Below are 111,590 nucleotides of genomic sequence, written 5' to 3' on the forward strand. Positions count from 1 at the left end.
CGGGGGCAAGCCGGGGGGGGCCAGGCCTAGGGGCCCGCCGGGGTGCGGGGGGGGGTGGGGGCCGCCCGGGCCGGCCGGGGCCCCCCCGGGGGGGGGGGCCCCCGGCCGGACCGGCGCTCTGTCGCTGTGCGGGGTGCGCTACGTGGAACGCGCGGCGCAGCGAGCGCCGCACCGCCTTCCGCATGGCCCACATCGTCAGGGGCGCTCCCCACCCGGCCCCTCGCATGACTATCCGGCGCATGACGGACCGGGGCGTCCAAGGGGCAAGGGCCCGGCGCAGACGCGTGCGCCTGCTCCTCCTGAACCTGAAGGCGGCCATCGCGGATGCCTCCTAGTAGGCGGGCCCTTGCCGGCGGCCGTCGTCGGGCGTCCAGCGCCTCAGGCGGCCTGGCGAGCGCGTCGGCGGGGCGAGGGTTCTTCTTCGTACGCATCCTCGTCCGCATCCTCGTCCTCGTCGTACTCCTGGTCCTCTTCGTCCTCTGCCTCCGGGGCCGACTCGTCGTCGTAGTCAGCCTCGTCCTCGCCCTCGTACTCCTCGGCGTCGCCGGCTTCGTCGTCCTCCGCGTACTCGTCCTCGTACGCGTCCTCTTCGCCGCCTTCGTCCTCTCCCTCTTCCTCTTCTCCCTCGCCCTCTTCCTCCTGCTCCTCCTGAAGCGCCTCTTCGTGGGTCCGGACGACTTCGCCGTCCTGGATCTCGCCCCGCCAGCCCTCCGGTTCCTCGGTGCTGAGGGTGGCGTAGCGCAGGAAGTGCTTGAGGTCCAGGCGCAGTCGGCGGCCCTGGGCCCGCCAGAGGTTGCCGGTCTTCTCGAACAGGCCGGACGGGTTGTACTCGACCACGATGACGATGCGTGTCAACGAGGGCGCGAGCTCGTGGAAGCTCACGCAGCCCCGGGTCGTGCCCTTGGCTCCCGAAGAGGTCCATACGATGCGGTCGTCGGGTATCTGCTCCTGCACGGTCGCCTTGAAGCTGCGGGTGGACGGCCCGACTTTGACCTTCCAGTCGCTGGTGGTGTCCTCGTCGCGTGACACGTCGCGCACGCCTTTGGCGAAGCTGCTGAAGTTCTCGTACTGCGTCCAGTGGTCGTACACCGTGCGCAGCGGCAGCCCCACGTCGATCGCCTCGACGATGTTGACGACTTTCGCGCCGCCCTTGCGGCCCTTGCCCTTTCCCTTGCCCCCGAACACCTGGGACGCGGTGTCGGCCACCTTGTCCTTCAGATTGCCGAAGGTCTGGCCGGCGAAGGCCTTGAGGGGCGAATCGCCTTGCAGGAGGCGGGCGCCGATTCCGCCGACGTCGGAGAGCTTGCCGCCGTTCTCGGCCACGTCGTAGAGCTGGTCGGTGATGTCACCGAGTTTGTCGGTCGCCTTCTCGGCCAGCTGGTCCGCCTGGGCGGAGAGGTAGCCGGACAGTTCACTGAGCAACTGGTCCAGCCCGGACGTCGATTCCTTGTCGCTGGCGCGGTGTGACGTTGCCATGGCACTACCTCCGCGCGGACGGCCTGCGGGCCGTCGTCTTCTTGGCGGCCGTCTTACGTGCAGGGGTGCGGCCCGTGGTCTTCTTCGCGGCTGTCTTGCGTGCGGGACTCTGGCCCGTGGTCCGCTTTGCGGGTGCCGCCTTTCCGGTGCTCTTGGAGGCGGGCCTGGAGGGTGCGGCCTTGGAGGAGGCACCGGAGGCGCTCTTCCTGGCGGTTGTGGTCTTCGCCGCCGGCCGTTCGCTCGCGGTCTTCTTCGCCGCGGCCTTCTTGGCGGGAGCGGCCTTCTTGGCCGGAGCCGCCTTCTTCGCCGACGCGGCCTTCTTGGCCGGAGCGGACTTCTTCGCGGGCGCCGCCTTCTTGGCGGGCGCGCTCTTGTCGGCCGTCGCGCTCTCTCGGGCGGTGGCGCTCTTGCGGGCCGGAGCCGTCTTCCGCGACGGAGCAGTCTTGCGGGAGGCGCTCGCCGGTCGCTCGGCCTTATGCGCAGAACCGGCCCGGGACGTGTCGGCGCGGCTGCGGGCCGTCCGACGCCGGGGTGGCGGCTCTTCCTCCTCCTCTTCCTCCTCCGGCTCCTCTTCCTCCTCTTCCGGCTCCTCCTCTTCCGGCTCCTCCTCTTCGGGCTCCTCCCCTTCGGGCTCCTCTTCCTCCGGTTCCTCTTCCTCCGGCTCCTCCTCCGCCGCGTCCTCGGGTTCGCCGTAGTCCTCCTCGGCCTCCTCGTAGTCCTCGGACTCGGCCTCGTCCTCGTAGGGTTCTTCTTCGCCCTCCTCGCCCTCCTCGTCCTCCTCGTCCCGCCGGCCGCCGACGCGAGTGAGCTCGCTCGTGCGGTCGTGCAAGGAGTCGGCGAGGCTGGCCAGCTTGCGGTCGGCCGCAGCGCTCAGGGCCCGCTTGCCGGCATCGAGGGCTTCCCCGCGCAGCTGATCGCCGAGGTCTGCGAACTGCGGCATCTCTTTGACTTTGGAGAGGCCTTCCGTCAGCAGCTGCCCCGGTTCGAGGCCGAAGCGACGGCCGGCGAGGTAGGTCGCGGCGGCGAACGCCATACGGCCCTTCTTGGCCCGGCCGAGCACATAACCCCCGGCCAGAGCGGCTGCAAGAGCGATCTTGGTGGTGTCCTGCATGATCATCCCCTTTGACAAGGGCTGCGGACCCTGCGCGGGCGGTCTCTGAGGCTCCTGCCCTCCCAGCAAGACTTATGCGCGCATTTGATGACATTCTGGTTTGTGAGAGGCCGTCTCCCCGAGGGAGGGGTTTATGGCCGCAGCAGAACCTGCACGCCCACGGCGGGTGCCTCCGCACGCTGCCGACACGGGCGAGGAGCAGGGCAGGCAGCCGTCCCGGCGCGCTGCCCCCCGGCGAAGGGCAAATGTCCCCAAGGCCGCGGCGGCGATGCGCTCAGCCGCCGAACAGCTCGCCGAGCTCCTCGGCCGGTTCCCGGATTCCGTCTCCTCGCTCAAGCCGACCGAGGACGGCTGGGAAGCGCAGGTGGAGGTGGTGGAGCTGGAGCGCATCCCCGACACCACCAGCGTGATGGCCAGCTACCGCGTCACTCTGGACGAGGAGGGCGAGCTGGTCTCCTACGAACGCACCCGCCGCTACAGCCGGGGAATGATCGACCGGCCGACCTGAGAGCAGGCCGCCGGGGAAAGGAGGCGCCATGACCATGGTGCCGCAGGGTGGCAGCGCCGTTGCCCGAGGGGGAGGCAATACGAGCAGCCTCTACGACGTCCTGGAACTCATTCTCGACCGCGGTCTGGTCATCGACGTCTTCGTCCGGGTCTCCGTGGTGGGCATCGAACTCCTGAAGATCGACGCACGCATCGTCGTGGCCAGCGTCGACACCTACCTCCGCTTCGCCGAGGCGTGCAACCGCCTCGACCTCGAAGCGGGCCGCAAGGCACCGGCCCAGCTGCCCGACGTCGTGGGGAACATGGTGGAAGGGGGCGCCCGCGGGAAGTCGAAGGGTGCTCTGACCGGCGCCGTCGAAGCGGTGACCGACTCCCTGTCCCGCAGGTCGTCCCGCTCGCAGGAGCCGGAGGAGGACGAGGAAGAAGAGGAGATGGAGGCTGCCCCCAAGCGGCGGCGCCCCGCCCGGCGCCCCGTACGCCGGGAGAAGGAGTAACCGATGGCGCTCTACGTGTACGCGATCACCGCCAAGGCCCATCCGCACCGCTTCGACGGCATGCACGGCGTCGGTTCCCAGGAGACGCCCGTGCGCACGGTGACGGCAGGGCCCCTGTGCGCGGTCGTCAGCGAGGTCTCCGAGGAGATCCTGCCCAAGCGCCGGGACCTGCTCGTCCATCAGGAGGTGCAGGAGCGCCTGATGGCGGACGGGGTGGTCCTGCCGATGCAGTTCGGCTACATCGCCCCGGACGAACTCGCGGTGCGTCAGGCCCTGGAGGAGAACACCGACGCCTACCTCAACGCGCTGCAACGCCTTGAGGGTTGCGCCGAGTACCACGTACGCGTCGCGCAGGAGGACGAGGCGCCGTTGCTGCACCAGATCCTCGGGGACGTGCCCGAGGCGCGGGACCTCAACGACCGTATCCGTGCCGGGGACCCGGATCCGCAGCTGCCGCTCGCCCTGGGCGAACTGGTCGCGCACGAGGTGGAGGCACGGCACCAGACGCTGGCGGCCGGTCTGGTCGAGGCGTTGGTGCCCTTCGCCCGCGAACACGTCACGCATCCGCCCACCGGGGACGACTTCCTCAACCTGTCGCTCCTGGTACCGGACGAGAAGAAGGACGACTTCATGTCGGCGCAGGCGAACCTGGCCCGCGAGATCGGCGGCGGCGTGAGCATGCGGTTCAGCGGCCCGCTGCCCCCGTACAGCTTCGTGTAGGGACCGGCGGCCGCTCTCGGCGGAAGGAAGGAGGACCATGGGCCTGCTGACGCACCTGCTGACGCTGCCCCTCGCGCCGGTGCGGGCGGTCACCTGGGTAGCCGAACGCGTCGTGGAGAAGGCCGAGGAGCAGTACTACGACCCCGCCCCGATCTGGCGCGAACTGTCCGACCTGGAGCAGCAACTGCTCGCGGGGCAGATCGACCAGGAGGAGTTCGAACTCCGGGAGGACGAACTGATCGACCGCCTGCAGGAGATCGCAGCGTTCCGGAACCGGACGACCTGACCAGCGAAGCGAGGCCGCCACCGTGACCGAACCCCTCCCCGGCCGACTCGGATCCTTCCCGTCCCGCGCGCCCGCGCCGTACGGGTCCAGTTCCTCGTCCAGCCTCGCCGACATCCTCGAACGGGTCCTGGACAAGGGCATCGTCATCGCCGGGGACATCCGCATCAACCTGCTCGACATCGAACTGTTGACGATCAAACTCCGGATCCTGATCGCTTCCGTGGACAAGGCCAAGGAGATGGGCATCGACTGGTGGGAGCACGACCCCTCCCTCTCCTCGCGTCACACCGGGAGCCCACTGGAGCAGGAGAACCGCCGCCTGCGCGCGGAGCTGGAGGCTCTGCGCCGCGATCGGATCGGCGAACGGGCCGGCGCGGAAGGCACAGAGAGCGTGGAGGGTGCAGAACGCGCCGAAGAACCCGGCGGGCCGGCCGGCGGGACCCGGCGGGGGCGTGCGCAGTGAACACCGACGAGCCCCTCACCTACGTCTATGCCGTCGCGCGCCAGACCGAGCCGCTCGGGAAGCTCCTCGCCACCCTGCGCGGCGTCGGCGGGGCTCCGGTGGGACTCCTGGCCGATCCGTCCGACGCGGGACCGGCCCCCCTCACGTTCGTCGTCAGCCCGGTACCGCACGGCGAGTTCGACGAGACGGCTCTGAAGGATCACTTCGAGGACCTGCGGTGGCTGGAGGAGGTCGCCCGCGCCCACCACGACGTCGTGCAGGCCGTCGCGGCCCGCGCCACGGTCCTGCCCCTGCGCCTGGCCACGGTGTACCAGAACGACAGCCGGGCCGGCCGCGCCCTCGCCGGGCAGCACGAGACCTTCGCCCGGCGCCTGGCCGAGCTCGACGCCCACACGGAGTACGGCGTCAAGATCTACCTGCCGCCGCCCGCCGGCCCCGCCACCCCCCAGCACCCGGCCGACGCCGGTGCGGCCGCCCCCACCACCCCCGGCAAGGCGTACCTCCAGCGCCGCAGGGCGCAGCACCACGTCCGAGAAGCGGTCTACGGGCAGGCGGAGCAGGCTGCGGCGGCCATCGAGGCGATCGCCGCCCGCTACACCACGCAGCGCGTACGCCACGCCCCGCAGAGCGGCGCTCTGTCCGGACCCCAGGAGAACGTACTCAACGACGCCTACCTCGTCCCCGACGAGCACGCCGAGCAGTTCCGGGCGGCCCTCGCGGACGCTGCCCGCGACTTCCCCGACCTCCGCGTCGAAGTCACCGGCCCCTGGGCCCCGTACTCCTTCGCCGGCCCACCGGCCGAGGCCCCGGACCCGGCCGGCACCGAGGAGCGGGCGCCATGACCCTCGCGGAGCACGGTGAGCCGCTGCCCGGCCGCCAGGTGGCCCTGGTCGACCTGCTCGACCGGCTGCTGAGCGGCGGAGTGGTGGTGGCCGGGGACATCGTGCTGTCGATCGCGGACATCGACCTCGTCCGCATCTCCCTGCGGGCGCTGATCGTGTCCGTCAGCTCGGAGGACGCCCCCGCCCCGACGGAGTCCGGGGGCCCGCAGTGAGCAGTCAAGAACGCCCGCCCGAGCACGGGCATCCGCGTCCGGGAAGGCTCCAGGACGTCGGCGACGGCATGTCGCGCGCCTTCCGGCTCGTCCAGGCACCCCCGGCCCGCCAGGACGCGCCGACTCGCCCTGCCCAGCGCATCCGCGCCGACCGCGAGAGCGTCGAGGAGGACCTCCTCAAACTCGTCCTCACCCTCGTCGAACTGCTGCGCCAGCTCATCGAACGCCAGGCCCTGCGCCGCGTGGACGCGGGCGGCCTCACCGACGAACAGGAAGAGGAGCTGGGCGCGACCCTACTCGCCCTCCACGACAGCCTCGCCGACCTGTGCGCCGAACACGGCTACGCACTGGAAGACCTCAACCTCGACCTGGGCCCGCTCGGCCCCCTGCTCCCCCGTGGGGACTGAAGGCGGGGAATGGGAGGCCGACCACGGCCCCGGCTCAGTCCCTGGCCCGGACGAAGAGCCGGTAGAGGAGGAGCAGGATGAGGGAACCGACGATGGCGGCGATCCAGGTGGAGAGCTCGAAGAAGCCGTCGACGGAGTCGACGCCGAAGATGACCTTGCCGAGCCAGCCGCCCAGGAGGCCTCCGGCGATGCCGATGAGCGGGGTGACGATGCAGCCGCCCGGGTCCTTGCCGGGCATCAGGAACTTCGCGATGATGCCGGCGAGCAGTCCCAGCACGATCCAGCTGATGATGCCCATGGCACGCCCCTTCTCTCCACATACATCACATAAAGCCTGTGTAAGTCCGTTTGCCCGCCTTTCGCATTTCAAACCGCGGTCGGATGCCGGACGGGGCGGCTATTTCACCGAGCCCGCCATCACGCCTTGGACGAAGTGCCGCTGGAAGGCGAAGAAGACGACCAGCGGGACCACCAGGGACAGGAACGCACCCGGCGCGAGGACGCCGATGTTGCTTCCGAACTGCCGCATCTGGGATTGCAGCGCCACCGTGAGGGGCTGGGACGAGCTGTCCGCGAAGAGCAGCGCCACGAGCATGTCGTTCCAGACCCAGAGGAACTGGAAGATCGCCAGGCTGGCGATGGCCGGACGGCCCAGGGGCAGGACGAGCCGGGAGAAGATGCGCCATTCGCTGCCGCCGTCCATCCGGGCGGCCTCCAGCATTTCGCGCGGTATCTCGGCGAAGTAGTTGCGCAGCAGGAAGATCGCGAACGGCAGCCCGTAGGCGACGTGGAACAGAACGACGCCTGCGATCGTCCCGAACAGTCCCACCGCCCCGAAGAGCTTCGCCACGGGCAGCAGCCCGATCTGCACGGGTACGACCAGCAGACCGACGACCACCAGGAAGATGCCGTCCCGGCCGGGGAAGTCCAGCCAGGCGAAGGCGTATCCGGCCAGTGCGGCGATGGCGACCACCAGGACGGTGGTGGGCACGGAGATCAGGACGGTGTTCCCGAAGGCCTCCGCGATGCCGGAGTCCTTCAGCAGCGCGCCGTAGTTGTCCAGGGACAGCTGCGAGGGGTCGGTCAGCGCGGTCCACCAGCCGTCGGAGGCGTTGTCGCGCTCGGAGCGCATCGAGGACAGGAACAGGCCCGCCAGGGGGGTGATCCATACGAGGGCGACGAGGATCAGTACGCCCTGGACGACGGAGTTGCGCAGCAGTCCCGACAGCCGGCCCCTGCGGCGCGGCCCGGCCGCGGACGGGGCGGGGACGGGCCGCAGCGCTGCCGTCCGCCGGGACGGCGGGCGCTCGATGGTGCTGTGGCCGCTCATGCGCCGCTCCTTCGGAAACGCCGGATGTTGAAGAGCATCGCCGGGACGACCAGCAGCAGGAGCACCACGCTGAGCGCGCTGCCGAGCCCCTGGTCGTTGCCGCCGCCGAAGGAGACCAGCCACATGCGGGTGGCCAGTACGTTCGCCTCCTCCTGGACCGGGCCGGGGGCGATGATGTAGACGAGGTCGAAGACCTTCATCACGTTGATCACCAGGGTCACGAAGACGACGGTGAGCACCGGTGCGAGCAGCGGCACGGTGATCTTGCGGAAGATCTGGCCCTCGGTGGCGCCGTCCATCCGCGCGGCCTCCAGCGCGTCGCGCGGGATGGCCGCGAGGCCGGCGCCGATCAGCACCATCGCGAAGCCGGTCCACACCCACAGGTAGGCGGCGATGATGGCCGGTGTCACCAGGGCCGGGCTGAGCCAGTTCACGCCCTGGTAGGGGGCGGCGAAGTTGGCCGCGGGCAGCCTGACGGTGTACTCGCCGTCGGCCAGGCCGGTGAGGCGGAACGATCCGTCGTCGGCCGTGGTGGCACGGGCGGCCACGCGGCCGTCCCGTACGGCCTCGACCGTCATGCCGGGCAGTCCCTTCTCGCCCGGGTCGACCGTGCCCGGCGTGCCGGCGCCGCCGGGGGCGAAGTCGAGGTAGGCGACGCCCGCGATCACGTCCGGGCCGGGCGCTGCGTCGGCCGCGGGGCGCGCGGCCTTCGCCGCGGCGGGCATCGCGTCGGGTGCCACTCCGACGAAGCCGAGGCTGAGCGGGCGGCCGGGGCGTACGGTCGCCTCGGTGCGGTACGGCCCGCCCGCCCCGCCGGTCAGGCCGTGACCCTCCCGGGCCCGGGCCGTCGGGTAGGCGGCGCGGTCGGTGAAGGCGTCGTGGACGCCGACGACGGCGGCGTTGAGCACACCCCGGTCCGGGTCCTGTTCGTAGGCGAGCCGGAAGATGATGCCCGCGGCGAGGAACGACACGGCCATCGGCAGGAAGAGCACCAGCTTGAACGCGGTGGCCCAGCGCACCTTCTCGGTGAGCACGGCGAGCATCAGCCCGAGGCCGGTCAGCAGGAGGGGGGCCACGACGACCCAGATGGTGCTGTTGCGCAACGCCTTGAGGGTGGCCGGGTCGTCGATGATCGCCGCGTAGTTTCCGGCTCCGACGAAGCGCTCGCCGCCGGCGTCGAAGAAGCTGCGGCCGATGGAGAAGACCACCGGGTAGACGACCAGCGCGCCGAGCAGCAGCAGGGCCGGGAGGACGAAGACGACCGCGAGACGGCGTTTCCTTCGCTGGGCCCGGCGCCGCGGGTTCGCCGCGGCGCGGGCGGTCAGGGTTTCAGCCATGGTGTGCGCCTCAGTTCCCGTAGGCCTTGGCGGCCTCGGCTTCGAGCTTCGCGGCCGTGCCCTGCGGGTCCGACGGGTCGCGCAGGAAGTCCTGGAGGACCTTCCACTCGCCCGCGCCCTTGGTGCCGCCGAACGCGGCCGGGGCCTGGTCCGACATGTCGAAGCGGATCGAATTGCCCGCCGCGATCAGCGAGTTGGCGGTGCTGCGCGTGGTGTCGTCGCCGTACTTGGCGAAGTCGACCTCGTTGTTCGGGGAGAGGAAGCCGCCCGCGCCGGCCCAGACCTCGGCCGCCTCGGCGCTCGCCAGGAACTCGACCAGCTTCATGCCGGCCTGGCCGTTCTTCCCGCCCTTGAGGACGACGGCCGCGTCACCGCCGCTGACGACCGGCATCTTGCCGCCGTCGACCGAGGGGAACGGGAAGAACGTGGCGTCCTGCCCGAGCTTCTTGCCGAACTGGCCCTTGGCGACGCCGCCGACGAAGTCGCCCTCGTAGACCATGCCCGCCTTGGGCTCGGGGCCGAAGACCTGCGCGACCGACGTGGGGAAGTCGGTGCCGAGCGCCGCCTGGGCGCCGCCGGCGACGAGCTGCTTGTCCTTGAACAGCTCCCCGAGGGTGGTCAGGGCCCTGACGACGCTGTCGTCGGTCCACTTGAGCTTGTGCTGGGCGAGCTGGTCGTACTTCTCCGGCCCGGCCTGGGAGAGGTAGACGTTCTCGAACCAGTCGGTGAGGGTCCAGCCGTCCTCGCCGGCTATGGCGAAGGCCGGACGGCCGGAGTCGGCGAGGGTGCGGCCGGTCTTCAGCATGTCGGCGTAGCTCTTGGGCACGCTGACGCCGGCCTGCGTGAAGGCCTCGGGGGCGTACCAGACGGTGGACTTGTGGGCGGCCTTGAAGTAGAGGCCGTAGTAGGTGCCGCCGACGGTGCCGTACTCCTTCCAGACGGGGGCGAGGGTGGAGTCGGCGGTCTCGGCGGCCTCGCCGGACAGGGGCTGGAGCCAGCCCTCCTTGGCGAACTGCTGGAGCACGCCGACCTGGGGGACCATCACCACGTCGGGCGCGTTGCCGCCCTCGATCTTGCTTCCCACGAAGGTGGAGACGTTGTCGCCGGAGGGGACGAAAACGGTCTTGGCGCCGGTCTTCGCGGTGAAGGCGTCCAGGACCTTCTTGAAGTTCTCCTGTTCGCTGCCGGTCCAGACGCCTGCCACGGTCACGGTCTGACCGTTGAGTTCGCCGCCGCTGGCGGGGCCGGTGGCGCCGCCACAGGCGGTGGCGCCGAGGGCGAGGGCGAGGGCCGCCGCCCCGGTGGCCGTGGTCCGTCGGGTCGTCTTGCCGGGTCGTCGCATGATGAGGTCCTTTTCTTCGCGGGGTCGGGCGGAGGTCGGGCGGGGAGGTGGGGACGGGAGGTCGGGAGGTCGGGGGCGCCGGGTCGCCGTCGCACCCCGGGGATCAGGGGGCCGGGTACTCCCCCGTCCACCAGGCGGCGGTCGCCGCGGGGAGCACGCCGTCGGGGCAGGGTCCGCTGGCGAGCAGCGGAGTTCCCCGTACGGGGGCGGGCACAGGCTGCGTGCCGAAGTTGACGGCGCAGACCAGGCCGTCGCCCCGGGCGATCGCCAGCACCTGCGCCGGCGCGTCCAGCCAGCGCAGGGTGCCGTCGCCGAGCTGCGGCAGGGTGCGCCGCAGGTGGAGTCCGTCGCGGTAGAGGTGCCAGAAGGAGCGGGTGTCGGCCAGGGCGCGGTCGGTGGCGTGTTCGGCGAACCACTCGGGCTGCGGCAGCCACGGCTTGGCGCCGAGCGCTTCCTGGCTGAAGCCGAACGGGGAGGCGTGCCCGGACCAGGGCAAGGGCACGCGGCAGCCGTCCCGGACGTGTTTGCGGCTGCCGGTGCGGCGGAAGATCGGGTCGGTGAGGACCTCGTCGGGCAGGTCGAGGACTTCCGGGAGGCCGAGTTCCTCGCCCTGGTAGACGTAGGCGGCGCCGGGCAGGGCGAGCATCAGCAGGGCCGCGGCGCGGGCGCGGGCGGCCCCCAGTCCGCTGCCCTCGACCCCGGGTTCGCCCGCGTAGCGGGTGACCGTACGGACCTGGTCGTGGTTGTTGAGCACCCAGGTGACGGTGGAGCCGGTGCCGGCGATGTCGCGCATCGCCTCGGTGATCGTCGTGCGGAAGGCGTCGGCGTCCCAGGGTGCGCTGAGCAGGTCGAAGAAGAAGGCCTGGTGCAGCTCGTCGGGCCGGACGTACTCGGCGTGCTCGCGCGCGGTCGGCACGGACACCTCCCCGACCAGCAGTCGCTCGTGGCCGTCCCGGGCGGTGTACTCCTCGCAGACCGAGCGCCAGCGCCGCCACACGTCGTGGACCTCGGGCTGGTTCCAGGCCAGCTGGTTGACGGCGTCCCGGGCCCGCTCGTCGGCTCCGGGATCGTCCGAGTCGGGCAGGTCGGGGTGCTTGAACAGCCCGGCGGCGACGTCGATGCGGAAGCCGTCGACACCGCGGTCCAGCCAGAAGCGCAGCACCCGCTCGAACTCGTCGCCCACCGCGGGGTCGCGCCAGTTCAGGTCGGGCTGCTCGGGCGTGAAGAGGTGCAGGTACCACTCGCCGGGGGCGCCGTCGGGCTCGGTGATCCGGCTCCAGGCGGGACCGCCGAACATGGCGCGCCAGTTGTTGGGGGGCTGCGCCCCGTCCGGACCGCGGCCGGGGGCGAAGTGGAAGCGGGAGCGCGCCGCGCTGCCCGGCTCCGCGGCGAGCGCGGCGCGGAACCACGGGTGCTCGCTGGAGCAGTGGTTGGGGACGATGTCGAGCAGCAGCTTGAGCCCGAGGCGGCGGGCGTCGGACACCAACCGGTCGAACTCGGCGAGGTCGCCGTAGACGGGGTCGACGCCGCAGTAGTCGGCGACGTCGTAGCCGTGGTCGTGCTGGGGCGAGGGGTAGAAGGGGCTGAGCCAGATGCCGTCGACACCGAGCTTCCTGAGGTAGGGAAGCCCGGCCCGTACGCCGGCCAGGTCCCCGACGCCGTCGCCGGTGCTGTCGAGGAAGCTGCGGACGTAGACCTGGTAGATCACCGCGTCGCGCCACCAGGGGCCGGACGCGGTGGAGCTACGGGTGGGGTGGCCGGTGCCGGCCGGAAGGGTGCTGAGCATCTCGCGTCGACCTGTCTCTGCTGCATGCGAGAGCGCCCCAGATCGGGGCGCTGTTATGCATGCATGTTAAGTAGCAGCGACTGGAAGGTGTCAACGATGTGTCCAGAAACAGCGAAAAGCTGGGGTGGTTTGTACGGAAACACCCCAGTGCATAGAGAAGGGCCTCTACTTAACATGTAAGTAGAGGCCCTGAAGGGGAGGGAGTGACGGAGCGACGCAGTGACGGAGCGGGTCAGCCCCTGCGGGAGATGGCCCCGAGCTCGCGCGCCAGACGCTCCGCCGCCTGCTCCGGCGTCTGACGCAGCGCCATCAGGTCCTGCCCGACGGCCTGCACGGCGAGGCTCACCTGGTCGTAGCGCGGACTCTTGGGACGTGGCACCGCCGACAGCACGCTCTGGCGCAGCGTCGGCAGGTACGGGTACGCGCGGATCAGCTCGGGGTCCTCGTACAGCGCCGCGCGCACCGGGGGCAGCGAGCCCTCGGTGAGCACCCGTCGCTGGACCCGCTCACTGGTGAGGTAGGAGATCAGGTCGGCCGCCGAGGCCGGATGCCGCGCATGGCTGCTGACGGCGAGGTTGGACCCGCCGAGCACACTGGTGCCGGGCCCGTCGGGCCCGGGCAGCGGCACGGCGCCGAACCGGCCCGCGACCTTCGAGCCCTCCGCGCTCGCGTCGGCGTACACGTAGGGCCAGTTCCGCAGGAAGAGCAGCCGGCCGTCCTGGAACGCCTTGCGGGACTCCTCCTCCTTGTAGCCGAGGGCCTCGCGCGCGATCCAGCCGTCCCGCACGCCGTCGGCGAGGAACCGCAGTCCGGCGCGCGCCGCGTCGGAGTCCACGCTCACCCGGGCGCCGTCGCCCTCCAGGATCGAGCCGCCCGCCGAGTGCACCGCCTCGGTGACGTTGACGGTGAGCCCTTCATACGGCAAAAACTGCCCGGCGTAGCCGTCCAGTCCGTGTTTCGGGGCGATCGTGGATGCCTGGCGGACCAGATCGGACCAGGTGCGCGGTGGCTGCTCGCCCTCCTGGTCGAGGACGTCCTTGCGGTAGTAGAGCAGGCCCGCGTTCGTGACGTACGGGACCGCGTACAGCCGGCCGTCGAAGGTCGCGGTGTCGACGACCGGCCGCAGGAAGGCGTCCAGGGGGAAGCGGTCGCGGTCGAGGGGGGAGATCCATCCGGCCGCCGCGAACTCGGAGGTCCAGGCGACGTCGATGTTCAGCACGTCGAACCGGTCGCGGCCCGATCGCAGTTCGCTGATCATCTGGGCGCGGGTCTCGTCGGCCGAATCGGGCAGTTCGACGAGGGTGACGCGTTCGCCGGGATGGTCGTGGTTCCAGTCGTCGAGCAGCGGCGAGAGGTAGTCGGTCAGGTCGCCCGCCGTCACGAGCGTCAGGGGCCCGCGGCCCTGCGAGGCCGCGCCCCCGTCCGTACGGACGCCGAAACCCGCGTACCCGGCCAGTACCACCGCCGCGACCAGGAGAGCTCTACCCGCGGCATGCATCCACCGCATAGATTCCTCCCAGTGCGCGATCCGGCTGCGCCGCCGACCTCGCGGCCTATATATACCCGTTAGGCATGGGCGATACTAGACGCCCAGGCGGAGAAGGCGGGCCGCCGAGCCACGTGGTCCGTGGCCGGGTGAACCGTTGACTACCGAGGGCGAAGGAGGGAGAGCGAGTGCGGCTGGCGCTCCTTGCACTCCTCACCCGTAGCCCTGCGCACGGTTACGAGCTCAAGCAGGACCTTGAGAAGCTCCTGGGCGCCGCGTACCCTCAGCCGAACGTCGGCCAGATCTACGTCACCCTCGGCCGGCTGGAGAAGAGCGGCCTGATCGAAGGCGAGGACGTCGAGCAGGCGGGCCGCCCCAACAAGCGCACGTACCGGCTCACGGACGCCGGGCGCGAGGCCGTGCTGGCCTGGTTCGAGGAGACCGCGGAGGAGCCCCGGGTACGGGACGAGTTCTTCATGAAGCTCGCGCTCGCACCGAGATCGGGTCTGGCCGACCCGGTCGCACTGATCAACAAGCAGCGGCGCCAGTACCTCAACACCATGCGGGACCTGTCGAAGCTGGCCGCGGCCGAGGACCGCGACAACAAGATCTCCCACCTGCTGATCGAGGGCGCCATGCTGCATCTGCAGGCCGATCTCGACTGGCTCGAACGCTGTCAGGAGGAGCTGGAATGAGCGAGGACGCCACCGCTCCTGCCGTGCCCATCGTGCGGGCGGAGGGCCTGACCAAGACCCATCACGGCGAGGGCGCGCCCGTGCACGCCGTGCGCGGGGTGGACCTGTCCGTCCAGCCCGGCGAATTCGTCGCCGTCACCGGACCGTCGGGAGCCGGCAAGTCCACGCTGCTGCATCTGATCGGCGGCCTCCAACGGCCCGACAGCGGGAAGCTGTGGCTCGACGGAGAGCGGGTCGACACCTACCGCGAGGCCCGCTGGGCGGTCCTCAGGCGCCGCAGCATCGGCGTCGTCTTCCAGTTCTTCAACCTGGTCTCCAACCTCACCGTCGCCGACAACGTCGAACTGCCCGCCCTGCTGGCCGGCGCCTCGCCCAAGGCCGCCCGCGCGTCCCGCGCCGAGCTCCTCGCCGAACTGGGCCTCGAAGGCCGCGAACGGTCGATGCCCGGTGAGCTGTCGGGCGGCGAACAGCAGCGCGTCGCGCTGGCCCGCGCCCTGGTCAACCATCCCGCGCTGCTCCTCGCCGACGAACCGGCCGGGAGCCTGGACAGCAAGGGCACCCGCGAGGTGCTGCGGCTGCTCTCCCGGTTCCACCAGCGCGGCCAGACGATCATGATGGTGACCCATGACGCCCGGATGGCCAGTGCCGCCGACCGCGTCATCAGCTTCTTCGACGGGCGCATAGCCGACGACGCGCAGCTCGGCGGCGCGGGCCGCACACCCCCCGGCGGCGTTTCCGGCGTACTCGAACTGAAGGAGTGAGCGTGCGGGCCACTCTGCGCTGGGCGCAGGCCGACGTGCGCGCACACCGGGGCGAAGCCCTCTTCGTCGTGCTGGCCAGCGCCGGGGTCATCGCCTCACTCCTGCTGGCCGGCGCCCTGTTCAGTTACGCCGCGAACCCCTGGCAGCGCGTCTTCAACCAGTCCCACGGCGCGCACATCTGGCTGCACACCCGCGCCGGCGCGAACATGGACGCGCTGTCCGGCGTGGACGGGGTCGCGGCCCTCTCGGGGCCTTTCCGTACGACGGCGACCACGGTCGACTCGCACGGCGCGCGAGCCGGGGTGACGCTCCGGGCGGCCGCCGAGCCGCCCGCGGAGACCGGGCGGCCCCTCCTGACGGCGGGCAGTTGGCCGGGCCGGTCGGACGACGACGCCGGAGCCGGAGCCGGGACCGACCAGGGCGCGGGCGCCGTCGTGCTGGAGGCCTCGGTCGCGCGGGCACTGTGGGCGGAGCCGGGCGACACCGTGCGGGTCACCGGACCGGACGGCGCCCCGCACGCCGTGCGCGTGAGCGGGATCGCCGAAGTGGCGGAGCCGGGCTACCGGCCGGGCGGCGGACCCGGCATCGGCTGGGTGCTGCCCGGCACGCTCGACGCGATCGCGCACGGCGACACCGGACAGAGCGTGGGGCTGCGCCTGGAGGATCCGGAGGACACCGACTTCATCGTCCAGCGCGCGGTGACCGTACTCGGCGCGGACCGGGTCGCCCAGGTCACCAAGTGGCAGCAGGCACGGGCCGAGGCGGGCGGGGACGACCGGCTCCTGGGAAAGATGTTCGCCGTTTTCGGGCTCGGCGCGCTGCTCGCGGCGGCGCTGGCCGCGTCGGGAGCGATCGGCGCGCGGGTGCGCGGCCAGCTGAGGGACATCGCCGTCCTCAAGGCCATCGGCTTCACCCCCGGCCAGGTGACCCGCGGTTTCCTGGTGCAGCACCTGGCCTTCGCGCTGCTCGGGGTGGCCCTCGGCACGGCCGCGATCGCCGCTCTGGGCGCCCGGATACCGGGGCGGATCGGCGAGGCGGCCGCGGTGTGGCAGGGCCTGCCCGGCCACACCGCGCTGATGATCGGCATCCCCTGGGGCGCGGTGCTGCTGATCGCGGCGGCGACCGGGCTCTCCGCCTGGCGGGCCGGACGGGTGCCCCCGGTGCCGGTGGCACGGGCCGCGCTGCCCTCCGCCGCGCCGATGACCGCACTCGGCAGGCGGGCCCTGGGGATGCGGGTGCCTCCGGCCCTGGTCCTGGGCTGGCGGGCGGCGTTCGCGCGGCGCGGCCGCACGCTCGTGCCGGTGGCCCGGCTCGCGCTGCCGCTGACGCTCATCACGGTCGCCCTCGTCGCCTGGTCGACGCTGGACCAGTTCCGCAGCCGGCCCGCGCAGGTCGGACTGCCCGCGGCGCTGACCGTACGGGCCCACCAGGCCGCCGTGCCGTCGGACCCGGAACCGCGGCCGGAGCTGGAGCTGGAGAAGACCCTCTCGGCCGTTCCCGGCGTCGCCGCGGTCCATCCGGGCGCGGAGATGGCGGCGCTCGTACCGGGTCAGACCGGCACCATCACGCTCCGCGGGCTGGGCACCGCCCGCCGCCCCTACCCCTCCGCTGTGGTGGAAGGGCGCGCGGTCGGCGGTCCCGACGAGGCGGTGGCCGGGCAGGGCCTGCTGGACCTCCTCGGCGTACGGGTCGGTGACTGGGTGCGGATGACCGTCGAGGGGCGGCCGCAGATCCTGCACCTCGTCGGCCGGACCATCGAGCCCGAATCCGGCGGCCGGGTGATCACCACGACCCTCGACGCCCTGCGGGAGCGCGATCCGCGGCTACGGCCCGCCTTCCACGCACTGGAGCTGCGCGAGGGGGCGGATCCGCGGGCGGTGAGCGGCACGCTCGCCGCGACGGCGGGCGGAACGCTGGAGGTGCGGGAGACCCCCAATCCGGCCGAGCGGCTGGGTCCGGCACGCGGAGTGATCGCCGCCCTGATCGCGGTCCTGGCCCTGATCGGACTGACCGAGCTGCTGACGCTGATCAGTACGGGCGTACGCGAGCGCGGCCGGGACCTGCTCGCGCTGAAGGCGATCGGGCTGACGCCCCGGCAGATCGGGTCGGTGATCGTGACGGCCGCCGGTCTGACCGCGTGCGTGTCCGCGGTGGTGGGGACGACGGTGGGTGCGCTGGCGGGCCGCTGGCTGGTGGACACGCAGGGCGCGTCGAGCGGGATCGGCGCGGGGATCGCCCGGCTGCCCGCGTGGCCGGTGCTGTCGACGGTGCTGGTCGGGGCGGTGCTGGGTGCGGTGGCGGCGGCGGCGCTGCCAGCGACTCGGGCGGCCCGGCGGCGCCTGGCGGACTCGCTGAGCGAGACGCTCTGATCCACGGGGCCGTCCCGGGAATCAGAGCGTCCTCACGCCGGCGCGGGGCCGCTCGGCCCGGGGCCGCTCAGCCCCGGTCGCCCAGGTCCAGGCGGTCGGCCAGTCCGGCGGCGGTGAAGGCGGCCACCAGGTCGTCACCGCCCTCGGTGAAGTGGGCCCAGCTGTCGTAGTGGACGGGCACCACCCGGCGGGCGCCGAGGATCCTGGCGGCTTCGGCGGCCTGGACGCTGTCGAGGACGAGGAGCCCACCGCCGAAGATGACGGGGAAGCGAGGGGCTCCGGCGAACAGGAGGGCGGTGTCCACCGGGCCGAAGCGCTCGGCGATCTCCCGGACCAGGTCGAGCGAGGCGTTGTCGCCGCTGACGTAGACCGTGGGCAGGCCCTCCCCGGTCAGGACGAAGCCGACGACCTGGCCGGTGACCGGTTCGACCTCCTCGCGCTTCCCGGGGCCGTGCACGGCGGGCACGGCCGTCACGGTGACCGTGCCGCCGCCGGGACGGTCGAGCTCGACCGCCTCCCAGTCGGCCAGCCCCCTGGCCCCGCCTCCCAGGCGCTGCCCGCCTCCCGGGGTGGTGAGCGTGAGGGGCACGTCGGCGAGGAGGGCCCGACCGGAGCGGTCGAGGTTGTCGGGGTGCTCGTCGTGCGAGAGCAGGACCACGTCGACGCGGCCGAGGTCGGCCGGGCTGCCGGAGGCGGGCGCGGTCTTGGCGAGGACCGGGCCGCCCGGCCTCGCGTAGTCGCCGGGTGCGTCGAAGGTGGGATCGGTCAGGAACCGCAGCCCGCCGTACTCGAAGAGGGCGGTGGGGCCGCCGAAGACGCGGACGGGGATCTGCTCGCTGGGCGTGCTGAAGTCAGCCATGGGAAGGGCACCTCACGGATAGGAAGCGGTTCATCCGTGAAGGACCGTACGGGTTCTCACGGATGGACGCAAGACGTAACATGAGAGCCATGAAGGAGAACGTGACCGCCGAGACCGCCCTGCCCCCCGCACCGGGCGCGGAGCAGCACCCCGCGCTCGACTTCGCCAACAGCGCCGTAGCCCTGCCCGGGGGTCAGTTCATCGATCTCCTCGGCACCCCCGCCACGGCCAACCGGTGGCTGATCGAGCGCGACCTGGCGCCGGCCGAGGTGGACCTGCAGGAGACGTGCGCCGCGCAGCTGCGGTCCCTGCGCGAGCAGGTCAGATCACTGCTGGCCGCGCGGGTCGCCGGCCACCCCGGCCTGCCGGGGGCCGTCGCCGCCGTCAACGACGCGCTCACCCGCGCCCCCGCGGCCTCCCTGTTGCACTGGGACCGCACCCACGGCCCGTACCGGGCCGCCTCGCACCCGACCGCCCTGATCGTCGAACACGCCCTCGCGGTCCTCGCCGACGACGCCGCCGACCTGATCACGGGCCCCGACGCCGAACGCCTCACGGCCTGCGCCTCCACCCCCTGCAACCGCTACCTGCTGCGCCACGGCCGTCGCCACTGGTGTTCGGTCCGCTGCGGCGACCGCGCCCGGGCCGCCCGCGCCTACGCCCGACGTACCCAGACCGTCGAACCGCCCGGCGGAGCGTGACGACTGGCGCGAAATCCCCCCTGCACAGGGTCTGATGACACGGAGTCAAAGAACAGGATCCGCGGCCGCCGAGGTCCCGCACTCACGTGCGCGCATTCCGCCGGGGAAAACAGCGGGTGCTCGCGCGGGCTGCGGGTACACGCGCAGTGACGCACGGCACTTCGGAAGGAGCGGGTGAGGGCAATGGCGGTCAAGGCAGTGGGCTGGGCGCGTTCGTTTCCGATCGCGGAGGGCGTCCGCGCGGCGCGGGAGTGGACCGCCCGGCACCTGGCATCACTGCAGTGGAACCGTTCGGCGGCCGACACCGTGCACTCCGTGCTGCTGTGCGTCTCCGAACTCGTCACCAACGCCCACCTGCACGCGGCCGGCACCGCACACCTCGTGCTGACCTGGGACGGCTCCTGCCTGCACGTGAGCGTCGCCGACGCCGATCCGCGGCTGCCCCGCCGCCGGGCGCCCGACCCCGACGTGGGCGCCCGGGAGCCCACGTTCGCCACGTCCGGTCGCGGGCTGGGGATCGTCGACGCCCTGGCCGATTCCATGGACGTGCACGCGTGCCATGGCGGCAAGGCGGTCACCGCGTGCTTCCGGCCGACCGGTGGACCGGCTCCGCACGCGGCCGCCCCGCCCACCGGCTGACCGGCCCATCCCTTCACAATCCCCACACAAGGCCACGTGAATCGAGGCGGATTCGCGCCGACTCACGACAGCTCACGCCCGTTACGCCGCGAGGGCGTCCTCGACACTTTCGTGCAGGGAGAGGACGGTATCGGCACCTGTCACGGCGAAGAGCCGGCGCAGCTGCTCACCGGGGGCGGCGATGCGCAGGGCGGTCAGACGGTGCAGCCGCAGCAGCAGGTTCAGGAAGGAGGAGTCTCCGAACGTGATGGCTCCGGCGTCCAGCACCACCAGCGGATGCCTGCCGACGGCAGACGTGAGAGCCTCCTCCAGGGGTGTCAGCGTGTCCTGGTCGAGCTCGCCGTGGGCCGCCACCACCCAACCCGCCCCCGCCGCGTAGCCGTCTTTGACCACACCGTGCTGGCGCGCGTCCCCTGCTCCGGTCATGTCCGCCTCCCCGGCTTCGCCACCTGTACGTCCTCCTCAAGGGAGTATGCCCGCTCCTTCGCGCAACGCCGCCCTCCCCCGGCCACGGCGGCGCCTTCGGGACGCCCGAAACGACCCCGCGAACAAATCAATGGTAGGAAGGTTGTGTAGAACCGCGAAGCCGGGGCACAAGGGCCCGGGCAGCCGTTAGTCAATCGGGAGGGAGCGGCCACCATGTCTCGCTCGGCCACCGCTACAGGCCCCATTCGTGCAACAGAGGCGCAAGTCCCTGCTTGTGACCGAGGCACGGCGGGAGCGCCAACGCAGGACCACAAGCTTTTCCGGGTGGACAACGCCCGCGAGATGGCACCCGCCGACGCACGCGAATTGTCGCGGGTCTTCTTCGGGAAGCTGCGCACCCTGGAAGAGGGCACCCGCGAGTACCAGTACACGCGCAACACCCTGATCGAGATGAATCTCTCCCTGGTGCAGTTCGCCGCACGACGTTTCCGGTCCCGGACCGCCGGGGGCGGCCTGGACATGGACGACATCATCCAGGTGGGAACCATCGGCCTCATCAAGGCCATCGACCGCTACGACCTGGAACGCGAGGTCGAGTTCTCCACGCTCGCCCTCCCGTACATCGTCGGTGAGATCAAGCGGTACTTCCGCGACACCACGTGGGCCGTGCACGTTCCCCGGCGACTCCAGGAACTGCGCATGGAGCTCGCCAAGGCGCAGGAGGCCCTGACCGACGTCCTGGGCAGGACGCCGACGGTCAAGGAGATCGCCCAGCACCTGGAACTGTCCGAGGACGAGGTCATCGACGGCCTGGTGGCCGCGAACGGCTACACCAGCGGTTCCCTCGACGCCGCGGGCCCGGACGACGACGCGCCGTCCACGGCGGCCCAGACGACCCGGCCGCTGGCGGAACGCCTCGGTGAGGTCGACCCCGCCATGGAACTCTTCGAGGACTTCCACACCCTGGCTCCCCTGCTGGAACAGCTGGACGAACGCGACCGGCTGATCCTGCAGATGCGCTTCGGCGAGGAGAAGACCCAGGCCGAGGTCGGCGCCGAACTGGGCATCTCCCAGATGCAGGTCTCCCGCATCCTGTCCCGGACCCTCGCCCGGTTGCGCGAGGGCATGCTCAGGGTGTAGGCCAAGTCCATGCCGTCCCACCACCGACCCGACCGCCCCGTCTCCCCCACCGACGCGCAAGCGCAGCGGGGGGAGGCGGCGGCGGCGGTCGCGCGGTGCGGGCAGACCCGGACGGGAGGGGCGGCGGGCGCCGTGACCACGCTGGACGCCCTGCCCCTGCGGGACCGCCCGGGCACGCGCCTGAGCGGCAGCTGCGACCTCGACACCCGGCAGGACCTCAAGGCCGCGCTCGGCGCCGTGGTGCGCATTCCGGGCTCCGTCGTCCATCTCGATCTTTCCGCCGTGACCTTCCTGGACCCGGCGGCGGTCGCCGCTCTGGTGGGGGCCTCGGCCGCTCTCAGGGGGGAGGGGCGACGCCTGCTGCTCCACGACCCGCCATACTCGCTTCGCAAGGTAGTGGAGATGTTCCCGGACGAATGCGCCGCGCTGGAGGTCGCAGCATGATCACAGTTCCTGCGCCCGCCGGACCCGGGGCCTTCGTCCACCCCGCCCTTTTCTACCGGGACCTCGCCGAATACGTGACCGGCGTGGGCGGTTTCGTACGTGCCGCCCTGTCGGCCGACGAGCCGGTGCTCGTCGCCGTTCCGGGCCCGCACCTGACGGCCCTGCGCGAGAGCCTCGGGGACGATGTGGCGGAAGTCACCTGGACGGACATGACGGAGCTGGGCCGCAACCCCGGCCGCATCCTGGCCGCCTTGCAGGACTTCGCCGACCGGCACGCGGGCCGGGCGGCCCGGATCGTCGGCGAGCCGATCTGGCCCGGCCGCTCCCCCGCCGAGGTGCGGGAGGCCACCCGCCACGAGGCCCTCATCAACACGGCCTTCGCCGGCCGGGCGGCCACCATCCTGTGCCCGTACGACGTACCGGGCCTGGCGCCCTCGGTGGTGAGCGAGGCCCGGCGCACGCACCCCACGCTGGTCGTGGAGGGCCGGGACCTGGTGAGCCCGGCGTACACCGACGCCTCCACGGTCTGCGCGGACTGCGATCTGCCCCTGCCCGAGCACGACGGCGCGGTGTACCGGCTGGAGTACTCCCACGGAGGGCTGGCCGAGGTGCGCGAGCACGCCGAGGGCTGGGCCCGCACCACGGCCCTGACCGCGGCCCGGCGCGGTGACCTCGTCCTGGCCATCAGCGAGGCGGCGGCCAACTCCCTTTCGCACGGAGGCGGTAAGGGCACGCTGCGGCTGTGGGCCACCGCCGGCCCCGGCTCGGGAGTCGTCGCGGAGATCCACGACGCCGGCCGGCTGGCCGATCCCCTGGCGGGACGCCGGCGTCCCTCCCTGGCGTCGGCCCAGGGCGGCCGCGGTCTGTGGATGATCCACCAGCTGTGCGATCTGGTCGAGGTCCGGGCCACGGAGACCGCCTTCACGCTGCGACTGCACATGGCAACGCCTTGAGACCGGCGGTCCCCTAGACTGTCACGGGCAGGTGCCGAACGCAGATACCAGCGTCAACGTGGGGGTGAGAGACCACAGTGGAGACCATAGGCCCGGAAACGGGTGATCCCGTGAGTGCGGGCTTCCCGGTGGGGGGCCAGCGTCGTCGGCTCGCCCTGGCGGGCGTCCGCGGTCGCGTGGCCAAGGGCCGCGACTTCACGCGTCAGGCCTTGCAGGACTGGGGGTGGGACGGGACGGAGACCGCCGAGGACGCCCTGCTCCTGGTGTCCGAGCTGCTGACCAACGCGTCGTTGCACGCCGACGGCTGTCACGAACTCGTCCTCACGGCCGGAGATCGCCTGCGCATCGAGGTGTACGACGGCGCGACGACGCTGCCGCGCCGCCACCCGTCCCCGCAGCGCGGTGTGCCGGGCGGCCACGGCCTCTACATCGTGGAGCGCCTCTCGGACCGCTGGGGCGCGCAGGCGTACGAGGGCGGGAAGGCCGTCTGGGCCGAGATCGACGCCTCTCGGCTGACCACCGGCAGGCCCGCGGGGTACTGACCCGCCGGTCTTCCCAACAGGGGGCGTCAACGGGGCCGTTGCGGGCAAGCGCGCAGTATGGACTCACATCAGCTCACCGCTCTGTCCCTGGCCCCGGTCCCCGGCCCCGCGTGGGTGCACCTGCTCGTCATCGCCTTCGCGCTGATCGTCCTCGTACGCACCCTCGCCGGCCACCGCTAGAGGGCGTGTAGCGGACGCTGCGTGCTGGACCGGCGCCCACGGGGTATCCGCGGTGTATGGAAACCTCTTCGGCTCGGCCGGGCGGCTTACGGCGCCCGTGGTGGGGACGCATCGGCGTCGGCCTGGCGGTCCTCGTGGTGCTGCTCGTGCTCGTGGAGCGCTTCAGTCTGCTCCCGGGCTTCGGGGGCCTCTTCGGCGAGGAGACGCGCGACCGCTCGGGTCCGGCGCTGCTCAAGTCGATCCAGGACATGGAACGTTACGAGGCGGCCGTCGGCACCTTCCAGGTGGTCGTCGACCTGGAGAAGGACGCGGCGTTCCTGCCGGACGCGATCCGCGGCACCCGCACCCTCTACGTGGGCTCCGGCACGGTCAGCGGCTACGTCGACCTGGGCGGACTGAGCGAGGGCAACGTCACGGTGAACGGCGACCGCACCAAGGCCTCGGTCCGGCTGCCGCACGCCGTGCTCGGCACGGCCGCCCTCGACCCGGAGCGTTCGTACGCGGTGTCGAAGCAGCGGGGCCTGCTGGACCGGATCGGCGATCTGTTCTCCGACAATCCGGCCGGTGAGCAGGCCGTACAGAAGCTCGCCGTCCGGCACATCGACGAAGCCGCGCGGGACAGCGGCCTCGCCGAGCGCGCCGAGAAGAACACCGTGTCGATGCTGGAGGGGCTGCTGCGTTCGCTGGGCTTCCGTGAGGTGACCGTCGCCTACGGCTGATCGCGGACGGCGGCGAGGACGAACGAGTGCCCTGCCGGATCGGCGTACCGCCGCAGTGTGGTGCGGTTGTCCAGCCGGGTGCCGTCCTCCTCCGCCGTCATCGGGCGCGCTCCGAGGGCCACGGCTTCCCGCTCGGCCTCGTCGAGGAGCTCCTGCGCCACCAGGATCCGCAGATGGGCCTGCTGGGAGTCCTCCGGGAGCGGCCAGCTCGGCGGCGCGTGATGGGGATCACGGCGGACCCCGAGCACCACGCCGGCGTCGCCGGTGACGAGGAACAGCTCCCCGTCACCGGGGGCGGGGCCCGCGGTGGCGCCGAGCAGTTCGGCGTAGAAGCGGGCCAGGGGCTCGGGCTCGGCGCAGTCCAGGACGAAGACACTGGTCTTGGGTACGGTCATGCAGCGCGTGTGCCCTGCGTCGTCGTCCGTACACGCGCCGTACGGCCACTGCCGGGCCGGCGCGGCCGCAGGGGCCGCCCCGTCACAGGGTGCGGCCGGCGTCCGTGTCCTGGGCTCCCGATGCGGGTCCCACGAGGACGCGGGGCAGGGCGTCCGGGTGCTTCTCCGCGAGCCAGCCGATCAGCTGCTCCCGTACGGCGCAGCGCACCGTCCACAGGTCGTCGGCGTCCTTCGCCGTGACGATGGCGCGCACCACCATGGTGGAGGGCGTCGTCTCCGTGACGGCGAGGTCCCAGGCGCGGCCGTCCCACTCCGGGCAGGCGAGCAGGATCTCGTGGACCTTCTCGCGCATGCGGTCGACGGGCGCGCTGTGGTCGCAGTGGACGAAGACCGTGCCGGTCATCTGGACGCCGCCGCGGGACCAGTTCTCGAACGGCCGCGTGGTGAAGTAGGAGACGGGCATGGTGAGCCGGCGCTCGTCCCAGGTGCGTACGGCGAGGAAGGTCAGGGTGATGTCCTCGACCACTCCCCACTCCCCCGCGACGACGACGGTGTCACCTATGCGCACCATGTCGCCGAAGGCGATCTGGAAGCCCGCGAAGAGGTTTCCGAGGGTGGACTGGGCCGCGACGCCGGCCACGATGCCGATGATCCCCGCCGAGGCGAGCAGAGAGGTGCCGAGCGCCCGGAAGCTGGGGAAGGTGAGCAGCATCGCGGCGGCGGCGACGACGCCCACCACGACCGTGACGACGCGCATGATCAATGTCACCTGGGTGCGGACCCGGCGCACCCGGGCCGGGTCGCGGGTGCCGGTGGCGTAGCGGGCGTACCCCGACTCGACGACGGCGGAGGCCACCGCCACGATCAGCCAGGCTCCCGCACCGATCAGGGCCAGCGACAGGATCCGGCTCACCGTGGCCGCGTTGTCCCGCAGCGGCGGCCATGCGATCTGCCGGAAGGAGCCCTGGAGCAGGGCGGCGAGCAGCACGATCTGCAGGGCGCGGCGGCAGCGCCGCAGCAGGTGCCACAGGGGTGTTTCCGGGTGTTTCGCGTCGACGCGGCGCAGCAGCAGGTCGACGGCCCATCCGGCCACGGCGGTGACCAGGATCGAGCCCCCCAGGACGGTCGGCAGGAGAAGAGCGCTGTTCATATCGCCTCGGCGCAGGTAGGTGGCATGGACCCGCACGCGCCTGCCCCACGCGAGGGAGCTGACACAGGCGCGCACCTCGGGGCGGGCCGGGGCCGGTGCATGGCGCAGCCAGGGGCGGGTACCCGCGCCTCAAGACGTCCTGACGGACGACCCGCACTTCAGGGTGCGGGGTGCCGATGACACGGAAAGGGTGCACATGTCGCACGTCGAGGAGTACGTCGAGGTCAATGTTCCCGTACGGACGGCGTACAACCAGTGGACGCAGTTCGAGGACTTCCCCGCCTTCATGGAGGGGGTCGAACGCGTCGAGCAGCGCTCCGACACGCTCACCCACTGGGTGACGAACGTGAACGGCGTGCAGCGCGAGTTCGACGCGCAGATCACCGAGCAGCTCCCGGACCGGCGCGTGGCGTGGATGACGGTCGACGGCGAGGCCCGTCAGGCCGGGCTGGTGACCTTCCAGCCGATCGACGCCACCACCACGAAGGTCGTCCTGCACATGAACTGGGTGCCCGACGGTCTGGCCGAGGCGGCCGCCGACAAGCTGGGCTTCGTGAAGCGTCAGGTGGGGGGTGACCTCAAGCGCTTCAAGATGTTCATCGAGTCGCGCGGGGTCGAGACGGGCGCCTGGCGCGGCGAGGTCTGATCGCGATGAGAAGCGAGACCGCGGGCGAGGGCGCCGCGCGCAAGGGCGCCAGAGCCGCGTCGCAGGGCGGCGAATTCCGAGAGGTCGCGGCGCGGGCCGGGCTGGTGGCGCGCGGGGTGCTGTACGTGCTCATCGGCATGCTGGCCGTGCGCATCGCGGTCGGCGGCGGCGACAAGGAGGCCGACCGTCACGGCGCCCTCCAGGAGCTCGCGGGCAAGCCCTTCGGCGGATTCCTCATCTGGGCCGTGGGCATCGGGCTCGTCGGCATGATGCTGTGGCGTCTGTCGGAGGCGGTGTTCGGGGCGGCCGGGCCGGAGGGCGACAAGCCCCTGAAACGGTTCGGCGCGGCTGCCCGGGCCGTCTTCTACGCCGTGGTGGCGTTCTCCGTGTTCAGCTTCGCGTCCTCGGCGGGAGGCGGCCGCTCCGGCGACGAACAGTCCCGCGATGTGACGGCGAAGGCGTTGGACCTGCCCGCCGGCCAGTGGCTGGTGGGCGCCGTCGGGCTCGGGATCGGCATCGGCGGGGTGGTCATCGCGGTGCAGGCGGTACGGCGCACCTTCCACAAGCACCTCGCCATGGGTACGGCCTCGGCGCGGTGGCGCAAGGCCGTCGACTTCCTCGGCGTGACCGGTGGTGTGGCCCGGGGAACGCTGTTCGCGGCGGTGGGCGGTTTCGTCGTGTACGCGGCGCTGCGGTACGAGCCCGAGCAGGCGAAGGGGCTCGACGACACGCTGAGGTCGTTCGCCCACACCGGGGCGGGGCCGTGGCTGCTGGTCGTGATCGCCGTGGGGCTCATGCTCTTCGGGGCGTTCTCCTGGGCCTTGGCCCGCTGGATCCGCGTCTGATCAGGGCGATACGGCCGCGGCGCTCCCGCCGCCCGGCCCATGGACCGCTGATGGCCCGCCACCCCTTTCCGGGGGTGGCGGGCCATCAGCGGTCCATGGTCCGGGGCCCTGCCGCAGGGGCCTGAGGCGGGCTCAGTGGGGTCCGGGCGGCCGGGGCGAGGCCAGGCGGGAGGCCTCGATCTCTGCCCAGACGACCTTTCCGGTCGCATGGGCGTAGGAGCCCCACCGGTCGGAGAGCCGCTGGACTATGTGCAGGCCGTGGCCGCCGGGGACGCCGGGCCGCGGCACGGCCCGGGGAGACGGCAGCACCTTCTCCCCGTCGAGCACGTCGATGCGCAGTGTCTCCCCTGCCGTCAGGACGAGCTCGTGGCAGCCGTGCGCGTGCAGGGCCGCGTTGGTCACCAGCTCGGACACGACGAGGACGGCGTCCTCGGTGCTCTCCCGACAGTCCCAGCCCCAGTCCCTCAGGGCCTGGCGGGTGAAGTCCCGCCCCTTGGCCACCGCGCCCCTCACACTGCGCAGAGCCAGTCGGCGGCACTGCCCCGTGACCGGCGCTCCCGTACATCGGGGACCGCCGGTGGCTGCTCCCGTCTTGTCCACTGTCGCCTCACCCCGGCGTTGACTGATGTGCTTGCTGGATGGAAGGGGGGCCGGCTCCGTCCTGTGAAGGGCCCGGGCCGGTCGTCCTGTGTACAGGCGTCCCCGGTGTCGCGTATGCCCGCCTCGTTCGCCCGGACACGTGAACATCGCCCTCGGCGTAGTGGGGCCGGTGAACTCACCCGTACGGACGCAACCAGGGGCGGGACCGCTACTCAGCGGTCCCGCCCCTGTCTGCCGGCTTCTGTGTGGCTCACGCGTGCGGCCGGCCGTTGTCCTCGTATGTCACCGCCGTAGGCCTGGCGCCTGCGGCGTGAGCCCACGGCTACCAGTAGTGGCGCCGGCCGCCGACCGCGTGCCCGACCGAGCCCAGGATCCACAGGACCGCCCCTATGACCAGCAGGATGATCCCGATGGTCCAGAGGATGGAGATTCCGGTCACGAATCCGATGATCAGAAGAATAAGCCCGACGAGAATCATGATGCTCCTCGTGTGTGCGTTGGGAATCGGCGGAACGGGTGGATCCGCCGGGGCGCCTCAGTGGGCGTCTACCCCTTAATGCCGTCCTTATCTGTGCTGTGGCACTCCCTCCTCGGCGGCGGGGTGGTACCGCCCGCGCGGAGGCCGGCGCCCCGGGGGCCGCTCACGCGCGGTGACTGCCGACCGGGCCGTCCCCGGGTCCCCCGACGTCGTAGTACGTGCTCAGTTCCTGCCGGTAGCCGGCGTCGCGCAGGTGCTGGTCCCGGTGGAATTCGGGGGCGTGCCGGATCTGTTCCTTCGTGCGGTTCACGTAGACCTTCTCCTCCTGCAAGTCGATCCGGGAGACCGTGCTCGCGGGGAGGAGGACTTCCTTGCCGAAGATCCACATGCCGGTGTCGACGACGAGGTAGGCGTCGCCGGCCTCGTCGGAGTGTTTGTCGACCTTGCCGATGCTGCCGTCGGTGGCCTCGACCTTGTATCCGGTGAGGTCGGCCCCGGCCAGGTGGCCGGAGGACGGCGGATAGTTCCACACGTGCTCAGTCACGGCGCCTGCCTTCAGGTCTTGAGGAGGCGGTTGAAGAACGAGCGGTAGTGCTGGAGGGCCAGCCTGAGGTCCTCCGTCGCCACCTGCTCGCCCCGGTCCCACTGGCCCTCCAGGCCCTGCTTGTGGGAGGCGAACGTGCCGGCCAGGGTCTGCATGACCTCGGCCACCAGGGTGTCCGCCGACCTGACCGCTGCCTGCGGGTCGTCGACGAACCGGCCCTGAATGTCGCTCCACGCCTGGCGGTACTCCTCCGCCTCCTGGGCGCCGAGGAGCGGCTGGCTGTCGTCGGCGGCCTCGCCGGTCGTCTGATCGGCCCCCGTGTCCGTCGCCGTCGCCGTCGTCTCCGTGGACGTGGCATCGGTTCCGAGGTCCTCGTCGCGGGTCTGTGCGGCCGTGGTGTCCGTGGTTTCCGCGGTCCCGAGCCCCTCGTCCCGGGTTTCCCCGGTCCCGAGTCCTTCGTCCCGGGTCTCCCCGGTCCCGAGCCGGTCGTCCCGGGTCTCACCGCCCCCGAACCGCTCGTCGTCGTCGCGGGTCGCCTCACCGGGATAGGCCGGCGCCGCGTCCGCGCCCGCGCCGCCCGGATGGGCGAGGTCCTCCGTGGTCAGACCGGGCTCGGTGTCCCGCTCGTCCTTGTCACCGTGGATCTGCATGACCCCCGCTCCTCTCGTCGGTGAGCAGCTCCTCGAACAGGGCCCGGTAGTGGACCATCGCCCCGCGGAGCTCTTCCGTCGTGGCCTGGCCGTTCCCGCTGCGTTCCTTGACGTCGTGCGCGGCGCGGTAGTGCTCCAGGGTGCGCCCGTGCTCGACCGACAGGTCGCGGACGGCGCCGCCGTACCCCTCGGTGGGGTAGCCGCGCTCCTTCATCAGCCGCGACACCAGCGCGTCGGCCTCGGACACCGCGCCTTGGGGCCGGTCGACGAAGTGCTCCTGCACCCCGCTCCACTCCTCGGCGTAGTGGCGGCGCCGCTCCGGGGGCAGCTCCTTGATGTCGAGCTTGTCGTGCCGTTCCTCGCGGGCGCGCAGGTCGCGCTCGGCGGCCCGCCTGCTGCCCTTCTCCTCCACCGCGCGTTCGTACTCCGGTCCGAAGCGGCTGCGCAGGTGCCGTCGTCGCGCCAGCATCGCCAGGATCACGGTGAGCGCGATCACGACGAGTGCGGCGACGACGATGACGGCTATCAACGTGCTGGTTGACATGTGCGGCCTCCGATCTGGGGCCTGTCGGTATGCATTGGCGCGGCTGCCCACCCCGGCGTCGGTCAAACCCACCGCCGCCGGGGCGCCCTTCCTACGCGCTCACGCCTCGGGCAGCGGCGAGCGCAAGGCACTGCGCCCCTGGTCCCACGCCTCGCGGATGTGGAGCGCGAGACGGTCCTCCAGCAGGACGGTCGCCGCGCACCCGAAGGCGATGTCCGCCTCCAGGGCGGGCTCGTCGGCCAGCAGGCCGCCGATGACCTCGTGGCGGACGACCTGCTCGTGGACCGCGTCCGCCTCCACGTGCTCGGCGTAGAAGTGCTCGGCCGCCGGCCCCGCGTCGCAGCGCCGCATCGCCTTGGCCAGGCGCCTGGAACCGGGCGAGGAGGTGACCTCGACGCACGCGAAGTGGCCGACGAGGGCGCCGCGCAGGGACCGGTGGAGCCCGAAGAGGGACATCAGGTTCACGGTGGCCAGCAACGGCGCCGGCGCGTGGTCCAGGTAGCGGCCGTACGCGGGATCCAGGCCGAGGTCGGCCATGAGGTCCGCGAAGAGCCGTGCGTGGATCCGCTCGGGGCGGCCCGCGCCGAACTCGTCGTACTCGATGGCGACCATGGCGGCCTTGGCGCGGCCGGTGAGCCGGGGGATGACCCAGGCGTGCGGGTCCGCCTCCTTGAGGTGGTAGAGGGAGCGCAGGGCCGCGTACTCGCGCAACTGCCAGCGCCGGCCCTCGGTCTCCAGGTAGTGGCTGAGGCTGCCGGAGAGGTCCACGGGCTCGACGAGCAGCGGGCCGAAGGCCTCCTCGACCGAGCGGGGGACGCCGGGCAGCTCGCTGCGCAGGGCGTGCAGGAAGCGGGTTTCCAGGGACTGGCGCAGCCGCAGCAGGTCGGGGTCCCATTCCCGCTCGTCGTCCACGCCGTCGAAGCCGCGGTAGTGCAGCTCGTACAGCAGGTAGAGGGCGAGCTGGAGGTCCTCGCTCCACGGGTCCGCCTTCAGCACGGACTGCGCGGCGTACTGCGGCGGGCCCCCGGAGCGCAGGGCCTGGCTCACGGCGCGGGACAGCTCACCGCGGCCGTCGACGAGGCGGGGGCCGGCGGCGGGCATCGTCGCGTCCGGGCTCGGGGTCGCGGTCGGGCGCGGGCTCACGCTCACGCGCGGGCTCGGAGGGGTCATCGCGGCTTCCTGTCCTCGGGCGGTGAGTCGGCTCGCGGGGAGTCGGCTCGCGGTGAGTCGGCTCGCTCACGGCGGCGGTGGCTGGTGTCGCACCAGGGCTGGATGCGGCTGCGGCGGCAGGTGCACACCGCGACCACGAAGCGGTCGGACCGGGCGACGGTCCCGTCCTCCATGACGATCTCGACAGGGCCTTCGACCAGGGCCGGCCCCTGCGGTTCCACGGACATCCGGCGGGCTTCGTCCCTCAGGGACGCTGCGGCCCGCCCACGCTCAGAGGGACTGGGCACGGACGATCACCAGCTCTTCCCGTTCCTCGGCCGCCTCCACCAGGCCCTGCCGCTCCAGCCAGCCCCGTCGCGACCGCAGGACCGGCCCCCACGGCACGGACGTCCTCGCCGTGACCGCCGCGGCCAGCCCCGCCCCGGTCAGCCGCTCCACGGTCTCCTGGGGCCCGCACATGCCCGAATGCACCATGAGCAGGACTCCGCCGGGCCGCAGCAGGCTCGGGGCCCGCGCACAGATCCGGTCGATGACCCCGCGCCCGTCGGGCCCGGCGTCCCAGGCCTGCTCCGGCCCGCGCGAGGGCAGCCGGGCCGCCGGAGCCGGGACGTAGGGCGGATTGGCGACGACGAGGTCGAAGCGGCGCCCGGCGGTGCGTGCGGCGAAGTCGCCGTGCAGGACCCGCACGGGCAGGCCGCGGCGCAGCGCGTTCAGGCGCGCCGTGGCCACGGCGGGCCAGGAGACGTCGACCGCCGTGACGCGGGCTCCACGGCTCGCGGCCTGCAGCGCCAGTGCACCGGTGCCCGTGCCGATCTCCAGTGCCTCCGTCCGCAGGCCCACGTCCTCCCGGGCGAGCGCCGCGGCGAGGAAACGGGTATCGGCCTGCGGCCGGTAGACACCTGGCAGCGCGATCAGGTCGGCTGGCAGGGTGCCCGAGGTCAGAACCGTACTGGACACCGCTTACCTCCGGGATCGGGTGCGGCCCCCTTGCGGCGGGCCGCGACGACAGTTCACGACACCGTGCGGCTGCCCCGCCCGGAGCGCCTCAGCCGTATTTCCGTCGATCTTCAGAGGAACAGACGGAAATGCCTCCCGCCTCCCGGCTGTCCGCCGGTCTACGGTGGAGGCGTCCCGTCCCATGCGAACGGCAGATGAGGCTGGCAGCTGTGTCGACGTCGAGCCACGAGATCTTCGGTGCCCCGTGCTGGGTCAGCCTGCTGGCCCGGGATCTCGATGCCGCACAGGGGTTCTACGGTGCGGTCCTCGGCTGGGACTTCCGCCCCGCCGGTCCGGGCGACGGCAATCTGGTCGCCTTTCGCGACGGGGCGCCCGTGGCCGGCGTCGGCGCGCTCGCGGGAAGCGCGGGCGTGCCGGTGGTGTGGACGCCGTACTTCGCCGTCGAGGACGCGGACGTGACCGCCTCCCGCATCCGTGAACGCGGCGCCACCATGGCGGTGGGACCCCTGGCGTTCGGCACCGGGCGAGCCGCCCTGGCGGCGGACCCCGCCGGGGCCGTCTTCGGGTTCTGGCAGGGCGAGGTGGTCCCCGACTGGTCGGTGGGCCACGGCAGCGCCCCGGCCTGGCTGCAACTGCGCACGCGCGACGCGTTCGCCGCCGCCATCTTCTACGGGGAGGTCCTCGACTGGGGCGTCGAGCGGCCCGGCTGCTGCACCGTCTCCTACGAGCACGACCGCGTCGTCCTGCGCCACGGCCACGAGACCGTGGCCCGCATCACCGGCGGCGCGCTCGAAGCGGCGCCCGACCCCGTGGTCCGCCCCCGCTGGCACGTCCACTTCCGGGTGCCCGACCTGGAGAGCGCGGTGGAGGCCGCCACCCGGCTCGGCGGCAGGACCGCCTCTCCCGTGGAGACGTCCACTACGAGCCGGTGGGTCGTCCTCGCCGATCCCGAGGGAGCGCTCTTCACCGTGGTCGCACCGCAGGACCCGCCGGCCTGACCGGGCCCGACGGGACTGCGGGCGCGGGGCTGCGGGCGCGGGGCTGCGGGCGCGGGGCTGCGGGCGCGGGGCTGCGGGCGCCGCCGGCCCCGGTGGAACCCCCCGCCCTGGGGTCCTACGGTGGGAGCAGCAGCGGGAGCGGCCATGCTCGTCACCTCACCCTTCGGGCGGATACGCAGCGCGATCCGGCGTGCGCGGGCCGGACGCCGCTGGGCCCACGTGAGGGAGCTGGACCTGTGGCCACGCGCGCTGGGGTTCGCCGCCCTCGGGTTCCTGACGCTGGTACCCCTCCTGATCGTCGTGTCCGCGGCGGACACCCGCGGCGGGCAGGGGTTCGCGCAATGGCTGGGCGACGGTCTCGGTGTGTCGCCGGCCGCCAAAGGGGAGATCGGGCGGCTCTTCGCGCTGCCCGGCCAGGCCTGGCGCACCACGACGGCGTTCGGGCTCGCCCTGCTCGCCGTGTTCGGGCTGTCCTTCGGCACCGTGATGCAGAGCGGCTACGAGAGGGTCTGGGACCTGCCGCCGGCCCGCTGGTGGGCCCGATGGCGTCACGCGCTGTGGCTGGCCGGGCTGGTGGGTGTCCTCTACCTGTCGGCGATCACGTCGCCGTGGCACCAGTCCCCGGCCCGCGGACTCATCGCGGTGGCGATCGGAACCCTCTTCTTCTGGTGGTCCCAGCGGCTGCTGCTCGGCGGCCGGGTCGCATGGACCGCCCTGCTTCCGGGGGCGGTGGCCACCATGCTCGGGCTGCTCGGGCTGCGGGTCTTCTCTCGGCTCGTCTTCTCCCCGCTGATCGCGTCCAACGCCGTCACCTACGGCCCCTTCGGAACGGTCCTGGTCCTGCAGACCTGGCTCGTCGCCATCGGCGTCGTGGTGTTCGGCGGCCCGCTCGCCGGCCGGCTGCTCCACGACGAACTGCTGCGCCGCAGGCGCCGCCGGTCCCGGGCGTGACAGCGGCCCGGCGGGTGAGCCGGGCCGGTGACGGACAGGGGAATGGGCCCGGACTCCAGGAGTCCGGGCCCATCGCGACCGGGGTCAGGCAGGGCGGCGGCCGAAGGGCTCGCCGGTGGTGTAGTACGTGCCGAGCTCCTCGCGGTAGGCGACGTCGCCGAGGTGCTTGTCACGGTGGAACTCCGGGGCGTTCTTGATCTGTTCCTTGGTGCCGTCGACGTAGATCTTCTGCTCGTCCGCATCGATCCGGATCACGGTGCTCGCCGGGAGCAGCACCTCCTTGCCGAAGATCCACACGCCGGTGTCGACGACGATGTAGGCGTCACCGGCCTCGTAGGAGTGCTTGTCGACCTTGCCGATGCTGCCGTCGGTCGCCTCGACCTTGTACCCGGTCAGATCGGCTCCGGCCAGGTGGCCGGCGGTCGACTTGTAACTCCACACATGCTCAGTCACGCGAAACAACTCCTCCTGTAGACGGAGACGGTGAGGGAGTCCCTCCCGTCGCTCCTCTGGTGACGTACGCGGTGGCCTCGGTGCCCCGCCCGAACTCGCCTGCCCCGCCCTCCGGGCTTCATTCGCCCGGGTGTCGGCCTCCCCGTACGAGGGCGCGCACGTTCTCGACGCTGCCGCAGTCGGCCGCGAGCAGACGCTCGCGCTCCCGCAGGAACACCGCCCCGAGCTCGTCCCTGCGCTCCTGGGGCACGCTCTCCCGGGCGCCGTTGAGGATGGTCCGCTCCTCCTCGTCGAGGTGGTGGGAGACCGCCTTGACCAGGTCCTCCAGGCGCGCGTCCCACTCGTCGGAACCGACCTCGGACACCTCCAGCAGGGCCAGGAGGGCCTCGTTGCCCTCGGCGTGCTCCTCGCTGCCGTGGTCGACCTCGTGGTTGTCGACGCCCTTGAACCTCTTCAGAGCGCCGTAGACCTCGGCCTCCTCCGCCTCGCCGTGCGCGACGAGAAGGGCGGAGAACTCCGCGAGGGCGCCCGCCCGGTCCGCCTCCACACTGCGCATCCGGCGGAAGAGCTCCTCCATCCTGCGGTGGTCCTTGAGGATCACCGCGACGACGTCCTGGTTCTCCTGCTTGTCGGCCATGCCGGGTCCCTCCTGCTCTCGGGTTTCGCTTCGGCTGCCGCGCCTGCCCGCGGCGAGCAATCCGAACCCCACAGGGACCGCACGGGCCGGAAAGGGCCCCTGGCCGGGTCGCACCCGCCCGGCGGCCGCGGGGCGCGGTAGCGTGGCGGGGACGCCGTAGGGGTGCACCGGAGCGGTGCGGAGGCAGGGGGCCGATCGTGGAAGAGCTGGATGCGTTCACCCGCGTACTCGACTACCCGATGTACGTGGTGACGACGGCGGACGGGGACGAGCGGGCCGGCTGCCTGGTGGGCTTCGCCTCCCAGTGCTCGATCGACCCGCCGCGCTTCATGGTGTGGCTCTCCATCGCCAACCGCACCTACCGCATCGCCCGCAACGCCTCGCACCTGGCGGTGCACGCCCTGCGGAACGATCAGAAGCGGACGGCGGAGCTCTTCGGCAGCCGGACCGGCGACGACGGCTTCGACAAATTCGAGCACGTCGACTGGCGACGGCCGGCCCACGGGACCGCGCCGGTCCTCCAGGACGCGTGTGCCTGGTTCGTCGGCCGCATCGAAGGCCACGTCGACGGCGGGGACCACGTCGGTTTCCTGCTCGCGCCCGTCGAGCACGGCCCGCCCGGTCCGGTGCGGCCGCCCCTGCTGCGCTTCGGCGACGTCCAGGACCTCTCACCGGGCCATCCGGCCTGAGCCGCCCCGGTCGCCCTGCGGCGGTCCGCCCCCATGCGAGTGCCCCGCCCGGGCTTCCGCCCGGCGGGGCACTGGCTTCGGTCAGGCCGCGGCGCGGGTCACGACGTGCCGGTGGTCTTCTTGACCTTGCCCGTGGTCTTCGAGGTCATCTCCTCGGCCTTGCCGGTCACCTGCTCACCGCGGCCCTCCGCCTGCATGCGCTGGTCGTCCATCGCGCCGCCGGCGCCCTCCTTGATCTTGCCCTTGACCTGCTTGGCCTTGCCCTTCGCCTTGCTCATGACGGGTTCCTTCCTGGAGTCGGTGCTGTCCACCCTGTTTCCGCGGCAGCCACCCCGCAACTCGTGCCGGGCCGCCTGGCGCACCAAGTTCGCCCGTTCAGTCGGGCGGTTCCGGCACCGGGGGCGGCTCGCCCGGTCCGGGGCCGCCGGGGGCCGGACGGGGGTCGTGGGGCTTGGGTCCGGGACGGGGAGAGACCGGATCGCGGGGCACCGGGTCCGGCCCTTCCGGGGTGGGCCCGGGGCCTTCGGGCTCCGGTGCGGTGGTGGCGCCCTTCGGGGTCGCGGTCATGGGGGTCACCGCCATGCGAGTCATGTGCAGGGGCGTCACGTTCAGGGGAGTCACGGTCACGGAGTTCCCTCGCTTCGGCTCTCTGGGTTCCGGCGTGTTCCGGCGCCTGCCCGGCCCCCGCCACGGCAAACGGGCCGCCGTCAGGCGGCGGCCACCGCTTCCGCCAGGCTGTCCACCACCTCGCTGAGCCGTCCGTGCCGCCGGTGTGCGGCCCGCTGCTGGGCAGCGCCGTTGCCTTCGGCCCGCACGCGGTCCAGCAGGGCGTCCACGAGGGCCAGGTCGCCGGCGGCGGCGAGGCCCGGGGCCGCCCGGTCGCGCAGCCGGGCGAGCAGGTCCCAGGCCGGTAGCAGGCAACCGCTGACCGGGTCGAGGCCGTAGCCGTCCAGGCCGTGCGCGGCCGCGCACCGGTGGGCCGCGCGCAGCCGGAGGCGCTCGGGCGCGGGGGCCGGGACGCCTTCGGCCGCCTCCGTGCGCACGGTGGCGGCGAGGCCCCGTACGAGGACCGCCAGGAGGACGACGGTGTCGATGCGGGCGTTCACGTCGGCGACCCGGATCTCCAGGGTCGGGACGTGCTCGGAGGGGCGGGCGTACCAGTAGATCATCCGCCGGTCCATGATCGTGCCGCTGCGTACGAGCGCGTCGGCGACCCTCTCGTAGGCCACCTCGTCGAGGACCGGGGCGGGGCCCACGGTGGGCCACTGGGCGTGCGCCACGGCGCGCCAGCTGGCGTAGCCGGTGTCCCTGCCGCGGTCGAAGGGTGAATTGGCGGCGAGCGCCTGGAGCGCGGGCAGCCAGGGGCGCATCCGGTTGGCGAGGTCGAGGGCCTGCGCCCGTCCGTCCACCCCGATGTGGACGTGGCAGCCGCACACCGTCCAGTCGCGGTTGCCGAGGACCGGCGCGAAGCGCGAGGCCATCCGGTGGTAGCGCTCGTCGCGGGTGACGGTCAGGGGACGCTCGGGCGCCGTGACGGCCGTACCGGTCGCCAGGACCAGGCAGTCCTCGGCGGCCGCGGCCCGGACCACCTCGGCCCGCAGCCAGGCGAGCTCGGCCCGGAGCGCGGCGGGGCTCGTGGTGGGGCTGGTGCACACCTCCACCTGGGCGGTGAAGAACTCGGGCTGCACCAGGGGGCCGAGCGTGCGGGAGGCGGCTTCGATGACGCGTGGTCCGCGGCCCACCGGGGCGCGGCTGCCGCGGTCGACCAGCAGGAACTCCTCTTCGACGCCCATGGTCAGCGTCGGGGTGTCGCCGGGGTGCCGCTCTCGCGGCGCGGTGGACGTGCCGGTCGCTCCTGCACGATCGGCGGCGGCCGGGGTGGGGGCGGTCAGTGTCATCGCGAGGTGCCTCCGTCGATCGGGGCCGGTGGCCCGGACGGGCGCGTCGTCGGCCGGGTGATCGATCACGCGTTCGGCTCACCCAAGCGGCACATACCCCCCAAAAGGGGACTCACGCGGGGTGGGGAAGGCCTGGCACGGGCCTGCGATCAGGGAAGTTCCGGAATGAAGGGGAGGTAGTCCGTGTCCGGGCCGGAGGGGATCACGGCGTAGCTCGCCTCGGGCAGCTCGTTCCACACGCCGGGCAGGTCCCCCAGGGGCTCCGAGACCACGATGCGGGAGTCGTCGGAGATCTGGCGGAGGTAGTCCACCTCCGGGTGGAGGTGGCGGACGGTCTCGGCGCGGCTGCTGTAGAAGAGCGAGCGTGCCTTGCCCTGGCTGGAGTACCGGAAGGCCCAGACCCGCTCGCCGTCGCTGACCGCCACGGTCATCTGGAGGGGGTCCGGCACGCCGTGTTCCTTGCCCAGGTGCTCCACCAGGCCCGCCATGCGGGCGACCGCGCCCGGGACGTCCTGGTCGAGGCCGAGGGTGACGGCCAGGTAGAACATCACCTCGGAGTCGGTCGACCCTTCGATGGCCGGGAAGAGCGCCGGGTCCACGGCCATGCAGAGGTCACGCTGCAACCGGGGGAAGTCGGCGATGGCCCCGTTGTGCATCCACAGCCAGCGGCCGTGGCGGAAGGGGTGGCAGTTGGTCTGCTGGACGGCCGAGCCCGTCGAGGCGCGCACGTGGGCGAAGAACAGGGGGGAGCGGACGTGCGCGGCGAGCTCACGCAGGTTGCGGTTGTTCCAGGCCGGTCCGATGTCGCGGAAGACCGCCGGCGTGCCGTCGCCGTCCGCGCTGTACCAGCCGATGCCGAAGCCGTCCCCGTTGGTCGTCTCGACCCCCATACGGGCGTGGAGGCTCTGATTGATCAGCGAGTGCTCCGGGCGGTAGAGCACGGCGTCGAGGAGCATGGGCGAGCCCGAGTAAGCGAGCCAGCGGCACATGCACACCATCCCCTTCCGCACCGCTCCCTTCACGGCATGCTCCGATCCTAACCCCGCGCCCGCGCCGCTTCAGGGCTCCCGCGCCGCAGCGCGGCCACGCTGCGGCGGGCGGGCACGGGGGACGCCCCGGGCCCGGGGGATCAGTCCGGTGCGGTGAGCCGTGAGAACGGGCTGTCGCCGAGGCGGGCCAGCAGATCGGCCGGATCGGCGTAGACGGCCGCGGTCCCCGCCTCCTCCAGGTCCGCGCGCGGGATGCCGCCGCACAGCAGGCCGACGCCGGTCACACCGGCCCGGGCCGCGGCCTTCATGTCCCACACGCTGTCGCCCACGAACACCGCGCGTTCGGGCGGCACTTGAGCCAGCTCCAGGGCGTGGAGCACCGGGTCCGGCGCCGGCTTGCCCTGCTCGACGTCCTCGGAGCTCGCCGTGTGGGTGAGGGCGTCCTCGGCGTCCAGGGCCCGGCGCAGGGCGCTCAGTTCCCGGTCCTTGGCGGAGGTGACGAGCAGGACTTTCCACTCCGCCCGCGCCAGGGTGCGCAGAAGGTCGGCGGCCGCGGGCAGCGCCGGGATCCGCTCGAAGTAGGTGGCGTAGAGGGTGTCGTGTCCGGTGCTGAGCCGTTCGTCGCCGGTGCGGTCCCGGTCCTCGCCCAGGACGTGGTCGAGGAGGTCTTCGCCGGGCAGGCCGATCGCCCGGTGGACGGCGTGCATGGGGACCTCGTGCCCGGCCTGGCGCAGCGCCTCCCACCAGGAGACGACGTGGAGGTGGTTGGTGTCCGTGAGGGTGCCGTCGACGTCGAACAGAGCGGCGCGGTCCATGGCGGCGGCCTCACAGGTCCCGTAGGGCGGGCAGCAGTTTGGCCTCGGCCCACTCCAGGAAGGGCTGCTGGTGCTCTCCGCCGACCTGGACGAGGGCGACCTCGGTGAATCCGGCCTCGGCGTACGGGCGCACGGCGTCGACGAAGGCGTCCACGTCGTCGCCGCACGGGATGGCTGCGGCGACGTCCTCGGGCCGTACGTGCTGGGCGGCCTGCTCGAATCCGCCGGTGCCGGGGATTTCGGCGTTCACCTTCCATCCGCCGAGCGACCAGCGGAACTGGTCGTGGGCGCGGGCGACGGCGGCGTCGCGGTCGGGGTCGTAGCAGACGGGGAGCTGGCCGATGCGGGGCTTGCCCGAGCCGCCGTGCTCGTCGAACGCGCGCAGGAGCTCGCGCTTCGGCTCGGTGGCGATCACGAGGTCGCCGTACTGGCCGGCGATCGCGCAGGAGCGGGGCCCGGAGACGGCGATGCCGATGGGCGGCGGCTGGTCGGGGAGGTCCCAGAGCAGGGCGTTCTCCACGTCGAAGTGGACGCCGTGGTGGCTGACGCTCTCCCCGTCGAACATGCGCCGGATGATGCCGACGGCCTCCTCCAGCATCTCCAGGCGTACGGGGGCGGCCGGCCAGCCGGCTCCGACGACGTGTTCGTTGAGGTTCTCCCCCGAGCCCAGGCCCAGACGGAACCGGCCCCCGGAGAGGATCTGCATCGTCGCCGCTTTCTGCGCGACCACCGTCGGGTGGTAGCGGAAGGTCGGACAGGTCACGTACGTCATGAGGGGGATGCGGGAGGTGGCCTGCGCGGCGGCGCCCAGGACGCTCCACGCGTAGGGGGCGTGGCCCTGTGAGTCCAGCCAGGGGAAGAAGTGGTCGGAGATGACGGAGAAGTCGAATCCCGCCCTCTCCGCGCCCACGACGTGGGACACCAGTTCACGCGGTCCGGCCTGCTCGGTCATCATCGTGTATCCGATTCGCACCATAGGTGGCGCCTTGCCGCGATCACGCCCGGCGAAACCTCCGGTGGAGCAGGAGCCCGCGTACGGCCCAGCGCCAGGCGCCTGGGAGGGCCCCTCCCGTCAGCGGGCCAGGAACTCGTCGAGCAGCCTGTCGAGGTCGAGGAACTCCTCCCCCGCGGGGGTGACGGCGTACGTCTGCTCCAGGAAGCGGGTGAGTGCGCGGGTCTCCACGAACAGGACGGCGCCCTCCTGCCCTGCGGCTCCGAGTCCCCGCAGGGCGATGCGGACCTCGTCGGCGCCGTCCGCCCGGTGGGGGGCGAAGGTGACGTCTCCCTCGCCCACCGGGCGGTGGAGTCCCTCGGTGAGCATCTGCCGGTCGAAGTGCCAGCGGGCCAGGACGGTGGGGCCGTCGTAGAACGTCGCCCGCACCACGTACGGGTCCCCGTCGTCATACGAGAAACGGGCGAGGAGCGGCACGCGGCCCCGCGCCGAATCGAGGCGGACAACGATCGGAGCGGTTGCGCAGGACATCGACAGGCCTCCCGGGTGAGCGTCACGGCTGCTGTCGTGTTCCCCGCTTCGCCCGGGCCACACAGGGCCGTTCGAGGGAAGCGTCCCGCCGTGTCAGCCTGCGAGGGCCACGAGCCGTCGGTAGGCCAGCTGGTCCGCCTGTCGGGCCGTGAGGTGGACGCGCACCTCCACGAGGTGCTCCTTCAGGGCGGTGTAGCCGGCCGTGTAGGCCTCTTCCTGCTCCCCGGCGGCCGCCGGCATCCAGAGGATCAGCAGCTGCTCGTGCCTGCGGGCCCCGTCGGGCGCCGCGAAGGACAGCTCGTGGACGACCAGGCGCGCCTGGTCCCCGGGCAGGGCCTGGATCAGTTCCTCGTGCGTCAGGTTGCCCTCCACCTCCTTCTCCACCACGTCCGGGGCGTCCCCCAGCCGAAGGATCACGGTATTGACCTCCCGTGTCTCCTTCAGGTGCTGAAGGGCGTCGAGGCAACCTTCTGACAGGCCGATCTGGCGACTCACGGAAATTCCAGCCCTCTCCCGGCAGGCACCTCGGCGGCGCCGGTGCCGTTCACGTCCAGCCTTCCACTCCGGGCGACGTGTGCGGGGCACCGACAGGCTCGGATTCGGGGGACGCGCACCGGCACGCGCCTCAGCGGACCGCGCTCCACGACCGCCACAGGGCGGCGTAGGCTCCGTCGTTCGCCAGGAGTTCGCGGTGGCTGCCGAGCTCCACGATCCGGCCGCGGTCCATCACCGCGATCCGGTCGGCCTCCTGCACGGAGTCCAGGCGGTGCACGATGGACACCACCGTGCGCCCCTCGATCAGGGCGGCCAGCGAGCGTTCGACCTGCCGGGAGGCGGAGGAGTCGAGCAGCGCGGTGGCCTCGTCCAGTACGAGGGCGTGCGGGTCGGACAGCAGCAGGCGGGCGAGGGCCAGTTGCTGGGCGGCGGACGGGGACACCGGGGCCGCACCGGCCCCGATCTCGCTGTCCAGGCCGTCGGGCAGCGACCGCGCCCAGTCCCCGAGCAGTACGGTCCGCAGCGCGGCCCACAGCTCCTCGTCCGGGCGGTCCTCCTCGTCGGCGAGCATGAGGTTGTCCCGCAGCGTGCCGCTGAAGACGTGCTGCTCCTGAGTCACCAGGACCACCTCGCGGCGCAGTTGGCCGACGGGCAGGTCGGTGAGGTCGGCGCCGCCGATGCGCACGGTGCCGCGGGTGGGGTGGTGCACGCCGGCGAGCAGCTTGCCCAGGGTGGACTTGCCGGCCCCGGAGGCGCCCACCACGGCGAGGCGTTCGCCCGGGGCGAGTTCGAGGTCGACGCCGCTGAGCACCTCGCGCCCCGGCCCGTAGCCGAATCCGACGCCGTCGAGGCGGATGGCGTGGCCGTGGGTGGGGGCGACGGGCTTGGGCTCCTCGCGCGGGAGCCGTTCGACGCCGAGGATGCGGCGCAGGGCCGCGTTGCCGATCTGGAGTTCGTCGGTCCAGGTGAGCAGGTCGTTGAGGGGCTCGCCGAGGGCCTGGACGTAGAGCACCACGGCCGTGAGCGCCCCGAGGCCGACGGCGCCGCGCTGGTAGGCGAGTCCGCCGATCAGCAGGGTGAGCGCCATCGGGACCATGGTGGCGAGGTCGAGGCTGGGGAACCAGACGGTCTGCAGCCAGGTGGTGCGCTGCCGGGTGCGGACCACGGCGTCGACGGCGGCGCCGTGCCGGCGGATCTGCCGGGGCCCGAGACCGAGGGACTCCACGGTGGCGGCGCCCCGGCTGGTCTCGTGGGTGACGGCGAGGACGTCGGCCTCCTGGGCGAGCAGCCGCTCGTACGCGGCGGTCGCCCGGGGCCTGTACCACCAGGTCGACAGGACCGCGAAGGGCACCCCCGCCAGCAGCCCGAGGGCCAGCAGCGGGGAGGTGAGCAGGATGGCGGCGAAGGTGAAGACCAGGGTGACGGCGGCCAGCGCGATGCGCGGGACGGCCTGACGGATGGACTCGCTCAGGCGGTCGGCGTCGGTGGTGGCGCGGCTGAGCAGGTCGCCGGCGGAGACGGACTCCACCTCGGCGAGCGGCAGCCCGAGGACCCTGCGGACGAACCCCTCACGGGTACGGGCGAGGACGCGTTCGCCGAGCAGGGTGGCCTGGACCTTGGCGGCGCGGGCCAGCAGCGCGTGGACGACGAGGATGGCCACGAAGGCCAGGGCGAGGACGTCGACGCGGGCGGTGGTGGTGCCCGCCTTGACGGACTCCACGAGGTGGCCGAGGAGGCGGGGCCCGGTCAGGCTCGCCACCAGGGCGGCGGCGAAGAGCACCAGGGTGAGGGTGATCCGGCCCGCGTTGCCGCGCAGGAAGTCGCGCACCCAGGCCCGTACGTCGCCCCGGCCGGCCAGCGGCAGCCGGCCGGGCGCGGCGCCCGGGGCCCCGGCGGGGGCCGGGGTGGAGGCCGGTGCGGTCGCGGTGCTCGTCATGAGCGCGCTCCTTCCTTGGAGACGGGACGGCCGTCCGGGACGAGCCGGTGGACGCGGTCGGCGGCGCCCAGCCACAGCGGGCTGTCGCTGAACACCACGGTGGTGCGCCCGGAGCGCAGCGCGGCCACCCGCCGGACCACGCGGGCCTCGGTCTGCGCGTCGACCGAGGCCGTCGGGTCCTCCAGGACCAGGACGTCGGGGGCGGCGAGCAGCGCGCGGGCGAGCACCAGGCGCTGGCGCTGGCCCCCGGACAGGGCCCGGCCGCCCTCGCCGAGTACCTCGTCCAGGCCGCCGGGCAGCGCCTCGACGACGTCGGCCGCGTCGGCGGCGAACAGTGCGTCGTCCAGGGCGCCCCGCGAGCGTGCCAGGCCCGTGGTCAGCTCCTCGCGCACGGACCCGCTGAAGAGGGTGTCGGCGGGTCCGGAGCGCAGGACGCGGGCGCGCAGTTCGGCGAGGTCGACGCGGTCGAGGGGGACCCCGCCGAGGAGGACGGAGGCGGGCCGCGGCTCCTCGCCGTGGCGGGTCAGGCGGTCGGCGAGCTCCCCGGCCAGGCCGGCGGGGGCTGCGATGACGGTGAGCAGGCCCGCCTCGGCGGTGACGCCGCTGTCCTGGTCGGTGAGGGAGAGCGGGCCGTCGGGGAGCGGCCGGGGGGAGGCGGGCTGCTCGGGCTGCGGGGTGATGCGCAGCAGGATGCAGACACGGCCGGCCGCGACCTTGGCGAGGCTGAGGGTCTCGGCGGCCTCGGTGGCGGTGCTGACGGGCAGCGTCAGGAAGGCGGAGGCCCCGTAGAAGGCGACGAACTCGCCGGGGGTGATGGTGCCGTTCAGGGCCAGGCGGGCGCCGAGCCAGGCGATGCCTACGGTGACCAGGCCGGGCAGGAACACCCCGGCGGCCTGGAGCCACGCCTCCATCCGGCCCGCCGACTCCCCCGCCCGGCGCACCTGCTGGCTGGTGGCGCGGAAGCGTTCGGCGAAGCGGGCCTCGCCGCCGATGCCGCGCAGGATGCGCAGGCCGGCCACGATGTCACCGGCCTGGGAGGTGGCGATGCCCATCTGCTCGCGCTGCTCCTCGTCGCGTTCCTGGAGCGGGCGCAGCAGGGGGCCGATGCCGAGGACGGCGGCGGGTACGCCGATGAGGACGGCGAGGCCGAGGACCGGTGAGGTGACGGTGAGCGCGACGGCGACGAGGACGGCGGCGACCACGGCGCCCACGGACCGGCCCACCACCTCGAAGGCGTGCCCGATGCTCTCCACGTCGGCGGCGGCGGAGGCGGCCACGTCCCCGGAGCGGGCCTTGTCGCGCAGGGTGGCTCCGAGCCGGGTGACCTGGCGCATCAGGACCCGGTGGGTGTGCGAGACGGCGTGCATCTCGGCGCCGACGGCGGCCTGGATCAGGCCGGCGCCGGCCACCGCCTGGAGGATGCCGAGGCCGAGCGCGACCAGGGCCCACACGTAGAGGCCGGCCGGTTCGTCGGCCCGGCCGGCGACGTCGATGGCCCGGCCGATGACCAGGGGCAGCAGGGCCAGCGGGACCATCCAGGCCACGCCGAGGAGGGCGCTGAGGAGCAGCGGCCCGGGCCGGATGCGCACGAGCCACCACAGGTAGGCCCAGGGCCCCCGGCTGTCGGCTTCCGGTACGGCCTCGGGGGACACCGAGGCGTCGAACAGTCTGTTGGCCACGGGGGCTCCTGGTCCTGTCCGGCCGGTCGGGCCGGATCAGCGAACGGGGTCTGGTGCGGGCGGGGGGCGGGGTGAGGGGCCGGGCGGCGCTCCCGCGCCGAGGGCACGGGCGGGGAGCGGCCGGCGCCGGATCAGAGGAAGAGGTCGCGGGTCGCGGCGCGGTCGACCTTGCCGGTGCGGGTGTGGGCGAGCGCGGGCACCGCGACGATGCGGTCGGGCACCAGGAACGCGGGGACGGACGCCTTCAGTTCCTCGCGCAGCGCCCGTACGTCGGGGGCCGCGTCCGGGGTGAACACCACGAAGGCGACGAGTGCGTTGTGGTCGCCCTTGACGTGCTCGGCCGCGGCGACGGCCGAGACGCCGGGCAGGCGGCCGATCTGGTGTTCGACGTCCGGCAGGTCCACCCGGTGGCCGCGGATCTTGACCTGGTGGTCGGCGCGGCCCTGGAAGACGAGCATGCCGTCGGCGCCCTCGCGCACCAGGTCGCCCGTGCGGTACCAGCGGGCCGGGCCGTCGCCGAAGTCGGCTTCGACGAACCGGGCGGCGGTGCGTTCCGGGTCGTCGACGTAGCCGGTGGCCAGCTGCGGACCGGCGAGGAACAGCTCGCCCGGTCCCTCGGGTTCCTCGTCGCGGGGGACGACCGCCTGCCGCACGGTGGGCAGGGGGTGCCCGATGGGTACGCCGTCCGCGAAGGGTCCCGCGGCCCCGGGGCCGGCGAGCAGCACGCTGTGGGTGACGAGCGCGGTCTCGGTGGAGCCGTACGTGTTGAGCAGCCGGACCCGGTCGGCGCCGAGCCGGTGCCAGCGTTCGAGCATGTCGGGGCGGACCGCCTCGCCGCCGATGACGACGGTGTCGAGGGAGTCGGGCAGGCGCAGCCCGTGTTCCAGCAGGTGGCCGGTGAAGGTGTGCCAGTAGTCGACGGGCAGGTTGACCAGGGTGATCTCGGCGTCCGTGAGCAGCGGTCCGAGCAGGGTCTCGCTGTCCTCGTCGATGACCAGGAGGCCGCCCGCGCAGAGCGTGGGCAGGATCTCCTCCAGGCTGGTGTCGCCGTCGGCGCGGTGGAAGTTCAGCGCGACGGTGTCCGGGCCGGCCCCGTAGCGGGTGCGCAGTTCCGGGATCACCGCGTGCAGCGCACCGTGCGGGACGGCGGCGGCCTTGGGTGCGCCGGTGGAGCCGGAGGTGAACAGGACGTACGCCGGATCGTCGGCCCGTACGGGCTCGCCGGCCTCGCGGACCGGGGCGCGGGAGGCGCCCCAGTTGGGCCGCAGCAGCCGGTCGACGGCGGGGAGCCGGCCGGTCTCGGTGGTGGTGACGGCCTCGCGGCAGCCCAGGGCCCGCAGGGCGTCGTCCATGTGCGTGCCGGGCGCGTCGGTGACGGGCACGTACGCGCGGCCGGCGGCGAGCACGCCGAGGATGGCGGCGACGTCCCGGGCGCTGTGGTGGGTGACTATGGCGACGGGGGGCTGGGGGCCGGGGGCGCGGGTGGCGACCAGGTCGGCCACCGCCCCGGCCCAGCGGGCGAGTTGCCCGTAGCCGACGGTGGATCCGTTGTCGGTGACCGCGGGCCGGTCGGGGTCCGCTCGGGCGATGGCGAAGAAGGGGTCGACCACGCTGGGCAGGAGCGACATGAGGGGGCCTTCTCGAATCGGATTCTTGTACGGGGGTCGGCCGGCGGGGGTCAGCCCGCGGGCTGGACGAGCGCCGTGAGCGCGGCGTGGTGCTCGGCGGCGAGCCGGCCGATGGTGGCCGGATCGTGGAGGGCGGTGGAGTACCACCATTCGACCCGCAGCGCCCCGGCGTCGGTGGTGGCGATCACCTCGATGAGGTGGGGGCGCACCCAGTCGGGCCCGGTGATCTCGCCGACCGGTTCGTCGGCGACGTCGAGCAGGAGGGTGCCGAGCGGGAGTCCGTCGGCGTCGTCGCCTTCGAAGTCGAACGAGACGTCGCTGGGCGGGGCGCCGCGCAGGGCGGCGGAGATCCGGGGCCGGCCGTGCCGGCTCAGCGCCCCGTGGCCCACTCCCCCGCCGGGCAGGGCGGCGAGGTGGCCGACGGTGCGGGCGAGGCGTTCGGCGGGGGTGCCCGGGGTGAGGTCGAGGCGGACGGGGACGCTGGTGGTGAACCAGCCGGTGGTGCGGGCCAGGTCGCTGTCGCCGACGATCTCCTCGCGGCCGTGCCGCAGGACGTCCACCCGGACCGCGTCCTGGCCCTGCCAGGCGCCGAGCACCTCGCCGAGGGCGTGCAGCAGGAGGTCGCCGGGGTGGCAGCGGTGCGCGCGGGCCGCGTCGAAGAGCCGCGTGGTGAACTCGGTGCCGAATTCCGCGACATGGGTCTCGGCCGTCGCGGCGGTGTTCACCGCCCGGGGGTCGGCGCCGTGGCCCTCGTCCGGGCCGTCGCCGTGGCGGTGCCCGGGGAGCCGGTCAAGCGGGATCTGGCCGGGGGTGCGGGCCACCTCCGTCCACCACTCGCTCTCCGCCTCGGCCTCGGGAGTACGGGCGTACGCGGCCAGGGCCTGCGCCCACTCCGGGTAGCCGGTGCCCTCGCCGCAGCGGAGGGCGTCACCCTCGTCGCCCCCGTCCGCACCGGCGGCGAGGGCAGCGTAGACCCGCTCCAGGTCGTCGATCAGGATGGACCAGGACACCATGTCGAAGGCCAGCTGGTGGACGGCGATCAGGAGCCGGCCCGGGCGGGCCGGGCCGGCGTCGAACCACACGAAGCGGGTGACGCGGCCGGCCTCCGGGTCGAGGGAGCGCTGTTCGAGCGCGCAGCGCAGGGTGACGGCCTCGGAGAGGTGCGCGTCGTCGAGTTCCCGGACGTCGACGGTGTCGAGGACGGCGTCGATCGGGGTGTCCGGGGTGAGGGCGGCGACCGTCTGCCGGGGGCGCTTGGCGGGCCGGGCCTCGACGGCCAGGCGCAGCGAGGCGTGGCCGGCGACCAGGCGTCGTACGGCTTCGGCGAGCAGCGCCGGGTCGAGGTCGGGGCGGGTGGTGAAGAGCAGCGACTGGTTCCAGTGGGCGCGGCTGCCCGTCTGCTCCTCCCAGCCCTGCTCCTGGGTGGGCGTCAGGAGCACCGGGCCGTGTGCCGCGCCGGGTTCGGCGAGGGGGGCGCCGCCCGTGTGGCGCCGGCCGGCCCGTTCGGTGACCAGGAGGGCGAGGTGCTCCACGGTCATGTCCTCGACGAACAGTTCGCGGAGCTGGACGCGCACGCCGTACGAGGCTTCGATGCGGCGGGCGACGCGGATGAGGTCGAGCGAGTCGACGCCGAGGTCGCGCAGCGGTGCGGTGAGGTCGGGGGCCGGTTCGAGGACGGCTTCGGCGATCCAGGCCGTGAGGTGGGCGCGTACGCCGTCCGGAGCGACGGGGGCGTCAGCGTCGGCGGAGTGCGGCTTCGGCCGGGCCGGGGCGCTCACGCGCGGCCGTCCTCACGCAGTGCGCCCGCGGGGCGGCTGACCAGGAAGGGGCCGAGGGCGAGGGCGTCCATGGGCAGCCGGTGGAAGGTGGCGAGGGCGTCGCCGGGGCTGCACACGACGGGTTCGTCGCGGCCGTTGAAGGAGGTGTTGAGCACGACGGCGGTCCCGGTGTGCCCGCCGACCGCGCCGATCAGGCGGTGGTAGAGCGGATCGGTATCACGGGAGACGGTCTGGGGACGGGTGGTGCGGTCGCTGTGCACGACGGCGGGCATGGCCTCGGCCCCGGCTTCGGTGACCGGAGTCGTGACGATCATGTACGGGAGCGGGGTGCCGGTGCCGATGAGGGCGGGGGCGGCCTCCTCCTGCATGCTGGGGGCGAACGGCCGCCAGGCCTCGCGGTCCTTGATGCGGACGTTGACCCGGTCGCGGGTGCTCTCGGGCGAGGGCACGGCGAGCATGCTGCGGTGGCCGAGGGCGCGCGGTCCCCCTTCGGCGCGGCCCTGGAACCAGCCGACGACGCCGCCGCGGGCCAGGGTGGCGGCGGTGGCGGTGGCGATGTCCTCGTGCTCGGTGTAGGCGGTGCCGGAGGCGTCCAGGACCCGGCGGATGCTGTCCGGGGACCACTGGGGACCCCAGGCCACCGAGCCGGACATCGGGCGGATCCGGTCGCCCTCCTGGGCGGCGACCAGGACGGCCGCGCCGAGGCTGACGCCCTGGTCGCCGGCGAGCGGCTGGACGAACAGGTCGCCGACCTCGGGCAGGCGCATCAGCTTGCCGTTGAGCGTGGCGTTGAAGCCGACGCCGCCCGCGATCATCAGGGTGCTCTCGCCGGTTTCCCGGAGCAGGCCCCGGACCAGTGCGATGACGGCCTGTTCGAGGGCGGCCTGGGCGGTGGCGGCGGTGTCCCGGTACTCGAAGGGGTCGCGCTCGGTGACCTTGGTGAAGCGGCCGGTGCGCGGGTCGAAGCGGCGCACGGAGCGGTTCGGGGGCTCGGGGAGGGTCCGCTCCAGGTGTTCCAGCCAGTGCCGGATGGTGGCGGTCTCCTCGTCGGTCGTGCCCGTGGAGCGCAGGTCCGGGGGGACCACGCCGATGCTGAAGTCCTCGTCGGCGAAGGTGAAGGCGCCGCCGAAGGTGAGGTCCTGGGGGCGCCCGTAGGAGGCCAGGCCCATCATCTTCCCGGCGGCGTCGGCGCCGAGGCCGGCGTACTCGCAGACGGCGGCGTAGAAGTAGCCGAGCGACCAGCCGGGCGTATGGGCCCGCAATGTCTTGATTTCGCCGTTGATGCCGACGGCGAGGGTCGTGCTCGCATCCTCTCCCTGGCCGTCCAGGACGAGGATCGCCCCCCGTTCGCGGCCGGAGAGGTGGTAGGCGCTGGCCGCGTGGGCCAGGTGGTGGTTGACGAAGGTCAGCCGGGGGTCGCGGGTACGCGGGAACAGCTGCTTGGGCAGCAGGTGTTCCAGGGCGTCGGCTTCGCCGGCGAACCAGTCCAGGCCGCGGTCGGCGAAGAGCTTGGGGAGGTCCCACCCGTGGGCGACGACGTCTATGTCGCCCAGGGTGAGACCTCCTTCGGCGAGGCAGTACGCGACCGCGTTGAGGGGCGCCTCGCCGTAGGCGTGCTTGTTGCGGGTGAAACGCTCCTCCTCGGCCAGGGCGATCACTTCGCCGTCCACGACGAGGCAGGCAGCGCCGTCGTGGCTGGCGCCGGGCCAGCCGTTGACTCCGAGCACACGCATGGTCAGTCCCCAAAGGTCGATCGAATCGTCCGGTTACGCCAACCGATCTTGTCGATCAGGGGAGTTGTACACGACCTACCGAGTTGTGCGGAGATCCGACCGGGGCTCCGCGCCGGCGTCCTGACGGAGATCGGGCCGACGGCCCGGCCGCGGCTCGGCGCGCAGATCGGGGTGGAGGTGGGCGGGGAGCGGGGGGCGCAGATCGGGGCGCAGATCCGCCGCGAAGATCGCCGAGGCCGCCTTGAGCACCTCGTTGGCGTGTCTCAGTTGCTCCACCTCCCGGCGCAACCGGTGCAGTTCCGCCCTTTCGCGTCTGGACAGGGCGCCCTCGTCGGCGCCGGCGCGCTCGGCCCGCGGGGCCTCGGCCTGGCCAGGGACGCGGCCCCTGTCCGCCGCGGACGGCTCCGGCACCGCGCGAGGGCGTCCGACCGGCTCGTACGGGGCTCCGCGGGCTTCCAGTTCCTTGCTGACGCGGTGCCAGTGACGGGTCCACGCGGCGGCGTCGCCGTCGCAGGCGGCCACGTAGGCGAGGGTGACTTTCAGCGATGGCATGTGCAAACCACGGGCCGCCTCGGAGAGGGTGGCGACGGAATAGTGGGCGCGTTTCGCCATGATCCGGTAGGAGGGATTGCCGACCTGGCGCCTGAGGGCGCGCAGGGCATGGGCGAATTCCTCCAGCGGTCCGGCCGTGGGATCGAGTAACCGCTCTGGCCTGGCCATGTTCCCCCCTGGGAAGTCGATCATCTCGGTTGAGCGCGCGATCACAAGCCCACGCAACGGCTGTTGGCTGATCGCGGGCGCGGCGGTACAACCCTCCGTCGGTTGACGTGGTCGGCGTACAACCGCCGCAAGGGGCCACATGGGAAATTGGTACATGCCACTGACATTTCGATCAAGTGAGCATCCGGGAAATCGAGCCATACAACGGTCGTGTCGACCGGTTTCGTGCGAACCCGGCCATCGCCCCGGAAGGCGGCCCTTCACGTTCCGGTTCGCCGTCGCCCGGGGCCGCCACCCCCCTCTGTTGTACAGGAGTGCACCCCGTCTGCGCCCCGTACAACGGTGACCCCTCGTGTACAACTCCGCAGCTCTGCAAGATCGGTCCACGTCAGGCGATACGGCCGAAACGGACGGGAATGGGTGGCGACGCGGTGAACACAGCACGCAGCCAAGCGGAATCAAAACCGCCGGAAGGCGTGTACGAGTACCGGCGCGGCGAACTCGTCGAACCGGACTGGCGTCGGTTCCCGGGCTGGCGGGAAATCACCGCGGCCGAGTGGGCCGACCCCCAGTGGCAGCGCGCCCACTGCGTGAAGGACGCCAAGGGCCTGCGGGCCGTCGTCGGGGACCTGCTCGACGAGGAGTTCTACGCGGACTGGGAACAGGACCGGCTCTACCGGGCGACCATGTCGGTCCTGCTGCCGCCCCACATGATCAACACGATGGCCCCGCAGGTGGCCGGCTCCCGGCCGGGCGAGCTGACGAAGGCCTTCTACGACGACCCGGTGCGCCGCTACATGCTCCCGGTCTTCTCCGACCGGCACCCCACGTGGCCCTCGCACCCGATGGCCAGCCGGGACTCCCTGCACGAGCAGGACATGTGGGTGGTCGAGGGACTGACCCACCGCTACCCGACGAAGGTGCTGGCGGAACTGCTCTCCACCTGCCCGCAGTACTGCGGGCACTGCACCCGGATGGACCTGGTCGGCAACTCCACCCCCCAGGTGACCAAGAACAGGCTGACCCTCAAGCCGCTCGACCGGGCCGAGCGGATCCTCGACCACCTGCGCCGCACCCCCGGCATCCGCGACGTCGTGGTGTCCGGCGGCGACCTGGCCAACCTGCCCTGGCCCCGGCTGGAGAGCTTCCTGTCGGGGCTGCTGGAGATCGACTCCATCCGGGACATCCGGCTGGCCAGCAAGGCGCTCATCGGACTGCCGCAGTACTGGTCTTCGGGCCCCGTGCTGGAGGGCGTCGCCCGGATCGCCGCGACCGCCCGGGCCCGGGGCGTGCAGGTCGCCCTGCACACCCACGCCAACGCGGCCCAGCAGGTGACCCCGCTGGTGGCCGGTGCCGCCCACGCCCTGCTGGCGGCCGGGCTGCGCGACGTACGCAACCAGGGGGTGCTGATGCGCGGGGTCAACGACAGCGCGCACGAGCTGCTCGACCTGTGCTTCGCGCTCACCGACCACGCGGCCGTGACGCCCTACTACTTCTACATGTGCGACATGATCCCCAACGCCGAGCACTGGCGCGTCCCGCTGCACCGGGCGCAGCTGCTCCAGCGTCAGATCATGGGCTACCTCCCCGGGTTCTCCACCCCTCGCATCGTGTGCGACGTGCCGTTCGCCGGCAAGCGGTGGGTGGACCAGACCGATGCCTACGACCGGGACCTCGGCATCTCCCACTGGAGCAAGAGCTACCTGACCCCGCTGGAGGCCGCGGCCCCGGACGCGCACAGCGGCTCGTACCACTACTACGACCCCATCGACACCCTCCCGGCATCCGGGCAGCGGTGGTGGCGGGACACCCGTCAAGGGTAGAGAAGGGACAGTTGCACAGCCATGAGCAGTCTGCGTCCGCAGCGGGAGACGATCCCGGAAGAACCTCCGGTCCTGGAGGAGTGGTACCGCCGGCACCTGGGACCGGGCCTGTACGACATCAGCTCCAGCGGCGTCCATCCGTACACCTTCGCCGAGATACGCGAGATGTGCGGCATCGGCCAGGAGGACCTCGACGCGATCGTCATGGACGACAGCGTCTCCCAGGGCGGGGCCGGCGTCCGCCGGGCGATCGCCGACCGGTACGCCGCCGGGGACGCCGACCGGATCCTGGTCACCCACGGATCCAGCGAGGCCATCTCCCTCACCCTGAACACCCTGCTGCGGCCCGGCGACCGGGTGGTGGTCCAGGAGGGCATCTACCACTCGCTGGGCCACTACCCGCGTGAGGCCGGCTGCGAGGTGGCGGTGCTGCCGGCCGCGGCCGTGCGCGACGGGGAGATCGACCCGCAGGTGCTGGGCTCGCTGGTCACGCCCGGGACGGCCGCGGTGATCGTCAACTTCCCGCACAACCCGAGCGGGGCGACGCTCTCGCCGCTGGGCCTCAAGGCCCTGGCGGCGACGGTCGCGGAGGCCGGAGCGGTGCTGGTGTGGGACGCGGCGACCGCCGAGATCGCGCACCGGTGGGAGGCTCTGCCCGACCCCGGCACGCTCTACGGGCCCACCCTGCGGACGGTCTCCTACGGGACCTTCTCCAAGACCTTCGGCCTGCCCGGACTGCGGGTCGGCTGGGCCGTCGCCGAACCGGAGCTGCTGCGGGCCACCTTCCCGCTGCGCGACCGGACCACGCTGTTCCTGTCGCCGCTGGTGGAGCTCGTCGCCGAGCGGGCGATGCGGGCCGCGGACCGTCTGATCGGGCTGCGCGCGGCCGAGGCCGGGCGCAATCTGGCGCACCTGCGCGGATGGATGGCCGAGCACGAGGACCTGGTGCGCTGGCGCGAGCCCGAGGGCGGAGTGAGCGCGCTCCTGGTCTTCCGCGCGCTGGAGCGGCCCGGCACGGCGCCGGGGGCGGTGGAGGAGCTGTGCCTGGAGCTGCTGGAACGCCACCGGACGCTGCTGGTGCCGGGTACCGCCTTCGGCGCCCCGCAGGGCGTCCGGCTGGGCTTCGGCGGCGGTGAGGCGGACTTCCGGGCCGGGCTGGCGCAGTTGTCGGCGTTCCTGCGCGGGCGCGGGGCCGGCCGATGAGCGCGCAGGCCGCGGCGGCGGCGTCCGGCGAGGTGTCCGGGCCGATGTCCGGGCCGACGGATTTCCTGGACGGCTGGGAGCGTGCGGTACGGGCGTACGGCGAGGCGCCCGCGCTGGTGACCCCGGCGCGCGGCGTGCTGACGTACCGGGCGATGGACCGGCTCACCGACACGTGGGCGGGCTCCTTCGCCGGGCGCGGCGCCGGGCCGGGGACGATCGTGGGCCTGGCCTTCGGCGACCCGGCCGGGACCGTGCTGGGCATGGTCGCGGCGCTCAAGAGCGGCGCCGGTTTCACCGTGCTCGACGACCGGCTGCCGCAGCCGGCCCGGGACGACCTGGTACGGCGGGTCGCGGCGGTGGCGTGGGCCGGCGACGGCGAGCACGCCCCGGACGGGGCGTACGTACCGGACGGCGGGCGGGACGGGCGGGACACGGGATGGACCCGGCACGTGCACGAGGAGCGGGAACCCGACCGGGTCCCGGACCGCGGCGCGCAGCCGGACCGGGACACGGGCCGCGCCAGGGCCGTGGACACGGACCGCGACCCGGAACACGACGTCGCCTACGTCCTGTTCACCTCCGGCTCCACCGGCCGGCCCAAGGGCACGGTGGTCGAGCGCGGCTCGCTGGGCCGGTTCGCGGCGGCGCTCGCCGAGCGGCTCGCCCTGACTTCGCGGGACCGCTGGCTCCAGGTCGCCTCGCTCGGCTTCGACGTGGTGATCGAAGAGGTCTTCCCGGCGCTGGTCGCCGGCGCGGCGGTGGTGTGCCGCGACGACAGCGAGCCGCTGGAGCCCGCGGAGCTGCACGCGCTGATGACGGCGACGGGTTCGACCGTGGTGGAGCTGTCGACGCAGTACTGGCTGGAGTACGCCCGCTGGCTGGAGGAGCACGGGCTGACCACCCCGGCGGGACTGCGGACGGTGGTGGTGGGCGGCGAGCGGATGGACCCGGAGCCGTACCGGGCGTGGCAGCGCCGCCAGCCGGCCGCGCTGGCCCACGTCTACGGGCTCACCGAGTGCACCGTCAGCTCCACCCTGTACACCGGGCTGCTGCCCGCGGACGCGGTGGAGGTGCCGCTGGGCACGCCGTTGCGGGACGTGCAGGTGACCGTGCGCCGTGACGGGCACCCCGTACCGCCCGGCGAGAGCGGCGAGATCCACATCGGCGGGCCGCTGGTGGCGCGGGGCTTCCTGGACGACGAGGCGGCCACGCGGCGGCGGTTCGCTCCCGATCCGTACGACGGCCGGCCCGGCGCCCGGACGTACGCGACCGGCGACCTGGGGCGGTTCGACGAAGCGGGCCACCTCGTCTTCCTCGGCCGGGTGGACGACCAGCTCAAGATCCGCGGCCACCGGCTGGAGCCGGCACTCGTGGAGCGCGCGCTGTGCGACAGCCCGGACGTGGACCGCGCCGTGGTCATCCCCGACCCGGCCACGGGCACGACCCTGTGGGCCTTCACCGTCCCGGCCGACCCGGCGCTCGCCCCACCCCCGGGCACGGCTCCCCGGCTCCCCGCCGCCGACCGCGACGCCCTGGTCGCCCGGCTCGCGGCGCACCTGCCCGACTGGGCCGTCCCGCACGTCCTGCACCGGGTGTCGGCCCTGCCCAAGACCCCGCACGGCAAGGTGGACAAGCGCACCCTGGCCCGGTGGGCCGGCGAAGCCGGGGCCGCGCCGCCGGCGCCGGCCGGGCAGGACCCGGCATCCGACCATGCGCTGGACGAGGTGCTGGGGATCTTCCGGGACGTGCTCGCGCAACCGCGGCTCGGGCCCGACGACAACTTCTTCGACCACGGCGGGCAGTCCCTGCTCGCCATGCGGCTGCTCGCGCGCCTGCGCGAGCGCTTCCCGGCCGCCGCCGGCCTGCGGGCGAGCGCCCTGTTCTCGCTCCCGACGCCCCGGCTCCTGAGCGAGACGCTCCACGGCCGCCGCGCCGCCGAGATCTAGCAGCCAAGCGCCGAGCGCGACGGCAGTAGTACCCCGAGGGCCCCGGGTGATCACCCCGGGGCAGCACACCCCCGTCCCAGAACGAGAGTTGGCATGTCGAACCTCACCGACCAGACCACGGCCACCCCTGGCACCCTCGCCTACACCCTCACGCCCGACGAGGCGACCGCCACGGCCGACCTCACGCGGGAACTCGCCCGCACCTACCCCTCCTTCGGCGACCCGGCCCTGCTGCACGACCTCCCGCAGCTCGCGTCCCGGCTGCCCTTGGGCACCCAGCGCTTCCTGCGCGGCTTCCAGCTAGCCGACCGCCACGGCCACGCCGTCGTCCGCGGGCACCTCTTCGACCAGGACCGGATCGGCCCCACGCCCGCCCACTGGCGCGGCCGCAGCCGCCCCGGGCCCGAGTTCGCCGAGGAACTGCTGCTCATGCTCTACGGGGCGCTGCTCGGCGAGCCGTTCGGCTGGGCCACCCAGCAGGACGGCCACCTCGTCCACGACATCTTCCCCATCCGGCAGCACGAGAACGACCAGCTCGGCATGGGCAGCAAGGAACTGCTGACCTGGCACACCGAGGACGCGTTCCACCCGTACCGCAGCGACTACCTGATCCTCGGCGCGCTGCGCAATCCGGACCACGTGCCCACCACGGTCGGCGAGCTGGACCTGTCCTCCCTTTCATCCGAGGACATCGACCTCCTCTTCGAACCGCGCTACTACATCGCGCCCGACGAGTCGCACCTGCCCAAGAACAACACCATCGCCTCCGCGGAGGAGGCGGCCCGCTTCGCGACCATCCAGAAGATGATCGACGAACGCCCGCTGGTCCCGCTGCTCTACGGCTCGCGCCTGGACCCGTACATGCGCCTCGACCCGTACTTCACCTCCGTCCCCGAGGACGACCCGGACGCGCTGCGCGCCTACGAGGCCCTCTTCAAGGTGATCGACGCAGCGATGCTGGAGGTGGTCGCCGACGAGGGCGACGTGCTGTTCATCGACAACCACCGCGCCGTGCACGGCCGGCTGCCCTTCACCGCCCGCTACGACGGCACCGACCGCTGGCTCAAGCGGGTCTGCGTCACCACCGACCTGCGCCGCTCCCGCGAGATGCGGGCCAGCGCCGACACCCGTCTCCTGGGCTGACCCGCCGGTGTCCCTCACCCTCACCGACCTGTCCCGGGACCCCTGGCTGCGGCCCGAGACGGAGCGTCTGACCGGCGCGAACATGCCCGATTTCATGAGCTGGGAGTCCCCGGGCAACTGGCGCTGGCACGGCATGTACGAGCAGTACCCCGTCCTCCAGCTGTGCCTGGTGGACGGGGACGGCCGGCTCGCCGCGGCGGCCAACGCGGTACCGGTCCGCTGGGACGGCACGGCCGGGGGCCTGCCGGCCGGCACCGACGACGTGCTCGTCGAGGCCGTCGACCACGGCCCGCCGGACCGGCCGGACGCCCTGTGCATGCTGTCCGTCTCCATCGCGCCCGAACACCGCGCCGCGGGCCACGCCGAACGGCTGCTCACCGCCGTACGGCAGACCGCCGCCCGCGGGGACATGCGCGGGGTGATCGTCCCGGTACGGCCGACCCGCAAGCCCCGCTACCCGCTGATCCCGATCGAGCGGTACGCGGCCTGGCGCCGCCCCGACGGCACCTGCTTCGACCCGTGGCTGCGCACCCACCTGGAGCTCGGCGCCCGTCAGCTCGGGATCGCCGAACGCTCGCTGGTGATCCGGCAGCCGGTGGCCCGCTGGGAGGAGGCCCTCGGGCATCCGCTGCCCGGTCCGGGCGACTATCCGCTCCCGGGCGGGCTGGTGCCGCTGCGGGTGGCGGACGACGGGCACGGGACGTACGCCGAGCCGAACGTCTGGGTGCACCACGCGCCGTGAGCCGGGCGCGCCGTGAGCCGGGCGCCGTCCCGAACTCCCGTCTCCGCTCCCCCCTTTCGCCCCTCCCCCTCCCCCTCCTCCCGACCCCTTCCCGCCCCCGCAACGACCCCTGGAGACTCCATGACTCCCGTGACCGCCGTGACTCCCGTGCGCCTCGCGATCATCGGCTGCGGCGCGGCCGCCCGCGGCTGCCACATCCCCGCGCTGCCCCCTCTCAAGGGCGATGTGCGGCTGACCGTCCTCGTCGACCGCGACATCCGCCAGGCCGAGGCGGCCCTCGCCCTCTACCGCGAGCTGGGCGGCGCCGACGCCGACCAGGTCGTCCTGGCCTCCGATCCGGACGAGGTCGCGCACCTCTTCGACGCCGCCGTGGTCGTCGTCCCGCACACCAAGCACGCCGAGACGGTCGAACCGCTGCTCGCCGCCGGCAAGCACGTCCTGCTCGAAAAGCCCATGACCACCTCGGTGGCCGACGCCACGCGGCTCGCCGCGGCCGCCGACGCCGCCGCCCGCGACCGCGGAACCGTGCTGGCCATGGCCCACCCCCGCCGGCTCTTCCCCGCGTACGCCTGGGTGCACCGGCTGATCCGGGACGGCGAGCTCGGCGAGGTGCGCCGGGTCGAATGGGCCGAGGGGCACCCGTACGCCTGGGAGCCGGTCTCCTGGTCGATGTTCGACCGCCGGCTCGCGGGCGGCGGGGTGCTCACCGACACCGCCTCGCACGTCTTCGACACCCTGCTGTGGTGGCTCGGCCCGGACGTCGAGGTCGTGTCGTACGAGGACAACTCGCTGGGCGGGGTGGAGACCGACGCCTCGGCGCACCTGCGGTTCTCCGGGGTCGACGTCTTCACCGAGTTCAGCCGGCTGCGCGACCTCGGCATCTCCTGCAAGGTGGTGGGCACGGAGGCGACCGTCACCATAGGCACCGACTTCCCCGCCGGGGAGTGCACGCTGATCACCGCCGACGGCAAGGAGCTGCACCGCGGCGACGTCGATGCGGTGGCCCCGGCCCAGGACGAATGGGAGCTGCTGTTCACCGAGCAGCTCGGCAACTTCGCGGCCGCCTGCCGCGGCGCCGCCGCGCCGCACTCGGACGCCGCCGACGGAGTACGCGTGGTGGAACTGATCCAGGAGTGCTACGGGGAGGCGGTGCGACGGCCCATGGCCCAGCCCTGGACGGGCAGGGCGCACACGGCCTCGCCCGCGCTCGACGGCCGTACGGTCGCCGTCACCGGCGCGAGCGGCTTCATCGGCGGCCGGCTCGTCGAGCGGCTCGCCCTCACCACGGGGGCGGACATCCGGCCGGTGGTCCGCGGGTTCGGGCGGGCGGCCCGGCTGTCCGTACTGCCGCAGGACCGGATCGAGTTCCGGTGCGGCGACCTGCTGGACGTGGAGAGCCTGACCGAGGCGTTCGCCGGCTGCGACACCGTGGTGCACTGCGCCTTCGGCAGCGACGGCGACGAGTCCGCCCGCTGGGCGGTTACCGTCGAGGGGACCGCGAACGTCCTGGCCGCCGCCCGGCGGGCCGGGGTACGGCGGGTGGTGCACCTCAGCACCATCGACGTGTACGACGCGACCGGCGCGAGCGAACTGACCGAGGAGTCCCCGGCGCGTCCGGCCGACCCGGCGGACCGCGAGTACGAGCAGCAGAAGCTGGCCGCCGAGCGGACGGTGCTGGCCGCCGGTGACGGCGCTCTGGAGACGGTCGTCCTCCAGCCGGGCGTGGTCTACGGGCCGTGGGCCGGCCAGTGGACCACCGCCCAACTCCTTCGGGAGGCCGCTGACTTCGCGGAGCTCCCGACCGGCGAGGGCGGCGGCGCCTGCAACGCCGTGTACGTCGACGACGTGGTGGAGGCGGCGCTGCGGGCGATCGTGGCGGAGGGGATGGCGGGCCGGCGCTTCCTGGTCGGCCACGGCGAGCCGGTGACCTGGGGCGCCTTCTTCGACGCCGTACGGGCCGTGCGGCGCCTCGGCGACCCGCTGCCGGACGCGGAGGGCGGCTCGGTCCCCGACTGGGAGCTGGAGCTGTACCGCTCCGAGGCGCGGGCCCGGTTCGACGCCGCGCGAGAGGCGCTCGGGTTCGAGGCGTCGGTGGGCTTCGCCGAGGGCATGGCGCTGACGGCCCGCTGGGCGGACTGGGCCGGTCTCCTCCCGGAGGCCCGGGGATGACCGAGGTGACCGGTGGGAAGGGCATCCAGGGTACGGACGGCGTACGGGACGTGCTCGTGGTCGCGCCGCACCCCGACGACGACGTCATCGGGTGTGGCGGGTCCATCGCCAAGCACGTGCGGGACGGGGCCCGGGTGACCGTGGTCATCGTCATCGGGCGCGAGCGCAGCGCGCTGGACGACGAGGTGAGCGACGCCGAGTTCGCGGCCGAGACCGACGCCTCCGCCAAGGCGCTGGGCGTGCACCGCGTGGTCCGCTTCGAGGAGCCCTCGCGGGACTTCCGGCTGACGCGCGAGGTCCACCTGGATCTCGTACGGGTCCTGCGGGAGGTCCGGCCGCAGGTCGTGTACCTGCCGCACGACAACGACGACGACGTGGAGCACCGGATGGTGCACCAGCTGGCCACCGAGGCGCTGTGGATGGCGCAGTCGTCCTTCTTCCAGGAGGCCGGCGCGGAGCCGATGCCGGCGCCGCGGCTGGTGCTGGGATACGAGGTGTGGGCGCCGATGGCCCGGTTCCAGTACGCCGAGGAGATCGGCGGGCAGATCGACGCCAAGGTGGAGGCGATGCGGTGCTACCGCTCGCAACTGCGGCACGCCGCCTGGGACGAGGGGATCCGGGGTCTGGCCCGGTACCGGGGCGCCGTCTCCGCCGGGTCCGGGTACGCGGAGGTGTTCCAGGTGCTCGGCCTCACGGGACCGACGCCGGTAGCGGAGCCGGTTCCCGGGGCGTCGCCGGGGGCGGCGGAGGGGGTCGGCCGTGATTGACCGGGTGCTGGTCTGCGGCCTCGGCTCCGGCATGGACCACTCGCTCGCCGAACTGCGCGCCATGCGGCTGGAGGTGGTGGTGGCCACGGACCGCCCCACCGCCCGGGTCCGCGCGCACGCGGACACCCTCCTCGTGTGCGACCCGGACGACGCGGTGGCGGTGCTGGCCGAGCTCGCGGCGGCCGGTATCGACCGGCTCGACGGGGTGTTCTCGCTCGGCGCCGACAACCCGCCGGTGATCAGCGCGCTGGCCCGGCGCTTCGGCTGCCCCGGGCTGCCGCTGGAGACGGCCCTGGACTGCACGCTCAAGGACCGCCGGCTGGCGATCCTGCGCAAGGCCGGGCTGCCGATGCCCCGGCACGCGGTCGCGGAGAGCGTGGGTGAGGCCGTCCGGGCGGTCGCCGACGTCGGCCTGCCGGCCGTGATCAAGCCCAGTGACCAGACCGGTTCGCTGGGCGTCATGAAGGTGGAGTCGGCCGAGGTCGTACGGGAGCGTGCGGCGGAGGCACTGCGGCTGAGCCCAGGCGGCCGGATCGTCATCGAGGAGTTCCTGGAGGGCACCGAGCACACCCTGGCCGCCTTCATGGTCGACGGCGAGTTCCACACCATCGGCTTCGCGGACCGGGAGTACGGACAGAAGGAGGAGTTCGCCCCGTACTTCTTCGAGGGGGGCGACACCCTGCCCAGCCGGCTCACCCCGGAGCAGATCGAGGAGGTCACCGAGACCGTGCGGCGCGGCGCAGAGGCGCTGCGCCTGGACCCCGCGGTGATCAACACCGACATCCTGCGGACCCGCGACGGCCGCGTGGTGCTGCTGGAGATCACCTGCCGGCTGACCGGCGCACGGATCGCCACCGAGGTGATGCGGCTGGCCACCGGGGTGGATCCGCTGCCGAACGTGGTCCGTCTCGCGCTGGGACGGCCGCTGGAGCCGGCCGAGCTGGTGCCCACCCGTCAGGGGGCGGCCGTCCAGCGGTTCGTGCCCGCCGACGGCGGGGTCGTGGAGTGGGTCGGAAACCCCCGGGACGTGGCGCGCCGGGCCGGGGTGCACGACGTGTTCTGGGGCACGGAACTGCAGCCCGGGACCGTGCTGCCGCCGTACAGCGGCGGGGCCGACGTGCTGGCCGGGGTCATCGCGTACGCCCCCGGCCGGGCGCAGGCCGAGTCCATCGCGCGGCGCGCCCTGGCCGCGCTGCCGATCCGGCTGAAGGACCCGACGCAGTGAGCACACAGTGAACGAGGACGGCTTGGAGCGCAGCTCCACGCACAGCGAGGAGAGTTCGATGGCCACCGTGCCGGTGGACGAGGAAGCGGTCGACAAGGGCATCGCGCGGACCAGTGTGATCATCGCCCTGCGCGATGATCTGCGGATCGCCGAGTGCATCGAGTCGATCGACGAGGACGTCGAGATCGTGCTGGCGCTCAACGGGCCCAGCGACGCGGTCAAGAAACTGATCGCGGACCACCCCAGGCCGCTGACGGTCACCGAGATCGAGGACGTCGGCAATCTGGGCGCGGCCTACAACGCCGGGGCCGCGGCCACCACCAACCAGTACCTGCTGCTCATGGACTCCGACTGCACCTTCGCTCCGGGCGTGGTCCGCATGATGGTGCGCGCCGTGCTGACCGAGCCGGTGGTCAAGGGCCAGGTGGTGTACGGCGAGTCGGACGGGCTGCTGAGCAAACTGACCGCCCGGGTGCGGGAGTTCGACGAGGGCGACTACGTCAGCGCGCTGTCGCCCCCGCTCATCTACAACCGGGCGATCGTCGACCACATCGGGGGCTACCACTTCGACGAGCTGATCCACTGGTGTGAGGACCGGGAGTTCGACTTCCGGCTCCAGCTGGCCGGCATCCCGGTGGTCTACCTGCCGCAGGCGCGGATCTTCCACGACGCCCAGCACGGCTTCGCGAACATGCGCAGCTACTTCCGCTACGGGGTGGGCGAGGGCATCGCCCAGGAGACGGGGGTGTTCACCACGCCGGCCGTGCCGGTGGTGTGGCGGCTGTTCGAGGCCTCGCGCACGCTGGTGCACTGCGCGCAGGCCAAGGGGGTGGGCGCGGCGGCGTACTACGCGCTGCTTAAGGCCGCGTTCCACACGGGCACGGCCCACCACCTGCTGAACGATCCGTACGGGGTGCGCGACCGCTACCCGGTCTCGGCCAAGCGGGCGCGCATGGTGCGGTCGATCCCGCAGCACAGCACCCGCCTGACCAAGGCCCAGCTGCGCCGGCTGCGGCGCGCGCACTGGGAGGCCGGGCGGCGGATCGAACGGGTCGCCGACCTGTCCGTCTTCCACCCGGACGCGGTGCGCTCGGCGGCCGGCTCAGGCGTCGGTGAGCCGCGACAGCAGCAGGCGTGAGGGCCGGTCGCCGCCATGGTGAACGGTGTGGTGTGCGACCACCTTCGGGTGTACGTCGAAGCGGGGCGTGTTGCTGGCGGCGATCTCCAGCCGGATGCGGTGCCCCTCTTTGAAGACGTGGCCGAGCGCGCCCAGCCGCACCCGGACCTCGACGGCGCCGTCGGCGTCGGCCGGGGCCCGGGTCGCGGGTGCGGGTGCGGTTGCGGTTCCCGGCGCGAGGCGGCGGATGCCGTCGGTGAGGATCTCAGCCCGGCCGTCCGGGTGGACGTCGACGAGCTTGCCGGTCACGTCGGCGCCGGCGGCGTCCGGGGTGACGTACACGGCGAGTTCGGCCTCACCGATCACGGTGACCGGGGCGTCGAGCGGCGAGGTGGTCCAGCAGAGCACGTCGGGCCGCCGCTCCACCTCCCGCTGGTCGAGCGGTCCGCAGTCGGCGCCGGTGAACTGGCCCGGCAGTGCGGTGGCCCCGCCGGTGGTGGGGACCGGGTCGGCCGGGTCGTGGCGCAGGACGTCGCTCCCGGGGGCCACCGGAGCCGCCGCTGCCGCCCCGGCGGCCCCGGGCGCCCCGGCCGCCGCGGCCCCAGGCAGCTCGGTGAGGGTGCGGCCGGCGAGGTGGAGGACGTACGGGCGGGTGCCGGGGACGGGCCAGGCGGGGAAGGTGCGCCACTGGTCGGCGCCGGTCAGGAACAGCCGCACCGGGGCGCTCTCCTGAGCGGGCGGCCGGTTCCGGAGGTGGCGGTCGAAGTGGGCGAGGTGCAGGCCGGTCACGTCCAGCTGCTGTTCGTCGGCGGCGAGCCCGTAGCGGCGCTGCGGGAAGACGCCGCCGGTGACGCAGTGGGACCACGGGCCGACCACCAGCTCGGTGCCGGGGATCGCGGTGGAATTCTCCAGCGCTCCCGCGAGGAAGATGTCGTACCAGCCGGTGATGTTCAACACCGGCACCTTTATCGCGGCGTACGATGCGCGCGGCGCGGACCGGCTCCAGTACGGATGGCCGGACGGATGCGCGAGCCATTCCCGGTAATAGGGGGCCAGTCGGTCCAGGAGTTCCGCGGCCCGTCCGGGGTCGCGGTAGAGGTCGTCGATTGCGTCGACGGCTTCGGCGACTTCCCTTTCGGCCGCGGAATCCAGCCCGGCTCCGGTGAGCAGCAGATCGTAGAGCACCCAGTAGAGGACGAATCCGAGCTGGAACGCACCGCCCTGGTACGTCCAGCCCTCGTCGAATCCGGAGCCGGCCACCTGCGGGGCCACCGCGCCCAGCGCGGGCGGCCCGTTCGTGGCCGCGAGCAGGGCGGACATGCCTTCGTACGAGCGCCCGAACAGGCCCGCCGAGCCGTCGCACCAGGGCTGCGCGGCGGCCCAGTTCACGGTGTCGGCGCCGTCGTCGGCCTCGTTCCAGTACGGCTCGAACGTACCGCCGGAGCCGAATCGGCCGCGGACGTCCTGCACCAGCAGGGCGTATCCGGCGCGCACCATGCGCAGGCCGTCGACGGAAGCGCCACCGGGATTTCCGGATTTCCCGTAGGGAGTTCTCCGGATGAGCACCGGAAAGGGGCCGGAAGACCCCTCGGGGAGATAGAGATCGGCGCTCAGCAGGACACCGTCACGCATGGGTATTTTCACGTCGTGTTCAATGACGATACGCATGCCCCAATCGTCCGACAGAACAAGGGAATTGACAATGCATTCCGCGCCTTCCTTACTTGAGCCGTTTTTCGCGGTCGCCCGCCGGGACCCGGACCGGCCGGCCGTCGTCGACAACGGCCTGGTGGTCGGCTACGGCACGCTGGCCCACTGGGTGCGTGCGGTGGCCGCGGCCGTCGAGCCGCGCACGGACGGTCCGCAGCCGCCGGTCGGGGTGGTCGTGCACCACGCGGCCCGCGACGTCGCGGCCTTGCTGGGGGTGCTGGCCGCCGGGCGGTCCTACGTACCGCTCGAAGCCGCCCATCCGGCGGCGCGGCTGACCGCCCTCGTGGAGCGGGCCGGCTGCCGGGAGGCGGTGGCCACCGCCGACTCCGGGTACCTGCCCCCGGTGGAGAAGGTGATCCGGCCGCGCTGGACGCCTGCGCCCCCGCAGGTCCCCGGCCGGGAGCCCGCCGCCCTGCCCGCGCTGCCCGCCCCGCGCGCCGAGGACCCCGCGTACATCCTGTTCACCTCGGGCTCCACCGGCGAGCCCAAGGGGGTGGTCGTACCGCACCGGGCGCTCACGGCGGTGGTCCCGGAGCTGCGCCGCCTGTACGGCATCGACGCGGACGCGGTCGTGCTCCACTTCCACGGAGCCGGCGGTGACACCAGCCTGGAGGAAATCCTGCCGACCCTGACGGCCGGGGCCACCCTGGTGATCGACGACGCGGCACGCGAGCGGTTCGCCCAGGTGGTCGCGGACCAGGAGGTCACGGTCGCGGTCCTGCCGACGGGCTTCTGGAACAGCCTGACCGGCGACCTCCTGCACCAGGGCCCGGGCGGCGGAGCGCTGCCGTCCTGCCTGCGGACGCTGGTGATCGGGGGCGAGGCGGTCCGGGCGGACATGCTGGAGCGGTGGAACCGCCTGGGCGACACGGCCGGAATCCGCCTGCTGAACACCTACGGCTCCACGGAGACGGCGCTGGTCACGCACGCCATCCCCCTCGCGGGTCCGGGCGCCGCGCCCCTGCCGGACACCGGGGAGGACCTGCCGATCGGGTACCCGCTGGCGCACGTCGGCCAGCGCGTCGACGCGACCGGCGAACTGTACGTCAGCGGCGACGGCCTGGCCCTGGGCTACCACGACGACCCCGCGGCGACGGCCGCCCGCTTCACGGCGTCCGGCGGAACCCGCTGGTACCGCACCGGCGACCTGGTGACCGGCGCCCCCGACGGCGCGCTGGTCTTCCGGGGGCGCTCCGACCACCAGGTCAAGATCCGCGGCCACCGGGTGGACCTGCTGGACGTGGAGGCGCTGATCGGGCGCTGCGAGGGGGTGTCGGCCGTGGCGGCCGCCCGGGTCGAGGGGCCCACGCACACCACGCTCGCGGCCTTCTTCGTCCCCGCGCCGCACCATCTGCCCGACGAGGTGGCGGCGAGGATCCGGGGTCAGCTGACGCGGACCGCCCCGCCCCACCTGGTGCCCAGCCGGATCGTCGCGGTGACCGCCCTGGAGCAGACGCACACCGGCAAGGTCGACCGGAACGCGACCCGCGACCGTCATCTGGGCACCGTACGGAGCGAGGTGACGTCACGGTGAAGGCGGTGGAGTTGGCCCAGTACGCCTCCGAGTTGCTCGGTGTCGACCTGGACCCGGCCACGGCCCGCCCGGACGAGTCGGGTTGGGACTTCCACGTCACGCACATCGCGGACACGGGCGGCTCCCCCTGGATCCTGCGCCGCCCACGACATCCTCAGGCCGCGCGGCAACTGGCCACCGAGGGCGCGGTCCTGGCAGCCGTACGGGACCGGCTGCCCGTGGCGGTGCCGCACTGGCGGCTGCAGACCCCGCGGCTGGTCGCGTACCCACGCCTGCCCGGGGTGCAGGCCGGAGCCGAGGACCCGCGCACGCTGGTGTACGGATGGGACATCGACCCGCTCGCCGCCCCGGACGCCTATCTGGAGCCGCTGGCCCGGGCGTTGGCCGAGGTCCACCGGACCCCGCACGAGGCGCTGCCCGCGCTGGAGGCTCCCACGCCCGAGGCGCTGCGCTCCGCCGTGGCGGACCGGCTGGCCCGGGCCCACCGCGAGCTGCGGCTCCCGGCGGCGCGGACCCGGCGCTGGCGCGCCTGGCTCGACGACGACGGCCTGTGGCCGGACCGGATGGTCGTCGTCCACGGCGACGTCCATCCCGGGCACACCCTGGTGGAGCGCACCCCGGCGGGGCCGCCGCGGCTGTCGGGGCTGCTGGACTGGGGGAACGCGGGGATCAACGATCCCGCCGTCGACTTCGTCGACATGCTCTACGCGGGAGGCCCGCCGGTCCTGGACCTGCTTCTGGACGCCTACCGGCGTGCGGGCGGCGAGGTCCGGCCCGGGATGCGCGCGCACGTCCTCGCGCGCGCCTCCTTCCTGTGGGTCCATGTGGCGCTGCGCGGGCTGGACGCCGCCCGGCCGGCGTGGGTGGAGACGGCCCTGTCGCGGATCGGCGCATGAGCGGCTCCGCACGCGCAGGCGCGCGGCTCACCGTGCACGGGACGGGCGAGCCGGTCGTCCTGGTTCCCGGCAGCGGCGGCTCCGGCACCATCTGGGAGCACCACCAGGTGGCGGCGCTGACGGCGGCCGGATATCAGGCCATCACCCTGGACCATCCGGACGGGCCGGACGCGGACCCGCTCTCGGCCACCGGACTCGCCGCCTGCGTACGGGAGTCGGTGGAGTCGCTCGGCCTGCCGCCGTGCCGGCTGGTCGGCCACTCGTTCGGCGCGCTGGCCGTACAGGAGTTACTGCTGACCGCCCCGGAACTCGCCCTCCAGGCGGTCCTGGTGGCGACCCGGGGACGACCCGACCCGGTGGGGACGGCGATGGCCCGGGCGGAGGAGGAGCGCGGCGCGACGCCCCTGCGGCTGCCGCCCGCCTACGAGGCGTTCGTGAGCCTCACCCAGAACCTCTCCCCCAGGACCCTGGCGGACGAGGCCGCCACCGAGGAATGGCTGGACCTGTTCGCCTGGTCGGCGCTCTCCGCGCCCTCCGGCCGCTCGTCGCGGCACCGGACCCGCCCGCTGACGCACGACCGGCTGCCCGCCTACCGGGCGATCGAGACCCCGGTCCTCGTGATCGGGTTCGCCGACGACCTCCTCGCGCCGGTGCGGCTCGGCCTGGAGGTCGCCCGGGCGGTTCCCGGCGCCCGCCACCTGGAGCTGCCCGACTGCGGTCATCTCGGCTTCCTGGAGCGGCCCGCCGCCTTCAACGAGGCCGTCCTCGACTTCTTCGCCACCCGTCCCCCGCTGCCCGGAGGTCCCCGTGCCCTGTGACGTCGTGATCGTCCATGTCGACGAGCAGCCGCCCACCGCCTGGTGCGCCGCCGTCTACCTGTGCGGCCCCACCCCCACCGATCCGCGCGAACCGTCCTGGCGTCCCGCCGCCGTCACCGCCCTGCGGGAGGGCTGGGCGGGCCCCGGCACCCTCGTGGTGTTCGTCCCCGAGCCGTCGGCGGGCGGCCGCTATCCCGCGTACGCGGAGCAGATCGCCTGGGAGGAGGAGGCGATGCGGCTCTCGGACGTCATCGCCTTCTACATCCCCCGGGACATGACCCGGCTGCCGGGACTGGTGTCGAACATCAAGTGGGGCGCCTGGTGCGGTTCGGGCCGGGCCGTGCTCGGCGCGCCGCCGGAGGCCGACCGCATGGAGTACCTGATGCACTTCGCCGAGGCGCTGGGGGTGCCGGTGGCGCGCAGCGTGGAGGAGACCGTACGAGCGGCTCTCGACCGGATCGGTCCGGGCGTGCACCGCACCGACGGGGAACGGGCCGTGCCGCTCCAGGTGTGGCGGACGGGCCCGTTCCAGCGGTGGTACGCGCAGCGGCTGGCCGCCGGGGACCGGCTGCTCGACGCCCGCGTCGAGTGGTACGGCCCGCCGGCGACGGCATCCGATACGGAAGGGAGCCCGGCCCCGGTCGATCCCGCGCACCCCGCGGACTGGCTGCTGAGCGTCACGCTCGCGCCGGCCGGCGGGAGCGCCGGGCCCGGCGAGGTACGGGCCCGGCTGCTCGCGACTCAGGGGCAGGGCATGCTCATGTAGAGGGCCTGCTCGCCGGCCGAGGCGGTGCCCTCGTACAGGGAGGCGTCGAGCCCGCAGAAGGCGAAGCCCATGCGCCGGTAGGCGTGGATGGCCGGGGCGTTGATGTTGGTGACCTCCAGCCAGAGGTGTCCGGCGCCGCGCTCGCGCGCGTAGTCGACGGCGTGGCCCATCAGGGCGCGGCCGACGCCCCGGCCCCGGTGGGCCGGGGCGACCTCGATGTCCTCGATGGTCAGCCGCCGGTTCCACGGGGCGTAGGAGAGGGCCACGAAGCCGGCCAGTCCGTCGTCGCCGACCGCGACGTAGGTGCGGGCGTCCTCGTCCTCCGCGTCGCTCTCCTCCTCGTCGGGTCCGTCGTCCGGGAACACCTTGTGCAGGGGCGGGTCCACGGGGACCTCGCGCAGGGTGAACCCTTCCTCGGCCACGGTCACCCGGAACACGGTCGCGGTGGTGAAGGAACCGTCGAGGGTCTCGATGGCCTTGGTGTCCTCGGGGCGGGCCACGCGATAGGTGAGGGCCCGGGCATCAGCTGTCGTCATGGCACGACCGTACGACCGGTCTGATCACCCTTGGGAGAGTTTCAGCCGACGTGCGTCGGGGCTCAGGCGATGCCCACGGTGTACGCGGCCCGGTACCCGTCGCCGTCCGGTACGGGAGCCAGGGTCATGGCGGCGCCGGAGGCCCGGTAGCGGTCGTCGCGGGTGTTGGGGTGGTCCGGGGCGGGGCGGCGGGCGTAGGGCTGGAGCGCATACACCTTCGCCAGGAGCTCCTCGGGGAAGAAGAACTGCGCGGTCGTCTCGGTGTGGCGCTCCGGGCGCACCTTGAAGTGGATGTGCGGAGCCAGCCCCTGGTACCAGCCGGGGACGATCGTGCGGAACGTGCACCGCCCGGCGTCGTCCGTGATCTGGGTGCCCCGCAGGAAGGTGTCCCCGCCGGTGGAGTAGGCGCCCGACGCGTCGGCGTGCCACACGTCGACGGCGGCTCCCGCGACCGGGCGGCAGCCGGCCGACACCCTCACCACGGTCAGGTCCAGCCGGAACGGCACGCCCTCCCGGCCTTCCCTGATGTCCGAGCGGACCCGGTCCAGGTCCAGGTAGTACGGGCCCGCGCCGGACTCCGCCGTGAGCACGCACGCGGGAGTGCCCGCGCTCTTCCCGGCCGAGGGCGTCGTGGCGGGGAGTGCGGGGGCCGAGGGCTGTCCTGCTGCCCCCGGGGTACGGGGCGGGCCGGCGCAGGCCGCCACCAGTGCCGTGACCGCGGCCGATCCGGCGGCCAGGAGGACCGCGCGGCGGCTGGTCCGGGAGGTGCCGTTCTCGGTCATGCGAACCCCTCGCGTGCTGTGGCGCCGTCGCGGCGGACGGCCACCGACCGCGCCCACCGTGCCGGACCACGGGGGCGGCGACCAGCACCGACACGCCCCGGCCGCCCGTACCGGGGCCGGTACGGGGCCCGTACGGCCCTCCCGCGAGGCGGCCGGGTCCGGGGCATTGCGGCCGTAAACCCGGGTAGGCGCGAGGCGACGGGGTCCGGGCGGCCGGCCCCGGGGGGCGTCTCTGAGCGAAGGAGGCTCGCCATGTCCGCTCGCAGCCGCCGCGCAGCCGGTCCGGGATCGCTGGTGCAATGGGCCGCCCTGCTGGTCGGGGTGGCGTTCCTGCTGGCCGGGGTGCTGGGCATGATCCCGGGCCCGACCACCGGCTACGACTCCATGACCTTCGCCGGGCACGATTCGGGTGCGGAGCTGTTCGGCCTGTTCCAGGTCTCGGTCCTGCACAACATCGTGCACCTGATCTTCGGCCTCGCCGGCATCGCGATGTCGCGCGCCCCGCGCCCGGCGCGCACATACCTGATCGGCGGCGGAGTGATCTACCTGGTGCTGTGGCTGTACGGGCTCTTCGTCGATCACGGCACGGACGCCAACTTCATCCCCGTCAACACTCCGGACAACTGGCTGCACTTCGGCCTGGGCCTGGCCATGGTCGTCCTCGGTGTGCTCCTCGGACGGAACGCGCCGATCGCGCGCCGGAGGTGAGGAGCGCTCGCGTCAGGTCTCCAGGACCGGCGCGTACGCCTGCGCGCCGAGGCCGAAGGTCCATGCCACGCCCTCCCTCGCGGTCCTCGTCTGCGGCGGCACCCGCAGCCAGTACGTGCGGCTCGTACCGTCGGGCTCCGGCGTGGAGTTGACCACCTCCACCATGACGACGTCCTCGTCGTCGGGCAGCGGTATCCGCCACAGGACACCGGTCCCGTCCCGGTGCACCGGCTCGGCGCCCGACGCAGTGAGGTAGCGCTCGTAGCCGTAGTGCTCCAGCATCACCCGGCGCAGCTCCGCGTTCTCCTCGTCCCGGATGCGCTCGGGCGTCAGGCCCTCCAGCCCGGCCAGGAAGTCCGCCGGCACCGGCATCCCGCGCCACGCGTGCAGCGCGAAGCCGTCCGGGAACGCGAGGGCCGGACCGTCACCGCGGTCCAGACGGCCCGCCTCGTCCCGGTGCAGCTCCACCGGGCGCTCGCACACGACGGCCATCCTCTCGTACGGCCACCACCAGCCCGCCGAGCGGGCCACGGCGGCGAGCCCCGCCAGCGGCGCCCGGTCCCCGGTGTCGAAGGCGCACAGCCAGGGCGCGTCGTGCTGGCCCAGTACGGCGTCCAGGAGCAGCAGCCGGACCTCGGCCTCCTGCGCGGTGTCCTGGGCCAACTGCTCCACGAGCCCGGTACGGATACGGCCGGCCAGCCGCTCGGTGTTCTCCCAGAGCCGGGCACCCGTCAGGGCCCATCTGCGGCCCCAGCCCCGGGGACCGAGCCGCTCGTGCAGGCGGGCACGCTCGGCCGCCCACGGCGCACTGCGGACCTCCGCCCGCACGCTACGGCCCCGCGCGTGCGACCCCCACGGGCCGTCCGGATCCCCCAGCAGGCCCACCGCTGCGCGCGGCGAGTCCGCCCATATGATCCGGTCGGGGGCGGCCAGCCCCGCCGCGCGGTAGGCCAGCCGCACGCCCGCCTCCGCCGCCTCCCGGTCCGCGGGTCCGGTCGCCGCCGCCACCGCCCGCCACCCGTCGACCCCGTGCACCGTGTCCGCCGTGTCCCCGGTGTCCGCCACGTCCAGCGCTTCCATCGCCTGCGTCACTTTCGTCACTTCCAGCACTTCCCTCACGTCCGGCCTCCGCATCTCGCTCCCCCGCCTTCGGACCTGCCACCAGGACCCTGCGGCGCTCAGTCCGCCACGATCCGCACCGAGCCCGGCACGTACTCCCGCTGCCGCACCACCCGGTACCAGCCCTTGGGCAGGGGTATCGCGGCATGCTCCTCGTGCACCACCCGTCCCCCGTCGGGCAGATGCAGCAGCAGGGGCGCCAACGGCCCGGCCTCACGGATCAGGCGCCCCGGTCCGAGCACGGCGTGCGCGTGCCCGGTCACCTCGCCCAGCGCCAGTACCAACCGCCCGCGCCCGTTCCGCGGTTCCGACGGCGCGTCCACCGCATGGCACGGCACCGCCGATTCCTCGAGCGGCACGATGAGCACGTCCCCCTGCCGGTACATGTGTGTCCCCTTCCCCCGCGCCGCCCGGTGCGCCGCTGTCCCTTCCGACGGTACGGCCGGGCTCTGACAACGGCCCTCCACCCGCCCCTGCCTCGTGCGTTGTCAGTGCCGCTTGCTACAACTTGCAGGCACATCGGATGCGGCACATCGACGCGGCACACCGGGCAGCGCACCGGACGAGACAGGCGAGAGACGGCGGGGACCATGAGTTACGCGAGCCATCTGCGGGAGTCGTACGGACTGCCCGTCTTCGACTTTCCGGCGGCCGACGACGCCAAGGGCCTGGGCGACCTGCCCGAGGCGGACGCCGTCGCGTGGCGGATCTCCAGCGACACCTATGACGCGGAGGAGGCCTGGCCCGCGGCGTTCGCCCGTTTCACCGCGGCCGTCGACACCACCCGCGTCCGCGCCATCGTCGTCGGTGCCTGGGAGGACGCGTACGACAGGGGCCCCGAGGAGATCATCGCCGCGCTCCTCGACACCCGCGACCGGTTGCCGGCCCTGCGGGCCCTGTTCCTCGGGGACATGGAGTCCGAGGAGTGCGAAATTTCGTGGATCACCCAGGGCGACGTCGGCCCGCTCCTCGACGCCTTCCCCGACCTGGAGGAGTTCGGCGTCCGCGGCGGCAGCGGTCTCGTCATACCGCCGTTCAGCCACCGGCGGCTGCGCTCCCTCGTCGTCCAGACCGGCGGCATGCCCGCCCGGGCCGTGCGCAACGTCGCCGCCAGCGACCTGCCCGCCCTGCACCACCTCGACCTCTGGCTCGGCACCGCCGAATACGGCGGGGACTGCGCGCTGACCGACGTGGAGCCGATCCTGGCCGGCGACCGCCTGCCGAGCCTGCGTCACCTCGGCCTGCGCAACAGCGACATCCAGGACGAGATCGCCGCCGCCGTGGCCGCCGCACCCGTCGTGGCCCGGCTGGAGACCCTCGACCTGTCCATGGGCGTCCTCACGGACGAGGGCGGCTCCGCCCTCCTCGGCGGCCAGCCCCTCACCCACCTCGCCGCCCTGGACCTGCACCACAACTACCTCAGCGATCCGCTCAGGCAGCGCTTCCAGGACACCCTGGAGAGCGCCGGCGTACGGCTGGACCTCGACCCGGGCCACGCCGACGAGGACGAGTGGGACGGCCGCGTCTGGCGTTTCGTCGCCGTCGGCGAATAGCGCGGCGGTCATGACCGAGCACCCGCCCCCGCGCTGGGCCGTCGTCGGCAACCCGGAGAACCGCCGCGTCGCCCTGTTCACCCGGGCCGTCCTGGGCGCCGGCCTGCCCGCGCCCCGCGTCGTGCCCTGGACCTCGGTCCTGCGCGAGGGCGGTGCGGCCTTCGCCCCCGACGAGCTCGTACGCCTCGACTCGCCCGGCGAGAACACCGAGGTGGACCGGGCCCTGCGCGGCCTGGAGGACGCCACCCGCGTGGAGGGCGGCGCCCGCTGGTACGCCCGGTTCACCGCGACGGTACGGAGCCTGACCGGCGGCACACGGCTCGACGACGCCGACGAGCTGGCGGTCCTCTTCGACAAACGGCACTGCCACCGGGCGCTGGACACCGCCGGGGTCCCGGTACCCCGCTCCCCGACCTCCGGCGACGCCACACCGGTGCGCGGCTGGGAGGACGTGCGCGCCCTGATGGACACGCACGGCATGCCCCGCGCGTTCGTGAAGCTGGCGCACGGCTCCTCCGCGTCCGGCGTCGTCGCCGTCGAGACGGCGGGGCGGGGCCGCGTCCGGGCCGTCACCTCGGTCGAGACGTCCGAGGACGGACGTCTGTACAACTCCCTGCGGGTGCGCCGCCTCACGAGCGAGCGGGAGACCGCCGCGGTGGTCGACGCACTCGCCCCGGACGGACTGCACGTCGAACGCTGGTGGCCCAAGGCCTCCTTGGCGGGCCGCGCGGCGGACCTGCGCGTGGTCGTCGTGGCCGGGAGGGCCACCCACGCCGTGGTCCGCACCAGCCGCTCGCCGATGACCAATCTCCACCTCGGCGGGCAGCGCGGCGACCTGTCGGCCGTGGTCGAGGCCGCGGGGCCCCGCTGGGCCGAGGCCCTGGACGTCTGCGAGCGGGCCGCGGCCTGCTTCCCCGGAACCCTCTGCGTCGGCGTCGACCTGCTGCCCGCCGTCGGCTGGCGGCGGTTCGCCGTCGCCGAGGTCAACGCCTTCGGGGACCTGCTCCCGGGCCTGACCGGCCTGCCGGGCGGCGGAGCCGAGGGCCTCGATACCTACGCGGCCCAAGTCGCCGCCGCGCTCCCCTACGTGCGCCGCCGCCGCACACCCCAGCACCACCACCCGAGGAACCACCACCGTGCACCAGCCTGAGACCGGGCCCGACATGAACGAGGTCGTCGGCCGCGACGACCTGCTCCTGCTCACCCTGGACACCCTGCGCCACGACGTCGCCGCCGAGCTGGCCGCCGCCGGACGCATCCCGCACCTCGCCCGGCACCTGCCCGGTGGCGTCTGGGAGGAGCGGCACGCCCCCGGCAGTTTCACCTACGCCTCGCACCAGGCGATGTTCGCCGGGTTCCTGCCCACGCCGGCGGGGCCCGGGCCGCACCCGCGGCTGTTCGCCGCGCGCTTCGCGGGCAGCGAGAGCACGGCCGGCCGCACGTACGTGTTCGACACCCCGGACCTGGTCTCGGGTCTGGCCGCGGCCGGGTACCGCACGGTGTGCGTCGGCGGCGTCGGATTCTTCAACAAGCAGGGCGCGCTGGGAGACGTACTGCCCTCGATGTTCCAGGAGAGCCACTGGGAGCCCGAGTTCGGCGTGGCGTCCCCCACCTCCTTCGAGGCGCAGGTCGACCGGGCCGAGCGGATCATCGGCTCCCTCCCCGCGGAGCAGCGGCTGTTCCTCTTCCTCAACGTGTCCGCGCTGCACCAGCCCAACTGGTTCCACCTGCCCGGCGCGACCCGGGAGGCCGGGGACAGCCTCGCCACCCACGCCGCCGCTCTGGAATACGTCGACCGCCACATCGGCCGCCTCTTCGCCGCGATGAGCTCGCGCCGCCGCTGCTTCGCCGTCGTCTGCTCCGACCACGGCACGACCTACGGCGACGACGGCTACACCGGCCACCGCCTCGCCCACGAGGCCGTGTGGACCGTGCCGTACGCCCACTTCTTCCTGGAGCCGTCCGCATGAGCGCCATAGCCCTAGCCACTGCCGACGCGGCCGCGGCCGCCCGTGGCGACGTCCGCCCGTACCAGAGCTACGTCTACGCCTATCCCCACAAGACCGCGTACCGCCCGCTGCCCGACCGGCCCGCCCTGCGCGACCTGTGGCGCGGCGAGGACAAGAGCGCGCTCTCCCTCTACCTCCACATACCCTTCTGCGAGGTCCGCTGCGGCTTCTGCAACCTCTTCACCCGCATCGGCGCCCCCGACGGCCTCACCGGCCGCTACCTCGACGCCCTGGAGCGCCAGGCCGACGCCGTCCGCGAGGCCCTCGGCGACGACGGTCCGGTGCGCTTCGCCAATGCCGCCTTCGGCGGCGGCACACCGACCTTCCTCACCGCCGACGAGCTGACCCGGCTCTGCGACATCGCCGAGCGGCGCATGGGCGCCGACCTGCGCTCCGTACCCCTCTCCGTGGAGACCTCGCCGGCCACCGCGACCGCCGACCGGCTCGCCGTCCTCGCCGAGCGCGGCGCCACCCGTCTCAGCATCGGCGTCCAGAGCTTCGTCGACGCCGAGGCACGGGCGGCGGTGCGCCCGCAGCGACGCTCCGACGTCGAGGCCGCGCTCGGCCGGATCCGCGCGGCCCGCATCCCGGTCCTCAACATCGACCTCATCTACGGCATCGACGGCCAGACCCCCGCCACCTGGCGCACCTCCCTGGACGCCGCCCTGGCCTGGGAGCCCGAGGAGCTGTACCTATACCCGCTGTACAAGCGCCCGCTCACCGGCCTTGCCCGGCGCCGCACGGCGCACACCGACGCCGAGTGGGACGAGCAGCGCCTGGACCTCTACCGCCGGGGCCGCGACCACCTCCTCGCCCACGGCTACGAGCAGGTGTCCATGCGCATGTTCCGCCGGGCCGGCGCCGCCCCGCAGGGACCGGAGGACCACGCCTGCCAGACGGACGGCATGATCGGCCTCGGCTGCGGCGCCCGCTCCTACACCTCCGCCCTGCACTACTCCTTCGACTACGCCGTCGACATGGGCGAGATCCGGACGATCATCGACGACTACACGGCCACCGAGGACTTCAGCCGCGCCGACCGAGGCTGGTCGATGGACGGCGGCGAGGCGCGCCGCCGCCACCTCCTCCAGTCCCTCCTCCAGGCCCGGGGCATGCCGCTCGCCGAGTACCGCGAGCGCTTCGGGGCCGGCCCGTACGAGGACTTCCCCGTCGAGCTCGCCGACTTCGCCGCCCGCGGCTGGCTCGAGGGAGCCGGGACGCGGGGCGAGTGGCTGCGTCTGAGCCCGGAGGGACTCGCCCACTCCGACGCCCTCGGCCCGGCGCTCTTCTCCCCCGCCGTCCGGGCCGCCATGGCCGCCTACGACCCGAAGTAGCCGCTGTGGACCTGACGATCCTGTACCGCGGACCGCTCGCCTCCTGCGACTACGACTGCCCCTACTGCCCGTTCGCCAAGCGCCGGGACACGCCCGTCCAGCTGCGCGCCGACCGCGCGGCCCTCGACCGGTTCACGGCCTGGGCTGCGGCGCAGACCGGGGACCGGCTGTCCCTGCTCTTCACCCCGTGGGGCGAGGGTCTGGTCCGCTCCTGGTACCGCCGCGCGCTGGTGGACCTCTCGCACCAGCCGCACATCGCCCGCGTCGCCATCCAGACCAACCTCAGCTGCCGGACCGACTGGCTCGCGGCGGCCGACCCGGACACCCTGGCCCTGTGGTGCACCTACCACCCCGGCCAGACGCCCTACGCACGCTTCCTCTCGAAGCTCGGGGAGCTGGCCGACCGGGGCATCCGCCACAGCGTGGGCATCGTGGGACTGCCCGAGAACCTGCCGCACGCGCGCCGGCTGCGCGCGGACCTGCCCGACCACGTCTACCTCTGGGCCAACGCCGCCGAGGGCCACACCTACAGCGATGCCGAGGCGGAGGCGTGGTCGGCCGTGGACCCGCTCTTCGCGTACAGCCGCCGGGCGCACCGCTCGGCCGGGCTGCCGTGCCGCACGGGCGAGTCGGTCATCTCGGTGGACGGCGAGGGCACGGTCCGCCGCTGCCACTTCGTCCGCACGGAGCTCGGCAACCTCTACGACGGCTCCTACCGCGCGGCCCTGGCCCCCCGCCCCTGTCCCCTGTCCGTCTGCGACTGCCATATCGGCTACGTCCATCTGGAGACGCTCCCCCTCTACGACGTCTTCGCGGGCGGAGTCCTCGAACGCGTTCCGGCGGCCCCGGTGGTCCGCCCCTAGAAGGCCGAGTGGGCGAACCAGTGGTCGAGCAGGTCCGTGTCGCCGCGCCGGTCGAAGGCGTCGCTGTGGTGCTCGCGCCGGCCGTAGAGGAGCAGCAGGAGGTCCGCGGCCGTGCCCCGGACCGTGGCGTCCGCCGTACGGGCCCCGGCGCGGTCGGCCTCCAGCGCGAAGCCGTCGGGCCGCAGGCGGACCACCCAGTCACCGCGGCCGTCCTCGTCCCCATCCGCGTCCGTGCAGCTGAAGCGGATCGTCCGGTCGGGTGCACGCAGATGGGCCGTCAGCGGGGCGAAGGGCGTCGCGAACGGCAGGTTGGTGAGGAACTCGTCGATGCCGTCGAGGGCCAGCGCGCGGTCGACCTGCGGCGAGAGCCCGAGCGCGAGCTGGGCGTCCACCCGGTGGATCAGGGTCTCGAAGAGCATGCGCCGGACCCAGAACCGGGCGTGCTGGTCGACCCCCCAGGCCCACATCGGTGCGTCCAGGTCGGTGGCGGCGAACACCTCGGCCGCCTCCGCCGCGCCCTCGACCAGCCAGTCCGGGAGGCCGCCGGGGTGCTCGGGCAGGCGCAGGTCGACCTCACGGCTGGCCGGGGGCTGCTGGACGCGCCGGCGCAGCAGCTCGCCGAACCAGCGATGCACGCTGCCAACGTGCTGCGTGAGGTCGGCCAGGGCCCAGCCGGGGCAGGTCGGCACCGGGGTGGCGAGGTCCGCCGCCGAGACCGTGGCGTGGAAGCGGGCGGCCTCGGCCGCGACGGCCGCTTGGTGCTGGGCGGGGGTCATGCGGTGGCCCTTCCTGAGGCGGGTGCCGCCCCGGGCGGCGCAGATGCTTGAGGGGATGGATGTTTCATACCCTCAAGCAAATGGGAAGGTAATGCGCGGGCGCCGACGGTGTCAATTCGCTCCTCGCGGGTCAGCTCGTGCGGTACACCGCCGCCCGGGCGGCGAGCTGGGCGATGCCCGCCTCCACGTCGGCGTCGACCGCGCTGCCCGAGAGGTGTTCGCGCAGCAGGCCGCGGGCGGCGAAGGCGATCGTGATCTCGGCGGTCACACGTCAGGCGCGGTCGCGAAAGCCCCGGTTGACCGCCGAGACGACCGCCTTCAGGGAGGCCGTCACGATGCTGGAGTCGAGGCCCACGCCCCAGAAGGTCCGGCCCTCGACCGAGGCCTCCACATACGCGGCGGCGCGGGCGTCACCGCCCGTGGACATCGCGTGCTCCTGGAAGTCCCCGACCCGTACCTCGATGCCCAGGGCGCCGAGCGCGGAGACGAAGGCGTCGATGGGGCCGTTGCCCACCCCGTCCAGGGTCTTCTTCTCCCCGTCGAGCAGCACCTCCACCGAGAAGGAGTTCTTCTCGTCGATGACGGCGGCCGACTGGTGGGACAGCAGCGACATCCGGCCCCACGGCGCCACCGCGCCGCCCTGGCCCACCGCGCCCGCCTCCGGAGAGTCGACCGGCAGGTACTCCTCGACGAAGGCCTCCCACATCTGCGCGGGCGAGACCTCCCCGCCCTGGTCGTCCGTACGGTTCTGGACGGCCTGGGAGAACTCGATCTGCAGACCGCGCGGCAGGTTCAGCTTGTGCTCGGTCTTCATGATGTGGGCGATGCCGCCCTTGCCGGACTGGGAGTTGACCCGGATGACGGCCTCGTAGCTGCGGCCGACGTCCTTGGGGTCGATGGGCAGGTACGGAACCGCCCAGCCGAAGCCCTCCACGGGGGCGCCCGCGGCGGCGGCCGAGCGTTCCAGCGCCTCCAGGCCCTTCTTGATCGCGTCCTGATGGGATCCGGAGAAGGCCGTGTAGACCATGTCGCCGCCGTACGGGTGGCGCGGGTGCACGGGGAGCTGGTTGCAGAATTCGACCGTGCGGCGGATCTCGTCGATGTCGGAGAAGTCGATCATCGGGTCGATGCCCTGGCTGAAGAGGTTCAGGCCCAGGGTGACCAGACAGACGTTTCCGGTGCGCTCGCCGTTGCCGAACAGGCAGCCCTCGATGCGGTCGGCGCCGGCCAGGTAGCCCAGTTCGGCGGCGGCCACGGCCGTGCCGCGGTCGTTGTGCGGGTGCACGGACAGGACGACCGCGTCGCGCCGGTCCAGGTGGCGGTGCATCCACTCGATGGAGTCGGCGTAGACGTTGGGCGTGGCCATCTCGACGGTGGCCGGGAGGTTGACGATGACCTTGCGGTCCGCCGTCGGCTGCCACACGCCGATGACCGCGTTGCAGATCTCGGCGGCGTACTCCAGCTCGGTGCCGGTGTACGACTCCGGCGAGTACTGGAAGCCGATCCCGGTGTCCGTCATCCGCCCGGCGAGATCGGCGCACAGCTGCGCCCCGCGCACGGCCAAGGCGGAGACCTGGTCTCGGTCCATGCCGAACACGACGCGGCGCTGGAGGGTCGACGTCGAGTTGTAGAGGTGGATGATGGCGTGCCGGGCGCCGCGCACCGCCTCGAAGGTGCGCTCGATGAGGTGGGCGCGGGTGGGCACCAGGACCTGGATGGCGACGTCGTCGGGGATCCGGTCCTCTTCGATGAGCTGCCGGATGAAGTCGAAGTCGGTCTGGCTCGCCGAGGGGAAGCCGACCTCGATCTCCTTGTAGCCCATCGAGACGAGCAGGTCGAACAAGCGCAGCTTGCGGTCCGCGCCCATGGGGTCGATCAGGGCCTGGTTGCCGTCGCGCAGGTCGACGGCGCACCACTGGGGCGCCTTGGTGAGGGTCTTGCCGGGCCAGGTGCGGTCGGGCAGGTCGATGGCCCGGAAGGGCTGGTACCGCTCGAACGGCATGCCGGAGGGCGCCTGGACCGGGAAGCCGGGGGCGCGCCGGACGGAGGGGGTGGAGTTCATGGGGAGATGTCCTCTGTGGATCGTCGCGGCTGCGGGCCAACTGTGGGGCGCATGGCCGGACCCCGCGCCGAGGAGGTCAAGCCCTAGAGGCCCTCGGCGCGGCGGATAAGAAGGAGGGAATGCCGTGTATGTCGCGCATGTCAGATCTGCCCGCCGCAGCCCGTCCTTCGTCACTGTGGGTAGCGCACGATCAGGAGGGCCTCGACGTCTCCGGAGGGTGCCTCGTACAGGTGCGGGACGTCGGCCGGCCAACTTCCGTGCGCCCCGGGGCCGATCAGGGCGGGCGCGGACAGCGCGCCGGCGCGTGCGGTGCCGGCGAGGACGACGAGGTGCTCCGTCGCGCCGGCGGTGTGCGCGGCGGACTCCTGCCTCGCCCCTGCGCGGATGCGGATGCGGTAGGTCTCCGAAACCGCGTCGTCATCCTCGAACCGCTCGATGAGGACGGCGTCCACGGCGTCGCCGGAGATCGTGGCGGGGGACGCGAGGTCGAGCAGCGCGGCGCTCAGGGGCACTGCGAGCGCCGTCGTCAGGGCGTAGAGCGTCTCCAGAGTGGGGTTGCGCCGACCGCTTTCCAGCTCGGAGAGCGTGCCCTTGCCGATGCTGGACCTGCGAGCCAGTTCGGACAGGGACATCCCCTGCACTTCGCGCAACTCCCGCAGGCGCGAGCCGACGCGGGCGGCCAGATCCATGGTGTTCCTTCTCCTCATCGGGGGCGGTTGCTCCACGCCCCGAGGGGATCTATCGTTCCACAAACAGAACGTTCCGTCTATGGAACGCATGCTGGTGCCACTTTGCACGAAGGAGTCACATGGCGCCCCAGGAAGGCGCGGCCCTGCCCGCCCGCAGCATGGAGGTGGCGCGCGCCCTCGCCGCGGCCGGCATCACGGGCGAGGTACGCGAGCTCACGGAGTCGACGCGCACGGCCGCCGAGGCCGCCGCGGCCCTGGGATGCGAGGTGGGCGCGATCGCCAACAGCCTCGTGTTCCTCTCGGACGACGAGCCCGTCCTGGTCCTGACCAGCGGGCGGCACAAGGTCGACGCGACGGCGCTCGCCGCCCGGTGGGGCCGCGGCACGCTCCGGCGCGCCACCCCGGAACAGGTGCGCGAGGCCACCGGGCAGGCGATCGGCGGCGTGTCTCCCGTCGGCCACCCCCGGCCGCTTCCCACGGTGGTCGACGCGGCCCTGACGGAGTACCCCCGCCTCTGGGCCGCCGCCGGAACTCCCCGCACCGTCTTCCCCACCACCGCCGATGAACTGCTGCGCCTCACGGGAGGGACCCTGCTCCCCGTCGGCCCCTGACGGTCGGGCCGGAGGCTCCGGTGCGGTCGTCAGCGCGGCGCCTCGTCCTGCGTCCGGTCGGCGACGACGACCGCCACGTCGTGCGCCAGAGCGCCCTGTGCATCACCCGGGCGTGGGGCCGCCACCCATCGGCGCATCGGCCGACCAGGAGCGTCCTGCCTCGGGCCGGACCGGGTAGGCATGCGGCAGGCGGCGGGACACCCCCGCTGCGCACCACCATCCCACCGCCCCCGAGTCGTCCGGAGCGCCGCCCCCATGAGTACACCGCAGGCTCCCCAGGTCTCCCGCGAGGAGTTCGACGCCCTCTTCGCCTCGGTCCGTACGTGGGGCCGCTGGCCCGCCGCCGACCGGGGCGCCTGGAACCGGGTCACCCCGGACCACGTGCGCCGGGCCGCGGCCCTGGTCGGGGACGGCACGGTGGTGCCCCTGGGATTGCCGTGGAACACCCAGGCCGGCCCCGACAACATCAAGCCGGCCCTCCACTACATGTCCGACCTCGGCGATGTGGAGCCGTCGGAACCGGCCACGCACAAGGACTTCCTCGCCGTCGACTACCACGGCAAGGCCGTCAGCCACCTCGACGCGCTGTCCCACGTCGCCTACCGGGGGCAGCTCTACGAGGGGCACCCGGCCCGCGAGGTCATCGGCGCCGGCGGAGCCCGCTTCGGCTCGGTGGCGGCCCTCGGACCGCTCGTCACCAAGGGCGTGCTCCTCGACCTGCCCGCCGTCCTCGGGACCGACTGGCTGGAACCGGGCCACGCGGTCCGCGCCCGCGACGTCGTCGACGCGGAGCGGGCGCTCGGCGTCGGGATCGACGACGGGTGCGCGGTGCTCGTGCGCTCCGGCCGGTTCCGGCGCCGCCGCGAGCGGGGGCCGTGGGACGTCGACGCCGCCAGCGCGGGCCTCCACGTCGACGCGCTGCCGCTGCTGGCCGCGCGGGGGATCAGCCTGCTCGGCGCGGACGGGGACAGCGATGTGCGGCCCTCCCCGGTGGAGGGCCTGCACTCCCCCGTGCACGCTCTCGCCGTCGCGGCGATGGGGGTGCCCCTGCTGGACAACCTGGACCTGGAGGCCCTGTCGGCCGCGTGCGCACAGGCGGGACGCTATGAGTTCATGATCGTGGTGACGCCCCTCAACGTCCCCGGCGGCACGGGATCACCGGTCAATCCGGTCGCCCTCCTGTGAGTGGCAAATCGCCAGGAATATACTCAAAAGGCGCCGTTTCAACTTCTGCCGCACGGCCCCGGAACCACGCGGCCCGGAGCGATCATCCGGTACGGCCGACGGCGCACCGGCAAGGGAAGTGATGCAGATGGGGGTCACGGGAGAGCAGATCGGCCCCGCACGCTCCCGTGAGCGGTTCCTGGGTGGCGAGGCGGCCGGGAACGGGGTGCGAGGCCCCATCCTGGACTCCTGGCAGCGCTGCCGGCTGCTGGGCCTGTCCCCGGAGCAGACCGAGCTGCCCTACCGCGACGACTTCGACCCGGACAGCCGGCTCGTACGCGCCGCCGGGCCCGTCCTCGACCAGTTGCAGTCCCGGTTCTCCGGCAGCCAGATGAACATCTCGGTCGCCGACGCGAGCGGCATGGTGCTCCAACGCCGCTTCGGCGAGCCCTCCCTGGCCCGCACCCTGGCCCCCATCCAGAGCGTGCCCGGCTTCGTCTTCGCCGAGCGCTTCGCCGGGACCAACGGCATCGGTCTCGCGCTGGCCGAACGGGGGCCCATCCGGGTCTTCGGCGCGGAACACTTCGCCGAACGCGCCCAGCGCAACGCCTGCTGCGCCGTCCCCATCCGCGACCAGCTCAGCGGGCACATCGTGGGCGTGCTCTGCTTCGGGTACCCGCACGCCTACGAGCGACCGGCCCTGTCCGTCCTGCTGCGCCGGGCGGCCCGGACCATCGAGCGGCGGTTCGTGGAGGAGAGCTCGGCCCGCGAGCGCGGGCTGCTGCGCACGTACCTCGACGCCGAACGGCGTGCCCGCGCGGGCGACGGCCCGCTGAACGGACACCACCACGGGGCGGCCGGGCTGAACGCGCTGGACGAGCTGACCGACCTGGAGCTGGACCCGTACGAGCAGACGCTCCTCAAGGAGAAGGCGACCGAGTTGATCTCCGCGTCCCGGCGGGCCGCCGTCGGCGTGGCCCTCCCGCACGGCCGCGAGGCCGTCCTGCTGAGCCGCCCGGTCACCAGCCGGTCCGGCGTGCGGGGCATGGTCGTCGAAGCCGTGCTCAGCGGGGACACCCCGCCGGTCCACCACCTCTCCGTAGCGCCCCGCCCCGGCCCCTCCCCCGCAGGCCCGCCGCCCGCCGGGCCCGCGCCCGCCGCCCCGCCCGCGCCCGGCACGCACCGGGGCCTGGTGCTGCTGGGCGAGCCGGAGGTCGGGAAGTACGCCATCGCCGCGCGGCGCCGCCTGGAACTGCTGGCCGAGGCCAGCAGCCGCATCGGCACCACCCTGGACGTGACCCGTACCGCCCGGGAGCTCGCCGAGACGGCCGTGCCGGCCCTGGCCGACTACGTCACCGTCGACCTGCCCGAAGCCGTCCTGCGCGGCGACGAGCCCACCGCTCCCGGAGCCGGCCTGCACCGCACGGTGGTCCACGGCGTCCGGGACGACGGCCCCCTCCACCCGGCCGGACACCCCGTGGAGCTCCGTCCCGGCACCCCGCAGGAGCGCTGCCTGACCGGCGGACACGCCGTCCTGGAACCCGAACTGGCCTCCGCGGCGGGCTGGATCGCGCAAGACCCCGAGCAGGCCCGGCGGCTCCTCGCGCACGGCCTGCACTCCCTCATCGCCGTCCCGCTGCTCGCGCGCGGCGTCCTGCTGGGCATCGCGAGCTTCTACCGCTCGCAGGATCCCGCCCCCTACGGGGACGACGACCGCCGCCTGGCCCAGGAGCTCGCGACCCGCGCCGCCCTGTGCATCGACAACGCCCGCCGCTACACCCGCGAGCACACCCTGGCCCTGACCCTCCAGCGCAGCCTGCTGCCCCGCGGCCTGCCCGAGCAGGGCGCCGTGGAGGTCGCCCACCGCTACCTGCCCGCCGAGACCGGGGTGGGCGGCGACTGGTTCGACGTCATCCCGCTGTCCGGCGCCCGCGTCGCCCTCCTCGTCGGCGACGTGGTCGGCCACGGCCTGCACGCCGCCGCCACCATGGGACGGCTGCGGACCGCCGCGCGCACCTTCGCCGAACTGGACCTCGCCCCGGACGAGCTCCTCACCCATCTGGACAACCTCCTGGTGCGCCTGGACCGGGAGGAGGGCGACGACCCCGCCACGGGCAGCACCGGCATCGCCGGCGCCTCCTGCCTCTACGTCGTCTACGACCCCACCTCGCGGCGGTGCACCATGGCCCGGGCCGGCCACGTGCCCCCCGCGGTGGTCCGGCCCGACGGCACCGTGAGCTTCGCGGAGCTGCCCGCCGGGCCCCCGCTGGGTCTGGGTGGCCTGCCCTTCGGGACGGCCGAGATCGAGCTCCCCGAGGACAGCACGCTCGTCCTCTTCACCGACGGGCTCGTCGAGGACCGCCACCGCGACGTCGACGTCGCCCTCGACCGGCTGCGCGGCGCCCTGGCCCACGCCGGCCGCAGCGCCGAGGACACGTGCCGGGCCGTCATGGACGCCATGGCACCCGAGCACCCCCGCGACGACGTCGCCCTGCTCGTCGCCCGCACCCGCAGCCTGCCCGCCGACCGGATCGCCGCATGGGACCTGCCCGCCGATCCCGCCCGGGTCTGCGACATCCGCGCCGCCGTCACCCGCCAACTGACCCGATGGGGGCTGGAGGAGCTCTCGTTCGCCGCCGAGCTGCTGCTCAGCGAGCTGGTCACCAACGCCGTCCGCTACGGCGCCGAGCCGATCCAGGTGCGCCTGATCCACGACCGCGCCCTGATCTGCGAGGTCTCCGACGGCAGCAGCACCGCCCCGCACCTGCGGCGGGCCGCCACCACGGACGAGGGCGGCCGGGGCCTGTTCCTCGTCGCCCAGCTGGCCCAGGCCTGGGGCACCCGCTACACCCCCCGCGGAAAGGTGATCTGGGCCGAATGCGCCCTGGACGCGGCGTAAGGCCCGCTCTAACCGGGTTTGCCCGCTGGCTGCCAGTAGCATCCTCCCTGTCCCGCCCTCCCGAGAGGGGGAACCGAGGTCGGCCCCGGAGACGTCCGTGCATGACGCCCATGACCCTTCCGACACCTCGACGAGCCGCCCGCCCCGGCGCGGCGGCGGGGAACCGCTCGTACGGATCCGCGGTCTCGGCAAGCGGTTCGGAGGCACCGTGGCCCTGGACGCGGTCAGCCTCGACGTCCACCGCGGCAGCGTCCTCGCCCTCCTCGGCCCCAACGGCGCCGGGAAGTCCACGCTCGTCAAGGTGCTCGCCGGGGTCCTCCCGGCCGACGAGGGCGAGGTGACGGTCGCCGGCCACCCACTCGGATCCGAAGCCGCCCGCGCGAAGATGTCCTTCATCCACCAGGACCTCGGCCTGGTCGAGTGGATGACGGTCGCCGAGAACGTCGCCCTGGGGACGGGCTACCCGCGCCGCCACGGCCTCATCTCCTGGCGGCGGACCCGCGAGCGCTGCGCCGAGGCCCTGCGGACCGTCGCCGGGCACCTGGACCCCGGCGCCCGGATCGCGGACCTCGCGCCCGCCGAGCGTTCCCTGGTGGCCATCGCCCGGGCCCTCGCCCGCCGCGCGGAGCTGTTCGTGCTCGACGAGCCCACCGCCACGCTCCCCGGCGCGGACTGCGCCCGGCTCTTCGGCGTACTGCACGCCCTGCGGGACCGCGGGCACGGCATCGTCTACGTCAGCCACCGGCTCGACGAGGTGGACCGGGTCGCCGACGCGTTCGCGGTCCTGCGCGACGGCCGCCTGGTCAGCGGCGGCCCGCTCGCCGGGTACGGACCCGATCGCCTGGTCCGTGACATCGCGGGCGGCGTCCCGGCCCGTCGCGGGCCCGCCGCCGCCGTACCCGCGGGCCGTCCGCCCCTCCTAAGGCTCGACGCCGTGACGACGCGGCGCACCGGGCCCGTCAGCCTGGACCTGGCGCCCGGGGAGATCCTCGGCATGGTCGGGCTGACCGGCGCCGGCCACATGCACCTGGGCCGCGCCCTCGCCGGCGCGCTGCCGCCGCTCGGCGGGCGGGCCCTGCTCGGCGGGCTGCCGTACCATCCGCGCAGCGTGGCCGCCGCCCTCGGCCGGGGAGTCGGCTTCGTGCCCGCCAACCGTCAGGAGGAGGGCTGCGCCCCCGATCTGACGGTCCGGGAGAACCTGCTGGCCAACCCCCGGGCGGCGGGCGTGCCCTCCTGGCGCTGGCTGGGTCCGCGGCGCGAACGGCGGGAGGCCGCGGCCCTGATCGAGCGGTTCTCGGTACGCCCGCGCGACAGCGAGGTGCCCCTGGCCACCCTGTCCGGGGGCCATCAGCAGAAGGTCCTCCTCGGCCGCGCGCTCCGCGGGCGGCTGCGCCTGCTGATCCTGGAGGAGCCGACGGCGAGCGTGGACGTCGGCGCCAAGGCGGCGATCCACCGGCTGATCGACGACGCGGCCGCGCGGGGCCTCGCGGTGCTGCTCGTGTCCACCGACTTCGAGGAGGTCGCGGACCTCTGCCACCGCGCGCTGGTCTTCGTACGGGGAGCGGTGACGGCCGAGCCGGCGGGCGCTGCCCTGACGCCCGCCGCGCTCACCCGCGCCGCCTCGGCCATGCCCGCGATCACGGGTAGCACGGCTGCGAACACGGCCGACGGAGGCACGGCGACCGGAAGCACGGGAGACCGGTGAGCGCCCGCATCCCGGGTGGGCACGTCCTCGGGGTCTACGGGCTGCCGGTCCTGACCGGGCTGCTCTTCCTCGTCTTCTCCCTCGCCCTCCCCGACACCTTCCCCACCCGGGACAACGTGTCGTCGATCCTGTCCAACCAGTCGATCCCCGCCCTGCTCGCCCTCGGTGCGACGATCCCCGTCGTCACCGGCAAGTTCGACCTGTCCATCGGCTACGGGCTGGGCCTGGCGCACGTCCTGGTGATGCACTTCGTCGCGGACGAGGGGGCTCCCTGGCCGCTCGTCTGCCTCGCCGTCGTCGTCGGCGGGGCGCTGGTCGGCGCCCTGAACGGCGTCGTCGTCGAGTTCGCCCGGATCGACTCCTTCATCGCGACGCTCGGCACCGGCAGCATCATGTACGCCTGCACGGGATGGCTGACCGACGGCAGCCGGATCGTGCCGGGCCCCGGTGGCCTTCCGGCCTCCTTCACCGCCCTCTACGACGCCCGGTTCCTCGGCCTGCCGGTGCCCGCGTTCTACGTCCTCGCCGTCGTCGTCGTCCTGTGGGTGATGCTGGAACGGCTGCCGTTCGGCCGCTACCTGTACGTCGTCGGCTCCAACCCCCGCGCCGCCGGCATCATCGGCATCCCCACCCGCCGGTACACCGTGTACGCCTTCGCCGGATCGGGCCTGGTCGTGGGCGTCGCGGGGGTGCTGCTCGCCGCGCAGCAGCAGGTCGGCAACCCCAGTGTCGGCCTGGACTACCTGCTGCCCGCCTTCGTCGGTGCGCTGCTCGGCTCGACCACGATCAGGCCCGGTCGCGCCAACGCGCTCGGAACCCTCGTGGCCGTCAGCGTGCTCGCCGTCGGTCTCGCCGGGATCGGCCAGCTCGGCGCCCGGTTCTGGGCCACTCCGCTGTTCAACGGGGGCACGCTGCTGCTGGCGGTCGGCCTGGCCGGGTACGCGGCCCGGCGGCGCCTGCGGACGCGGGCGACGGACGACCGCCGCCCGCCCGAGGAACCGCCCGGGCCGTCGGCGGCGTCCGCGGCCGAAGCCCGATAGCCCGCCAGCGCACCCCGGTCAGGAGCACCGTGTACCCGAACCGAACCGGCGTCCTCGCCGCCGCGGCCCTGTGGGCGGCCGCCTGCACCCTCCTCGCGGGCTGCGGAGGCGGCTCGTCGCGGACCTCCCCGGCGGCCTCGCCCTCGGCCGCCGGCTGCCCGGCCGTCCTCGCGCGGGCCAAGGCGGCCGTGCGGGCGGCCGAGCGCACGGACCTCTCCTGGAACGGCCCCACGACCGGCCCCGAGGCCGTCGCCGGCAAGACGCTCGTGTACGTCGCCCAGACGATGACCAACCCCGGGGTCGCCGGGGTCGCCGCGGGCGTACGGGACGCCGCGGCGGCCATCGGCTGGCAGGTCCGGGTGATCGACGGCGAGGGCACCCCGGCGGGCCTCCAGGCCGCCCTCAGCCAGGCGGTCACCCTCAGGCCCTCCGGCATCGTCATCAGCGGCTTCGATCCCCTGCTCACGGCGCGGCAGACGGCGCGGGCGCAGGCCGCGGGCATCCCCCTGATCGGCTGGCACGCGGTCGGTTCCCCCGGACCGAGCACGAGTCCCCGGCTCTTCACCAACATCACCACGCGGGTGGAGGAGGTCGCGGGGGTCAGCGCGGACTGGGTCATCGCCGGGTCCGACGGCCACGCCGGGGTCGTCGTCTTCACCGACGACTCCATCCCCTTCGCCCGCGACAAGGCCGCGCTGATCAAACGGCGGCTCGCGGCCTGCCCCGCGGTGACGGTGCTGGCGACCGAGAACATCCCCATCCCGGACGCCAGTCAGCGCACCCCGCAGCGGGTCTCCGCCCTGGTGTCCCGCTTCCGGGACCGGTGGACCCACTCCGTCGCGATCAACGACCTCTACTTCGCGGACGCCGCCCCGGCGTTGCGCGCCGCGGGGCGCCCCGGCGGGGGACCGCCCTTCAACATCGGCGCGGGCGACGGTGACCCCTCCGCCTTCCAGCGCGTCAACAGCCGTGGTTTCCAGGCCGCCACCGTCCCCGAACCGTTGGCCCAGCAGGGCTGGCAGATCGTCGACGAGTTCAACCGGGCCTTCGCCGGCCGCCCCGCCAGCGGTTACGTCGCGCCCGTCCACGTGGTGACGGCCGCGAACAGCGGCGGTGCCACCTCCTGGGATCCGCAGGGCTACCGGGAGGCCTACCGCAGGATCTGGCGCGGTGAGTGACCCTGCGCCCGGGGCGTCCGCCTGGTGTGCCGCAGGTCGCTCACCAGGACTCCTCCTCGTCGCCTTCGGCCAGGGTCGCGGCCAGCTGCCCGAGCAGGTGCGCGAGGTGCGTCCGCTCGTCGTCGCCGAGCCCGGCGAGGAGCCTGCGCTGGTTGTCCAGGTGGACGGCAATCAGCCGGTCGGTCAGTGCGACTCCCTCGGGAGTGAGGGTGATGAGGCGTCCGCGTGAGTCGGCGTCGGCGACGGCCCGCTCGACCAGACCGCGGGCCCGGAGCCGGTCGACCCGCTTGGTGACCGCGCCGGTGGTGACGAGCACGGTGCGGCTGAGTTCGCCCGCGGAGAGCGTGTAGGGCGCTCCGGCGCGGCGCAGTGCGGCGAGCACGTCGAAGTCGCCGTTTCCCAGTCCGGCGGCGGCGAACGGCGGGCGCAGGCGCCGGTCGAGCGTGTCCGTGAGCCTGAAGAGGCGGCCGATGACGAGCATCGGCGTCGCGTCGAGGTCGGGGCGCTCGCGTTCCCACTGTGCGGCGATGGCGACGATCTCATCGTGTTCGGGTTCCATGACTTCCATTCTATCTTCCATGGAAGATAGAATGCCTTCCATGGAAGATAACCCTGTCGCCCAGCAGCCGTCCCAGCAGCCGACGCGAGTCGACTGCTTCTTCGACCCCGCCTGCCCCTACGCCTGGACCACCTCCCGGTGGCTGCTGGAGGTCGAACGCCTCCAGCCGATCGATCTGCGCTTCCGGATCATGAGCCTGTCCGTACTCAACGAGTACCGCGAAGTCGAGCCCTGGTACCGCGAGTTCAACGACCGCGCCTGGGGCCCCGCACGGGTGTGCGCGGCCGCCGAGGCGCTCCACGGCAACGCGGTCCTGCGCGACCTCTACACCGCACTCGGCACCCGCATCCACGGCGAGCGGAACAAGGACTACGACGCGGTCGTCACCCAGGCCCTCGACGAGGTGGGCCTGCCGGCGTCCCTGGCCAAAGCCGCGTGCGGCGACGAGTTCGACGCCGCCCTGCGTGCGAGCCACCTGGCCGGGCAGGAAGCGGTCGGGGAGGAGGCGGGCACGCCCGTGGTCACCGTGGACGGCGCCGCCTTCTTCGGCCCGGTCCTCACCGCCATCCCCCGCGGCCGGGAAACGGTACGGCTGTTCCAGGCCCTGCGGACCCTGGCGGGGATGGACGCGTTCGCGGAGCTGAAGCGGGGACGCGGTGCGCTCGACCTCGGCTGAGACCCTCGTACGCACCCGGCGGCGCTTCGTCACCGCCAGCCTGGTCGACTCGGTGGGCGACGGCATCTACGTGCCCTTGACCCTGCTGTTCCTGCACTCGCTCACGGGGCTGTCGCTGACCTCGGTCGGCGCGGGGCTGACGGCCGCCGGGCTGTGCGCGCTGGCGTTCATGCCGGTGACGGGCGTCCTCATCGACCGGCTCGGCGGCCGGCGCGTGTTCATCGGCGCGCTGGCGCTGCGGGCCGCCGGGTTCGCCGCGTACCCCTTCGCCGACTCCTATCCCGCGTTCCTCGCGGTCGCGCTGGTGGTGGCGGTGGGGATGTGGGCCTCCTCGCCGAGCCAGCAGGCCCTGATCGGCGACATCGCGGAAGGCACCGAGCGCGACCGGCTGCTGGCCTGGAACCGCAGTCTGCGCAATGCCGGCATGGGACTGGGCAGTCTGGCGGCGGGCGGCATGCTCGCCTTCAGCGGTAGTACCGGCTTCATCGCCGTCTCGGCGGCCCTCGCCTCGGTCTTCGCCGTCGCCGCGGCCCTGGTCGGCCGGGTCCCGGCGCGGCGCAGGAGCGCGATCGGACCGGAGGGGGGCGGGGACGGCTTCCGGACGGTGCTCGCCGACCGCCCGTACCTGCTCCTCACGGCGGCCAATTTCCTCATCGCCTTCGGCTACACCGCCCAGGCCATGGCCCTGCCCGTCTTCCTCACCCGCGACGTCGGCATCCCCGAGGTCCTCGCCGGAGCCGTGTTCGCGGTCAACACCGCGCTCGTCGCCGCGCTCGGCGTACCGGTCGCCCGCCTGACCCTGCGCGGGAGGCGTACGCGCGGGGCCGCACTCGGCGCGGTCGTCTTCGCCTTCTCCTTCGCCGCCTTCGCCGTCCTTCCCGGGCTCACCGGCGGTTCCACCGCCTTCCTCGCGGTCCTGGCCGTCGCGGTGCTCTACACCGCCGGGGAGCTCGTCCACTCCGGCCCCGCGCAGAGCCTGTCGGTCCAGGCCGCACCCGACCACCTGCGGGGCCGGTACCTGTCGGTCTACCAGCTGTCCTGGTCGCTGTGCCGTACCGTCGCGCCGCTCCTGCTGGGCTTCCTGCTGGAGGCCGGCCCCTGGCAGCTGTGGACGGTCCTGGCCGTGCTGGTCCTGGCGGGCGCGTGCGTCCTGCTGCTCGCCGAGCGCTCGCTGCCGGTGCACGTACGCGGCGGCCGCGAGGCCGCCACCGCCGCTCCCGCGCAGGTCACGGCCTGACGGCCCAGGCGGTGCCGCGCCGTGCGGCGGGGTCTGCGGATGCACGGCGGCTGTAGGAGTGTCAGGTTCTCGGAGCCGCCGGATTCGGCTCGTTCGCCGCGTGGATCGAGCAGCCCTTCAACAATCCTCCGCCCCAGCCGCGCATCGTCCTGCAGAGGTTCTCCGGCGGCAACCCGGCCGGGGCGCCCGTCCAGGTCGACTCGGCGGACATCGACACGGCGCACCGCCCGTCCGTGACCCGCATGGTCGACGGGGGCTGCGTCGTCGCCTGGACGGTGGACCCCTCCGCCATCGGCGGCGGCGCGTCATCGCGGGCAGCCCCCGGGACTTCAACCGCACGGCGCCGGCCCTCACGCCCCTGCCCGGCGGGCGCTTCCTGCTCGCCTGGGTGGAGAAGAGCGCCGTGACCGTCTCCACCGTCCCCCACGTCATGGCGATGCTGTGCTCGGACTCGGAGCTCTCCCTCGGTCCCCCGGTCCAGGTCAGTTCGGGGACGGCGAAGAACCGCTTCCACACGTGCGCCGCGGCGGCCTTCGGCAGCGGCCTCGAGGGCGTCCTCCTGGCCTGGTCGGACCAGGACGCCGACGGCGGCGTCACCGTGCGGGGCCGCACGTTCGACGTCGTCTCGAACCAACTCACCTAGCAGGGTCGTCCGCAGGAGGCGTGAGTGCTGCGCGGCGGAGGGAGAAGGGCAAGCGGGGATACGTCACCCCTTGCCACTCTCAACTTATAGCGCACCGGGGGGCTTGCGGCAAGACCCCGGCCGTACCGCAGAATCGCTCGTCCAGGCCGGAAACTGCGAAGCGGGGGATGCACAACATGCGTGTGCGGGTGAGGACTTACGGACCGTGCGAGGACGTCGGGCCGGTGTGCGCGCCGACCGACTGCGAGAAGCTGACCCAGGAGCTGAACTGACCGACATGAACTCCCTCACCACCAGCACGTTCGACCTTCCCGACCACCTCTCCCCCAAAGCCGACCCCGCACTGGTCGACGCCGACGAGCGGCACTTCGCGGCCATCGCGGAGAGCCTCGGGCAAGCCGTCGCCGAGGTCTCCGAGCGCCTCGACGCCACCCGCAGGGCGCCCGGCGGCATCGGCCGCGAGGCGATGGACCGGGACACGGAGATCCACCGGCTGACCGGTCGGCTGCGCGCCCTGCGCCGCTTCGGTCTGGACCTGTGCCTCGGGCGCATCGTCAGCGACCAGGACCCCGAGCCCGTCTACATCGGACGGCTCGGCCTCACCGACAGCTCGGGACGGCGCCTGCTGCTGGACTGGCGCTCCCCCGCGGCCGAGCCGTTCTTCGCGGCGACCCACGCCCGGCCGATGGGCCTGGCGAGCCGCCGCAGGTACCGCTGGACCCGCGGCCGGATCACCGACTACTGGGACGAGGTGTTCACCGCCGACGGGCTGGAAGGGCACGCCGCGCTCGACGACCAGTCGGCCTTCATCGCCAGCCTGGGCGGCGACCGGTCGTCCCGCATGCGCGACGTGCTCGGCACCATCCAGGCCGACCAGGACGCGATCATCCGGGCGGGCTCGCGCGGCGCCCTCGTGGTCGACGGCGGCCCCGGTACGGGCAAGACCGTCGTCGCCCTGCACCGCACCGCGCACCTCCTCTACTCCGATCCCCGCCTCGGCCACCGTCGGGGCGGCGTGCTCTTCGTCGGCCCGCACCGGCCCTACCTCGACTACGTCGCCGACGTCCTGCCGAGCCTCGGGGAGGAGGGGGTGCGGACGTGCACCGTGCGCGACCTCGTCGCCGAAGGAGCCGAGGCGGCGGTCGAGAGCGACCCGGAGGTGGCCCGCCTGAAGTCGTCCGCGGACATGGTGAAGGCCATCGAGCCGGCCGTCGGCATCTACGAGGAGCCGCCCACCCGGGGGATGACCGTCGAGACCCCCTGGTCCGACATCTGGCTGAGCGCCGACGACTGGGCCGCGGCGTTCAGGGCGCCGGAGCCGGGCACGGCCCACAACGAGGCGCGTGAGCAGATCTGGGAGGAGCTGGTCGCGATCCTGCTGGACAAGCACGACGGTGACGAGGAGGTCCCGCCGGAACTGCTGCGCAGGTCGCTGCGGCGGAACAGGGAGCTGGTCACGACGCTCGACCGCGCGTGGCCGATGCTCGAACCGACCGACCTCGTAGGAGACCTCTGGTCGGTACCCGCCTACCTGCGCAAGTGCGCCCCCTGGCTCAGCCGCGACGAGGTGCACCGGCTCCAGCGCGCGGACGCCCAGGCCTGGACGGTGTCCGACCTGCCGCTCCTGGACGCGGCCCGCCAGCGCCTCGGTGACCCGCAGGCGTCCGCGCGCAAGCGCCGGCGCGAGGCCTCGCTCGCCGCCGAACGCGAACGCATGGCGGGCGTCATCGACAGCGTGCTCGCGGCCGACGCCGACGGCGAGGGCGCCGTGACGATGCTGCGGGGCAAGGACCTGCAGGACAGCCTGATCGACGAGAGCGCGCTGCCCGGCACCGAACGGGACCCGCTCGCCGGCCCGTTCGCGCACATCGTCGTGGACGAGGCCCAGGAACTCACCGACGCCGAGTGGCAGATGCTCCTGCTCCGCTGCCCGTCCAAGAGCTTCACCCTGGTCGGTGACCGCGCCCAGGCCCGGCACGGTTTCACCGAGTCGTGGCGGGAACGGCTCCAGCGGGTCGGGTTCGACCGGATCAGCCAGGCCTCGCTGAGCATCAACTACCGCACGCCGCAAGAGGTCATGGAGCAGGCGGAGCCGGTCATCCGGGCCGTGCTCCCGGACGCCAACGTGCCGGCCTCCATCCGCAACAGCGGCATCCCCGTCGTCCACGGATCCGTCGCGGACCTGGACTCGGTCCTCGACACCTGGCTCGCCGGGCAGGCCGAGGGGATCGCCTGCGTCATCGCCGCGGGCGGCCTCGACGACGCTCCGTTCGCCGCGCGACCCCGCGTACGGTCACTGACCCCGGGGCTGTCGAAGGGGCTGGAGTTCGACCTGGTCGTCCTGGTCGACCCCGAGTCGTTCGGGGAGGGCGTCGAAGGGGCCGTCGACCGCTACGTCGCGATGACGCGGGCGACCCAGCGGCTCGTCGTCCTGACGAGCGGGTAGCGGACACCCGCGTGTCCTGCCCGGCCGGAGACGGCCGGGCAGGACACGGTGGCCGTCTCAGCGGCCGGTGGACGCGCCGAACCACTGCGGCAGGTGGGCGAGCAGGTCCTGCTGGTCCTCACCGGCCCACGCCACGTGGCCGTCCGGCCGCAGCAGCACGGCGGGCACGTCCAGGTCCTCGCTGACGTCGAAGACGTGGTCGACGCGGTCCGCCCAGCCCTCCACCGACAGCCGGCCGGTCTGGTCGAGCAGCAGCCCGCGTCCGCCGTGCATGTGCTCGTAGAGACGTCCCTGCTTCAGCTGCACGTCCCGCATCCGCCGGCCGAGGAGTGGGTGGCCCTCGCCGAAGTCGTAGCGGACCTCGACCGCGGTGATCATCCCGGTCACGTACCGGTTCACCTCCTCGAAGTCCATCAGCTTCGAGAACAGCTCCCGCAGCGCGGTCGCCCCCGGATCGGCCCCCAGCAGGGTGATCTGCGCGCGGGTGTTGGCCAGTACGCGGGCCCCCACCGGGTGCCGTTCGGCGTGGTAGCTGTCGAGCAGTCCCTCGGGAGCCCAGCCGGCCACCGCCGCGGCCAGCTTCCAGCCGAGGTTGAAGGCGTCCTGCACGCCGAGGTTGAGCCCCTGCCCGCCGGTCGGCGGGTGGACGTGCGCCGCGTCGCCGGCGAGCAGGACCCGGCCCACCCGGTAGCGCTCGGCCTGCCGGGTGGCATCGCCGAACCGGGACAGCCAGCGCGGCGCGTGCACGCCGAAGTCGGTGCCCGCGCAGGCCCGCAGCCGCTGCTTGAACTCCTCCAGCGTCGGCGGGGTCGTACGGTCCTCGGCCACCCCGTCCGCGGGGACGACGACGCGGTACAGGCCGTCGCCGAGGGGCGCCAACCCGAACCGCAGCTGGGTCCTGCGGACTTCCTCGACGGCGGCGGCGATCGTCGCCGGGTCCTCGGTCACCGCCATCTCACCCAGCAGCGTTTCGACCGTGGCGGGCTCGCCGGGGAAAGCGACGCCGAGCCGCTTGCGGACCAGGCTGCGGCCGCCGTCGCATCCGACGAGGTAGCGCGAGCGCAGCCGGGTCCCGTCCGCCAGCTCGACGCTCACCGCCTCCTCGTCCTGGCTCAGCCCGACCACTTCGCAGCCGCGCCGGATCTCCGCGCCGAGTTCGAGCGCACGCTCGTGGAGCAGCCGTTCGGTGACCGGCTGCGGGGTCGCGAGACCGTACGGATGAGCCGTGTCCAACCGGTCCGGCCACGGCTTCACGATGCCGCCGAAGAGGCCACCGGCCTGGAACTTCTCGCTGACCGCGAGGAACCGGTCCAGCAGGCCGCGCTGGTCCATCACCTCGACGCTGCGCGCATGGAGGCCCTGCCCGCGGGATTCCCGGGTCGGCTCGGTCAGCCTCTCCAGCACGACCACGCCCACCCCGTGCAGCCGCAGCTCGGCGGCCAGCATCAGTCCGGTCGGCCCACCGCCGGCGATGATCACGTCAATCAGCACAACAAACCCCCATGTAGACGCGCGGTCCGCGCTTCGAAGGGCGATTCTGCGGGACGGCGGGGGCCTTGCCGCAAGCCCCCCGGTGCGCTATACCTTGAGAGTGGCAAGGAGTCCGTATCTCCTTGCCTTTCCTTTTTTCGGCCGGGCGCGGGTCCTCGCGCGGGCCTGCGGGCGGGTCTCCGGGCGGGGCCGCCGATATTCGCGTGCCGCGGCGTCGGCGGAGATGCAGACTCGCTCCATGGCGGACATGCGAGCGTTCCAGGACGAGATCACACACCGGGCGGCCGCCGGACCCGGCGGGCCCCTCGGGTCGCTGAGCGACCTGGCCGAGCGGCTCGGGGTGCGGACGGCGGTACTCCTGGAAGGGCCCAGCGACGTCGCGGCCGTTGAGGCGCTGGCCGCCCGGCGCGGCCGGGACCTGGCCGCCGAGGGGGTGTGCGTCGTGTCGATGGGCGGGGCGATGAGCATCGCCCGCTACGCCGGCCTCCTCGGGCCCCCCGGCCTCGGCCTGCGCCTGGTGGGGCTGTGCGACGAAGGCGAGCGGCCCTTCTTCGACCGCGGTCTGGAGCGGGCGGGGGCGCCGCTCAGGGATGTCTTCGTGTGCGTGTCGGACCTGGAGGACGAGCTCATCCGCGCGCTGGGCACGGCGCGGGTGGAAGAGATCATCGGGATGGAGGGCGACGACCGTGCCTGGCAGACCTTCGTGCGTCAGCCCGCGCAGCACGGCCGCCCCCGGCACCGGCAGTTGCGGCGCTTCCTCGGCACGAAGAAGGGCCGCAAGATCCGCTACGGCCATCTCCTCGTCGAGGCCCTCGACGGCGAGCGGGCACCGGCCCCGCTCGACGACCTGTTCGCGAGCCTGTGACCGAGCCCCCGACCGTCGTCGGGCCTCCGGCGCCGGTCAGGCGGCGCTCCACCCGCCGTCCAGGGGGATCGACGCGCCCGTGACGTAGCCGGTGTGCGGGCCGCACAGCCACAGGACGGCGGCGGCGACCTCCTGCGGCTCTATCAGCCGCTTGACCGCGGAGCGGGTGAGCAGGACGTCGGCGACCACCTGATCGGCCGCGATCCCGTGCGCGGCGGCCTGGGCGGAGATCTGCCGTTCCACCAGCGGTGTCCGGACGTAGCCGGGATTGACGCAGTTGCTGGTGACGCCGTGCGGGGCGCCTTCGATGGCCGCGACCTTGCTCAGGCCTTCGAGGGCGTGCTTCGCCGTCACATAGCCCGCCTTGAACGCGCTCGCGCGCCGGCCGTGCACGCTGGAGATGTTGACGATGCGGCCCCAGCCCTGTGCGCACATGTACGGCAGGGTCTGGCGGAGCAGGAGGAAGGGGGCGTGGACCATGACCCGCTGGAGGAGTTCGAACCGCTCCGGCGGGAACTCGGCCAGCGGGGCGACGTGCTGGAGCCCGGCGTTGTTGACGAGGACGTCGATGGCGGTGGGGAGCTCCCCGATGGGCTCCGCCTGCGCCAGGTCCACCACGTGGGCGCGGCCGCCGATCGCCTCGGCGACGGACCGGACCGCGGCGCCGTCCACGTCCACCGCGTGTACGTGCGCCCCGGCGGCGGCGAGCGCGACGGCGCAGGCCCGCCCGATGCCGCTGCCGGCGCCGGTCACCAGGGCGGTACGGCCCGCCAGGTCGGTGCCGGTGCCCGCGGCGGCTGCTGTCCCGTGGGCCGGGGAAGGGAATCCGCTTGTCATGGCGGGAAGCATGCGGGACGGGCACGGCCCATTCCCATGTGCGCACCCGCCATAGTCACACCCGGGGTTGTGTGGCCCCGCCCAGGCGTATGCCGGTGGTCCGTCAGGTGATCGGGTGGAGGCGGGACGGGACGGCCGGTGAGGTCTCCGGGGCCGCGTCGACGGCGGTCAGGGCGCTGCCCGCCAGCCAGCTCCGCCAGTCCACGTTCCAGTCGCCGAAGCCGTTGGTGAAGGGATCCATCCTGGCCCCGCCGCTGTTGACCACCTCCACGATGTCGCCTTCGCGGACGGTGTCAAAGAACCAGGCCGCGTCCTCGGTGCTCATGCCCGTGCAGCCGTGGCTGACGTTCTCCTCGCCCTGCGCCTCGACCGACCAGGGCGCGGCGTGGATGTACTCACCGCTCCAGGTCACGCGGGTCGCGTAGAGCACGGGCAGGTCGTAGAACTCCTTGGTGCCGCGCTTGATGCCGACGGAGTCCCCCCGCATCCGGACCTTGGGCTCCTTGCGCAGGACGACCTTGATGCCGCTGCGGGTCCTGAACCCCGCCTTGCCGGTGGTGACGGGGATCGTCCTGATGACCCGTCCGTTGCGGCGTACGGTCATCAGGTGGGTGGCGGAGTCCGTGACGGCCTCGATCCGGTCCCCGATGGTGAACCGCAGGTCCTCGGAGGGGCCGCCGTACTCGCCGTCCCCGAGCTCCACCCCGTCGAGACCGCTGCGGACGCGGACCACGGTGTGGGCGGGCCAATATGTGCGCGGCCTGAAGTGCAGGGTGGAGTCGTCGACCCAGTGCCAGGCGCCTTCGACGTGGGGCTCGGAGGTCACCTGGAGCGCCTGCTCCAGCCGGGCGCGGGCCGGGAGGTCGTCCGCGGGCACCGGCCGGCTGAGGGCGGCCGTCACGATCTCCCCGGCACCGTACGTGCCGGGGCCGGGTCCGAACTCGACCGTCAGCCTGCCCCCGTCCGCGGGCGGCGCGGTCCGGAACGCCATCGTCACCCCGACCGGCGTCCCGGCCGCGTCCTGGGCTCCGACCTGCACGGTGTACGTCTCCCCCGCCCGCAGGGGCTCGGTGTTCAGCCAGCGCTCGCTGTGCGCGGCGAGCTCACCGGACAGGTGGCGCCCGTGCGCGTCGCGCACGGTCACGTCGGTCAGGCGCCCCGGCTCCCCGAGGGTGATCTGCAGCGGCCCGTCCGCGTCCGTGGGACGCTCCTCCTCCCGCGCCGCGCCCGCCGCGTCCCCGAGGGACGGCTCCTTCAGTACGGATCCCACGCCGCGGGCGGTGGCCCGTACGCGCTGCTCCTGCCAGGCGCTGCACAGGCCGGGCCGGAACATGCGCGTCGCGCACCTCCCGCCTGCGCCCTCGTGGCGGCCGTGGCCCTCGGCGTCCCGGTCCAGCATCCTCCCGACCAGGAGGGTGACCGCCGCCTCCCGCGGCGGGCCTCCCGGGGCCCGCTCGATGGCGTCCGCATCGGGCACCCGGCCCGGCGCCGCGGCGACGACCAGCAGGGCCCCCGTCACCGCGGCCACGGCACCCCACGCCTTGGTCGGTCGTGTCCGTCGCTTGTGTGGCATAGCGGCATTAAAACGATGGGGCGCCCACATGATGATCATGTACGCGGCACTGCCGCCGAAAGGGCGGCCCAAGTGAACTCGGACGGAGCAAAGGACCGCCCCTCCACGGTGAGTTCGATATCCGGGTGCCCGCCGGCGCCGCACCCGGGACAATGGCCCCATGCTGATACGCGCGGCACGTCCGGACGAGCTGACCGCCCTCCAGGACATCGAGCGGGCCGCCGGGCACTGCTTCCGGGACCTCGGCATGGCGGAGATCGCCGACGACGAGCCGCCCACGCTCGACGAACTCGCCCGCTACCGGCGGGCCGGACTGGCCTGGGTCGCGGTCGACGGGGCCGGCGCCGGTCCCGGTGCCCCGGTGGCCTATCTGATCGCCGAGCGCGTCGAGGGCAACCTCCACGTCGAGCAGGTGTCCGTGCGTCCGGACCGCGCGCGCCGCGGCATCGGCCGGTCCCTGCTGGAACACCTGGCGGAACACGCCAGGCGCGAGGGCGCGCCCGCGTTGACCCTGACCACCTTCACCGAGGTCCCGTGGAACGCCCCCTACTACGAGCGTTGCGGGTTCCGGCTCCTGGACGACGCCCGGCTCACTCCGGGCCTGCGGGAGATCCGCGAGCGCGAGTCGGCGCACGGCTTGGACCGGTGGCCCCGCGCCTGCATGCGGCGGGACGTGTGACGGCCTCGGCCCGCAGGCCGCGACCTCACGGAGAGACTCCCTTCGCCGAAGGCGAACCGCGCACCAGGTGGGCCATTCCCTGTGGTGGGGTGGGGAGATGAACCTTCTGATATTGGGCGGGACCGCCTGGCTGGGCCGGGAGATCACGCGTCAGGCGCTGGAGCGCGGGCACGAGGTGACCTGTCTGGCGCGCGGCGAGAGCGGTGACGTCGCCCCCGGCGCACGCCTGGTGGCCGCAGACCGGGCGGAGGAGTCCGCCTACGCCGGCCTGGTGGACCGCGACTGGGACGCCGTCGTGGAGGTGTCGTGGCAGCCCGCCTTCGTCCGCGGGGCGCTCGCCGCCCTGGCGGGACGGGCCCGCCACTGGACCTACGTCTCGTCCGTCAGCGCCTACGCCGACCACGCGGCGGTCGGCGCCGACGAGTCGGCCGCCCTGCTGCCGGCGACCGACCTGCCGTACGCGGAGCGCGATGCGTACGGGGAGGCCAAGGTCGCCTGCGAAGCGGCCTCGCGCGCGGCGCTGGGAGAGCGGCTGCTCGTCGCCCGCGCCGGCCTGATCGGCGGGCCGGGCGACCACAGCGGGCGTTCGGGGTACTGGGTGGCGCGCGCGGCCCGTCAGGTCGACCAGCCCATGCTGGTGCCGCGCTCGCCCGGCCTGCCGACGCAGGTGGTCGACGTACGGGACCTCGCGGGCTGGCTGCTGGACCTGACGGAGCGGCGCACCACCGGGACCTTCGACGCCGTGGGGCCCGTCGTCCCCTTCGAGGAGTGGGTGGACCTGTCACGGCGGGTGGGCGGCCACACCGGACGGGTCGCGGCCGCCGAACCGCAGTGGCTCCTCGACCAGGGCGTCGGCCCGTTCATGGGCCCCGAGTCGATGGCGATGTGGATGCCGGACCCCCGGTACGCGGGCTTCTCCTCGCGCGCCGGGGCCGCGGCGCGCGCGGCCGGGCTGCGTCACCGCCCCCGCGCGCAGCTGCTGGAGGACACCCTGCGGTGGGAACGCGCCGAGGGGCTGGAGCGCCCCCGCCGGGCCGGCCTGAGCACCGCGCGCGAGCGGGAGCTGCTCACGGCGCTCGGCGGCTGACCGGGGCCACTTCGCGGGTCAGGTGCGGGGCCTGGTCGCGAGGGCGGCCCGTACGGGGACGGTCAGGGCGTAGCCGCCCCGCGGGTCGTGGTCCAGAAGGGCTCGGCGCAGCTCGGAGGCGAAGGCGTCCTTCCGGTCACCGAGCCGGGCCGGGCTGGAGCGGGCGAAGGAGAACTGGAGGCCGACGAGCTGGTCCACGGTGTAGCGGACGGGCTGCCCCCACGCGATGGTCTCGACGCGGGAGAACGGCGACTTGGCGAGGTGGTCGTACATGTCGTCCGCGTCCCCTTCGTCGTCGGCGTCATCCGCGTCATCCGCGCCCTCCGGCGTTCCCCCCGCGCCCCCGCCCGGCGCGGACCGCGCACCGTGCCCCGGTCCGAGGAAGCGCGCGCACACCTCCTCGACGACGGCCCACCAGGGCGGGCGCGGGCCCTCCTCCCCGGCCGGGGACGTGATGACGACGACCCCTCCGCGCGGCGCCAGCGCCGTGTCCAGGTCGGCCAGCACCCGGGCCCGGTCCATCCGGTGGAAGGCCCTGCCGATCACGCACAGGTCGATCCGCGGAAGGCACAGCCGGGGGAGGCACGCGGCGTCGCCGGTCAGCCAGGAGATGTTGCGACGGCCGCGTTCCCCGGCGAGCCTGCACCCCTCGGCGAGCATGGCCGGTTCCGTGTCGACGGCGTACACCTGGTCGACCAGCGGTGCCAGGGCCAGGGCGAGCGTGCCCGGCCCGGCACCGAGGTCCAGCACGGTCTGGGAGCCGTCGAGCGCGAAGCGGTCCGCGAGCAGCTCGTAGAGCTCCGCCGGGTACGGCGGCCGGTAGCGGGCGTAGTACGGGGCGGTGGACGCGATCGGCGTGCTCATGGGGTCCTCCCTGGCCGGGGTTGCATCCGCCGATCCTGGATCACTACCCGCCGCGCCGGGGCCACTGGCACACCGAATCCCCCGTTCGGATGGCCGCCGCGCGCGTGCGTCACGTGGCCGGGGTCAGCCGCTCCCACAGGAAGCTGTGGACCAGCGCCTCGTTGAAGGCGGTCTGCGCGTGGTCGGTGGCGCCCGCGTGACCGCCGCCCAGGTGCTCGTGGAAGAGCACCGGATGCCCGAACTCGCGCAGCCGGGCGGCCATCTTGCGGGCGTGGCCCGGGTGGACCCGGTCGTCACGGGTCGAGGTGAGCAGGAGCAGCGGCGGGTACGGGGGCCCGTCCGCCCGGATCCGGTGGTACGGGGAGATCTCCTCCAGGTGGGGCCGGTCGGCGGGGTCGTCGGGGTCCCCGTACTCGGCGATCCAGCTGGCACCGGCCAGCAGCTTGTGGAAGCGGAGCATGTCCAGCAGCGGCACGTGGGCGACGACCGCGCCGAACAGTTCCGGTTCCCGGGTGAGCATCGCACCCATCAGGAGGCCGCCGTTGCTGCCGCCCTCGATGCCCAGCTGGGCGGGGGTGGTGACGTCCCGGGCCACGAGGTCGCGGGCGACGGCGGCGAAGTCCTCGTAGGCGCGGACCCGGTTGGCGCCGAGGGCCGCCTTGTGCCAGGCCGGCCCGTACTCGTGCCCGCCCCGGATGCCCGCGACGACGTAGGTGCCGCCGCGCGCGAGCCACGCGCGCCCGGTGACCGCGCTGTAGTGCGGCACCATCGAGATCTCGAAACCGCCGTACCCGTACAGGAGGGTGGGTCCGGGGCCGGGACGGTCCTCGGGCCCGACGACGAAGTACGGGACCTGCGTGCCGTCCGCGGAGGTCGCGAAGTACTGGCGGACGGCGAGACCGGCGGTGTCGAAGAGGGCCGGGCCCTGCTTGACGCTCTCGCTCTCGCCGTCCGCGCCGGCCGTGCCCCGGTAGAGGGTGGACGGCTGGAGGAAGCCGGAGACGTGGTGGAAGTACTCGTCGCTCTCGTCCGGGTCGGTGCAGGTGACCGAGGCGGTGGACAGCGGCGGCACCCCCGGCAGCGGTGCGCGGCGCCAGCCGTCCGGGCCCGGGGTGAGGAGCTCCATGCGGGAGGAGACGTCGGCGTTGGTGCTGAGGATGAGGTGGTTGCGGGTCCAGCTGTAGCCGGCGAGCGCGGTGCGCTCGTCCGGGGCGAACAGGACCTCGGCCGTCCGGTCCCCCGCGAGGAAGGCGTCGAAGGGGAAGGCGAGGAGGCTGCCCGCGGGCTGGCCCAGCCACGGTGACTTGGTGGTGACGGTCAGCCAGTCGCGAAAGACGTGGGCGCTCGCGTCGTCCGGCACGTCGATCTTCAGCGGTGGGGCGGCTTCGCCGGTTCCGCCCGGCTGGAGGAGGAAGAGTTCCTGGTTCCAGAAGTCGATCTGGCGGTGGACGAAGTCCCGCTCGAAGCCGGGGGTGTCGTCGTGCCAGCCGGAGGCGGACAGGTCCGTCGGCCGGCCCTCGTAGACCAGCTCCGCGTCCTCGACCGGCGTGCCGCGCCGCCAGCGGCGCACCTGGAGCGGGTAGCCCGACCCGGACAGGGAGCCGGCGCCGAAGTCCGTACCGATCCAGACGCGGTCGGCGTCGATCCATCCGATCCGGGTCTTGGCCTCCGCGACCGTGAACCCGTCCGGCACGAACTCCAGGGTCTCCAGGTCGAATTCGCGCACCACGCAGGCGTCCGCGCCGTCCCGCGACAGCAGGACCAGGGCGCGGCGGTGCTCGGGGGCCAGGACGCGGCTGCCCGCCCAGGCCCACTTCTCCCCCTCGGCCTCGGCCAGCGCGTCGAGGTCCAGGAGCACCTCCCAGGCCGGCCGGTCCGTGCGGTACTCGTCGAGCGTGGTCCTGCGCCACACCCCGCGCACGCGGTCGGCGTCCTGCCAGAAGTTGTAGAGGTGGCGTCCCCGGCGGGTGACGTAGGGGATCCTGCCGTCGTCGTCCAGGACCTCGCGCACCTCCTGCTCGATCGCCTTGAACCGGGGGGCACCGGTCAGCGCGGCCACGGTCTCGGCGTTGCGCTCCCGGACCCAGGTGAGGGCGCTCTCGCCGGTGACGTCTTCCAGCCAGAGGTAGGGGTCTTCATCGCTCATCCGAAGATTGTGCAGGACGGCGGGCCCCGCGCAGGGCCGTGTGGACCGACCAGGTCACCGAGACCAGGGGGACCGCGACCACCGCGCCGACCATTCCGGCGGCGATGGCGCCCGCGACGACCGAGATCGCCACCACCAGGGGGTGCAGGCGAACCGCCCGGCTCATCACCAGCGGATGCAGCAGGTGGCCCTCGATCTGGCCGATGACCACGATCAGCGCGACCACCACGGCCGCCACGAACGGCCCCTTCCCGGCCAGCGCGACCACGGCGGCGACGCCCAGCGCGACGGGCGATCCGATGAGCGGGACGAAGGCCGCGCCGAACTCCAGCAGCGCCAGGGGCACGGCCAGCGGAACCCCCAGGAGGTACAGCGCCACCCCCACGAGGACCGCGTTCGTCGCCGCGACCAGGACGATCCCGTGCGTGTAGCCGGTGAAGGTGCGCCAGGCCGCCCGCCCGCCGATCGCCACCCGGGCGCGCGCCGTCTCGGGGAGCTGCGCGCAGAACCACACCCATTGCCGGTCGCCGCCGTGCAGGAAGAGGACGGAGCAGAACAGCCCGAGCGCCAGGACGGTCAGGACGTGGAGCAGGCGCCCGGCCCCGCTGACCGCCTCGCTGAGCAGGGTGGAGCGGTGGCTGGACAGGTACGCGCCGACCCGGGACTGGACGTCGGACAGTGCCTGCGGGTTCAGCCGGAAGGGCGGCCGTTCCAGCCACGCCTCGATGCTGTCCAGCCCCCGGCGGAACTCCCGTATCAAAGTGGTGCTCTCCCCGGCCACCGCCTCCCCGACCAGCGTCAGCACGCCCAGGAGCAGCGCCGCGCTGCCGATGAGGCACACGGCGACGGCGAGCGTCCGGGGCAGTACGCGCGCCAGCCGCCGGGTGGGCGGGCCCAGCAGCGCCGCGACGACGAGGCCGAGGAAGAGGGCCACGGCGATCTCGTGGAAGCGGCCGAGCAGGGCGAAGACCGCGTAGACGGCGGCGGCGACGACCAGCAGGCGCCAGGCGTACGACGCGGCCGTACGCAAGGACGGGGACACCGGCGGCATGACCCATGACTGCCACTGCGAGGCCGGGCTGCCACGCCCCGGGCCGCGGATTCGTCCGTCCGGGGCTGCCTCGGGTGCGTACCAGGGGGGCGAGCCCGGCGGACGGGGCCCGGCGCCGGGGGCAGCGAAAATCCGTTGCCGAGGCGGGGGCGAGAACCGAGGATGGCCCCTCGTGAGCACCTCCCGATGGGCCGCCGTCCTGCCCGATCTCGCCCCCTGGCGGTCCAGCCGCGACTTCCGGCTGCTGTTCTACCAGGGGACGGTGACGTACTTCGGCTCGTTCATGGCGATGATCGCGCTGCCGCTCCAGATCAAGCACCTGACCGACTCGCCGCTCGCGGTCGGCGCGATGGGCGCCGTGGAGCTGGTTCCGCTGGTGGTCTTCGGCCTGTACGGAGGGGCGCTGGCCGATGCGGTCGACCGGCGGCGCATGATCCTGCTGACCGAAGCCGGGCTCGGGGTGCTCGCGCTCGTCCTGCTGGTGAACGCCCTGCTGCCGAACCCGCTGCTGTGGCCGCTGTACGTGGTGGCCGCCGGGGTGTCCGCGCTGTCCGGGCTCCAGCGGCCGGCGCTGGACTCGCTGATGGCGCGGATCGTGCCGCACGACCAGCTGACCGCGGCCGCCGCCCTCAATGGGCTGCGCTACCAGGCGGGCGCGATCGCGGGTCCCGCGCTGGCCGGTCTGGTCGTGGCCTTCGCCGGCCACGCCTCGGCCTACTCGGTCACGGTCGTCGGCTTCCTCGTCTCCGTACTGCTGTGCCTGCGCCTCAGTCCGGCGCCGCCCGTGAAGGGCGCGGAGCGCCCGTCGCTGCGCGGGATCGCCGAGGGCGCGCGCTACGCGTGGAGCCGCCCGGTGCTGCTCGGCACGTACGCCGTCGACCTGGCGGCGATGCTCTTCGCCTTCCCGAACGCGATCTTCCCCTTCCTCGCGGACGAGCTGGACGCGGTGTGGGCCCTGGGCCTGATGTACGCGGCGGGCGCGGTGGGTTCACTGGTGCTGGGGCTGACCAGCGGCTGGGTGTCCCGGGTACGGCGGCACGGGCTGCTCGTGGTGTCCGGGGCCGCGGTGTGGGGCCTGGCGATCGCGGGCGCCGGCGCGACCACGGGCATCTGGCTCGTGCTGCTGTGCCTCGCGGTGGCGGGAGCGGGTGACATGCTCAGCGGGCTGGGCCGCGCCACGATCTGGAACCAGACGATCCCCGAGGAGCTGCGCGGCCGGCTCGCGGGCATCGAGGTGCTCTCGTACAGCGTCGGCCCGCAGCTCGGCCAGGTCCGGGCGGGCACCATGGCCGGCTGGACCGGTACCCGGCCGGCGTTCTGGAGCGGCGGTCTCGCCTGTGTGGCCTCGGTCGCGGTGCTGGCGGCGCTCCTGCCGAAGCTGATCTCCTACGACGCGGACACCGACGAGGACGCACGGCGCCGCCGGGCGGCCCGGGAGGCGGAGCCGAGCCCGGCGGCCTGACCGGGGGCGGCCGCTCAGGTGTCGTTCTCGGCGAGGATGCGGTCGGCCGCGTAGTGCGGGCAGGTGGGGATGTGCCAGGTCACCGAGAGGGAGCGGGTACCGGTGCGCAGCGTGCGCACCGTGCCGTCCGCCGCGCTGGCTTTGCAGAAGGGACACACGACCGTCTCGGGGCGCAGTAGATCGAACATGCCGTGTCCTTCCCGCAGCATTCTCACACCGGACCAGTCCAGAACTATCAAATCCGGCGCCATTCGGCCGCAGTACCCGCAAGTACGGGTAGGTATTCACGACCGTGGCGGTCCGGGGAGGCCGGTACGGGGCGACCGGGCGAGGCACTCGGGCGGCGGCCGCGCCGCCCGGAACCCGGGCGGTGGCCGCGATCCGGGGCCGCGGCGCGGCGAGGCGGGCCGGTCGCGCCGTCACCGCGGGGAGGCCGCTACGTCGTACGGGTTGCGCGGGGCCGCCCCGATGACGGGTCGTCCGGGGGCGCCGTCCGCGCCGGTCCGCCGGGTCGGGCCCACGGTTACTCGCGAGGAAACCCGGCCTTTGGTTAGGGTGAGCGCCCTCGGTCGCGTTTCCCTTCGGATCTCAAGATCAAAGACGGATCCGCTGCGGCGATCGAAGGATGTCCCGCCACTCCGGGACAGGAATATGTAGTGCGGAGCAACGTGTGTCGGCAACACCGCCCGACGTCGGCTCGGCATGAGCCGGCCTGCCCCCGTCCTGTCATCCAGGACCGGAGGGCGGCGGCCCTCTCACTCACCTACCTCGCGAAGGCAAGGCAGAGATGGCACGCGATCCCCGTCAGTCCACCCGTCACTCCTCCCCCCACGCTTCCCCCGGCACTTCCTCCCGCTCAGCGCGGCGTTCGTCCCATCGGGAGACGCACCCGGTCGACGAACTGCTCCCCCTCCCCCGGCTCGCCCTCTACGGCTTCCAGCACGTCCTCGCGTTCTACGCGGCGGCGGTCATCGTCCCGGTCCTGCTCGGCAACGCGCTCGGCCTGTCCCGCCGGGACCTCGTCCACCTCATCAACGCGGACCTCCTGACCTGCGGCGTCGCCTCGATCATCCAGGCCCTCGGCGTCTGGAAGGTCGGTGCCCGGCTGCCCCTGGTCCAAGGCGTCACCTTCACCGCGGTCTCCCCCATGATCGCCATAGGCACCGGGGCGGGCGGCGGCGCCGCCGGCCTCCTCGTCGTCTACGGGGCCGTGATCACGGCGGGCATCGCCACGTTCCTCTTCGCCCCGCTCTTCAGCAGACTCGTGAAGTACTTCCCGCCGGTGGTCATCGGTACGATCCTCACGATCATCGGCATCACGCTGATCCCGGTGGCCCTCCAGGACGCCGCGGGCGGTGCGCACCTGCTCGGCACCCCCGCGTACGGGGATCCCAGGAACCTCGCCTACGCGCTGGGCACCCTGCTCCTCATCCTGACCCTGGCGCGCATCGGCAAGCCGTTCCTCAGCAGCCTCGCCGTGCTGCTCGGGCTCGTCGTCGGCACGGCGGTCGCCTGGCTCCTGGGCGACGCCGATTTCACCGCCGTGCGGGAGACCGACTGGTTCGGGGTCACCACGCCGTTCCACTTCGGCACGCCGCGCTTCGAGCTGCTGCCGATCCTCGCCATGCTCGTCGTCATCCTGATCACCATGGTGGAGACCACCGGCGACGTCTACGCGATCGGCGAGATCACCCGCAAGGAGGTCGACGCCGACACGGTCGCCCGGGCTCTGCGCGCCGACGGCGTGGCGACGGTACTGGGCGGCGTCCTCAACTCCTTCCCGTACGTGGCCTTCGCCGAGAACATCGGGCTCGTGCGCATGTCCAAGGTGATGAGCCGGTACGTGGTCGTCGCGGCCGGCGTGTTCATGGTCGTACTGGGCCTGCTGCCGAAGGCGGGCAGCCTCGTCGCCTCGGTCCCGCACCCGGTGCTGGGCGGGGCGGCGATCGCCATGTTCGGCATCGTCGCCGCGGTCGGCATCCAGATCCTGGGCAAGGCCGATCTGCGCGAGGAGCGCAACACCCTGATCCTGGCGGTCAGTCTGGGCGCCGCCCTGCTGCCGGGCACGGTCGCCCCGTTCTTCGAGCGGATGCCGGACGACCTGCGGGCGGTGCTCGACAGCGGGATCACGCTGGGGGCCGTCACGGCGATCACGCTGAACCTGCTCTTCAACGTGTTCACCAGCCGCACCACGATGGAGATCGACTGGGACGAGATCGCAGAAGACGGGCCGCCGGAACCGCGGTTCGGAGCGGTCCCCCGCTGAGGCGGCGGCGGGGCGGGTCGTCAGCGTCCGCCCAGGGGGAAGGGTGAGGCCTCCCCCTCCTCGCCGATCAACTCCCAGAAGTGGTCGACGAGTCGGCGCAGATACGCGGCCCGCTCCGCCGCGACCTCCTTGAGCCGGGCGTCGTCGTTGCGCGCGACCAGGTGTCCCATGTACCGCTGCGAGAACTGCGAGAACTCCCCGTGCATCGTGCGCAGCGCGTCGCCCACGCTGGTCGCGTCCACCGCGACGATCTCCGCGACCGGGTCCACGAACGTCTTCCACCGCCCGTCCACGGCCGCTCGCAGGTGGTCCGCCAGCTCGTCCACGCGGCCCATGACGCCGATGAGTTCGCGCAGGGACAGTCCCAGCGCCTCCACGAGCGCCCTGGTCTGCCAGGAGTCCCCGTGCCATTGCCGTGTGGCTTCGGCGTCGCGGTACTCGGTCGGGTCCATGCCTATGCGGTACGCGAGCCGCTCCACGGTGAGCTTGCGGGCCAGCCGGTGCTCGGCGAGGGTCCGCGGTGCGATGCCCATCAGAGCCGTCGCCTCGCACCACAGGACGTCGGACAGGGCGAACAGCTCCCGGTCGCAGGGTGCCTGGGCGCCCTGCTCCCAGGCCAGGACCAGGTGGGGAGGGACGGGGGTGCCGCAGGCGGCCATGGAGTGGGCGACCTGGGCCGCGCTCAAGCCCATACGGGCTCGCGCGGATCTGGCCTCGGCGGGGGAGAACGGAGTGCTGTGCACGTGCGGGACACCTCGCAGCCCCCTCGGGCGCAGGGCGTTGCGAGGGGAGGACGGATTGATGGAGGAACACCAAGCGCGGGCACACTAACAGATGTTCACCGGGGTGTAACCGCCCATATCCCTACGATTCAAAGGCCATCTAGCCCAGGACGCCCCCTAGTTCGGGCAGTCCGTGTCCTGGGCGGGGCGCCTTCCCGTGGTCAGGAACTCGGTGACGGCGCGGTTGCCGCACGCGTTGCCGTTGCCGACGTACATCCCGTGACCGCCCTGCCCGACGGTGACCAGGCGGGCGCGGTCGCCCAGCGCCTCGCGCATCTTCAGGCCCCCGAACAGCGGGGTCGCCGGATCCCGACGGCTCTGGATCATGAGGATGTTGGACGGCCCGTCGTCGGTGATGCGGGCCGGCTTCTGGTCCGTCCCGCTTTTCCAGAAGGCACAGGGCAGGACGTTCACCGGCATGCCGGCCGTGAGGGGGTAGCGGGCCCGGTCCGCGTCGACGGCGCGCTCGTACGAGGACGTGGGCGTGCGCGGCCATGCCACGTCGTTGCAGATGACCGCGACCATGAGCGCGGCGTCCTCGTCGCGGAGGGGCTGCGCCAGCTCCGGCGGGAGGACGGGGGTCGCCGCCGGGTCCTGGACCGCCCGCAGCAGCCGGGCGAAGGCGGGGAAGGCGAGGTCGCTGGTGAGGGCGTTCTGGAGGGCCTGGCGCAGACCGTTGCCGGTCAGCGCCGTGCCCGGCGTCGTCGACGGCCTCGGCGCACGGTCCAGTTGCGCCGCGAGCGAGAGGACGAGCGGCCGTACCTCCTCCGCCTGCGCGGCCACGCGCAGGCCGTCCCGGTCCCGGTCGGGGTGGGACGCCCACTGCGCGAAGTCGGGGAAGCGTTCCTCCACGCCCGGCGCCATGTTCGCCAGCCAGCCGCGGGCCACGCGCCGCGGGTCGGGGTCGCCGCTGCTGTCCAGCACCCAGCGGTCGGTGCGCTGGGGGTACTT

111 protein-coding genes and 1 pseudogene (1 of these 112 cut by a window edge) are annotated in these 111,590 nt (G+C 73.3%); 58 read left to right on the plus strand and 54 right to left on the minus strand.

Annotation, left to right across the window (positions count from 1 at the left end; all coding sequences use genetic code 11):
• Positions 1-378: 378 nt before the first annotated feature.
• Positions 379-1,476: an SRPBCC family protein gene (locus ACF059_RS05080; protein WP_392051500.1), complete on the minus strand. Its 1,098-nt coding sequence runs from the start codon at positions 1,474-1,476 to the stop codon at positions 379-381.
• 4 nt (positions 1,477-1,480) lie between these two features.
• Entirely contained in the window at positions 1,481-2,587 is a 1,107-nt protein-coding gene (locus ACF059_RS05085; protein ID WP_392051503.1) for a histone protein, read from the minus strand.
• A gap of 133 nt (positions 2,588-2,720) precedes the next feature.
• Here ACF059_RS05085 and ACF059_RS05090 point away from each other — a divergent pair, with 133 nt between their 5' ends.
• From ACF059_RS05090 to ACF059_RS05125, 8 genes are all read left to right on the plus strand, one after another.
• Positions 2,721-3,095: a gas vesicle protein gene (locus ACF059_RS05090; protein WP_392051506.1), complete on the plus strand. Its 375-nt coding sequence runs from the start codon at positions 2,721-2,723 to the stop codon at positions 3,093-3,095.
• Between the two features lie 28 nt (positions 3,096-3,123).
• Positions 3,124-3,588 carry a gas vesicle structural protein GvpA gene (locus ACF059_RS05095; protein WP_392051509.1) on the plus strand — a complete coding sequence of 155 codons (465 nt, stop codon included), beginning with the start codon at positions 3,124-3,126 and terminating at the stop codon, positions 3,586-3,588.
• Between the two features lie 3 nt (positions 3,589-3,591).
• Positions 3,592-4,308, plus strand: a complete 717-nt coding sequence (locus ACF059_RS05100) for a GvpL/GvpF family gas vesicle protein (protein ID WP_392051512.1) — start codon at positions 3,592-3,594, stop codon at positions 4,306-4,308.
• Positions 4,309-4,345: 37 nt separating this feature from the next.
• Positions 4,346-4,594, plus strand: coding sequence for a gas vesicle protein GvpG (locus ACF059_RS05105; RefSeq protein WP_361940519.1), 249 nt, complete (start codon positions 4,346-4,348; stop codon positions 4,592-4,594).
• Between the two features lie 22 nt (positions 4,595-4,616).
• A complete protein-coding gene (locus ACF059_RS05110) occupies positions 4,617-5,057 on the plus strand; it encodes a gas vesicle protein (protein WP_392051515.1) in 441 nt (146 codons plus the stop codon).
• Positions 5,054-5,899 (plus strand): GvpL/GvpF family gas vesicle protein, encoded by an 846-nt coding sequence (locus tag ACF059_RS05115; RefSeq protein WP_392051518.1) that lies wholly within the window; start codon positions 5,054-5,056, stop codon positions 5,897-5,899. Before ACF059_RS05110 ends, ACF059_RS05115 begins: the two co-directional genes overlap by 4 nt.
• The gene (locus tag ACF059_RS05120) at positions 5,896-6,111 is read left to right on the plus strand and encodes a gas vesicle protein (protein WP_392051521.1); all 216 of its coding nucleotides are present in this window, start codon (positions 5,896-5,898) and stop codon (positions 6,109-6,111) included. The genes ACF059_RS05115 and ACF059_RS05120 overlap by 4 nt, the downstream gene beginning before the upstream one ends.
• Before the next feature lie 68 nt (positions 6,112-6,179).
• A complete protein-coding gene (locus ACF059_RS05125; RefSeq protein ID WP_392053066.1) occupies positions 6,180-6,518 on the plus strand; it encodes a gas vesicle protein K in 339 nt (112 codons plus the stop codon).
• 34 nt (positions 6,519-6,552) lie between these two features.
• Here the strand turns inward: ACF059_RS05125 and ACF059_RS05130 are convergent, their stop codons facing one another.
• The 6 genes from ACF059_RS05130 to ACF059_RS05155 all read right to left on the minus strand — a co-directional run bounded on the left by ACF059_RS05130 (position 6,553) and on the right by ACF059_RS05155 (position 13,820).
• Complete coding sequence (locus ACF059_RS05130) at positions 6,553-6,816, minus strand: GlsB/YeaQ/YmgE family stress response membrane protein (RefSeq protein ID WP_360892107.1); 264 nt, start codon at positions 6,814-6,816, stop codon at positions 6,553-6,555.
• A gap of 99 nt (positions 6,817-6,915) precedes the next feature.
• Positions 6,916-7,848 (minus strand): carbohydrate ABC transporter permease, encoded by a 933-nt coding sequence (locus ACF059_RS05135; protein WP_392051524.1) that lies wholly within the window; start codon positions 7,846-7,848, stop codon positions 6,916-6,918.
• Positions 7,845-9,185 carry an ABC transporter permease subunit gene (locus tag ACF059_RS05140; protein ID WP_392051527.1) on the minus strand — a complete coding sequence of 447 codons (1,341 nt, stop codon included), beginning with the start codon at positions 9,183-9,185 and terminating at the stop codon, positions 7,845-7,847. Before ACF059_RS05140 ends, ACF059_RS05135 begins: the two co-directional genes overlap by 4 nt.
• Before the next feature lie 10 nt (positions 9,186-9,195).
• Positions 9,196-10,527 carry an ABC transporter substrate-binding protein gene (locus ACF059_RS05145; protein WP_392051530.1) on the minus strand — a complete coding sequence of 444 codons (1,332 nt, stop codon included), beginning with the start codon at positions 10,525-10,527 and terminating at the stop codon, positions 9,196-9,198.
• A 103-nt stretch (positions 10,528-10,630) separates the two neighbouring features.
• A complete protein-coding gene (locus ACF059_RS05150; protein ID WP_392051533.1) occupies positions 10,631-12,313 on the minus strand; it encodes a glycoside hydrolase family 13 protein in 1,683 nt (560 codons plus the stop codon).
• Positions 12,314-12,545: 232 nt separating this feature from the next.
• A complete protein-coding gene (locus tag ACF059_RS05155; protein WP_392051536.1) occupies positions 12,546-13,820 on the minus strand; it encodes an ABC transporter substrate-binding protein in 1,275 nt (424 codons plus the stop codon).
• 167 nt (positions 13,821-13,987) lie between these two features.
• Here ACF059_RS05155 and ACF059_RS05160 point away from each other — a divergent pair, with 167 nt between their 5' ends.
• Genes ACF059_RS05160 through ACF059_RS05170 form a run of 3 tightly spaced genes read left to right on the plus strand, consistent with a single transcriptional unit; the run spans position 13,988 to position 17,624 of the window.
• On the plus strand, positions 13,988-14,494 hold the full coding sequence (locus ACF059_RS05160; RefSeq protein ID WP_392051539.1) for a PadR family transcriptional regulator: 507 nt from the start codon (positions 13,988-13,990) through the stop codon (positions 14,492-14,494).
• Complete coding sequence (locus ACF059_RS05165; RefSeq protein ID WP_392051542.1) at positions 14,491-15,255, plus strand: ABC transporter ATP-binding protein; 765 nt, start codon at positions 14,491-14,493, stop codon at positions 15,253-15,255. Before ACF059_RS05160 ends, ACF059_RS05165 begins: the two co-directional genes overlap by 4 nt.
• 2 nt (positions 15,256-15,257) lie before the next feature.
• Positions 15,258-17,624, plus strand: a complete 2,367-nt coding sequence (locus ACF059_RS05170) for an FtsX-like permease family protein (protein WP_392051545.1) — start codon at positions 15,258-15,260, stop codon at positions 17,622-17,624.
• A 67-nt stretch (positions 17,625-17,691) separates the two neighbouring features.
• Here ACF059_RS05170 and ACF059_RS05175 read toward each other — a convergent pair whose 3' ends face one another.
• Positions 17,692-18,483, minus strand: coding sequence for an MBL fold metallo-hydrolase (locus ACF059_RS05175; RefSeq protein WP_392051548.1), 792 nt, complete (start codon positions 18,481-18,483; stop codon positions 17,692-17,694).
• Positions 18,484-18,572: 89 nt separating this feature from the next.
• Here ACF059_RS05175 and ACF059_RS05180 point away from each other — a divergent pair, with 89 nt between their 5' ends.
• Both ACF059_RS05180 and ACF059_RS05185 read left to right on the plus strand, forming a co-directional pair.
• Positions 18,573-19,184: a CGNR zinc finger domain-containing protein gene (locus ACF059_RS05180; RefSeq protein WP_392051550.1), complete on the plus strand. Its 612-nt coding sequence runs from the start codon at positions 18,573-18,575 to the stop codon at positions 19,182-19,184.
• Between the two features lie 183 nt (positions 19,185-19,367).
• Positions 19,368-19,823, plus strand: coding sequence for an ATP-binding protein (locus ACF059_RS05185; protein WP_392051553.1), 456 nt, complete (start codon positions 19,368-19,370; stop codon positions 19,821-19,823).
• A gap of 81 nt (positions 19,824-19,904) precedes the next feature.
• Here ACF059_RS05185 and ACF059_RS05190 read toward each other — a convergent pair whose 3' ends face one another.
• Entirely contained in the window at positions 19,905-20,249 is a 345-nt protein-coding gene (locus ACF059_RS05190; protein WP_392051556.1) for an STAS domain-containing protein, read from the minus strand.
• Positions 20,250-20,462: 213 nt separating this feature from the next.
• Between ACF059_RS05190 and ACF059_RS05195 the strand changes: the two genes are divergently transcribed.
• The 6 genes from ACF059_RS05195 (at position 20,463) to ACF059_RS05220 (ending at position 24,227) form a co-directional block, all read left to right on the plus strand.
• Positions 20,463-21,389 carry a SigB/SigF/SigG family RNA polymerase sigma factor gene (locus ACF059_RS05195; RefSeq protein WP_392051559.1) on the plus strand — a complete coding sequence of 309 codons (927 nt, stop codon included), beginning with the start codon at positions 20,463-20,465 and terminating at the stop codon, positions 21,387-21,389.
• Between the two features lie 9 nt (positions 21,390-21,398).
• Positions 21,399-21,833, plus strand: a complete 435-nt coding sequence (locus tag ACF059_RS05200) for an STAS domain-containing protein (RefSeq protein ID WP_392051562.1) — start codon at positions 21,399-21,401, stop codon at positions 21,831-21,833.
• Complete coding sequence (locus ACF059_RS05205) at positions 21,830-22,786, plus strand: anti-sigma factor RsbA family regulatory protein (RefSeq protein ID WP_392051565.1); 957 nt, start codon at positions 21,830-21,832, stop codon at positions 22,784-22,786. The genes ACF059_RS05200 and ACF059_RS05205 overlap by 4 nt, the downstream gene beginning before the upstream one ends.
• 110 nt (positions 22,787-22,896) lie before the next feature.
• Complete coding sequence (locus ACF059_RS05210; RefSeq protein WP_392051567.1) at positions 22,897-23,328, plus strand: ATP-binding protein; 432 nt, start codon at positions 22,897-22,899, stop codon at positions 23,326-23,328.
• Between the two features lie 57 nt (positions 23,329-23,385).
• Entirely contained in the window at positions 23,386-23,508 is a 123-nt protein-coding gene (locus ACF059_RS05215) for a hypothetical protein (protein ID WP_392051570.1), read from the plus strand.
• Between the two features lie 56 nt (positions 23,509-23,564).
• Positions 23,565-24,227 carry a DUF4230 domain-containing protein gene (locus ACF059_RS05220; protein ID WP_392051573.1) on the plus strand — a complete coding sequence of 221 codons (663 nt, stop codon included), beginning with the start codon at positions 23,565-23,567 and terminating at the stop codon, positions 24,225-24,227.
• Here the strand turns inward: ACF059_RS05220 and ACF059_RS05225 are convergent.
• The gene (locus ACF059_RS05225; RefSeq protein WP_392051576.1) at positions 24,218-24,622 is read right to left on the minus strand and encodes a VOC family protein; all 405 of its coding nucleotides are present in this window, start codon (positions 24,620-24,622) and stop codon (positions 24,218-24,220) included. The genes ACF059_RS05220 and ACF059_RS05225 overlap by 10 nt on opposite strands.
• Positions 24,623-24,704: 82 nt before the next feature.
• Positions 24,705-25,772 carry a mechanosensitive ion channel family protein gene (locus ACF059_RS05230; protein WP_392051580.1) on the minus strand — a complete coding sequence of 356 codons (1,068 nt, stop codon included), beginning with the start codon at positions 25,770-25,772 and terminating at the stop codon, positions 24,705-24,707.
• A gap of 196 nt (positions 25,773-25,968) precedes the next feature.
• On the opposite strand from ACF059_RS05230, the gene ACF059_RS05235 reads away from it, so the two are divergent.
• Together ACF059_RS05235 and ACF059_RS05240 are read left to right on the plus strand one after the other, a co-directional pair.
• On the plus strand, positions 25,969-26,418 hold the full coding sequence (locus ACF059_RS05235) for an SRPBCC family protein (protein WP_361940453.1): 450 nt from the start codon (positions 25,969-25,971) through the stop codon (positions 26,416-26,418).
• Positions 26,419-26,423: 5 nt separating this feature from the next.
• Complete coding sequence (locus tag ACF059_RS05240) at positions 26,424-27,263, plus strand: DUF1206 domain-containing protein (RefSeq protein ID WP_392051583.1); 840 nt, start codon at positions 26,424-26,426, stop codon at positions 27,261-27,263.
• 132 nt (positions 27,264-27,395) lie between these two features.
• Here ACF059_RS05240 and ACF059_RS05245 read toward each other — a convergent pair whose 3' ends face one another.
• The 8 genes from ACF059_RS05245 to ACF059_RS05280 form a co-directional block, all read right to left on the minus strand.
• Positions 27,396-27,764, minus strand: coding sequence for an ATP-binding protein (locus ACF059_RS05245; RefSeq protein WP_392051586.1), 369 nt, complete (start codon positions 27,762-27,764; stop codon positions 27,396-27,398).
• A gap of 421 nt (positions 27,765-28,185) precedes the next feature.
• The gene (locus tag ACF059_RS05250; RefSeq protein WP_392051589.1) at positions 28,186-28,341 is read right to left on the minus strand and encodes a DUF6131 family protein; all 156 of its coding nucleotides are present in this window, start codon (positions 28,339-28,341) and stop codon (positions 28,186-28,188) included.
• Positions 28,342-28,504: 163 nt separating this feature from the next.
• Positions 28,505-28,885, minus strand: a complete 381-nt coding sequence (locus ACF059_RS05255; RefSeq protein WP_392051592.1) for a PRC-barrel domain-containing protein — start codon at positions 28,883-28,885, stop codon at positions 28,505-28,507.
• A gap of 11 nt (positions 28,886-28,896) precedes the next feature.
• Complete coding sequence (locus tag ACF059_RS05260) at positions 28,897-29,535, minus strand: hypothetical protein (protein WP_392051594.1); 639 nt, start codon at positions 29,533-29,535, stop codon at positions 28,897-28,899.
• A complete protein-coding gene (locus ACF059_RS05265) occupies positions 29,519-30,079 on the minus strand; it encodes a hypothetical protein (protein ID WP_392051597.1) in 561 nt (186 codons plus the stop codon). Before ACF059_RS05265 ends, ACF059_RS05260 begins: the two co-directional genes overlap by 17 nt.
• 99 nt (positions 30,080-30,178) lie before the next feature.
• On the minus strand, positions 30,179-31,180 hold the full coding sequence (locus ACF059_RS05270; protein WP_392053069.1) for an iron-containing redox enzyme family protein: 1,002 nt from the start codon (positions 31,178-31,180) through the stop codon (positions 30,179-30,181).
• 65 nt (positions 31,181-31,245) lie between these two features.
• Complete coding sequence (locus ACF059_RS05275) at positions 31,246-31,476, minus strand: CDGSH iron-sulfur domain-containing protein (protein WP_392051600.1); 231 nt, start codon at positions 31,474-31,476, stop codon at positions 31,246-31,248.
• Between the two features lie 43 nt (positions 31,477-31,519).
• Positions 31,520-32,206: a HemK2/MTQ2 family protein methyltransferase gene (locus tag ACF059_RS05280; RefSeq protein ID WP_392051603.1), complete on the minus strand. Its 687-nt coding sequence runs from the start codon at positions 32,204-32,206 to the stop codon at positions 31,520-31,522.
• Between the two features lie 260 nt (positions 32,207-32,466).
• Between ACF059_RS05280 and ACF059_RS05285 the strand changes: the two genes are divergently transcribed.
• Both ACF059_RS05285 and ACF059_RS05290 read left to right on the plus strand, forming a co-directional pair.
• A complete protein-coding gene (locus ACF059_RS05285) occupies positions 32,467-33,204 on the plus strand; it encodes a VOC family protein (RefSeq protein WP_392053072.1) in 738 nt (245 codons plus the stop codon).
• Positions 33,205-33,348: 144 nt separating this feature from the next.
• The gene (locus ACF059_RS05290; RefSeq protein WP_392051606.1) at positions 33,349-34,155 is read left to right on the plus strand and encodes a ribonuclease BN; all 807 of its coding nucleotides are present in this window, start codon (positions 33,349-33,351) and stop codon (positions 34,153-34,155) included.
• Positions 34,156-34,239: 84 nt separating this feature from the next.
• Here ACF059_RS05290 and ACF059_RS05295 read toward each other — a convergent pair whose 3' ends face one another.
• Positions 34,240-34,608: a PRC-barrel domain-containing protein gene (locus ACF059_RS05295; RefSeq protein ID WP_392051609.1), complete on the minus strand. Its 369-nt coding sequence runs from the start codon at positions 34,606-34,608 to the stop codon at positions 34,240-34,242.
• A 118-nt stretch (positions 34,609-34,726) separates the two neighbouring features.
• The gene (locus ACF059_RS05300; RefSeq protein WP_392051612.1) at positions 34,727-35,245 is read right to left on the minus strand and encodes a hemerythrin domain-containing protein; all 519 of its coding nucleotides are present in this window, start codon (positions 35,243-35,245) and stop codon (positions 34,727-34,729) included.
• Positions 35,246-35,442: 197 nt separating this feature from the next.
• Here ACF059_RS05300 and ACF059_RS05305 point away from each other — a divergent pair, with 197 nt between their 5' ends.
• Positions 35,443-35,934, plus strand: a complete 492-nt coding sequence (locus ACF059_RS05305) for a flavin reductase family protein (RefSeq protein WP_392051615.1) — start codon at positions 35,443-35,445, stop codon at positions 35,932-35,934.
• 98 nt (positions 35,935-36,032) lie between these two features.
• Here ACF059_RS05305 and ACF059_RS05310 read toward each other — a convergent pair whose 3' ends face one another.
• The 13 genes from ACF059_RS05310 to ACF059_RS05370 all read right to left on the minus strand — a co-directional run bounded on the left by ACF059_RS05310 (position 36,033) and on the right by ACF059_RS05370 (position 51,088).
• Complete coding sequence (locus ACF059_RS05310; protein WP_392051618.1) at positions 36,033-36,212, minus strand: CsbD family protein; 180 nt, start codon at positions 36,210-36,212, stop codon at positions 36,033-36,035.
• Positions 36,213-36,641: 429 nt separating this feature from the next.
• Complete coding sequence (locus ACF059_RS05315) at positions 36,642-37,832, minus strand: glutamate--cysteine ligase (protein WP_392051621.1); 1,191 nt, start codon at positions 37,830-37,832, stop codon at positions 36,642-36,644.
• Positions 37,833-37,981: 149 nt separating this feature from the next.
• The gene (locus tag ACF059_RS05320) at positions 37,982-38,821 is read right to left on the minus strand and encodes a class II glutamine amidotransferase (protein ID WP_360890127.1); all 840 of its coding nucleotides are present in this window, start codon (positions 38,819-38,821) and stop codon (positions 37,982-37,984) included.
• 140 nt (positions 38,822-38,961) lie between these two features.
• Positions 38,962-39,636 (minus strand): HAD family hydrolase, encoded by a 675-nt coding sequence (locus ACF059_RS05325; protein WP_392051624.1) that lies wholly within the window; start codon positions 39,634-39,636, stop codon positions 38,962-38,964.
• A gap of 10 nt (positions 39,637-39,646) precedes the next feature.
• Positions 39,647-40,612, minus strand: a complete 966-nt coding sequence (locus ACF059_RS05330) for an LLM class F420-dependent oxidoreductase (RefSeq protein ID WP_392051627.1) — start codon at positions 40,610-40,612, stop codon at positions 39,647-39,649.
• Positions 40,613-40,708: 96 nt separating this feature from the next.
• Positions 40,709-41,119 carry an SsgA family sporulation/cell division regulator gene (locus ACF059_RS05335; RefSeq protein WP_366869145.1) on the minus strand — a complete coding sequence of 137 codons (411 nt, stop codon included), beginning with the start codon at positions 41,117-41,119 and terminating at the stop codon, positions 40,709-40,711.
• A 93-nt stretch (positions 41,120-41,212) separates the two neighbouring features.
• Positions 41,213-41,614: a hypothetical protein gene (locus tag ACF059_RS05340; RefSeq protein WP_392051630.1), complete on the minus strand. Its 402-nt coding sequence runs from the start codon at positions 41,612-41,614 to the stop codon at positions 41,213-41,215.
• Between the two features lie 130 nt (positions 41,615-41,744).
• A complete protein-coding gene (locus tag ACF059_RS05345) occupies positions 41,745-43,550 on the minus strand; it encodes an ABC transporter ATP-binding protein (RefSeq protein ID WP_392051633.1) in 1,806 nt (601 codons plus the stop codon).
• Entirely contained in the window at positions 43,547-45,229 is a 1,683-nt protein-coding gene (locus ACF059_RS05350; protein WP_392051636.1) for an ABC transporter transmembrane domain-containing protein, read from the minus strand. The genes ACF059_RS05345 and ACF059_RS05350 overlap by 4 nt, the downstream gene beginning before the upstream one ends.
• Before the next feature lie 131 nt (positions 45,230-45,360).
• Entirely contained in the window at positions 45,361-46,857 is a 1,497-nt protein-coding gene (locus tag ACF059_RS05355; RefSeq protein WP_392051639.1) for an AMP-binding protein, read from the minus strand.
• Positions 46,858-46,907: 50 nt separating this feature from the next.
• Positions 46,908-48,635, minus strand: coding sequence for a condensation domain-containing protein (locus ACF059_RS05360; protein ID WP_392051642.1), 1,728 nt, complete (start codon positions 48,633-48,635; stop codon positions 46,908-46,910).
• Positions 48,632-50,368 carry a carbamoyltransferase gene (locus ACF059_RS05365; protein WP_392051645.1) on the minus strand — a complete coding sequence of 579 codons (1,737 nt, stop codon included), beginning with the start codon at positions 50,366-50,368 and terminating at the stop codon, positions 48,632-48,634. Before ACF059_RS05365 ends, ACF059_RS05360 begins: the two co-directional genes overlap by 4 nt.
• Before the next feature lie 75 nt (positions 50,369-50,443).
• Complete coding sequence (locus ACF059_RS05370; RefSeq protein WP_392051647.1) at positions 50,444-51,088, minus strand: XRE family transcriptional regulator; 645 nt, start codon at positions 51,086-51,088, stop codon at positions 50,444-50,446.
• Between the two features lie 431 nt (positions 51,089-51,519).
• On the opposite strand from ACF059_RS05370, the gene ACF059_RS05375 reads away from it, so the two are divergent.
• From ACF059_RS05375 to ACF059_RS05415, 9 genes are all read left to right on the plus strand, one after another.
• On the plus strand, positions 51,520-52,911 hold the full coding sequence (locus tag ACF059_RS05375; protein WP_392051650.1) for a KamA family radical SAM protein: 1,392 nt from the start codon (positions 51,520-51,522) through the stop codon (positions 52,909-52,911).
• Between the two features lie 21 nt (positions 52,912-52,932).
• On the plus strand, positions 52,933-54,114 hold the full coding sequence (gene vioD / locus ACF059_RS05380; protein WP_392051653.1) for a capreomycidine synthase: 1,182 nt from the start codon (positions 52,933-52,935) through the stop codon (positions 54,112-54,114).
• Positions 54,111-56,060 carry an amino acid adenylation domain-containing protein gene (locus tag ACF059_RS05385; protein WP_392051656.1) on the plus strand — a complete coding sequence of 650 codons (1,950 nt, stop codon included), beginning with the start codon at positions 54,111-54,113 and terminating at the stop codon, positions 56,058-56,060. The genes vioD and ACF059_RS05385 overlap by 4 nt, the downstream gene beginning before the upstream one ends.
• A gap of 93 nt (positions 56,061-56,153) precedes the next feature.
• Positions 56,154-57,203, plus strand: coding sequence for an arginine beta-hydroxylase, Fe(II)/alpha-ketoglutarate-dependent (gene vioC, locus ACF059_RS05390; protein WP_392051659.1), 1,050 nt, complete (start codon positions 56,154-56,156; stop codon positions 57,201-57,203).
• A gap of 7 nt (positions 57,204-57,210) precedes the next feature.
• Positions 57,211-57,945 (plus strand): hypothetical protein, encoded by a 735-nt coding sequence (locus ACF059_RS05395; RefSeq protein WP_392051662.1) that lies wholly within the window; start codon positions 57,211-57,213, stop codon positions 57,943-57,945.
• 120 nt (positions 57,946-58,065) lie between these two features.
• Positions 58,066-60,114 carry an NAD-dependent epimerase/dehydratase family protein gene (locus ACF059_RS05400; protein ID WP_392051665.1) on the plus strand — a complete coding sequence of 683 codons (2,049 nt, stop codon included), beginning with the start codon at positions 58,066-58,068 and terminating at the stop codon, positions 60,112-60,114.
• A complete protein-coding gene (locus ACF059_RS05405; protein ID WP_392051668.1) occupies positions 60,111-60,881 on the plus strand; it encodes a PIG-L deacetylase family protein in 771 nt (256 codons plus the stop codon). The genes ACF059_RS05400 and ACF059_RS05405 overlap by 4 nt, the downstream gene beginning before the upstream one ends.
• A complete protein-coding gene (locus tag ACF059_RS05410; protein WP_392051671.1) occupies positions 60,874-62,106 on the plus strand; it encodes an ATP-grasp domain-containing protein in 1,233 nt (410 codons plus the stop codon). Before ACF059_RS05405 ends, ACF059_RS05410 begins: the two co-directional genes overlap by 8 nt.
• Positions 62,107-62,113: 7 nt before the next feature.
• Positions 62,114-63,244, plus strand: coding sequence for a glycosyltransferase (locus ACF059_RS05415; RefSeq protein ID WP_392051673.1), 1,131 nt, complete (start codon positions 62,114-62,116; stop codon positions 63,242-63,244).
• Here ACF059_RS05415 and ACF059_RS05420 read toward each other — a convergent pair.
• On the minus strand, positions 63,209-64,891 hold the full coding sequence (locus tag ACF059_RS05420; protein WP_392051676.1) for a CocE/NonD family hydrolase: 1,683 nt from the start codon (positions 64,889-64,891) through the stop codon (positions 63,209-63,211). The two genes, ACF059_RS05415 and ACF059_RS05420, sit on opposite strands and share 36 nt — an antisense overlap.
• Positions 64,892-64,925: 34 nt before the next feature.
• Between ACF059_RS05420 and ACF059_RS05425 the strand changes: the two genes are divergently transcribed.
• From ACF059_RS05425 to ACF059_RS05440, 4 genes are read left to right on the plus strand one after another with little or no spacing between them, the layout of a single operon-like run.
• Positions 64,926-66,467, plus strand: coding sequence for an AMP-binding protein (locus ACF059_RS05425; RefSeq protein ID WP_392051679.1), 1,542 nt, complete (start codon positions 64,926-64,928; stop codon positions 66,465-66,467).
• A gap of 5 nt (positions 66,468-66,472) precedes the next feature.
• Positions 66,473-67,363: a macrolide 2'-phosphotransferase gene (locus tag ACF059_RS05430; RefSeq protein WP_392051682.1), complete on the plus strand. Its 891-nt coding sequence runs from the start codon at positions 66,473-66,475 to the stop codon at positions 67,361-67,363.
• Complete coding sequence (locus ACF059_RS05435; RefSeq protein WP_392051685.1) at positions 67,360-68,181, plus strand: alpha/beta fold hydrolase; 822 nt, start codon at positions 67,360-67,362, stop codon at positions 68,179-68,181. Before ACF059_RS05430 ends, ACF059_RS05435 begins: the two co-directional genes overlap by 4 nt.
• Positions 68,171-68,947 carry a nucleoside 2-deoxyribosyltransferase domain-containing protein gene (locus ACF059_RS05440; RefSeq protein WP_392051687.1) on the plus strand — a complete coding sequence of 259 codons (777 nt, stop codon included), beginning with the start codon at positions 68,171-68,173 and terminating at the stop codon, positions 68,945-68,947. Before ACF059_RS05435 ends, ACF059_RS05440 begins: the two co-directional genes overlap by 11 nt.
• On the opposite strand, the gene ACF059_RS05445 is transcribed toward ACF059_RS05440, so the two are convergent.
• Both ACF059_RS05445 and ACF059_RS05450 read right to left on the minus strand, forming a co-directional pair.
• Entirely contained in the window at positions 68,923-69,483 is a 561-nt protein-coding gene (locus ACF059_RS05445) for a GNAT family N-acetyltransferase (protein WP_392051690.1), read from the minus strand. The two genes, ACF059_RS05440 and ACF059_RS05445, sit on opposite strands and share 25 nt — an antisense overlap.
• 62 nt (positions 69,484-69,545) lie before the next feature.
• Positions 69,546-70,265, minus strand: a complete 720-nt coding sequence (locus ACF059_RS05450; protein ID WP_392051693.1) for an intradiol ring-cleavage dioxygenase — start codon at positions 70,263-70,265, stop codon at positions 69,546-69,548.
• A 252-nt stretch (positions 70,266-70,517) separates the two neighbouring features.
• Here ACF059_RS05450 and ACF059_RS05455 point away from each other — a divergent pair, with 252 nt between their 5' ends.
• Positions 70,518-70,973: a DUF4383 domain-containing protein gene (locus ACF059_RS05455; protein ID WP_392051696.1), complete on the plus strand. Its 456-nt coding sequence runs from the start codon at positions 70,518-70,520 to the stop codon at positions 70,971-70,973.
• Positions 70,974-70,985: 12 nt separating this feature from the next.
• Here ACF059_RS05455 and ACF059_RS05460 read toward each other — a convergent pair whose 3' ends face one another.
• Complete coding sequence (locus ACF059_RS05460) at positions 70,986-72,053, minus strand: DUF6745 domain-containing protein (protein ID WP_392053075.1); 1,068 nt, start codon at positions 72,051-72,053, stop codon at positions 70,986-70,988.
• A 98-nt stretch (positions 72,054-72,151) separates the two neighbouring features.
• Positions 72,152-72,478 carry a hypothetical protein gene (locus ACF059_RS05465; RefSeq protein WP_392051699.1) on the minus strand — a complete coding sequence of 109 codons (327 nt, stop codon included), beginning with the start codon at positions 72,476-72,478 and terminating at the stop codon, positions 72,152-72,154.
• A gap of 204 nt (positions 72,479-72,682) precedes the next feature.
• Here ACF059_RS05465 and ACF059_RS05470 point away from each other — a divergent pair, with 204 nt between their 5' ends.
• From ACF059_RS05470 to ACF059_RS05490, 5 genes are read left to right on the plus strand one after another with little or no spacing between them, the layout of a single operon-like run.
• Complete coding sequence (locus ACF059_RS05470) at positions 72,683-73,645, plus strand: STM4015 family protein (RefSeq protein ID WP_392051702.1); 963 nt, start codon at positions 72,683-72,685, stop codon at positions 73,643-73,645.
• Between the two features lie 10 nt (positions 73,646-73,655).
• Entirely contained in the window at positions 73,656-74,795 is a 1,140-nt protein-coding gene (locus ACF059_RS05475; protein ID WP_392051705.1) for an STM4014 family protein, read from the plus strand.
• A gap of 13 nt (positions 74,796-74,808) precedes the next feature.
• Positions 74,809-75,615, plus strand: a complete 807-nt coding sequence (locus ACF059_RS05480; protein ID WP_366868535.1) for an STM4013/SEN3800 family hydrolase — start codon at positions 74,809-74,811, stop codon at positions 75,613-75,615.
• Entirely contained in the window at positions 75,612-76,988 is a 1,377-nt protein-coding gene (locus ACF059_RS05485; protein WP_392051708.1) for an STM4012 family radical SAM protein, read from the plus strand. The genes ACF059_RS05480 and ACF059_RS05485 overlap by 4 nt, the downstream gene beginning before the upstream one ends.
• A gap of 5 nt (positions 76,989-76,993) precedes the next feature.
• Entirely contained in the window at positions 76,994-77,851 is an 858-nt protein-coding gene (locus ACF059_RS05490; protein ID WP_392051711.1) for an STM4011 family radical SAM protein, read from the plus strand.
• Here the strand turns inward: ACF059_RS05490 and ACF059_RS05495 are convergent.
• From ACF059_RS05495 to ACF059_RS05510, 4 genes are all read right to left on the minus strand, one after another.
• The gene (locus tag ACF059_RS05495) at positions 77,848-78,627 is read right to left on the minus strand and encodes a maleylpyruvate isomerase family mycothiol-dependent enzyme (RefSeq protein WP_392051714.1); all 780 of its coding nucleotides are present in this window, start codon (positions 78,625-78,627) and stop codon (positions 77,848-77,850) included. The two genes, ACF059_RS05490 and ACF059_RS05495, sit on opposite strands and share 4 nt — an antisense overlap.
• Positions 78,628-78,757: 130 nt before the next feature.
• Positions 78,758-78,895 carry a hypothetical protein gene (locus tag ACF059_RS05500; RefSeq protein ID WP_392051717.1) on the minus strand — a complete coding sequence of 46 codons (138 nt, stop codon included), beginning with the start codon at positions 78,893-78,895 and terminating at the stop codon, positions 78,758-78,760.
• Between the two features lie 3 nt (positions 78,896-78,898).
• Positions 78,899-80,689 (minus strand): 2-isopropylmalate synthase, encoded by a 1,791-nt coding sequence (gene leuA / locus ACF059_RS05505; protein ID WP_392051719.1) that lies wholly within the window; start codon positions 80,687-80,689, stop codon positions 78,899-78,901.
• Positions 80,690-80,859: 170 nt separating this feature from the next.
• A complete protein-coding gene (locus ACF059_RS05510) occupies positions 80,860-81,378 on the minus strand; it encodes a helix-turn-helix domain-containing protein (RefSeq protein ID WP_392051722.1) in 519 nt (172 codons plus the stop codon).
• Positions 81,379-81,497: 119 nt separating this feature from the next.
• On the opposite strand from ACF059_RS05510, the gene ACF059_RS05515 reads away from it, so the two are divergent.
• The 6 genes from ACF059_RS05515 to ACF059_RS05540 all read left to right on the plus strand — a co-directional run bounded on the left by ACF059_RS05515 (position 81,498) and on the right by ACF059_RS05540 (position 89,975).
• Complete coding sequence (locus tag ACF059_RS05515) at positions 81,498-81,989, plus strand: YbaK/EbsC family protein (protein WP_392051725.1); 492 nt, start codon at positions 81,498-81,500, stop codon at positions 81,987-81,989.
• A 255-nt stretch (positions 81,990-82,244) separates the two neighbouring features.
• The gene (locus tag ACF059_RS05520; protein WP_392051728.1) at positions 82,245-83,174 is read left to right on the plus strand and encodes a cyclase family protein; all 930 of its coding nucleotides are present in this window, start codon (positions 82,245-82,247) and stop codon (positions 83,172-83,174) included.
• Positions 83,175-83,301: 127 nt separating this feature from the next.
• Positions 83,302-86,052 (plus strand): SpoIIE family protein phosphatase, encoded by a 2,751-nt coding sequence (locus tag ACF059_RS05525; RefSeq protein ID WP_392051731.1) that lies wholly within the window; start codon positions 83,302-83,304, stop codon positions 86,050-86,052.
• A 97-nt stretch (positions 86,053-86,149) separates the two neighbouring features.
• Complete coding sequence (locus ACF059_RS05530; protein ID WP_392051733.1) at positions 86,150-87,757, plus strand: sugar ABC transporter ATP-binding protein; 1,608 nt, start codon at positions 86,150-86,152, stop codon at positions 87,755-87,757.
• Positions 87,754-88,797, plus strand: a complete 1,044-nt coding sequence (locus tag ACF059_RS05535) for an ABC transporter permease (RefSeq protein WP_392051736.1) — start codon at positions 87,754-87,756, stop codon at positions 88,795-88,797. Before ACF059_RS05530 ends, ACF059_RS05535 begins: the two co-directional genes overlap by 4 nt.
• 29 nt (positions 88,798-88,826) lie before the next feature.
• Positions 88,827-89,975 carry a substrate-binding domain-containing protein gene (locus tag ACF059_RS05540; RefSeq protein WP_392051738.1) on the plus strand — a complete coding sequence of 383 codons (1,149 nt, stop codon included), beginning with the start codon at positions 88,827-88,829 and terminating at the stop codon, positions 89,973-89,975.
• A gap of 40 nt (positions 89,976-90,015) precedes the next feature.
• Here ACF059_RS05540 and ACF059_RS05545 read toward each other — a convergent pair whose 3' ends face one another.
• Complete coding sequence (locus ACF059_RS05545; RefSeq protein ID WP_392051741.1) at positions 90,016-90,534, minus strand: MarR family winged helix-turn-helix transcriptional regulator; 519 nt, start codon at positions 90,532-90,534, stop codon at positions 90,016-90,018.
• Positions 90,535-90,574: 40 nt separating this feature from the next.
• On the opposite strand from ACF059_RS05545, the gene ACF059_RS05550 reads away from it, so the two are divergent.
• The 4 genes from ACF059_RS05550 to helR all read left to right on the plus strand — a co-directional run bounded on the left by ACF059_RS05550 (position 90,575) and on the right by helR (position 95,536).
• Positions 90,575-91,210, plus strand: coding sequence for a disulfide bond formation protein DsbA (locus ACF059_RS05550; RefSeq protein ID WP_392051744.1), 636 nt, complete (start codon positions 90,575-90,577; stop codon positions 91,208-91,210).
• The gene (locus tag ACF059_RS05555) at positions 91,191-92,447 is read left to right on the plus strand and encodes an MFS transporter (RefSeq protein ID WP_392051747.1); all 1,257 of its coding nucleotides are present in this window, start codon (positions 91,191-91,193) and stop codon (positions 92,445-92,447) included. Before ACF059_RS05550 ends, ACF059_RS05555 begins: the two co-directional genes overlap by 20 nt.
• A gap of 403 nt (positions 92,448-92,850) precedes the next feature.
• Positions 92,851-93,090, plus strand: a complete 240-nt coding sequence (locus ACF059_RS05560) for a hypothetical protein (protein WP_392051749.1) — start codon at positions 92,851-92,853, stop codon at positions 93,088-93,090.
• Between the two features lie 277 nt (positions 93,091-93,367).
• Positions 93,368-95,536, plus strand: coding sequence for an RNA polymerase recycling motor ATPase HelR (gene helR / locus ACF059_RS05565; protein ID WP_392051752.1), 2,169 nt, complete (start codon positions 93,368-93,370; stop codon positions 95,534-95,536).
• A gap of 57 nt (positions 95,537-95,593) precedes the next feature.
• Here the strand turns inward: helR and rox are convergent, their stop codons facing one another.
• Positions 95,594-97,024 (minus strand): rifampin monooxygenase, encoded by a 1,431-nt coding sequence (rox, locus tag ACF059_RS05570; protein ID WP_392053078.1) that lies wholly within the window; start codon positions 97,022-97,024, stop codon positions 95,594-95,596.
• Between the two features lie 241 nt (positions 97,025-97,265).
• Here rox and ACF059_RS05575 point away from each other — a divergent pair, with 241 nt between their 5' ends.
• Positions 97,266-97,892: a TOPRIM nucleotidyl transferase/hydrolase domain-containing protein gene (locus tag ACF059_RS05575; RefSeq protein ID WP_392051754.1), complete on the plus strand. Its 627-nt coding sequence runs from the start codon at positions 97,266-97,268 to the stop codon at positions 97,890-97,892.
• Between the two features lie 36 nt (positions 97,893-97,928).
• Here the strand turns inward: ACF059_RS05575 and ACF059_RS05580 are convergent, their stop codons facing one another.
• Positions 97,929-98,729: a 3-hydroxybutyrate dehydrogenase gene (locus ACF059_RS05580; RefSeq protein ID WP_392051757.1), complete on the minus strand. Its 801-nt coding sequence runs from the start codon at positions 98,727-98,729 to the stop codon at positions 97,929-97,931.
• 103 nt (positions 98,730-98,832) lie between these two features.
• Positions 98,833-100,302, minus strand: coding sequence for an Ig-like domain-containing protein (locus ACF059_RS05585; protein ID WP_392051760.1), 1,470 nt, complete (start codon positions 100,300-100,302; stop codon positions 98,833-98,835).
• Positions 100,303-100,438: 136 nt separating this feature from the next.
• On the opposite strand from ACF059_RS05585, the pseudogene ACF059_RS05590 reads away from it, so the two are divergent.
• Together ACF059_RS05590 and ACF059_RS05595 are read left to right on the plus strand one after the other, a co-directional pair.
• A pseudogene (locus tag ACF059_RS05590) lies at positions 100,439-100,981 on the plus strand (GNAT family N-acetyltransferase); the annotation flags it as partial.
• 97 nt (positions 100,982-101,078) lie between these two features.
• On the plus strand, positions 101,079-102,068 hold the full coding sequence (locus ACF059_RS05595; RefSeq protein ID WP_392051764.1) for an NAD-dependent epimerase/dehydratase family protein: 990 nt from the start codon (positions 101,079-101,081) through the stop codon (positions 102,066-102,068).
• 18 nt (positions 102,069-102,086) lie between these two features.
• On the opposite strand, the gene ACF059_RS05600 is transcribed toward ACF059_RS05595, so the two are convergent.
• From ACF059_RS05600 to ACF059_RS05610, 3 genes are all read right to left on the minus strand, one after another.
• Positions 102,087-102,932 (minus strand): class I SAM-dependent methyltransferase, encoded by an 846-nt coding sequence (locus ACF059_RS05600; RefSeq protein ID WP_392051767.1) that lies wholly within the window; start codon positions 102,930-102,932, stop codon positions 102,087-102,089.
• 109 nt (positions 102,933-103,041) lie between these two features.
• On the minus strand, positions 103,042-105,078 hold the full coding sequence (locus ACF059_RS05605) for a prolyl oligopeptidase family protein (RefSeq protein ID WP_392051770.1): 2,037 nt from the start codon (positions 105,076-105,078) through the stop codon (positions 103,042-103,044).
• The gene (locus ACF059_RS05610) at positions 105,068-106,129 is read right to left on the minus strand and encodes an AI-2E family transporter (protein ID WP_392051772.1); all 1,062 of its coding nucleotides are present in this window, start codon (positions 106,127-106,129) and stop codon (positions 105,068-105,070) included. Before ACF059_RS05610 ends, ACF059_RS05605 begins: the two co-directional genes overlap by 11 nt.
• A gap of 172 nt (positions 106,130-106,301) precedes the next feature.
• Here ACF059_RS05610 and ACF059_RS05615 point away from each other — a divergent pair, with 172 nt between their 5' ends.
• Complete coding sequence (locus tag ACF059_RS05615; RefSeq protein WP_366868470.1) at positions 106,302-107,591, plus strand: MFS transporter; 1,290 nt, start codon at positions 106,302-106,304, stop codon at positions 107,589-107,591.
• A 14-nt stretch (positions 107,592-107,605) separates the two neighbouring features.
• Here the strand turns inward: ACF059_RS05615 and ACF059_RS05620 are convergent, their stop codons facing one another.
• On the minus strand, positions 107,606-107,779 hold the full coding sequence (locus ACF059_RS05620) for a hypothetical protein (protein ID WP_360889885.1): 174 nt from the start codon (positions 107,777-107,779) through the stop codon (positions 107,606-107,608).
• 599 nt (positions 107,780-108,378) lie between these two features.
• On the opposite strand from ACF059_RS05620, the gene ACF059_RS05625 reads away from it, so the two are divergent.
• Positions 108,379-109,857, plus strand: a complete 1,479-nt coding sequence (locus ACF059_RS05625; RefSeq protein WP_392051776.1) for a nucleobase:cation symporter-2 family protein — start codon at positions 108,379-108,381, stop codon at positions 109,855-109,857.
• Positions 109,858-109,877: 20 nt separating this feature from the next.
• Here ACF059_RS05625 and ACF059_RS05630 read toward each other — a convergent pair whose 3' ends face one another.
• Together ACF059_RS05630 and ACF059_RS05635 are read right to left on the minus strand one after the other, a co-directional pair.
• On the minus strand, positions 109,878-110,600 hold the full coding sequence (locus ACF059_RS05630; RefSeq protein WP_392051779.1) for a transcriptional regulator: 723 nt from the start codon (positions 110,598-110,600) through the stop codon (positions 109,878-109,880).
• Between the two features lie 156 nt (positions 110,601-110,756).
• On the minus strand, positions 110,757-111,590 hold the 3' portion of the coding sequence (locus ACF059_RS05635; RefSeq protein ID WP_392051782.1) for an alpha/beta hydrolase. It continues 675 nt past the right edge of the window; only the last 834 of its 1,509 coding nucleotides appear in the window; its start codon lies beyond the right edge, outside the window; it ends in the stop codon at positions 110,757-110,759.

The sequence above is a fragment of the Streptomyces sp. NPDC016562 genome (assembly GCF_043076955.1).
Taxonomy (GTDB): domain Bacteria; phylum Actinomycetota; class Actinomycetes; order Streptomycetales; family Streptomycetaceae; genus Streptomyces.

Coding starts and splice junctions, on each gene's coding strand:
- ACF059_RS05595 (WP_392051764.1), top strand. CDS start 101,079: ATGAACCTTCTGATATTGGGCGGGACCGCCTGGCTGGGCCGGGAGATC.
- ACF059_RS05200 (WP_392051562.1), top strand. CDS start 21,399: ATGCCGTCCCACCACCGACCCGACCGCCCCGTCTCCCCCACCGACGCG.
- vioC (WP_392051659.1), top strand. CDS start 56,154: ATGTCGAACCTCACCGACCAGACCACGGCCACCCCTGGCACCCTCGCC.
- ACF059_RS05520 (WP_392051728.1), top strand. CDS start 82,245: ATGAGTACACCGCAGGCTCCCCAGGTCTCCCGCGAGGAGTTCGACGCC.
- ACF059_RS05625 (WP_392051776.1), top strand. CDS start 108,379: ATGGCACGCGATCCCCGTCAGTCCACCCGTCACTCCTCCCCCCACGCT.
- ACF059_RS05585 (WP_392051760.1), bottom strand. CDS start 100,302: ATGCCACACAAGCGACGGACACGACCGACCAAGGCGTGGGGTGCCGTG.
- ACF059_RS05315 (WP_392051621.1), bottom strand. CDS start 37,832: ATGACACTGACCGCCCCCACCCCGGCCGCCGCCGATCGTGCAGGAGCG.
- ACF059_RS05240 (WP_392051583.1), top strand. CDS start 26,424: ATGAGAAGCGAGACCGCGGGCGAGGGCGCCGCGCGCAAGGGCGCCAGA.
- ACF059_RS05275 (WP_392051600.1), bottom strand. CDS start 31,476: ATGTCCGTGGAACCGCAGGGGCCGGCCCTGGTCGAAGGCCCTGTCGAG.
- ACF059_RS05550 (WP_392051744.1), top strand. CDS start 90,575: ATGGAAGATAACCCTGTCGCCCAGCAGCCGTCCCAGCAGCCGACGCGA.
- ACF059_RS05225 (WP_392051576.1), bottom strand. CDS start 24,622: ATGACCGTACCCAAGACCAGTGTCTTCGTCCTGGACTGCGCCGAGCCC.
- ACF059_RS05290 (WP_392051606.1), top strand. CDS start 33,349: ATGCTCGTCACCTCACCCTTCGGGCGGATACGCAGCGCGATCCGGCGT.
- ACF059_RS05310 (WP_392051618.1), bottom strand. CDS start 36,212: ATGAGCAAGGCGAAGGGCAAGGCCAAGCAGGTCAAGGGCAAGATCAAG.
- ACF059_RS05605 (WP_392051770.1), bottom strand. CDS start 105,078: ATGAGCGATGAAGACCCCTACCTCTGGCTGGAAGACGTCACCGGCGAG.
- ACF059_RS05385 (WP_392051656.1), top strand. CDS start 54,111: ATGAGCGCGCAGGCCGCGGCGGCGGCGTCCGGCGAGGTGTCCGGGCCG.
- ACF059_RS05190 (WP_392051556.1), bottom strand. CDS start 20,249: ATGACCGGAGCAGGGGACGCGCGCCAGCACGGTGTGGTCAAAGACGGC.
- vioD (WP_392051653.1), top strand. CDS start 52,933: ATGAGCAGTCTGCGTCCGCAGCGGGAGACGATCCCGGAAGAACCTCCG.
- ACF059_RS05185 (WP_392051553.1), top strand. CDS start 19,368: ATGGCGGTCAAGGCAGTGGGCTGGGCGCGTTCGTTTCCGATCGCGGAG.
- ACF059_RS05545 (WP_392051741.1), bottom strand. CDS start 90,534: ATGGAACCCGAACACGATGAGATCGTCGCCATCGCCGCACAGTGGGAA.
- ACF059_RS05155 (WP_392051536.1), bottom strand. CDS start 13,820: ATGCGGTGGATGCATGCCGCGGGTAGAGCTCTCCTGGTCGCGGCGGTG.
- ACF059_RS05365 (WP_392051645.1), bottom strand. CDS start 50,368: ATGCGTGTGCTCGGAGTCAACGGCTGGCCCGGCGCCAGCCACGACGGC.
- leuA (WP_392051719.1), bottom strand. CDS start 80,689: ATGAACTCCACCCCCTCCGTCCGGCGCGCCCCCGGCTTCCCGGTCCAG.
- ACF059_RS05455 (WP_392051696.1), top strand. CDS start 70,518: ATGTCCGCTCGCAGCCGCCGCGCAGCCGGTCCGGGATCGCTGGTGCAA.
- ACF059_RS05235 (WP_361940453.1), top strand. CDS start 25,969: ATGTCGCACGTCGAGGAGTACGTCGAGGTCAATGTTCCCGTACGGACG.
- ACF059_RS05485 (WP_392051708.1), top strand. CDS start 75,612: ATGAGCGCCATAGCCCTAGCCACTGCCGACGCGGCCGCGGCCGCCCGT.
- ACF059_RS05140 (WP_392051527.1), bottom strand. CDS start 9,185: ATGGCTGAAACCCTGACCGCCCGCGCCGCGGCGAACCCGCGGCGCCGG.
- ACF059_RS05320 (WP_360890127.1), bottom strand. CDS start 38,821: ATGTGCCGCTGGCTCGCTTACTCGGGCTCGCCCATGCTCCTCGACGCC.
- ACF059_RS05085 (WP_392051503.1), bottom strand. CDS start 2,587: ATGCAGGACACCACCAAGATCGCTCTTGCAGCCGCTCTGGCCGGGGGT.
- ACF059_RS05220 (WP_392051573.1), top strand. CDS start 23,565: ATGGAAACCTCTTCGGCTCGGCCGGGCGGCTTACGGCGCCCGTGGTGG.
- ACF059_RS05435 (WP_392051685.1), top strand. CDS start 67,360: ATGAGCGGCTCCGCACGCGCAGGCGCGCGGCTCACCGTGCACGGGACG.
- ACF059_RS05400 (WP_392051665.1), top strand. CDS start 58,066: ATGACTCCCGTGACCGCCGTGACTCCCGTGCGCCTCGCGATCATCGGC.
- ACF059_RS05165 (WP_392051542.1), top strand. CDS start 14,491: ATGAGCGAGGACGCCACCGCTCCTGCCGTGCCCATCGTGCGGGCGGAG.
- ACF059_RS05610 (WP_392051772.1), bottom strand. CDS start 106,129: ATGCCGCCGGTGTCCCCGTCCTTGCGTACGGCCGCGTCGTACGCCTGG.
- ACF059_RS05205 (WP_392051565.1), top strand. CDS start 21,830: ATGATCACAGTTCCTGCGCCCGCCGGACCCGGGGCCTTCGTCCACCCC.
- ACF059_RS05250 (WP_392051589.1), bottom strand. CDS start 28,341: ATGATTCTCGTCGGGCTTATTCTTCTGATCATCGGATTCGTGACCGGA.
- ACF059_RS05575 (WP_392051754.1), top strand. CDS start 97,266: ATGGCGGACATGCGAGCGTTCCAGGACGAGATCACACACCGGGCGGCC.
- ACF059_RS05470 (WP_392051702.1), top strand. CDS start 72,683: ATGAGTTACGCGAGCCATCTGCGGGAGTCGTACGGACTGCCCGTCTTC.
- ACF059_RS05215 (WP_392051570.1), top strand. CDS start 23,386: ATGGACTCACATCAGCTCACCGCTCTGTCCCTGGCCCCGGTCCCCGGC.
- ACF059_RS05230 (WP_392051580.1), bottom strand. CDS start 25,772: ATGAACAGCGCTCTTCTCCTGCCGACCGTCCTGGGGGGCTCGATCCTG.
- ACF059_RS05515 (WP_392051725.1), top strand. CDS start 81,498: ATGGCGCCCCAGGAAGGCGCGGCCCTGCCCGCCCGCAGCATGGAGGTG.
- ACF059_RS05080 (WP_392051500.1), bottom strand. CDS start 1,476: ATGGCAACGTCACACCGCGCCAGCGACAAGGAATCGACGTCCGGGCTG.
- ACF059_RS05135 (WP_392051524.1), bottom strand. CDS start 7,848: ATGAGCGGCCACAGCACCATCGAGCGCCCGCCGTCCCGGCGGACGGCA.
- ACF059_RS05125 (WP_392053066.1), top strand. CDS start 6,180: ATGTCGCGCGCCTTCCGGCTCGTCCAGGCACCCCCGGCCCGCCAGGAC.
- ACF059_RS05480 (WP_366868535.1), top strand. CDS start 74,809: ATGAACGAGGTCGTCGGCCGCGACGACCTGCTCCTGCTCACCCTGGAC.
- ACF059_RS05525 (WP_392051731.1), top strand. CDS start 83,302: ATGGGGGTCACGGGAGAGCAGATCGGCCCCGCACGCTCCCGTGAGCGG.
- ACF059_RS05460 (WP_392053075.1), bottom strand. CDS start 72,053: ATGGAAGCGCTGGACGTGGCGGACACCGGGGACACGGCGGACACGGTG.
- ACF059_RS05405 (WP_392051668.1), top strand. CDS start 60,111: ATGACCGAGGTGACCGGTGGGAAGGGCATCCAGGGTACGGACGGCGTA.
- ACF059_RS05325 (WP_392051624.1), bottom strand. CDS start 39,636: ATGGACCGCGCCGCTCTGTTCGACGTCGACGGCACCCTCACGGACACC.
- ACF059_RS05260 (WP_392051594.1), bottom strand. CDS start 29,535: ATGCAGATCCACGGTGACAAGGACGAGCGGGACACCGAGCCCGGTCTG.
- ACF059_RS05100 (WP_392051512.1), top strand. CDS start 3,592: ATGGCGCTCTACGTGTACGCGATCACCGCCAAGGCCCATCCGCACCGC.
- ACF059_RS05620 (WP_360889885.1), bottom strand. CDS start 107,779: ATGTTCGATCTACTGCGCCCCGAGACGGTCGTGTGTCCCTTCTGCAAA.
- ACF059_RS05180 (WP_392051550.1), top strand. CDS start 18,573: ATGAAGGAGAACGTGACCGCCGAGACCGCCCTGCCCCCCGCACCGGGC.
- ACF059_RS05345 (WP_392051633.1), bottom strand. CDS start 43,550: ATGACGAGCACCGCGACCGCACCGGCCTCCACCCCGGCCCCCGCCGGG.
- ACF059_RS05420 (WP_392051676.1), bottom strand. CDS start 64,891: ATGCGTATCGTCATTGAACACGACGTGAAAATACCCATGCGTGACGGT.
- ACF059_RS05145 (WP_392051530.1), bottom strand. CDS start 10,527: ATGCGACGACCCGGCAAGACGACCCGACGGACCACGGCCACCGGGGCG.
- ACF059_RS05120 (WP_392051521.1), top strand. CDS start 5,896: ATGACCCTCGCGGAGCACGGTGAGCCGCTGCCCGGCCGCCAGGTGGCC.
- ACF059_RS05130 (WP_360892107.1), bottom strand. CDS start 6,816: ATGGGCATCATCAGCTGGATCGTGCTGGGACTGCTCGCCGGCATCATC.
- ACF059_RS05495 (WP_392051714.1), bottom strand. CDS start 78,627: ATGACCCCCGCCCAGCACCAAGCGGCCGTCGCGGCCGAGGCCGCCCGC.
- ACF059_RS05270 (WP_392053069.1), bottom strand. CDS start 31,180: ATGCCCGCCGCCGGCCCCCGCCTCGTCGACGGCCGCGGTGAGCTGTCC.
- ACF059_RS05450 (WP_392051693.1), bottom strand. CDS start 70,265: ATGACCGAGAACGGCACCTCCCGGACCAGCCGCCGCGCGGTCCTCCTG.
- ACF059_RS05335 (WP_366869145.1), bottom strand. CDS start 41,119: ATGTCCTGCGCAACCGCTCCGATCGTTGTCCGCCTCGATTCGGCGCGG.
- ACF059_RS05105 (WP_361940519.1), top strand. CDS start 4,346: ATGGGCCTGCTGACGCACCTGCTGACGCTGCCCCTCGCGCCGGTGCGG.
- ACF059_RS05195 (WP_392051559.1), top strand. CDS start 20,463: ATGTCTCGCTCGGCCACCGCTACAGGCCCCATTCGTGCAACAGAGGCG.
- ACF059_RS05330 (WP_392051627.1), bottom strand. CDS start 40,612: ATGGTGCGAATCGGATACACGATGATGACCGAGCAGGCCGGACCGCGT.
- ACF059_RS05150 (WP_392051533.1), bottom strand. CDS start 12,313: ATGCTCAGCACCCTTCCGGCCGGCACCGGCCACCCCACCCGTAGCTCC.
- ACF059_RS05510 (WP_392051722.1), bottom strand. CDS start 81,378: ATGGATCTGGCCGCCCGCGTCGGCTCGCGCCTGCGGGAGTTGCGCGAA.
- ACF059_RS05090 (WP_392051506.1), top strand. CDS start 2,721: ATGGCCGCAGCAGAACCTGCACGCCCACGGCGGGTGCCTCCGCACGCT.
- ACF059_RS05300 (WP_392051612.1), bottom strand. CDS start 35,245: ATGGCCGACAAGCAGGAGAACCAGGACGTCGTCGCGGTGATCCTCAAG.
- ACF059_RS05445 (WP_392051690.1), bottom strand. CDS start 69,483: ATGACGACAGCTGATGCCCGGGCCCTCACCTATCGCGTGGCCCGCCCC.
- ACF059_RS05600 (WP_392051767.1), bottom strand. CDS start 102,932: ATGAGCACGCCGATCGCGTCCACCGCCCCGTACTACGCCCGCTACCGG.
- ACF059_RS05095 (WP_392051509.1), top strand. CDS start 3,124: ATGACCATGGTGCCGCAGGGTGGCAGCGCCGTTGCCCGAGGGGGAGGC.
- ACF059_RS05580 (WP_392051757.1), bottom strand. CDS start 98,729: ATGACAAGCGGATTCCCTTCCCCGGCCCACGGGACAGCAGCCGCCGCG.
- ACF059_RS05425 (WP_392051679.1), top strand. CDS start 64,926: ATGCATTCCGCGCCTTCCTTACTTGAGCCGTTTTTCGCGGTCGCCCGC.
- ACF059_RS05355 (WP_392051639.1), bottom strand. CDS start 46,857: ATGTCGCTCCTGCCCAGCGTGGTCGACCCCTTCTTCGCCATCGCCCGA.
- ACF059_RS05475 (WP_392051705.1), top strand. CDS start 73,656: ATGACCGAGCACCCGCCCCCGCGCTGGGCCGTCGTCGGCAACCCGGAG.
- ACF059_RS05175 (WP_392051548.1), bottom strand. CDS start 18,483: ATGGCTGACTTCAGCACGCCCAGCGAGCAGATCCCCGTCCGCGTCTTC.
- helR (WP_392051752.1), top strand. CDS start 93,368: ATGAACTCCCTCACCACCAGCACGTTCGACCTTCCCGACCACCTCTCC.
- ACF059_RS05370 (WP_392051647.1), bottom strand. CDS start 51,088: ATGGCCAGGCCAGAGCGGTTACTCGATCCCACGGCCGGACCGCTGGAG.
- ACF059_RS05265 (WP_392051597.1), bottom strand. CDS start 30,079: ATGTCAACCAGCACGTTGATAGCCGTCATCGTCGTCGCCGCACTCGTC.
- ACF059_RS05465 (WP_392051699.1), bottom strand. CDS start 72,478: ATGTACCGGCAGGGGGACGTGCTCATCGTGCCGCTCGAGGAATCGGCG.